Below are 115,343 nucleotides of genomic sequence, written 5' to 3'. Positions count from 1 at the left end.
CTCCTGTCTCGGTACGTGATCCCATTCCAGCGATACGCCAACCGCCATCACCAATTTTCATCAGTACGGTCTTGGCATCGGGGTCCAATGATTCACGGATCATGATCCCTGTTTTTTGCACGCCTCCAAAGCCCGCCACCCTTGCGGTTAGCGTTACGTCACCTGAAGCGATCCCGTAGGTGAATCCCAGGGCATCGGAAGTTCCGCCGATACTACCCGCTCCTTTGGTAATAAAGCTGTGTCCGGTATTGACCAATGCATAGCTTGCCTCCCCTGCAGTACTCACGTTGCCGATGTCTGTTCGGGTCCATCCTATTGGCAGCTCTTGTACTGCATCCATAGGCGTGGCTGAGATTTCAACTGACTCAGGGCCTTCTCCCGCTTCGTTCCTGGCAGAAACCACATAATAGTAGGTCGTGCCGTTTTCTACATCGGTATCAGTATATCGCGGGTTCGTTCTGCCTGTCCAGGAAGCAATGGTGGTGTATGGTCCGCCCGGACTTGTAGAACGCTTCACGGTAAACCCTTCTGCATCCATGGTTTCAACTGCATTCCAGATCAATTCTACCCTGCCGATGCCCTCCAGTACAGTAAGACCTTGCGGCTGACCGGGAGGTGCTGTTAAAGCCACTGGGGAAGCGGCCGCATCCAGTGTGAAAATGAGCGTACCATGTCCCAATTGATCATTGGTACTGCCCGCAAATCGCATGATTTGTGCCATGGCCTCCACGTGCGGTGCTTCCAGCCCTTGTTTTACCACATAATGGTTATAAACGATTTCCCAAACAGGCTGATCAAAATACCTTCCCAGTTGATTGCTGGCTACCCAGCGGTGCCCGCGGTTGGAGCAGGTGTTTAATTCTTCAAAAAACGGTGCTTCAAGCGAAAGAGCGCCGGTACGGGCTACATATTCCGCTCCTTTTAAGAAAAGGTTGTCGTCATAGCCATACAGATTCACTCCCTGATTCCAGGCCATTTGGCAGGAATTGGCCATCAACCCGATACCCAGCAAAGCATGTGACTGGTCCCTTCCGGATTCCTGCCATTGGCCAAAATCTCCCTGAACAAAAGGGATGGCATTATGAATATTACCACTACCAACTCCGCTTTTAAAATACTCCACTCCCTCGTTGAAAATATCCCGGTCATCCACAAGGATACCTATAGCTATTAGTGCGGAAATATTGTTCAGGTCCCAGTTTGCCCAATAATGTGTGGGGCAGGCACCGCGGTGGTTGGTCAGGAAGTCGTGGCTTACGGGATAGAAATACTCCTTCATCATGAACTTAAATTTCTCAAAGTCCTCCGGAGCCCAGCCCTCATAAAGCCTCATGATCTCCGCTCCCATGGCCATCGCTGTAAAACCTATACCGCCAAGCCCCAGTATATCCGTGTTTCCTCCTGAGGGTATTTGGTTTACGGTATTGGCATAGGCCTTGTATATGCTTATGGCCTTCTCTGCATGGGCCACATCCCCGGAGATGTACCAGCGGAGCGCGTTCAGGTAGGCCGCCTGTGCATCCCTGTTCATGTTTTGTCGCAGGTTCGCATTTTCCCTGACACCATCGGTCATACCGTAAGTAGCGCTCGATTTCCAGTCGGAAATCAGTGCGTTCCAGCCCTCGATCCAGGGACTCTCCCCGGCAGCTACTTTTTCTTTCATACGATTGAGGTCTTCCAGGGTGTGAAGGCCTCCAGGGTGGACAAATTCCTGTGACAGGGCTATTCCTGTGCAAGCGAATATTAGAAAAATTGCCAGTAATTGTTTTTTCATAGCTATTAAGGGTTTTGATAATTATCTTTTATTTAAAACCGCTAGAATATCTTGGGGAGTAGATGAATTAAAAGGGAGATAATGGGGCTCAAGTCTGAGTCTGCATTGGTCAGATTATTTCCACCAAATAATTCAAGCTACAGTCCAGTTCAAAGCAGTAAATTTTCCCCCGGGGCCAAAAAATTAACATTCGGCCCCTGGGTAAAATAAATTATTTAGAAGAAGAGTTGTTAATCACTTAATCATGGCGTGCCATACGATCTAATTCCTTAAAAAAGACCTCCTTAACTGGTTCTGAAAACTCAAAATAATGTATAACACCTCCTCCATCGGAACCACATCCAAAAAACGTACGGATTCCTTTTGGCGAGTGACCTGCTCCATCATAAAATTCTATGTTTGCATCCCAACGGATAAACAAAGGGCTACCTGCAGGGCTTTTGGCCAATAGTATTCCGTTTCCTGCAAGTGACGGATCATCTGGAAAAATATTATAATTACCATGCCACCAATCAATCGTTCCGGATAGATCACCAAAAACAGGGTCGTCAACTAGAATTTCAGCGCTTAAGGTAGCATCAACACCAGAGCTTATGGAAGTTGTATTCAGCCAATTTGCTCTATCAGGATAATTTCTTAAACCATACATGTTCATACTCAAAACAGGACGTTCAATATTATCCCATACTGCTCGGGTATCTCCCCCATAAGAATTACTTGGCACATTACGCCCCATGATCACCACATCAGCCTTGTTTAATTGACCTAAGTCAGATTCCTCGATAACAGATTTAGGCAATATGGTAACATTAAAGAAATTTCCATCTTTATAATCGTTAATAATTTCAGCCACAGCAATATCATGAGAGGTGAGGGATCTGGTAAGAAAAAGTACCTCTCGAATACGTGTTTCAACTGTTGGGGCAATAAAAGGTCCCTCTAGCGTGTAATCATCAAAACTTGCAACTACTCTACCTGTGGTATAGCCTTGAGGTGCAATTACTTCTATCGAGTTGCTCTCTAATGATGTAATTTCTGCTGGTTTTCCATTGAATTCTATAGTTACTCTCCCAGGATCTGTATAAAAGTTTTCACCTGTTATGAGCACAGTTTCACCGGGAGCGGCAACATCCTCGCCTTCCATGCCTTGAGAGACAATAGACGCGATTGTAGGTGTTGGTAAAACAGTAAATGTTTCAGTAGTGATATTTTGTGTCCAAATCTTTATTTCTATTGGACCTGTAACCGCCTCTTGGGGAATATTGACTACTATCTCGGTATCACTGTAACTCACGACATCTTCTTCATCTACCACCACTCCATTGAAGGAAATAGTAGCGGCTTCAACATGATCTCCAAAATTTGCTCCAGTAATAGTCAGTGGCTCTCCCAACAAACCTGCTTTGGGAGTAAAGTCAGTAATTGAAAACTCAGGATAGGTATATATCTCCGGTTCATACTCAGGCTGACATGAAGTTACCAATACAATGCCAAGCACTAAAGCCAATAAGCCTGTGAAATATTTTAGTTTATTCTTTTTCATAACAAAATATTTATTAAGGTTTTTCTTAAGGCAGGCCAATACTGACCCGCTTTTAAGCCTTTTTATTATCAAATTAATACCCCGGGTTCTGTAGGAGGTTTTTATTCAAATTGATTTCCTCTACTGGTATAGGTCTGAGATAGTTTGATCTTGTCCAGCTTTTGTTAGATTCAGGGATAAGAACAATCGCACGTCTAGGTCCCACACCGGTGAACTCTTTTACTGCCTCCCCAAACTGATAAGCATTCGGATCATACAGTTCCGGATTGTCCTCATAATCTGTACCTTCAATGATTGGCCCAAAAGTTGGTGCGTTAAGTGCTTCTTCAGCTATGCCCCATCGCCTCAAATCATTAAACCGGTTATTTTCCTGGAATAATTCCACTGCACGTTCCCTTCTGATCTCCTCTAAAATATTTAAATCGTAATCGGAAGCTAATTGGTTCGTTAACGGAGCCACACCTGATCGTCCCCTTACTTTATTCAAGGATTCATCAAGTTGGGCATCTGTGATAGCCCCATTTAGTTCATATAAGGCCTCGGCATAGATTAAATAAACTTCTGCAAGCCTGATAATTGGAAAATCAGAAGACTCTGTACCTGATTCTCTATAATTTGGAAAGTTATAGGACCTGAACTTACGGTTCCAATAGTTAACTCCACCTTCAAGATGCGTCGTTTGTGGATTTATTTTTATTTCATGTTCATTACCGCCTGTATATGCATATAACCTATAATCACGATCATACATCTGCTCATAGTTTGACTTGTACCCCTGGAATAAAGGAGATTTGTCGATAGGCAATCCATCTACCATTAGGAACATATCCTGAAACTTCTGGTTAATAGAAGAGTAATAAGAGGCATGGCTAATGTTAGTTCCGCCCTGACGCAGAACCTTATCATATTTGCTATACAAAATGAATTCCTTATTAGTAGATTTATCCAAACCGGCCGGGTTGGATCCGGCATCTTCCAGGTTAAAAAGGTAATACATGGTTAAGTTATTCAGTTCATTGTTGTAGTTCCACAACTCAAAACTGCCACTATCCATTACTTCTTTCGACAGGTCCGCAGCCTGTTGAAACATTTCATCCATTGAAGGGTACTCGTCAGGCTTTACCGACCCTGCGCCTTCGGAGGTTCCATCTCCGTCAGTAGTTGTCCCAACATATTTTTCCCAGGTGGCTTCAAATAAAAGCGCTTTGGCCAGCAATGATTGTGCTGCTTCCTTGCTTATATGGCCTTTATCGTCGGAAGAAATACTTCCTTCATTTGGCAATCCATCTATTGCATCCTCCAAGTCGTTTTTTACCTGAAACATCAACTCGTACCGAGAATTCCTTTTTCCCAAAAGTTCCGGAGAGTTAACATCAAGTACGGTGGTTATGATTGGTACGCCCCCGAACCTTTGAAGCATAAAGAAATAATGGTACGCCCTAAAAAATTTAGCTGCCGATACATACTCCTCAATTTCCTCAGGGTCTCCGGTATATTCATTGGCCTTTTCCAAAACTATATTGGATTCCCTTATGTATTTATAGGAAAGTGTCCACACATAATCTGTATTACTTGGAATGATATTTCCTACTCCATACCCTGTACCATATCCATTTAAGTCTGATCCTCTATCTAAAAGAAGTTGCTGGGCATTACCTCCATTCCATCTCCATCCCCAAAGACTGGTGTATAAACCATTGGCCGCAGCCCTGAAATGATCTGCTGTCTTAAAGTAAGATGATTCAGACAAGGCGTCCGGTCTTTCTAAATCCAGAAAATTATCTTCACAAGCCGTTGAAAACAAAATTCCAATCAGCATCAATATATAATTAAATTTTTTCATCGCTTTCAGTTTTTTAGAATGTCACATTTAAGCCAATAGAATAAGTCCTGTTAAAAGGATAGGAACTATTGCTACTTGAACCAAACTCAGGATCCCAACCATCTTTTACACTTGTGATTTCAAACAAATCATTCCCAGAAAAATACAGGCGTATCCTGTCCATGGTATAATTACCCATTTTCAGATCATTAAAAGTGTAGCCAAATACTAAGGTCTTCATCCTGAGATAGCGATTGTTCTGCAACATAAAGTCATTGTTTTTCCAGTTCCACCTGGCCCTGCTTGTATTAAAGGTCAATCTTGGATAGGATGTGTTTGGGTTTTCCTCCGTCCATGTTTTCCCCTGATAGGCTGTGGTCTGGTTATTGCCCACAGTGACAAATGGATAGGCCATACCATCAGTTCTTACGATGTTTTGATTAACCACACCCTGAAAGAAAGTACCAAAATCAAAGCCCTTGAATTGAAAACCTAGATTAATACCATAGGTGTAATGGGGGGCGGCATCTCCCATAAATTTAACATCGCCGTCTCCATCCACGGTAGTTCCGGAACCATTGATGATACCATCACCATCCAGATTAACTTTTTTTGTATCGCCAGGCCGTAACCGTATGGACTGGTTATCGGAATTGGGGACCTCTCCTCCATTATTAAGCTGTTCATAATAAGCTTCCACTTCAGCCTCATTAGCAAAAAAACCATCTGTTTGATAAAGGAAATAAGCGTCCAACGGATATCCTTGTATGGTTTTGTTCAAGCCTGCATGATAAATATTAACGCCATCCATACTGACCAATTCATTTCTTGTATCACTCATATTTAGGGATACATTATATTTGAAATCGCCAAGATTTGATTTCCAGGAAAGCATTGCTTCCCAACCTTTTACTTCCAGGACGCCACTATTTGTTTTCGGAGCTTCTCCACCTAGCAGGTCCGGATAGTTCACAGCGATTAACATGCCATCGTTCTTCTTGGTAAAATAGTCAAATGACCCTGTTAGCCTGTGATTCAAAAGCCTGAATTCTGCTCCGTAATTGGCCACACCTATCCTTTCCCAGGTTCTAGTAAGGCTGGTAAGCCCCTGAACGGCCGCGGTGGTCTGTAGGGAAGCACTTTTGCCAAAAATGGTTGAACCCAAGGTTACAGCAGACAAATAGTCATGGTTTCCGATTCCAACCTGTCCTCCCATTTCACCGTAACTGGCCTTGAACTTAAGAAAATCCAGTATGGTAACATCCTGCATAAATTGCTCTTCAGTCACTACCCAGCCGACAGACGCTCCCCCGAAATTTGACCAACGGTAATCAGGATGGAATTTTGAGGATCCATCTCTTCTGCCAGTCAGCTCCAGGAGGTATTTATCTTTATAGTTGTAATTGAATCGTCCTAAATACGAAAGGAATCCCCAGTTGGAAGCCAGCCCTTTATTGGTCACGTTATTTTCAGGGGACGCCACATTCAAATTATAAATGCCATTATCTTCAAAACCCTGCCTATACCCTTGCAATTCATCGGTTTTTCTCAATTCGGCGGTGGATCCCACCATCATCGCTAGGTGGTGATCCGATCCAAGAGACTTTTTATAATTTAAAAAGCCTCCATAGTTTCCGTAACTAATGTTCCGCTTTATTTTCTCGAATGAAGAATTAGGGTTGACAGACTCAGGAGCCTTTTCCCCGAACCAGGTGTACATGGGGATATTGATCTTATATTTTTCCCGGTCCCAGAACTCCTTATCCAAGCTGGCCGTTGTCCTGAAATTCAGGTCATCGGTAATATCAAAAGTAGCTGCTATGGATAATTTTAGTTGATCTGCGTAAGACTCCTCGCGACCACCTTCAATGACATTGGCAATAGAATGCCTGTTTCCTGCAACACCAAAATTTGCATACCACTGGCCATAGGGATTTTTGGCCGGGAACAATGGAGGGTCATAAGCTAATGAGGTAATTCCAAGGCCACCCGAAGGACCGGATACATGAGACCTAAAATAAGATAATCCTGTTTCGATATTTATTCTATCTGAAATTTGATAACTATGGTTTAGCCTTAGGTTATATTGTTCCTTTCCGTCATAAGCAGGTTTAAGATTACCTACATTTTCAGCAAAGCCGGCAGAAACCCGGTATTTGGACCTTTCGGAGCCTCCCGAAACACTCAAGTTAGTTTGATTTGAATAGGATGTACCGTACATATCATCAAAGCGATTACCTTCCCCTAAGAAAATATCTCCCCAGTATTGGGTAGTATATATCCCGGGCCCTTCATCCCGCATTCTGACAAGCGTTTCCCTGTCTACCCAGCCCCAATACCATGCGGTACCGGCATAGGCCAAATCCTCATCGGTAGCCTCTATATTCATTTCTGCATATTTTCTCAAACCTGAAACTGCAGGTCGTATACCTATGGCATTCACTCGAAAATTGCTAGTTAAATTTACTTTAATATCACCAACGGCACCCCGCTTAGTCGTAACCAATAACACCCCATTAGCAGCTCGAGATCCGTAAATAGAGGCAGCCCCATCTTTTAGTATACTTATTGATTCAATATCATCAGGGTTCATGTTGTAAAATGCATTATCATTCACTGCCGGGACCCCATCAATTACGATCAATGGTGAACCTCCGTTGACAGATGTAGCTCCCCTGATTTGCAATTTAAGACCCTCGTTGCCAGGCCTGGAAGAACCACGGGTCACTACCAATCCAGGAGTTTGTCCCTGAAGGGAAAGGGCGGGATTAGTAACTGCTCTATCCTCAAAAACTTTTGAGTCTACCTGTTCGACAGCTCCCGTAAGGGTTGCCTTGTTTTGTTCCCCATAACCGACGACTATCACCTCCTGCAGGCTTGATACATCAGGTTCTAGAAATATTTCAAATGAAGTACGGTCTCCCACAGGTAACTCCTTTGCAATGTACCCTAGGAATGAAATTACCAAAGTTGCATCCTCGGACACATTCAATGAAAATTTCCCATCTAAATCAGTAACTGTTCCATTCGAAGTACCTTTTTCCAATACAGTTGCTCCTATTAGAGGTCCACCATCAGAACCAGAAACCTTTCCAGTTACTTTGACAAGAATATTTTCCTCCCTTGCCGAAAGTTCGGAGGGATTCTTGCGGGTGATGTGGATCAAATTGTCCACTCTTACAAATTTTAAATTGGATTTTGAAGAAATCTCCTTAAGGACTTCTACTAGGGGGGAATCAACCTTGTTTAGGTCAAGTTTAATTGTACGAACATCAACCTTTCCTTGATTGAAACTAAACTTAAATTCACTCTGCTGGTGAAGTTGCCCGATGATTTCTTCGAGCCCACCGTTCTCTACTTGTACTGTCACCACAGTTTCGCTCAGGCTTTTTTGGGCATTTGTTGTGTTTGCCATCAATACAGCTGTAAAAAAAAGCTGAAAAATGAAAGCACCCACAAAATATTTAGAAAGCATAATAATTTGCCTTAGTATTCTATTTTCCATATTTTGTTAAAGATTTTAGGTGTGAAAACTTAAAATTAGCCTTTGACTGATTTGGCGATTGGGACAAAGGCTTCAAGGCAGAAAAGCTAGCTTTTCTGCCTTCCTTTTTAACTGGTGTTTTTGTAATTATTTTTCATCGGTTATCTTTTTTTCGGGTTAGAAATTGTTACTTTATTATTATCGATAGAATAAGAAAACTCAGAGGCGATGCTTATTCCATCCAAAACATATTCCAATGATTTGTCATGGTAAACCCCTGAATAAGACCAATTTTCCTCCAATTTTAGCTCAGAATGAACCTTGACTCCATACCATTTTTCCAACTTTTCCACTACTTCATCCAAAGTATTATTCTTAAAAATCAGGTACTGATCTTTCCAACCTGCAATTTCCAGGGGATCAAAACTAGTTTTGGAAATTGCTCCAGTTTTACTTTTAACCAACATTTCGCTGGGCAAAAGGGTAATTATTTCCCCTTTTTCATCTTCGACTGCTACTTTTCCACTGACAAGGGCAACTGATAAGTAGCCATCATTGACCAGGTTAAAAGAAGTACCCAGCACTTTTATCTGGTTTTCACCTGTTTCAATAATAAAAGGTTTTTCCTTATCCTCTTTCACTTCAAAATAGGCCTCCCCTTCCATTCTGACTCTTCTTTCCTGACCAACAAAATGCCGGGGAAACAATAACTTGCTATCAGCATTAAGATGAACTATGGTTCCGTCAGGTAATCTAAATTTAGATTTTTGACCTACAGGATTATATTTGCTCACCATTTCAACAGGTTTGACAAGGTTTTCTGGATTTTTAACTAAAAAATACTGTAAACAATAAACACTCGAAAAAACGAAAATCAGTATGGCAGCCACTTTATGCCAACCTCGCCAAAAGAATTTTCTCTCATGGGTGGCTATTTCAGGACTTTTTTCCAAAATATTCTCAAACAAATCCATATATGCCTTATCAGATAAAACATTTCTACTTTTGTAATCTACAATCATGATAACTTCACGTGCCTTCTGAATCACATTTCGCTTTTCCGGATTTTCATTCATCCACTTTAGCCAAAAATGATCCGTTTCATCCCCTGGGTGTTTGACCCATTGAATGAAGAACTCATCATTCAAAAAATCCTCTATGTCAAATTCTGTGTATTTCATTTTAGACTCCCGGTTCATTGGAACGATTTCAATTTTTCACTTCACCTCGAAAATTTCCTTTAAGTTGGTCATTGCCTTATAGATTAGGCTCCTTGCTGTCTTAACTTCCTTAAACTGCATGATTTCAGCGATTTCTTTGTAGGACAGCTCTTCTTGATATAGCAGGATTATGGCTTGTCTCTGTCTTAAAGTAAGTTGATTGAGGGCTTTTTCTAATTCTTTCTTTTTCTCTTCACTAAATTCTTCTGCAATAAGTTGAGTTTCATGAGAGGCTTCTATAAAAAAGTGGTTTTCACCATCCTCAATAGACAAAAAGGCACTTTCCGTTTTTCTCTTGCCCCTGATCAACTTAAAGAGTTCTCTATGAAAAACTGTAAATAAGTACCCTTTTATACTTTTGACATCCCCCAATCTAGATCCCCGGTTCCGAAGATCTATAAACATTTTTTGCAAACAATCCCTTACCAGTTCATCATCAGGAGTCACTTGCATTCCGTAATTGAATAGATCGCCTACATATTTCCTATAGATGTAATTGAATGCAGATTCGTCGCCATTTTTAAAGGAAGCCCAAACCTCCCTATCGGACTTTTCAGTATAAACTATCATCACCTGGCTGTGCTGCATGTACAACTGCGCCGAAGTTTTAGCATTTTCTTTGAGGTCTTTATTTTGGGTTTTTTTCATAGTCGAACTGTATGGTGCACTAGCTCTTCGTTTATAAAGAGGGGAAGTGCTATTAAAACAACCTCATGGTTTCATGTTTTTTCTTAAAATAAAATAAAAAGGTACAACGTTTTTACAGAATTAATTCAAACTGTACCTTAAAGAAAAAGAATTCTAATTCACAATCACGCAAATTATACAAATAACTGAAAACCACTTAATTACAAGGTGATATTTTTAAAAAAACAGAGGAAAACAATCGAATATCACCTGTTAACAGGTCACTTTTAAATTATATTTGGTTTATTTAACAAGCTTAAATGTTTAAAAAACCTTTTACATATTAAATATTTGGCAGGTTATCCCTAAAGGCAATTTTTTGATGATTTTTTCAAAAATAAATTGAAACCCTATTAAAAACCTGTGGAGATAAAGCATTCTTTTTCAAAAACCAAGTCCTAAGGCCGGCCAAAAAATTGATATAAAATATTGACTTCATCGGTCTTGAAAAAGGGAAAAACTAATAACCTCAGTTTGAGTTACAAAAACGTCAGGGGTATACGCAGGAGGCGGAGTGAGAATCCCTTAAAAATGAGATTGCCTGCCTTCCGGAATTCGGGCCACACACTTTTTCCCTCGCGACCTCCATTGCTAAAGGGCTACCATTGACGGGATTAGAGTTTGACAGGGTGTGCGCAGGAAGCATCTCTTTCAGTAACAAATAGAAAAAGGGATTTCTCTTTTCGTCGGAATGACAAAGCCCCGAAACCCAGTCATTCAACTCATATTATTTGAGATAGTTTAAACCTCTCGCAAAGACCTTAGCGATCTTATCACTCTACTTTTTAAATCGAATTCAGGTTATTAGAAACAGTAAATGGACGATGGTCCCTCGAACGTTGACTTCATAAACTTTTTCGACCACTTTGGGCAATCAAATCAAAAATTTTTGGTTAGTACCTGAATAATTTTCTATTGGTTATAAAAAATGGGTAGACCAAATTAGCCTACCCATTTTATAATATAATATGTTAACTGGATTACTTTTTTGCCTCCATTTGGACATCATCAAATGCAAACCAACCAGCACTGCTTGGTGCTGTAGCGGAAAACTCGATTCCCACCTTTGCTCCAACGGCTTCCGTAGTTGCCGTTGCGATAAATTCAATGTTTTGGGTTTCTCCAACGGCCATTTCAATGGCCTGTGTTCCCAACACATTCCTAACGCCGTCACCTGAGTCATAATAAATTGTAACAATAAAATCCTGGCCATTCCAAGTATTCCAAGCTGTCACATTCAATTTAAATTCTTCATCATCCATAGTAATTTCATGATCCAATAGATTGTAAACAGCAGGGTCGCTGGTTTTAATAAAACCATGATAATTTCCATCACCATCCGCTTCAACTCCTGAATCCGTAGCTTGGGTATCACTGTTCCAACCTGGAACATTACTCCAATTTCTATATTTATCGTCACCCGGAAGTGCAAAGTCTGCATTTTCAACCGTTACAGGTTCAAACACCCTTAATCTCGCAACATCCACAGTTTTAACCAATTCCACAGAGGTGGAACCTTCCTCACCAGTTACGGTTAAGGTTACAGTGTATTCTCCTTCAGCAGCATAAGTATGCTCAGGATTTTCTTCTGTAGAAGTATTTCCATCACCAAAATCCCAATGGTATTCCATTGCATTGGATGCCATTACTTTAAAATTCACCTTCAATTCATCGGCTTCATAGATAAAATCTGCAACCGGATCATTAATGATATTTACATTAACCGTTTCTACTACTTCTGCTGGTTTGGAACCATCTTCCCCGTATACCATTAATTTTACATTATACTCCCCTTCTTTCTCATAATTGTGCACTGGATCTTCTTCATTAGAGTTATATCCATCACCAAATTCCCAGAAGTAAGCACTTGCATTAGTTGCCTCCGCGTCAAATTTCACTTTAGGCCCATCACCAGGCTCAAATGTAAAACTTGCTACAGGATCATTGACATTTACATCATCTGTGTCTTCATTACATGAAGCCAAAAATCCTAGAAATAGCACTAAAGCTAATTGGGTAATTGAATTTTTCATAAGCCTTTAGTTTTAATATTTGGTTTATAGATTTATTGTTAACGTTTCAGTTTAGTTTTTTTTTTAGGTGACTTAATAGGTATGGAAAACGAGCCCAAACCAGCGGATAAATTTTTCTCATCCTAAAAATTGGGCTTTTATCTTTTTACTTTTTTATTATTTTTTCTTTGTAAAGATTTACTCCATCAAAAATATGAATCATATATACTCCACTTTTGAAGGATCTTAGGTCCAATTGGCCTTCATTGGATTTTATTTCCTTTTGAAGCATCACCTTTCCATTGACATCGATTACGATTAATTCGGCTCCTCCATTTCCAAAATAATTAACATTAAATTTCAGGATTCCATCTGTAGGGTTTGGATAGAATCCAAAGGCTTCCTCCCTAGGATTATTATCAATTGCGGTAGTCATTCCTATCCTAATTTCTCCTGTCGAGTTGAATTTGCTGGTATCCCACGCCAAGCCATCACCTGGGGTTTCCGGTGAGATACTATCAAATTCTCCCTCGATATTTGGAGAGGAAACAATTCGATAACTTCTCCCCAACTCAAATTCTGCTGATGAAGTATTCACAAGAACTAACTGGCCACTGGCAGTAAAGGAATCTGCTACAATGATCTTATCTGAAGTTGAACTTCCTCCTTTAACTTTAACATGGAATATACTTTCCTCTTCCATCATTACACTTTTTACTTCCAATGATGAACCAGTAGTATTTGGGTCCCCTGCGTATAAGGTTCCTCCACTCTTAACTTGGACCTCACCACCAATGGTACCATCTCCCCCCAGAAAAGCTCCACTTTCCACAGAAACGCTACCAGTTCCTGTCGCACTTCCCGATTGATTTTTTGCTAAAAAAGATCCATTAATTACGGAGGTAGTTCCTGTATAGGTATTAGTTCCCAACAAAGCCATTGCTCCGGTCCCTACTTTTTTAAGGCTTCCTGCTGTAAATACACCTTCAAATTCAAAATCCTCATTTCTAGCTCCTAATTCCCAGACTGCATTACCCAAGGTTCCAGTACCCGTTAAAACACCGAATTTAATCGTGCCTCCTGATAATGGCTCTACAAATATGTTCCCGTCAATATTTACAATTGCATTTGGGTAACCGTAATTATTGTTAATCCTAAATGGCACATCATCACCATTTTTGCTTTTAATATTTAGGGTTCCTGAAAATTCAGACCAGTTTCCATTAAAATCTGTTCGGACAAAAGGTATATAAGCATTAAGGATTCCAGCTCCAGTTAACGTCCCAGTATAAGCACATCGTCCGTCTAAATAGATATTACCTTCTTTACCCTCGGGAATTTGAAAATCAAAACTTGAAGTGCTGTAAGTGTAATTATTATCATAACTAAAAAAAGAACCATTTTCAATAGTTACCAACCCTCCAGGATTTGCTTCTTCATTCAACAGACGGACTTTTCCTCCTATAATTACCAATTCACTAATTGAATTAGCAGCCCCCATCACCAATTCTCCGGAACCAGATTTAGTGAGTTTTCCACCTGAAATTATTCCATTCCAATTCAATTTGTCATTGTGAATCAAGGTCCCACCGTTAGCTCCAATATTAACTGCTCTGTCCATTGTAGTTTCTGAAGTGACTGATAGCGTCCCCCCATTAATTTCAAAAAGGGAGGCATCATTAGACACCGGTCCAAGCGGACTTTTTTCGGAAAGTTTATTAGGTAAAGTTGAAACACTTAATGTTCCTTCGTTAAGGGTTAATTTACCTGAGAAAGTATTGTTATTAGATATTTTTAATTTTCCAGAGCCTGATTTAGTTAAACTAGCAGGGCCAACAATAGATCCTTCTCCTGAAAAAGTGAAATATTCCGAATTATTAACCTTAACAGAATTAGGCAAAACATCTTCTGAAATAACAATATTCTTTTCAATTGCATTATCATTGATTTCAACATCATCACCTGTAACAAATACATCTTCCACATCATTATTTAAAAAGTTTGCGGAAGTAGCTAAATCCCAAACGTTAGAATTTGATCCATTCCAAATCACTGACTTAGCATCTCGGATATCCTTTATCTCCAAAATAATGGTGCCGTCTTGAATTTTAAGGGAAGCAGGTGTACCCAAAATCCCTGTAATAGCAATATTTTCAAGATTTATTTTTATCTCCCCGGTTGCCTTTGCGATCACATAGGAACCTGGAGCTAATCGCTCTTCTTCACCCACCAAATGTGGTACCACTCGAACAGCAACGCCATCTTCAAGAATAATATCACCATCAACCTTTAATGTATCATTTTGAGATTCCGTCGAGGAATGTAAATCAAACACCAATTCCGATTTGTTTTCTACGTTTATGGAATCGGTTATATCCAGATTGCCAAACACCTGATCCCCCCCACAAAGAGACTTGAACCCTGACGCATATTAACACCTTTTCCCAATTGGCCTTTAGCCGCCAATTCAGCAAATAAATTAACTAAAACGGGACTGTTGGTAAGGTTTCCATCAAGGGCCAAGCGCCCATTCCATACCTTAGTTTCTCCACTAAAATCATGAGTGCCTTCCACCGAAAATGTTCCAGATCCTTGCTTAGTAAGGTGCATATTTCCGGAGAATTTGCCTGTGGAAGTATTTAAAGTATAATTACCTGATGAGTTAACGGTAAGATTTGATGGGGAAACCGTTTCACTTAAGTCCAAGGTTACATTTTCCCCATTTGACACATCAAATAGGACCTGGTCTCCATCTTCAAAGGTCGATACTTGTCCATCTCTTAACCAATTGGCAGATGTTTTATCCCATACACCGCCGCCATTATATACCAACCGGCCATTAGTTATCATTGGAGGAGGAGGTACCGTTATTCCTTCTCTTTCGCCCAGAAAGAAACTGGTATGGGGTGGTTGATTATATCCGCACATTTGCCAACATATTGCCTGACGATATTGATGGTCATGCATTAATGTATAAACCCTAAATGGAGTTGGATCAACTGTGGTATAAATCCTAATCTTTTTGTTATCTGTTGTTCTCCAAATAACCTCTTCTCTCCAATCCCCAAATAGATCAGCCTGGAGCGCTGGGGTACCTTTTGTCCAGTTATTCGAATTGGTTCCGGTTGCAGTAAAAATATTTCCATGCCCAGACTTTTGTATGACTCCTTCTCCGCCAGAGCCATTCCAATTATGGTCAAGCAATTCCTCTAACAAGTCCCCATCCCAGTATATTCTAAAGTTGACTGAATTGGTTTCTAAACTCACAGGAGCTTTAGTTGTTGCGGAAAATTTGGTTGTACTGCCCCAAAGTGTTGCCCCCATTACTTCATCCGAAATATTGGCAGCCATGGCCCGGCCACAGTCACGCCCCAAAACATCGTGAATTAATATTTCTCCGGTTGCACCATCATGATAAACAGTTCCATACATTGGAGAGTTTTCAAGACATCTCCAGACCTCAATTCCTTTTCGAAAGGGATCTAAATCCCCCACATGCATGGCATCGCCATGGCCCAATTCTGTGGAGTACAAACCCGAACCATCATCATCCACAGTCATTGATCCATAAACTATTTCATCTCTTCCATCTTCGTCCACATCAGCAATAGTCATATTATGGTTCCCCTGGCCACCATATCCAGGATTATCTTCTGAACTAAATTCCCATCGGAGAACCAATTCCTTATTGACCACATCATAGGTCCGCATTTCGGTTTTCGTATAAATTCCACGACCTATAAACAGACTGGGCTTTTTCCCATCCAAATAAGGCGCACCAAAAAAGAACTTATTAGCACGGTGTCCATAGCTGTCTCCCCAATCTGAAGATTTGCCTCTGGGAATAAAATCTACCCGGTCCAATTCTACTCCGGTTTCGCCATCCACCAGGGAAAGGAATTCAGGCCCTTCGTTCATATATTGCATATTGGGAGACTGGACCACTGAGTATCGGTAATTGGTCTTCCCATCGCCATCGGTATCCCCTATTTTTGTCCCGTCACCAAAAATTGTACCTTCTGATGTCCTTAAGAACACTTCAGCTTTTCCATCCTCATTAAAATCAAAAGCTGCAATATTGATCTCTACAGCTGAAGAAGACATGATATTTGGACCTACATTTATATCCCACATCAATGTCCCATCCATTTTATAAGCTTCGAAATAGGCAAATTGTGTGGCCTCCTCAGACCAATCATTAATGATACGTTTAAGGATTATCTCATACTCTCCATCTCCATCCAAATCTGCCGTTGTGGCATCATTAGGTTCATAACCATCTGGTCTTGATACCAATGGGATTTCCAGGTATTGTTCAGATAATGGCTGAACAGATTTTGATGGAGGTTCCTCTTCACCGTTTACGATGGCTTTTACGGAATAAGTGGAGGATAAGGATCCGGAATCGTCCAAATAATTGGATACCTCTAATGGCTCAGTATTTAATTTCTCCCCATTACGGTATAGATTATAGGTAACTCCGTACCACTCTTCACCCAAAATCCTCCAACTCACAAATATGCCTTCCGAAGATTGTACAGCCACCAAGCCCCTGTCCAGGGCTTCCATTTTTCTTTGTGCACTTAAAGCATTTGCCATTAATAGCAAACCAAAAAACAGTAGAATTTTTATCCTCATAGTATTTCTTTAATAATAAAATCTTCTGATTATGTGAATTTTTACTGGCAGATTGAACTAATTCCATTTCAAAGTATCAATGAAAACAGGACAACAGGTTAATTTATCCTTCTTACATCCCAAAAGGGCTCACCTGACACATCGGTACCTTAAAATGTCCAAAAACGATCATCCAACCCCTAAGCCATAGGTTTTGGCATTGGGTGATTTCAAAAATTAGTCATATCCGACCTAACTGAAATCGGTTGGAGAAACAAGCTATTATTATAGCATGTTGAATAAAAAATGCTTTGGATTAGGCAAAAGCCAAATTTTATAATAGAATTTACTGGAGTAAAACATCTTTTCATAATTGGGTTATTTTGAGGCATAATTAACCACAATCCTACCAACAAGGATAAATCGAACTAAAAAGAAGCAACAAGGTCAAAAAGAAATTAAAACAAGCTGCAACTTTTAATCCATTTGTCATCTGGCAACACCATGGATATCCAAATTTTTATCTATCAAAATCTAATGTACCCCAATAAAGCTGAAAAACTGTATGGTATTATACTGGTTATATTTACTCTTAATACCCCCTAATAATTATTCGGCAGAGGATAAAAATACCTTCCAGTTTTTGGAAACCTGGAAGGTATTATAATTAAAGAAAAATTTTGGCTTAGTTTTCCCTGGTAAAAGTATTCATGGAATTTCCTTTGACAGTCAATTCCAAAACTTTCCCTTCCACTTCTATGGTCATTTCTTTATCTTCTTGTTCGATATTGAAGACAAATAGTACCCTTTCTCCATCAGGATTGACAAAAGCCAAATGATCCTCTTCACCTGTAGGTTTCAAACGGTTGGCGCCTAGTAAATCATAATGGCTTAGATGATTCATCAGATAATACTCAGGATTATAAGTAATCTCCCCGGAAGCTTTGTCGATGGAAATCATCATATTTTGTGTCTAGACCCAGGTACTTCTTCCGGATTCATCCAGGATCATATTTCTCCAGTACATGGAACTGTTAGTCCCATTACTAAGGTATTTGTTGATAAGGGACCAGGTATATTCAGCCGACTCCCTATTATTTTTCCATTCCTCCATTCTGATGCTGTTTGCATAAATGGATATTCAGGGTATTTTTCATTTAATTTCTCAACAGCATATTTGGCTTCCCATTGGAAACCAACACCTTTGATATAAGTGGAAGCTTCTTGATTATCCAGGATAGTGCTGGCATAATTTGGGTCTCCGGAATTAACCGTATCCAGCCATATTCCTTAAGAGGGGTTGCCCAATAGTCTGCATTGGCTTTTACCTCCTCTTCGATCACCTAGGGTTCAAAACAATTTCAACTCTTCCAAGCCATGGGTGAGTCTTCAACCCAACTTTGAAATTTTAAGCATGAGAATTTTCGTCCAAAAATTAGTTGGGTTTCAATTCTACCAATAAATAGAATAAATCCAGGAATTACCCATTATCCTATGTTGGTTCCTTTTAGCATCACCTGTCCATGGCATTTTATTGGGGTAAAATAAAATGCCGGTAGGTAGAAACAAAAAAAGGCAGACAATTAACTGCCTACCCTTTTCAATTAAAACCCCAAACGTTAATTCATATAGAAATCGAATGCCCTAATGTTACAGAATTTACCAGGAGTTCCTCCTGCTTGCGAAGTAAGATATCCCAAACTTACTTGAGTTGGTTCTTCCAGGGTAAATTCAACTTTTAGTTGATCTACGGATTTTCCTCCATGTACCTGGGTATATCCTATAGCTGTATCAACCTGCTCTACATCAGGTAATTCCTCACCCGCAGCTACTACCAAATATGTTTGATCAGTATCTAAAAGATTGGTGCTTAACAAATCTGCAATTTTGAAAGTGTAGGTACCTGCTGGAAGTTCCATTACCTGATAAATTTTTCCATTGGTAATGGATGGCGCACCCCAGCCAGACTCTACATTGAATATATTTCCATTCCATTCATCCCAGCCACCATGGCCATTATGGATTTTGATGGCATCATTGGTAATCCAGTCAGCCAAAGTTCCCCATCTTCCGTCTCTAGCAGAGGCGATAAATGGGACCTGACGATTTTGTAACTGGGGCACCACAATGAATTCCTCTTGGGCATATGGTACTGCAAAAGTGTCGATGCTGGTTGGCTCCGGTTTGAAAATAGTTCTGTATTCAAATTCAGTAGATGTTGTCACCCCCTCCAGAACCGTTTGGTTTTCGGTTACAGGAGTGGTGATGGTTTTCATTTCTCCATTTACTGGTAATTTAACCTCCGTAAATTGGGCTCCCGTAGTAAGATCCATTAATGCCCAGTTAATGATCGTATTATCTGGATTAAAGGTAAAGGACTCAATCAAACGGTTATTTATTTTTCTGCGGTAGGTATCTCCGTAAGAAGTACCTACTGCATTGGATGGAACAGAAGCATTGCCCTCATCATCATAAGTGATGGCCACAAAGTTTTTCACTCCTTCATCCACTTCAAAAACCTGTTCAATGGGCAATACTCCTGAAACTTTATCAATACTATACTCAACGGAATCTGAATAGTCATTCCAGAAAATTTTGTATTTCACAATCTTTGGATCAGCATTCATTTCACCTTTGAACTTGACCCGTTCCTTTCCTGAAAATATTTTAATGGAATCAATCTTTCCAGAATATTGAATTTCACCGTCCTTGGTATATTTCTTAAACTCATCCCAGTCGGTACAGGAACCAAAGGTCCCAAGTGCCAATATGAAAAGTAGCTGGGCAATGATGCTATTTATATTTATTTTTTTCATAATTGAATATTTTTAGGATCGGCCAAAATTCAAAAAACCAAAATTTTGACCGGAAATTCCTTAACATGAATAATTACCTTGGATCTCCATAAATTTTCAGCTCATTGATACTTTGAGCGGTTCCCCCGCCCCAGTTTTCAAGACACCTGATCCTTAAATACCTCACTTTTGGAGCATCCAAATCAACTTCAAAATTAAATCCTTGTGAAGCTACCTGATCGTCTAGGGCATTATCTTCCCCATATGGACTATCAGAAGGTTTCTCCACTTCATAGGATCCTATCAAGGTCCAACTGTCATCCAGTTCCCCGCTCAGACTTGGATCAGTGGAACCATATACTTCAAACCGCTTCAATGTTGTCAAATAATACCATTGAGGTGAGGCAGTCCACCAAAATTCCGGATAAGCCCTTATCCAAATTCTGCTAAGCTTAGCTTCCTTTCCAGTATCGAAAGTGATAATATGGGGATCAGGTCCGCCAGCACTTTGATTGGTGAAACTGGTGTAGGGCCAAAGCATTCTTCCATCCCAGGCATATTCAAGTCTTGCCCCATTGGAAACTTGGGGGGCATCTCCAGGCAAAGGAAAAGCTTCAAAATTAGCAGGGTCCAATTCTGTTTCATAAATTGGTTTAACTATTTTGTTAAGGGTATCCGTAGCATTTCCCCATTTATCCATTACCAGCACCTTAAATTCATAATTCAGGGTATCCAAGCCTCTTATTTTGGATTCAACCTCATCTGCAGAAGTAAATACACTCTTTTGATTATCTACTTCAAATTCACCAAGAACATTTTCCTTTAATATCAAAATGGAGATATCTTCTTTAGTAGGATTTTCCGCAGTCAAATTATAGCCCCCAAAAGCATTGGCCATTTCCAAGCTTTCAAAAACACTCCAAATCGGTGCTTCCTGAGGTTTAATGGTTACTTTGACAGGTTCAGAAAGTAAATTATTTCTACTTACAGAATACAATTCTACCTCATGCTCCTCGGTATCGGCATACCCCTCTACAAGTAGGGAATTGTCATAAAAAGACGACTGCACCTCCATGGTTTCCCCTGAATTCAAGGTATAAACCGCTTTTACATAAAGTAAGCTTTTGTCGTTAGGAACATCATATGTCAATCTTGCCTTTCCAGGGAGATTTTCAACCTGGACATTGGATATTTGAGCAGGAATAGTGGTGTCACTTCCTGATGGTTCTTTAAAACCAAGTTCCTCTTCACAGGCAAAAACACCCATTAGGCCAAAAGCCAGCAATAAAATTTTATATATATTCAATTTTTTCATAGCATTTCGATTTAAAATTACCAACCTGGATTTTCTACCAAATTTGGATTCCTTCTGGTGTCATAGTTACCTATAGGCCAGAAGTAATCTCTTGGGGATATAAAACTCTGACTGAAAACCACCCTTTCATTGTTAAAGGATGAAGTCGTTTTACCTAGGATGTTAAAGCCGGTAATATCTTCATTGAGGTATTCAACTGCTTTTTTCCATCGCCTTAGGTCCCAGAATCTGTGCCCCTCAAAAGCCAATTCTATCAATCGTTCTCTATGAATAATTTCCCTCAAACCATCCTGAGTAGAAAATTTGTTGGGATTTTTAGAATAATTGCTCCAGGATTCCACCACTCCATTTAAACCAGCCCGTTCCCGAATTTTATCCAAATATTCGATAGCAGTGGTGGAGCCGGGATCTACCTCATTCAATGCCTCAGCATACATTAAATAAAGATCAGCCAATCGGATTTCTGGCCATGGGTAAACCACCCAACTAGGATTGGTGTTACCATTTGTTGTAGATTCCCAATGAACTAGTTTCTTAATATAGTATCCTGTTGAGTTCCAGTTGGTAAAATGGCCAAAACCAGCACCCTCAGAATTTTTTGCTTTCAAATAAAGGGTATTCTCATCTGCACCTGTATCATTGCCATCTTTCATATACCAAATCCCTCCATCAAATCCCAAGTCAGCATAAAATCTGGGTTCACGGTCAAAATTAAGTCTGGCAGTCTGGTAACCTGGCTCTATAAGGTACCTTTCATTTTCCTCAGCAGTCCTAATGGAAGTATAATCAGTAAAATTCAAAGTTTTATCTTCCTCAATAGGTACTCCATTTTCAGAATAAAACATTTTGGCCATTTTTATCGGTGCCGCCCATACTCCTTGTAAAATAAATCTATCTGATTGTGTTCCCCTTTCTAAAGGAGGCATACAAAGGTTTTGATTGATAAATTGGCTATTAGATAAGGCCCAAACATGTTCATCACTCCAGCGATTAGTTACCGCATTCCTGATGTTTAATTGGGTTTTCATTTCATCACTTAGGTCCAGCACATCATTTGTATATTCATACAATGCATGTCCGTTTGACTCTGCTATATCTATAGCTTCTTTGATTGCATCCCTGGCCCTTTCCCATTTGGTCGGGTCATAATCAGGGGTGAATAAAGCCATTCCGTCTTTATCCCTGAAATTGGCGTAATCACTGTTTCCATTAAACAAAGGACTAGCCGCATAAAGCAACAGTTTGGCTTTCACTGCCTTTGCTATAGACTTGGTAATCCTTCCCAACTCGGTATTTTCATCTGTAATTTTGCTTGGAAGATTGACCACTGATTGGTCCAAAAGATCTGCCATATAATTAACACAGGAATCTACTGGCATCCTTTTAAATTCGGGCTCTCCAATTGGAGCATTTTCTTTCATTAATGGAATGGGACCATACATTCTGAACAAGTAGAAATGGTAGAAGGCCTTCAAAAACTTCGCTTCTGAAATCCACCTTTTTCTTTCAAAAAGGGTCAGGTCTGGAATTTTGCTTTCATCCTGTACATTTTCCAGAAAGATGTTGCAATGACGGATTCCCCTCCAAATTTTAAGGTGTGACCAACCATTGCCGCCACCTTTTCTAAGTCCTGCCCATTCATCAAAAAGCGGGGCATCCTTGTTTTGTTGCCCTAAGGCAATTCTAAAGGCAGAATGCCAGTGGCTATCATTGGATTGGGGCAGCCAAATTTCATCTCCTGCCATCATACCTGCATTGTACCAGCCATCTCCATCTTTAGGTAAAAAGGAATAGCAAGTGAATAAATATTTTTCTGCCTCATTTCTTAGTTTGAAGGCATTATCCATGGTGGCAACATTGTCCGGAACGATATCCAGGTAATCGTTACAAGAGGCCAACCATGGCAACATCAACAAAACTGCTGATCGCAGCAGATAGTGCTTTTTTATCGTTTTGAATAGATTCGCTACTGGGAACCTTTGCTTCTTTTTATAATTGATTTGGAATTTGGTATCCATATTTGATTTTGATCTTTGGGTTTACAAATTGATTGAGAGGCCTAGGTTGTACACCGTCTGAATGGGGTAGTTAAGACCATTTCCACCCATTTCCACATCCCATAAATTGAATTTACTGATGGAGAAAAGGTTGATGCCTGACAAATAAATTCGGCCACTTTTTATTCCCAAACTTTCAATAGGTCCAAGATTGTAACCTATGGAGGCATTTTTAAGCCGTACAAAGCTCCCGTTTCTCATCCACCAAGTGGATCTTTGGTTATTAGGGCTTACCCTTGCGGTGCTTAATCGAGGCCAAAATGCATAAGGGTTAGGGTTCCCAGTGGACCAATAATCATCTGCTATGACCTGCAATAAGCCATTTTGATATCCTCCATTCTGGTAAAATGGCTGGATTGCCCATGGGTCAATAAAGAAAGATGAACGTGCTGAACCCTGGAAATAAAAATTAAAATCAAAATTCTTGTAATTGATGGAAGAACCGATTCCATAAATGATCTCAGGCTGAGTGGGGTAGCCAATAGGGACCACATCATCAGAATTTATCACCCCATCACCGGTAATATCCCGGTATTTGATATCACCAGCCATCAATTCCGTATTTCCAAATTGTACTGGAGAATTGGCTACCTCCTCTTCATCGATAAATAAACGTTCGGCGATATATCCCCACTGTTGGCTCAATGGATATCCTGTTCTGGTTAAGTGACCTAATCCTTCCTGATAGTTTAGCTCATCCACTTTTATTGCCTTACTAGTAGCATAGGTAAAGGTTCCTCGAACCTCTACATTTAAATCCTTGGAGACAGTTTTATTGTAATTCAAACTCAGATCCACCCCTTTGGATTCTGCTTTTCCATAATTGGACATGGGAGTAGCCATCAAACCTGAAGCATTATCTATATAGGTTAATGGCTGTAAAATTTGGGTTCTGGTTTGCTTAAAGGCATCAACAACCAATTGCATCGAATTATTCATCAAACCCAAATCCATACCTAAATTGATTTGCTCAGACTGTTCCCAGGTAATGTTTTCATTGGCATAACGGGAAATAGAAACCCCATTTCTGTAATATGGGGCGGCTCCATCATCTTTACCGAACACAGCTCCATAAGCACCATCATTAAGGTTAACATTGGAAAGGTAAAGGAATCTTTCATCCCTGTTACCAATCTGGTCATTACCAACAATACCATAGGTTGCCCTGAACTTCAGGTTAGAAATTGCTCCCCGCAATGGGGTGAAGAAATCTTCATTGGATATCACATATCCAAAGCCTGCTGAAGGGAAGAAACCAAAACGGTGGTCCTCAGAAAACCTTTCTGATCCATTATATCCAAAATTCAATTCCACTAAGTAACGATCATCATATCCATAGGTAAAACGACCGGAAACCCCCAAATTTCGGTTAGGTAAAGAACGAATCAAGCTTCCAGGATTACCCGCTTCATAATGCTGGATATAAGAAACCAACATCCCTCCTACTGAATGTTTTTGATCGAAAATCCTGTTGTAATCAATGACTCCCTGCAGCCAGAAAGTGGACTCCACTAATTTTTCGTCTTCTGTATAATTCAAATATTCTGTTCCAGGAGTACCAATGGAGTTTGTTCCTCCATCATTCAATACATTCAGGGAATAAGAACCATCTTGGGAATTAATAGACGCTTGATAGTAAAAAGGATTATAAAACCTGTTCAAACTGACTAAGGAATATCTTTTCAGATAAGTCATGGCCCTGACTTTTAATCCTTCGGTTATCATATCCAGATCTTGGTTTAATTCCAATTGTGGGTTGATATTAGAAGTTTTATAAGTCTGATAACCTTTCACCATTTCGGCATAAGGGTTAACATAAAGGGTCGATGTAGCCTGGGCATTACTATTTATAGTAGGAGCAGAACCAAATAAGGGGTGCTCTATAAATGGTAGTTTTTCCTGGGGATAAACAGCCGGGAACATTACCGGGTTGGCCCAAAGGGCGTTGTTAAAAGTGGCTGAACCTCCACCGATTGGACCATTATAATCATCAAATTGACCATAAACTCTTGCGGTTAGTTTTGTGGTCGGAGTAAGATTGAAGTCAACATTGGACCTGATTGAATAATTATTCAAGCGGATATTACTATTGAAATTATTGATCGGATCCACTTTGAGGTTTCCATTATCCCTATTATAAGTCGCCGCCAAATAATATCGTCCTTTTGGTCCTCCCCCACTCATATTGATATTATAGCCTTGATTAAAAGTATAATCCTTAATCAATTGATCGATCCAATCATTGTTGGGATACAAATAAGGATTTTCTCCTGCCCTGGTGGCATTGATTTTATTTTGGCTGTAGGTTGGGATGGCATTTGGTGACCTTGTAAGGGTAGCCTCATTGGCCATTTCCATATAGGTAATATTATCCGCCAAATTGATATTTCTGGTATTGGTGGACAGCCTGTTTTCAACCCTGAAACTCACCTTCAATGGGCCTGCTTTACCGGATTTGGTATTGATCAAAACTACCCCGTTGGCACCTCTTGCCCCATAAATGGAACTTGCCGCTGCATCCTTTAAAACAGAAAAGTCAGCAATATCATCAGGCTGAAGCCTTGCCATATCCACTGGAGTGGATTCAATCCCATCAATCATAATCAATGGATTTCTTTTTCCTGACCCAAAAGTGGACAAACCACGGATAAAGAAGTTTGAATTATCGGTCCCCAAGCCAGGTTCCCCACTGGTTTGAAATGAAATCACACCGGCAACTTTCCCTGCTAAGGCATTGGTAAGGTTGGAACTAGGAATTTTCAAATCCTCCACCTTAACGGTAGAAACGGAGCTGACCAAACTTCCCTTCCGCTGTTCACCAAAACCAACCACAACTACCTCATCCAATCCTTCCAAATTCTCATGAAGTGTAACGTTGAAAACGCTTTTGTTTTGCACTTTGATTTCCTGGGGTTTAAACCCTACAAAAGAAACCACAATGACCGTCTCCGGGTTTTCTGGTATATCAAGTGAAAACTCTCCATCTAAATTGGTAGCAGTACCAATTGTGGTGCCTTTTACCAACACCGTAGCACCAGGAATAGGGTTACCATCTTCAGCAGAAACTACCACACCTGAGATGGTCCTTTCAACTGCGGATTTTGGCTCGGTGTTTTTTTCCTGAGATTTTACATAAATGGTATTATTGACACTTTTAAACCTTAAATCAGTATTGAAGGAAATACCTTCCAATACTTTTAAAAGGCTTTCATTGTTGACCTGTATGGTTTGATGGCCAACCCCTATCATTTTTTCCTCATCATAGGCAAATCCGAAACCCGTTTTTGATTCTATTGCCTTAAATACTTTGATAATGCCCACCTTCTGCAGATCAAGAGAAAGGTAAACATTACTTAATTCTTTTTGTTGAAAATAGTTGCTATTGGAAGCTTTCGATTCCCTTGCCAAACTGCCATTGAAAAGCAATAGACAAAGTACCAATCTCAGGCATTTCCAATGCCAATTTTTAATGGGTATTTTTTTCTGCATAATAATTAGGGTTATTGTTGAATTGATTTTGGTTTATTTATCTTTTTTGTTTTACAAGCACCTTTTTCCCCTGTATATCAAATGAAAGATTGGATGAATAGCTCAAACCTATAAGGACATTTGACAAGCTCTGATTATTAAATTTTGCAGTATATTGCCCCCTAAGAGCTACCCCTTCATCCACCACAAAATCCACATCATACCATCTTGAAAGCTGTTTAAAAACTTCTGGGTATGTCAGGCGATTAAACTTCAGAATCTTTTCTTTCCAACCAATTAAGTCTTCATATTCATACTTGGCCTCAGTAAGGGATTTATCCTTCTTGTTATAAAAAGTGGCCTCTCCAGGGGTCATTTCATTAGTTATTCCCTCACTTGTCTGGACTTTTACTTTTCCGGTGACTACCGCCACATGGACTTTATCTTCATCCTTGTAGGATTTCACATCGAAGGAAGTACCTAATACCTGGGTCTTAAGGTATTTGCTATATATTTCAAAGGGATGTTCTGGGTCTTTAGTCACTTCAAAAAATGCCTGACCATATAGTCTTACAACCCTGTTTTCCTCAAAATCCTCCCGGTAACTCAACCAGGAACCAGAGTTCATTGTAACTTTAGTGCCATCAGGTAAAGTGTAAATTTTCTTAACTCCCCTAGGAACCCTCTTGCTAATCCATTCCACTTTTTTTTCTGGACAGGCTACTTGTTCAGACCTCCTGTTTGGACCGAAATACAAAAAGCCCAAAATCAAAATACTAGCTGCAATACCACTTGCCCACGCCAAAAGCAGTTTTGAATTACCATTATTCCCTTTGGTCTTAGAAACACTGTTGAATTTCTTGTTTTCTGCAAGCAATTTCTCCCTGATCATTTGATGATCCTCACTGCTCATTTCATTTTGCTCCTCCAGCTTCATTCCCTGAATGATTTCCTTGGCATGCCGGAGCAGGTGAACCTTTTTAGTGTTTCTGGTGCACCAATTATTCCAGTAGCGGTCCGATTTTGAAGTGGGCTGGTGTACCCATTTTACAAAATCAGGGTGTTTCAAAAAGTCTTCTATATTTTCAGGGTCAAACCTTTTCATTTTGGGCCATTTACTATAAGTGTCTCTTTCACATATATAGAGCCCTGAGATGTTAAAGTGACATCAAAAATTCTCTTTTTTTTTTAATAAATTTAAAACCGCCCTTTACAGGTTTTAAAGGCAGAAAAATTGTGTGAAAAAATTTCTTAAAAAAGTTATTATTGGAAGGAATTCCGAGGGGATTTTAGAAAATCAGAAAATGTTTTGAAGGGGCATTGTTTTTATTATCGGTTTTTGGGGTTTCCAAGTCCCTCCTAACCTGAGCTCGTTTTTAAAATTTGAGAAATAATATCGCTAACGACTTTGCCCCAATGGGATGCCTATGGAACGAGCATTTTTGCGATTTGATTAGAGTAAGATAAGTGCGAGGCAAACATCTTTGGTGGAGCCTCCCATGGGCTCCTTCCCTCAAATTCAACCCTAAGCCTGCGGAGAGAAGTATAATTAAATCGGCCTGAGGTATTTATTTTAGGTTAGGAATTGCAAATCCTGAACAGCTGGAAAAAATAAAAGGTCCGGAAGTTGAATCCGGACCAGCTAGGAAAAAGAAACTTTATATTTTTTTGAATTACTCCAACAATTAAAGACTACCTGAAAGCTTATTAAAAGGAATAAAACAATAAACCAATTAATACGAACAGGTCTCCATGGTACTTTTTAAGAATACTTGATAAACCATTTACGGCTTTATATAAGAGGTTCCTTGCAGATCGAACATGACCAAAACCCATCATGTCAGCAATCTCCTTATAGGAAAGCCCCTCAAAGTAATGCAGCATTATTATTTCCCTCTGTTTTGCCGGTAATTTTTGGAAGCCATTTCCAGCATTTTTTTGGTTTCAAGAGTAAATTGGGTATCAATGGATTTTATCCCTTCTTCTACAGTTATTTGGAAACCATCGCCCCTTTCGAAATCTTCAGAATAAGAAATCTTTTTATTTCTCTTCAATACTTTCATCAACCTCCTTCTGAAGCAAGCAAAAAGGTAAAATTTGATGGAGTCAGGTTGCTTTATTGATTTTTTGTTTTGAACCAGGTACAAAAACACATCCTGAACCACATCACGAATCAATTCTTTGTCATAGGTAATCTGGGTTCCATAATTAAATAATTTGTCTGAATACAAATTATATAACTCCATCAGAGCATCCTCGCTTCCGGATTTAAAATCACGCCATAAGTTTTTTTCAAAGGAATGATTGCCGTCTGATTTTTTTCCTTTTCCAAGTTCAGGATTTTGGACAAAAGTATCTGATTGAGAGAAATTTAATTTAGGCATTATAGGTTGGGGTTATTTGGGGTAATTAAGCTTCAAATCGGGTTTTTAACCTTTCATAAAAGGAGGTATATACCTTCCTTTTCACCAATGCACTTTTTGGATATTACAACCATAAACGTAAAGTGTTTTATTTACATTTAAAAAAAAATCCCAATTTATTTTTTATTAATACCCAAAAAACAACCCTCTACCAGCTGTTTTACAACACTTAAACCTATTTTTATTCTTCAAAAAAATATTATTACCCAATATAAAATTTCCAAACCAATAATTTTCACATGTAATTAAAACATTTATTATCGAAATAATACTAATAAAGATAATAAAGCAGTTGACCCAGTTTTTTTCAGCAAAAACCAAAATTTTAAATGATTAGAATTTCCCCTATGAAAAAATGGTATCATTACCAGCCCTTAATAACTCCCTTCATTTTCAAGGATATAATACCAATGGTTTTGGTCACCACGGTTTTAACCATTCCTAAGCTCTCTCTCATTTTTACTTTTCCTAGAGAGAATGGTATTTGATACTTTGGCAACGAAAGAGTGTTTATTTTTGAAAAACTCACCATTCTTTGCCAATTATTAAATTTTAGTGTAAAATAGACATTTATAATAAAGCTTTAATTTCGGATAGCATTGCCCTGAAAATTAAATTTCCGAAAGTCCACAGAAAATTTATTAAAAAAACCCTTTAATTAAACTCGAACTATCATGAAAAACTTTTTGAATTTCACCTTCCTATTAACCCTAATTTTAAGTTGTAGCCCAAAAACCAAGGGCAATGAGCAATCAGCTCAACAAAAAAGTGTGAGTGATCATTCTATGAGCGCCTATTTGATGGTTTATTTCAAGGATAATGATCATAGCCTGCACATGGCTTTAAGCGACGATGGATATAGCTTTACCGATATCAACCAAGGCAAAGCTGTGATTGCCGGGGATACCATTGCCGAACAAAAAGGCATCCGTGACCCCCACATTTACAGAGGCCCTGATGGCACTTTTTATTTGGCCATGACTGACCTTCATATTTTTGCCAAAAGAGAGGGAATCCGGGAAACAGAGTGGCAGCGACCTGGAGAGATTTATGGATGGGGAAATAATCGTGGTTTTGTATTAATGAAATCCAATGATCTGATCAACTGGTCAACAGCTCAAATAAGAATTGATAAGACTTTTGAGGGCTATGATGAAATTGGCTGTGCCTGGGCACCGGAAACCATCTATGATGAAGAGGAAGGTAAATTGATGCTTTATTATACCATGCGAAGAAAAAATGGCTTGAATAAAATGTATTATTCTTATGTGAATGATGAATTCAATAAACTTTTGACAGCACCCCAACTGATTTTCCAGTATCCCAAAGAGGTATCCTATATTGATGCGGACATTACCAAGGTTGGGGGTCAATACCATATGTTTTACACCCCGCATGATGGAATGCCGGGAATCAAACAAGCCGTTTCTGATCAGATAAACCAAAATTATAAATATGATTCCACTTGGTATGATTCTGAGCCTGAAGCAAGTGAGGCACCCAATGTATGGAAACGGATCGGTAAAGAAAAGTGGGTTTTGATGTATGATATTTATGGTATACAGCCACATAATTTTGGATTTAGGGAAACAACCGATTTCAAAAACTTTGACGACCTTGGCCACTTTAATGAAGGGGCAATGAAAGCCACCAACTTCTCCTCTCCTAAACATGGGACAGTAATCCACTTAACGGCCAATGAAGCTAACAAATTAGCTGAACACTGGGATTTGGATATGGAGTTTGAGTAACTAAAACATATATAGAGACACCTGATATTCGAACAGTTTTCGAAATCCCGGACTTTCCGTTTAAAAACAGTCCACAGACAAGCGTCAATGGCACCTGGCAGATTAGGGTATTAATAATGGTCCCTATTTCTTTCTCAACTCAAAACAAAATGAAAAGCTTATTAAACCCTATCCAAAACATTAATGAAAAAGAACTTAAATAGCCTAATTAACTTTATTGCATTGATTCTAATCACCTCCTGTGCATCATCAAAAAAAGATTTTAAAGGCTATCTCTTTGCCTATTTTGAAGGTACTGGCCCAGGGGAAAAACAAGAACAGTTGCGTTTTGCAGCAAGTGCTGATGCAAAAAACTGGAAGGCACTCAATGATAACGAGCCTATTATCCCTTCTTCTGAAATTTCCCAAACGGGAGGAATCAGGGATCCCCATATTTTACGTGGAAAGGATGGTGATTTTAATATAGTTGCTACAGATATGTATACCAGGAAAAATGGCTGGGAAACTAATCCAGGTATTGTGATGATGAAATCTCAAAATTTGATTGAATGGGAACATAACTGGATAGATTTTGCCCAAACCTATCCCGAACAGTTTGGCAATGTAAAATGGGTGTGGGCTCCTCAAACTTTATATGATGAAAAAGCAGGAAAATACCTGGTCTATTTTACTATTAGATTTCACCATAATCAAAAACTCGACCTATATGGTGCGTATGCCAATAGTGATTTTACAGGTTTTGAAAGCGAACCTTTCTTGATCTTCAGTGCAAAATACGGTTCTATTGATGGAGATATAATTTATAAGGATGGAGTATATCACCTATTCTATAAAGGAAATACCAAAGATAAAGATGGCCATGAATTTAAAAATGGCATTCAACAGGCAACAAGTAAATCACTAATGGGCCCTTGGAAGGAAGATTTTAAATATCTGGACACCTATGCCAACCAAAATACTGGTGTCGAGGGTTCTTCTGTATTTAAACTGAATAACAAGGATGAGTATATCTTAATGTATGACCTTTACTCCAGTCAGGGATATGAATTTCAGCGAAGTACTGACCTTTACAATTTCACCGATACAACCGAATCCTTTAACAAAAACTTTTATCCCCGGCACGGGAGTGTGATCGGCATCACCAAGGAAGAAGCTCAAAGACTCCAGGAAAAATGGGGAGGAGTACCAAAGGAGTTGTTGAAATAAATATTTAAAAATATCAACCTAAAAATAAAAATGATAAAAAATCCTATTCAATTATTACTATTGCTTTTGGGCTGTCTGGCCGCCAATGAACTGTTTGCCCAAAGCCCCAATGAAACCCTCCACCAGTTTACTTCCCATGGAAACCCTATTATTACCCACAAATATACCGCGGATCCAGCCCCAATGTAGAGGGAGATACCATGTGGCTCTATACTGGCCATGATTTTGAAGGAGGACAAAGGAGCTATAAGATGAAGGATTGGTTAGTTTTTTCAACCACTGATCTTAAAAACTGGACAGAACACCCGGTACCATTAAAAATAACAGATTTCTCCTGGGCCAAAAGTGGTGATGCTTTTGCGGGGCATGTGATTGAAAAAGATGGCAAATATTATTGGTATATCAGCACCAATTGGACGGGCATTGGAGTAGCTGTTGCTGATAACCCAGCAGGACCTTTTAAAGATGCCTTGGGAAAACCACTATTGACCAATGAGGATTGCTTTGCTTCAGATCATTCCTGGGCATGCATTGACCCTGCCATTTTCATTGATAACGATGGGCAGCCCTGGATATTCTGGGGAAATGGGGAATGTTATTACGCCAAATTGAAGGACAATATGATTGAAATTGATGGTGAGATCAAGCAGATAGATTTTGATGATTTTGTCTTTGAAGAAGCCCCATGGGTGCATAAAAAAAACGGAAAATATTACCTGACTTATGCTTCGGGATTTCCTGAAAAAATCGCCTATGCTACCGCAGACCACATTGAAGGCCCGTGGGAATACCAGGGAATATTGAATGAAATAGCAGGAAACAGCAATACCAATCACCAGGCAATAGTTGAGTTTAAGGGCAAGGATTATTTCGTCTATCACAACGGCAGCATCCAAAGGGATGGCAGCAGCTATAGCCGTTCGGTTTGCATTGACAAATTGGAATACAATTATGATGGCACCCTGAAAAAAGTATTGATGACTACTGAAGGGGTAGACCAGTTAAGGTAAAGGTTAAATCAGAAAAAGTCCATGCAAAACGTTTTGACAAGGACTTTTTCTGTTTCCATTTCCTGATGATTTTTCACCCCAATTTAAAATGGAGAAATAAGAATGAGTGATGGATAATTCGGAATGAATTTAGATAAAAATCAAACTTTTCAGCCTCTTTTTATCTTTTGGAGTGCCCCAAAGCTCCTCCAGTAATTAGGGTTAACTTCTTGTTTGAGTTTAATTAATTATTCATCATTGGATCCTTAAATTCCCGGCACAAATTGAGGATTATATTTTTTGTAATCCTCCAGAGTCTTTTTGGGATCGTCAACACCTTGCGGTAAAGGAGATTTTGAAAATTGTTGGAAATAAAGTAAACAAGCATTTTTCCACCATTTGGCTTCTTTTTCCTGAATTTTAAGAAAAGAAAGGATGTGTTTATATCGCTCATCATCTATTTTGCCTTCTAAAGTGCTCCATTGTTGTAATGCTTGAGTAGTTTGATCAACTCCTTTCTGGTAACGAAATGCCAATTCTTCCCAAAGTGTTTTTCCAGATTGCATTTGATAGGACCAGGGTAAGTGGTGGAACCAAAGCAGGTATTTTTCTGGACAGGTTTTAAGGTTGGTGAATTGGTTTTGGATGGTAGAGGAATATTGACTGAGGGCATTGCTTCCAGAGGATGTTCTATCAAACCCTATCCCGTCAGCCCCTGCTTGATGGTAATAGGTAGAAGTCCAGTCATCTCTGTGTTTGTCCGTAACCCAAGGGCCAGGGCCATAGTGGTGATTCCAGTCCATAATATGGTGAAGACCAAGTGGGGTCATATAGTTGACTACAGCCTCATGAGACTCCATCATAATGTCCAGGGAAGTGTTTATGAATTGGGGATCACTACTAAAAGTCATTTCAATCCAATCTTTCGCAATTTTTTCTGATTTTTCATATGGGTTCCAAGCCAGTTTTCCAAATGCATACCAATTGGCCTGGCCAAAATGATTGCCGGTCCAGTTTCTTGCAGTGCCGATATTGGAAACTCCTGCCATGCCGCTTAAAGGGTGGTTTTCTAAACTTCCATCTATGATTTTTGCAACAGTGGAGCCTGGACCTTTAGCATTAATATCTGTACTTAATATTTCTTCGTAAAGTTTGGACAAATAAACCAAATGAGTGCCTTGTCCAAGGTATTCCTGAGTGATCTGAAATTCCATCATTAGAGGTGTTTGAGGCATTGCTCCAAAAAGGGGATGGACAGGTTCCCGGGGTTGAAAGTCAATGGGGCCGTTTTTCACCTGAACCAATACGTTATTATCAAATTTTCCATCCAAAGGTTTAAATTCGTTATAAGCTTGTTTTGCCCGGTCATCAGGTGTGTCTTCACTGTAAACAAATGCTCTCCACATAACAATTCCTCCAAAGGGTTTTAAAGCTTGGGCCAATAAATTGGCTCCATCGGCTTGTGTCCGGCCATAGTTATGGGGACCGGGTTGCCCCTCTGAGTCTGCTTTAACCAAAAAACCCCCAAAATTTGGTATGTAGGAATAAATTTCTTCTGCTTTTTCCTTCCACCATTTTTGGACATTTTTGTCTAGAGGGTCAGCTGTTTTAAGATTGCCAATTTCTATTGGGGCACTGAATCTTGCGGTTAAGTAAACTTTGATGCCGTAGGGTCTGAATACTTCTGCTAATGCTGCTGCTTTTTTGAGATAAGAAGGAGTTAATACTAATGCGTTGGCGTTTACATTGGTCAAAACTGTGCCATTAATTCCGATAGAAGCATTAGCACGTGCATAATCTAAATATTGCTGATCAATGTGGTCAGGTAACAAATGCCAATTCCAGATAGAAGAGCCTGCATACCCTCTTTCGACCGATCGGTCCAAGTTGTCCCAGTGATTTAATACCCTTATTTTTGTTTTTGGAATAGAAGTGATGTTTAAGTCCGAGATACTCTTGTGAGTTTGAATTAATTTTAAGAACTCAAATGTTCCATAAAGCAAAGCTAGGTCTGAATTTCCTGTAATTACTGTAATGGGTTGATCTTTGAAAAAGGTGCTCTTTATGATAAATCCCTCTTGGCCAAGACTATCTAATTGTTTTTTATCAACTAATTCTATGAGCCAAGGGAAATTGTCTCGAGTACCAATAACGAGATTGTGATTTTCAATGTTCTTTTCAGAAAACTCTGGACTAGTGAGCAGCATTCCCTTAAATGCCTTGGTCAATTCATTTTTAATAATATTAGTGGTAGAGGAATTTTGCGGAAGTGTGATTTTGTGAGTGTTTTTTCGATAAGCATCGACCAATTCTGGACTCTCAATTTTTGCGTATTGCAACCAGAGATTGTATCCATCCTTGCCATAAAGCGTGTCGTATAAAAGGCAAAACGAAACAAGGACGAAAAGAAAGAATGAAGGTCTTTTCATAAAGTAGAAATTTTATTTTGGGTTAATAATTTTTTTTGTTGGTTTTATCTCTCAATGAAGAAGCTCTGAAGATCAATTCAGAGCTTAAAATGATAGTATTAGTATTGTTTAGAACACCCTTTGATTTACCTCCAAGGTGATTGATGAGATTTTTCATGGCCACTTCCCCCATTTCGTGTCCTGGGTAAAAGGTCGTAGTTAGGTTGGGCTCAATGAGTCTGGATATCCTGTCTTTGTTAAATCCGACGACTGAGATATCATCCGGAATCTTAATTCCTTCCTGTTTGAGCGTCTGGATGCAATTTGCCGCTCAAGCATCATATATAAAAAGGCCATCAGGAAGATTTTTCCTGCTCAATATTTTGTTAGCAATCTTTCCGCCAGCATCCTCATTAAGGTTAGAATGGATAATGTCTTTAGGATTAAAGGGAATGTCATGGTCTGTCAATACATATTTGAAACCTTTTAACCTTTCCGAATATACATTGACTTTGGTATCCCCCAAAACATGTACAATGTTTTTACAACCTTGTTCAATTAGGTGTTTTGTTGCATTTTAGGCCGCTTGATTATTGTCGATTATGAGTCATGTATATCCAGATCAATGCAAAGGTGAATGCAAAGGTTTTGTCTTTCAGCCAACAAAAACCTGCAGGAAGATGGAAAGGGGTTTCTCCTGTTTTGCCCCCCTTCCCAATTAATAAACCTGTTAATAAATTGATTTTATTTTCCCATAAGCGGTTGACACTAGTTACATATTTGTAGGTCAATTGGGTAAAAAATTCTATTGGGAAACTTTTATCTCAAAGGGTGATGCTGGCAAACCATTCTTCCCATATAAATTAGCCCAAACCGGATTATTAGCCCAGGCGTATCGAACAGTTGTTGGAGAAGTCACAGGAGACTCTAGTATCACCTTATTACCTTTGATTTTAGCCTTGGCCCTATGAAAATCACCCTCCTTGTCTGCCACAGCAAATCCTCCCAATTCCTCACCATCCTCTGCTTTCAATCCCTTACCGACCTGTTCGAAGGCCAGTTTAATTTTACTCTTATGGGTCACTGCCTTTTTTATCATGGGACTCGATAGATCACCTTTCTCCCCATAAGCAACTTTCATGGCTTCCATGGCTAATCTGATTCCCACAGTTTCTTTGTCTAGCGGGTGGATATCATTTGCTTCTCCCGCATCAATGGTCACTGCCATACCAGTATTGGGTACTTCCAATGCTTGACGTTGGGCTTCTCTCAAACCTGCCCAGCCTTCCTGGACGGGTTGATCTACAGGTTGCATAAAATTTGGGAGTTGAGCGAAAATAAAAGGCATATCAGGTTGTTCCCATGCGCTTCTCCATCCTTCAATTAAAGCTTTCATCTGATCGCAATAAATGCCAGGATTTCCTGCATTTGACTCCCCTTGATACCAAATTATCCCCTTTGCTGGAATACGCTGTAAAGGAGCTATCATCCCTTGGTACAAGCCTAGTGGCTTCCAACGGATAAAGGTCTGCCCTGGCATGGATGACATTTCTGCTGTCTGAATATACTTCCAGTCAGTACTTAAATTATATGTCTTGTCTCCTACCTTAATTTGATAAGGTTTATCAGTTACAAACCCTGGCCTTCCCCGTTCACTGACCAAACGGATTACGAGCGTATTTTTACCTTCTTTAATAAGTTCTTTTGGCACCTCATATCGCCTTGGAGGATATTGATAGGAGGTACTTCCTACCAACTCTCCATTAAAGTAAACCCGGTCGCTATCGATTAATCTTCCTAACAATAATTTGGAAGAATCCTCTGATTTTACAGATGAAATATCAATTTCTTTCCGGAGCCAATATACTCCATTGGGAAGTTTATCTTGGGAGCGTGGCAAAAGATCCACCTTATTCATTTTCTCCCATCCCTCAGTAGAAATGGAGGGATCAAAATAAGGTTTATTTGAGTTTGTGAGTCCCCTGTCTTTTTCCAATAGCTCCCTTTGCCAGGCATCCCTTTTTGCCCTATCATTTTCTTGAATTTCCTCAATCACATTAGGGTCACTAAACTTTTCAGCCTCTTGATAGTCTTCGGGAAAACTTTTAAGCTCTTGTTTTCTAATCCAGGATTGAATTGGAGACCCTCCCACACTTGAGTTGACCAGACCTATTGGTATTTTATATTTTTCATGGAGATGCTTTGCAAAAAAATAAGCGACAGCAGAAAACTCCTTAAGATGTTCCGGTCCCGCTTCTATCCAATTTCCCCCTTTAGTGTCCTTAGCTTCCTTTTGGAAATCATAATGATCCGGTACATCAAAATAGCGAATTTGAGGATTCGGAGAACGTTCAAATTCATCAGGAAACATAGGCGCAACCCGCTCCATGGTTAACTCCATATTGGATTGCCCCGAACAAATCCAAACATCCCCTATCCACAAATTATTAACGGTCAGGCTTTCTTTCTCTCCCTCTACCTCAAGAACATATGGACCTCCTGCTTTCATGGATGAAAATGTCACCACCCAATCTCCATTTGGTTTGGCATGGGTAACCTTAGTGACCCCTTCAAAATTCACCTCAATTTTTTCATTAGAATTAGCCCAACCCCAAATCACCATTGGTTTGTCCCGCTGCAAAACAGCCCCATCAGTCAATAGGTTGGGGAGCTTAACCTCCGCAAATGAAATTTGCGAAGCTGAAATAAAAAGAATTGCGGCCAATAAGAAATGCCATATTGAGCATTGCTTTTTCATTATTTTCATTTTAGAGATTTAACCTTAAAAGTACTTTCTGCTGGTCCTAGATAACTTTTTTCCAATCCTCCAGTATCCACCACCAATTTTTGAACCACCACACCTGAATCCACCAGCCAAAGTTTAATCTCGTGAGCACCCGGCTCATCAATTTTAATCTTGCAGGTGGTAATATTGACAGCATCTCCTACCCATTTATTCCATTCTCCTGAATGTCTTCCTTTGTGCATAGACAGAATTTCGGGCGCATGATCATCAACAGATATACCAAAACGCAATCCCTCCTCGCTGTTATGAAAATTTAATGTAGGGGCAAGGTTTATTTGTAGGGTATGTTCTCCAGGGGTGGTAAAATAAGTATTATAAGAAAGATAATTGGCAAGGTCTTTTGAGGCACCATCCGGAGACCTTACGGGGAAACCTGTTACAGAAGATCCTGTTTTTCCTAACCCAGGGATAACCTCCCATCTTACCGGAGCAACTGTTTGTTGACCAGTGAAATGATCTGCTTCTATGGAAACATAGCCTCCAGCTTCTACAAATCCTTCAAATTCATCTGGTACAGTGAACTTATTTACAGGAATTATGACTTCGGCTTTATCTTTGCCGGATTTAACTATAAGCCTACCTTCCTGATTCCCAATAGATACTTTGGACCAATCAATATCCATTCCCAATTTAACTTCCTTTTCAATCTGGCCAGAAGAAGCAGACAATTTCAGCCATTCAGGTTTTTTTGATATTTTGTAATCGATTGGCTTTTTACCTTGGTTATAAAGGGTTAATGATCCATTTTCCTTATCAAAAGGGGTAAACGTCCTTGTTTTAAGAGACTTATCATCCGGATAAAAAGCCCCGGATTCCAAGGCCACACCCATGGCCCCTTTTGTAGGTAGGTTAATTTCTTTTACTTCTGGCATAATATCCTTTGAAGGGTCATTCCACGAAGTATAGCCAATATGAACTTGATCCATCATATGATTCCATTTTCCATCTTCCAATTGGGTATTATAATAATGAGTCAGGCCAGCATCCTTTTCAAAATGAGTTTTTACATTTTGGGCTTCAGGATTTGTTGAAGCTCTTCCCTGAAAAGCAAAAAGCTTATTTTTTGCTGCCGCATAATACATCTCATAAAGATTTGAACTGGCCAGGATGGGGAACAGTACCAATTGATAGTAGGCAGATTTATACTTTGGATTGATTTTCTTATAAATTCCCTGAGCTTTTACGGCCAAATCCTTATATTCTTTTACAAGCCGGTCAAATTCATTGTAATGTGTAAGGCTAAAAGATTCCTCATCTACCAATTCAGGTTTCCTGCGGGCATTAAACTTGGTATAGCTATCCAATAATCCAGCAATTTCAACTTTAAAGGCCGAACCAAACTGTTGAGCTGCCCAATCAACCACATAATCATGAAGTCTTTCAGCAGGCCAATTGTCCGGATTCCAGGCAAAGTCCAGAAAGAATGAAATTGGTAATTCCATGGGTTTGATATCCCCCACATTCACTATCCAAATTTTATCTACTCCATGCCTATAGGTTAAATTCATTTGCTCCCAAATTCGGGGAATATGGTTGGTATTTATCCATTTATAATTTCTAGGGCCTCCCACATAGTCAAAGTGATAATACATTCCATAACCTCCGCTATGCTGTTTTTCGCCTAACTTGGGTAGTTTACGAACATTTCCCCAGTTATCATCACAAAGTAACAGGGTAACATCATCGGGAACCCGCATTCCCTTATCATAATATTCTTGAACTTCTTTGTACAGGGCCCAAACTTGAGGCGTTTTTTTAGTAGGTTTCCCTGTTACTTCCGCAATAATTTCCCTCTGATCATTTACAATTTGTTCCAACAATTCTATATTGCTTTCCTCACTCATGGGCTCATCTCCATCACCTCTCATACCAATGGTCACCAAACTTTCCTTGCTGCCCATTCTCTCAATTCCTTCTCTCCAAAATTGTTGAAGGTTTTCTTTATTTTTAGAATAATCCCATTCACCTTTACCATGTCTGCTCCAATCCGCATGTGCTCTCATCAATGGTTCATGATGGGAGGTTCCAATTACAACTCCATATTGGTCTGCCACAACAGGATTAAGGGGATCATCTTCATATAAAGAACGTCCCCACATGGCTGGCCATAAATAATTAGCTTTTAACCTTAGGATCAATTCATACACCTTTTCATAAAACTTATGGTTAAAACCTCCAAATTTCTCCTGCGCCCAACCACTAAGTGCAGGTGCCTCATCATTAATAAAAATCCCTCTATATTGAATGGCAGGGGTTCCGGAATGATACCTACCATTTTTAAAGTATAGTTCCCCTTTTTTCTCCACAGGGACATCCGCCCACCAATTCCAGGGACTCACCCCGATCTGTCGGGACATTTCGTAAATTCCAAAAATAGTACCCCGCTTATCACTTCCCACAATGACTAAAGCTTGTTCTACTCCTTCTATTGGATCGTCGATGGTTTCTATTAGGTAATTTTCCCATTTGCCTGCCATACCAGATACATTTAGCTTACCTTCCTCGATCAGTTGGTCAATAAGTTTGCTCTTACCTATGGTTCCTATAATTAAAAGCTGTTTGGATTGGGAGACTTCATTACTTTCAACTAGTTTGGGAGACTTGTCGGTAACCGATTTTATATCATCTAAAAAATTTTCGGCTGCAATTAACACTCCTTTCTCTTCTTCCTTTTCCACAAGAATAGGTGTTATTGCACTATGGGTGACAATTGGAAATCTATTCAATCCACTTTCTGAACTTACCATATCCCCTTCCTGGCCGGCGAAGGTGGAAGAGGTTAATAAGACCAAAATGAAAAGAGCAAAAAAGACGTTTTTGGTATTTTGGTAAATTGCTAATAACATAATATGGTTTATAATTAATTTTAATTATATAATTCATCAGCTGACTTATTAAGTCCAGCAATACAATTAAGACTTCTTCAAATTTTAAATGAATATTTAACCCTTCTCATTTTTAATATTGGAAAACTTTATCAAATCAGTTTATTTTTATTTCATTCAAAATGTTGCATAGTAGTTAGGAACAATAAAAACTCAATTTGATTAAATTATCCAGAAAAATTCAGGAGAGAGACTCCCCTGAATTTCTAATGCAAAACCCTAATACTAAAACTAACTATTCAATATCCCTTATATATAAAATGCTTAAATAAAGCCGCATTGGTAGATGGTTGCAGAGTTGATGTAGCATAAGGCCCTATTGTTACCCCTACAAAACCTCCCGCTACCCTTGAGCTCAGGAATTCTCCCTCCCTAAATGTCGCCAGAGTCCTCCAAGTATCTTTACCTTTCATTTTATAGAGGAATTCGTAAATTCCTTTGTTAAATTCAACCCTTAAATAAACCTTTTCGGAGCTGCCCACTGGGTGCTCTTCAATAGAATTCAAATTACCATAACTATCAGATTGGTAAAGGCCTATCACTTTATCCCCCTCTTCACTTATCGATTTTCCAAAAAAGAAGTGATGGGTCTCATTCTGGAAAAAAAGCAATCCTGCCTTTTCTCCGGTTTTTTTGGGAGTAAATTCCATTGCTGTTTCCACTTCCCCTCTAATATGTTGCTGCCTTCTACCTATATAAGAAGGTGTTGATGTCCCCCCTGCTGTTTCAGGCCTTAGATTTAGATGAAGCCCTTTGCCATCCAGCTTGTACCACTTTTCCTGGGGTACTCTGATAAAAACCCAATAAGGTTTTAATTCCTTACTATTAAATTTATCTGAAATGGTAAAGGATCCGGATTTTGGAAAATCCTTTACCTCACCTTTTGGAAGATCTGGGACTGGATAATTGTACTGAACCGCTTCATGGTCTGGGTTTATCACTGGCCAATGGTCCTCATTCCACTCCACTGGTGCCAGAAAAGTTTCCCTTCCAATATTATAACTATCTTTATTATCGTAAGGACGGGTTCCCAGAAATACCGCCCACCAATCGCCATTTTGTGTTTGAACCAAATCTGCGTGTCCGGTTGCGGAAACAGGATTTTCGCGATTTGGATCTAAATGACGTTGAGTTAAAATGGGATTGTTTTCCCAGGGCACAAATGGTTCATCGAGTTGCTTGGTCCTGAAGATCACCTGTGAATGGTTTACACTGGTTCCTCCTTCTGCCGCACAGAGGTAATAATAGTCTCCATTTTTAAATAGGTGCGGTCCCTCAATCCATACTGGCTTTTTGGAAAGATCCACCCCCCCATTGACAATAACACGAGCTTCACCTTTAGTCTGAAGGCTTTCTTTATCAAACCTGATTAGCTTTATGGATCTATGGCCATTGTAAAGCGGTTCATTATTTGGTGGGTCGCTGTTATACACGATGTAGGAATGTCCATTTTCATCAAAAAAAAGAGATGGGTCTATTCCATTCACCTGAGGTAGCCATATGGGATTGCTCCATGGGCCTGCAGGGTCTTCAGCGGTAACCAAAAAGTTTCCTCTTTTTCCTACCAAAGTAGTAATCATGTAAAATCTACCCTCATGGTATTGAATTGTGGGAGCAAAAATTCCACGAGAGATACCTAATCCCTCCAGGTCAATCTGCTCGGGGCGGTTCAAAACGTGTCCAATTTGATTCCAGTTCACCAAATCGGTACTATGAAAAATAGGCACTCCTGGGAAATAAGCAAAAGTAGAATTCACCAAATAATAATCCTCTCCAACCCTACAAATACTTGGGTCAGGATAGTAACCCGGCAAAATGGGGTTTTCAAATGTATTATTACTTTCACCACTTGTATCTGCGAGACTTAAGTTTCCAACCCCGTTCGATTTGCAGGAGACCAACCCCATTAATAAAAGCCCCCCACAAATCAAAACGAGTATTGAAGTTGTTTTGGATTTTATAGTTTCCAACAACAGGTTTATTCCTTTACAAAACATTGAATATTATTTGTTACGATAATTTTTATCATAACTAAGAGGGTAAATAGGAGCAATACTTCCATCTTCACGATGTTCCAGCTTATGCATTTTTATATTTCTTAAATAATTCTTTCCCGAAAGCTGAGTATCATGATAAAAAATATACCATTGTCCCCTAAATTCCACTATGGAATGGTGGTTGGTCCAGCCTTGTACTGGATGTAAAATCACTCCTTGGTAGGTAAATGGACCATAAGGATTGTCCCCGGTAGCATAAACAATATTATGGGTATCCCCGGTCGAATAAGAGAAATAATAAATACCATTATGCTTATGAAGCCAGGAAGCCTCAAAAAACCTTTTTTCATGATCACCCGCTTTAATAGGCTCACCATTTTTGTCCAGGATTAGAACATCCTTTGGGTTTTCAGCAAACTCCAGCATATCCTCTGTCAGCTTGGCCACCTTTGGAGCAATAGCAGGTTCATGGTCCGCGGGTTCATCCGAAAAGGGATCATCCCCAGTAGAAAGGTATTTTCCTGTTCTCCACTTTTGAAGCTGGCCGCCCCAAATTCCTCCCCAATAAATATAATATGTTCCGTCATCATCCTGATACACTGCTGGATCCATACTAAAACTTCCCTTAATAGGTTCGGGTTGTGGTTCAAACGGACCTGCCGGGTTATCAGAAACAGCTACGCCCAACCTGAAAATCTCTTCCTTATCTTTGGCCGGGAAATAGAGGTAATATTTTCCATCTTTTTCTGCTGCATCAGGGGCCCACATTTGCTTCTTTGCCCATTTCACATCATCCAAATCCAATACTTTTCCATGATTTACCACTTCATTTTCAATTCCGTCCAAAGAAAAAACATGGTAATCTTTCATATCATATTGGTCGCCAGAATCGTCATTTTTTGCAGAAGATTCTATATCATGGGAAGGGTAGATAAAAATTTTGCCATCAAACACATGAGCAGAAGGGTCAGCTGTATACAAATCTGTCAGGAGTGGTTGATCCAAAAACTCAACAGTTTCCTCTGATGTCATTGTTTCATCATTTGAATTTTGGTCACCTTGAGAGGGATTACAACTATATAGGCCTAAAGTACATATAGTGAAAAGGCTAATGAGAGAATTCAATTTCATTTTACAGGTGGTTAAGTTTTTATTTTAAATCAGTTATAGAATCTTTTAAGGATTGTGTAATTATTTAACATCAATTTCCATTAACATTTTTTCAATCTCCTCTTTAAGGGAAAAATCATTTTCAAAAAATAGAGGATATGCAGTCCTGCCCTGAATTGGCCAGTTATTCAGCCAACTGTCACTGTCCTTTATGCCCCAAAAGGTAACCCGGCTGATTGACTCCCGGTGTTTTCGAAACAGTCTGAAGAGCTCCTTATATCTTTGAGCTAATTTCTGACGAGCCTCCTCTGGTATTTTCTCCCGGTAGGGGTCATATTTAGGTTCGTACTCAAAGTTATCATCAATATCAGCTCCCTGACGGTTAGTAGGATTGGGCAATACATCGATATCCAGTTCCGTTATCATTACCTTCAGACCCAGATCAGAAATTTTTTTGATCGATGTTTCAATCTGTGAAATTGTGGGATATTCCAGGCCAAAATGACCCTGCATTCCAACCCCGTCAACTCTTATGCCTTCTTCCTTTAATTCCATAACCATTTCAAGGGCAGCATCAATTTTTGCAGGCTTCCACATATTATAGTCATTATAATATAGCTCGGCACTTGGATCTACTTTCGCTGCTTTGATAAAAGCTCTTTTAATAAAATCCTTTCCTGCTATTTGGAACCACTTGGACTTTCGGTAGGCTCCATCATCGGTAATAGCTTCATTGACTACATCCCAACCATGAATCTTTCCTTTGTATCTTCCCACTACAACTCCAATATGGGACTCCATTTCTTTGATCAATTCTTCTTTCCCTTTAGCTCCTCCATCGGCATTCTCAAAAACCCAATCCGGAGTTTGTTTATGCCAAACCAATGTGTGTCCCACCACAAATGAATTGATCTCATTTCCCGATTGGACATAGTTGTCAGCTTGACTAAAGAAGTATTGATTAGGTTCAGGGTGCACTAATTGCCACTTCAGGAGGTTTTCAGGACTGATACTGTTAAAGTGCTCAGATAGAGTTTTTCTGGCATCACTATTTTCAAGATTTCGGGTATTAATTGCTGCCCCCACTAAAAAGTCTTCCTTGAAAACTTCCTTTATACCTATTTTATTCTCCAGAAGGGTAAATGAAACCAAAACCATTCCGGACAGAACAATAAAAAAACTAACTAATCTACTCTTGGACATAAGATCTATACATTTGGTTATGTTTGGGAAATCTGCTAAGCCAACAAAAACCGAATTGTTCGTTCCTTTGGATTAGCATTAAGACAAATGTAGATGACCATTTTGAAATAATAAAGTAGACACAAATTTACTAACAATCTGATTATCAATATTTTAAAAAATTCAATACGCTTAAATAACAATGATTTAAAGAAGAATTTTCCCTAAGAAAAAAGGTATAGAAAAGGATAAACGGGTTCATTTTTGATCATTACAGCCTTTTATAAACTAAAAAACATAATTGGTATTAACCTTTTCAAATAAAACTTCGTTGCACTTAATTCAAAGTACTGGCTATCAGTATTTTAACAAATTTTTTAGTGTTAAAAACATCATAACAGTACTTATCAATAAAAAAATTTTCCTTCTGTTTTATCTAATAGAACGGAATTTAATCCAAATGATAATCCTAAAATGGCTGATCTTATTATTATTTGTATATTCATTAATGAAATAAATTAACCCAAATTCAATACTTCCCCCAGTGAGAAAAAATTATTTCCTTCTGTTACTTTGCTGTATTTATTTTAACATAGCAGTTTTCGGAAACTCCACTAATCAGGAAAATCATATAATTATCCAAGACAGCCAGGACTATTCTGAAATAATTAAGTACATGGAATACTATGTGGACCCGACCAGTGAATTGTCAATAGAAGACATCTCAGATAGTACCTTTCAGCAAAATTTCCTTCAGGTCACCGATAACCATGTTGTTTATGGGGCATTAAATGAAAATCTATGGCTCAAAATGATAGTAGAAAACCAACAGGATGTATATGACCATTCATGGTATTTTGAGTCCTGGGGTTTTGACTTGGATGAAATTACATTTTATTTTCCTAATCCAGAGGGAAATTTCATCAGCAACACCGCTGGTTATGACTTTCCTTTTTCCAAAAGAAATATTCATCATAAAAATTTCAATTATTTCCTTGATTTAAGGCCAGGCGAAAAGAAAACCTATTATTTTAAAATCAATCGTAGTTATCCGCTGGCTTTTAATTTTCATTTACGGTCCAACGAAAGGTTTATTTCACATTCCCTAAATGAATATCTTTTATTGGGAATATACTATGGGGTTTTATTTATCATTTTCATATTTAATGTTTACCTGACCTTCAAATTAAAGGACTCCTTGTACCTGTATTTTTCAGGTTTTATTTTTGCCTGTATCTGGTTTTCTTTTGGACGGGATGGTCTGGGATTCCAGTTTCTTTGGCCGAATCTGCCAAGTTTGAATAAAATAACCGATGAATCCATTACCCAATTGTTGGTCATTCTCGCCACCCTGCTATTTTCTAACAAGTTTGTCCAAAAATACAATTCAAGCCCTAGGCTATTTAAGCTAACTTTATTAGCCATTGCCATGAAACTGGTAGTTTTTGCAAACCAGGAATTAGGATATACCTTAAACGCTATTCCCTATATTACCGTTACTTTAATTATCCTATTAATTCCATTTTTAGTAGGGCTTTATAAATTGATAAAAACCAAGATTTATTCCTGGTCTTATATCTTGGCCTATACATGTTTATTCTTAGTAATAATTCATTCTTATACCAAAACCATCACCTTATTCAATGACCCAATCATTAATTGGTATATTGTGCACCCTGTAATTTTTATTCAGGTCGTATTATTTTCTTTATCCATTTTTAATCAGATTAAATTTCTTCAGGACCAATTCCAAAAAGTAAGTCAGGAAAGGACGGAGGCCTTAAAAGAAAAAAACAAGCTCACCGATGAAATGAATAACCAGCTGCAAATCAAAGTCAAAGAGCGAACTGAACAGATAGAAAAGATGGCTACTGACCTGGCAAGCAAAAACGTAGAGCTCCAAACCACCAATATTAAATTAAGGGAACTTAATTCGCAGGTTGAGCAAATAAACGAGTTTCTAAGGGAAAACAATAAGGAACTAAAAATGAGTGTGGATGAAACCACAAAAAACCTCGCTTTGATGAAGGGACTGGATTTTGAAGATTTTAAAAAAGTTTTTCCGGATAAGGACAGTTGTCTAAAATTTTTAGCTGAATTAAAATGGAAAAATAAATACACATGTAAAAAGTGTGGCTACAACAAATTTGCAGAGGGAGCCAATCATGGCAGAAGGTGTAAAAACTGTAATTATTACGAATCTCCCACTGTGGATACCTTGTTCCATAAACTTAAATTCCCGATAGAAAAGGCATTTTACATCCTTTACCTATCCAACCGAAAGGATGTAGATCTTACTTTAAATGAATTATCCGAAATTCTGGACCTCAGAAGGGAAACCTGCTGGGCCTTTAAAAACAAGATCAATCAAGCAATGGAAAAAACTGACCATAATAAGGAACTCAGTGGATGGGAAAATTTGGCTTTGGTTCATCCGGAGTAAATCGATATTCGATAAATCCGTCAACTTTATATTCCAAGTTGAAGTTACCGATTTAACAAAAAAAAACGCTCCAAAGGATGATACGCTTTGGAGCATTTTTTCGGAAAACAAGTCACCAAATTCCAATTTCACCCCCAATTTGTAGGATTGATTTCTTAGCACTCAAGGTTGTAAAATGGTAAAACGCAATTTACACTTGCAAAACATTAAAGATCACGAAACTGCTTAACACCCTTTACCTGAAATTCTCCTTCAATCACCATTGTAGTTTCCGCATCCAAATTACCCTCAAATCCGGGCTGTTTTCCACCAACATACACCGTGAAATCACCTTCTTCAATTACTCTTTTGGATTGAGCATTGATCATAGAAAGTTGTCTGGGAGCTATGATAAAATTCACCTCCTTACTTTCTCCTGGTTTCAAATGTATACGTTCAAAAGCTTCCAGTTGCCTGATCGGTCTCACCGTAGAAGCATCTAGATCTGTCAGGTACAATTGAACTACCTCATCACCTGCCAGATCCCCAACATTGGCGACTTTCACGCTTACGGATATGCTTTCTCCGGCTTTTACCTGAGCTGGAACTTTCAGATCTGTATATTCAAAACGTGTATAACTCAGCCCATAGCCAAATGGATAAAGTGGGGTACCTTCGAAATACCGGTAGGTTCTCCCCATCATATCATAATCTTCAAACGGTGGTAAATCCTCCAGGGATTGGTAGTAGGTGACCGGTAACCTGCCCGCGGGATTATAGTCTCCAAAGACCACGTCAGCTAAGGCGTTGCCTCCTTCTTCTCCAGGATATCCCGCACTTATAATGGCATCCACATTTTCCTTCGCCCAGTTGATGGCCATGGCACTGCCAGCATTTAATACTAAAATCACGGGTTTACCGGTTGCTTTCACCGCCTTAAGTAAAGCTTCCTGTTGGGCCGGCAAAGTGATGGCTGTACGGTCTCCTCCATCAAATCCTGGCGTGATTACATCCATGCTTTCCCCTTCCAGCCTTTGGGACAATCCCAGCACCACCACGGCCAAATCCGCACTTTGGGCCAAGCTGACCGCTTCATCTATCTTGCTGACATCCGGCCTGGCCCATAGCATTTGGGCGATGGCATTGGTCTCATCACTAAAGAAAGTCACTTCAACTTCATACCTTTTTCCCTCTTCTAGGGAAAGAATATCGGTAGCATACCTTCCCCGGTGGATGGTCCCCGACCCATTGGATATTTCTTTCCCGTCTATACGTATATTCATGCCCCTTTTTGAAAACACACCAAATTCATATTGTCCACTTGCCGGAGGGACTAAGTATCCTTTCCATTTTACGGAAAAGTTGTCAATCAGCTCTTTGGAAATAGGCTGATGCTCCCAGGAAAAGTCAATTTGGTCATCTATCCGCTCCAAAACCGGTTCCCCCTCCCAGTTTAGGTTATTATAATAGGAAGCTTTAAGTCCCTGACGTCCTTCTTCGGTTTCAAAATAGGCAGAAGGAATAGGCTTCAAATTATAAAAACCCTCTGCGGGATGGACTCCTTCTGAGTACAACACCTCTGCTTTGGGACCTACTTTACGTTTTATTCCTTCCAAAAAAGTAACCGGTTTTTTGGGTATGCCATGATAATTTCCCAGAAGCGATTCCACATTATCCGCATTGGGACCTATTACCGCTATCTTTTTGACTTGATCCACTGATAGGGGCAGCAAATTCTCTTTGTTTTTGAGCAGCACCATGCTTTTTTGGGCCGCCTTTCTAGCTAAGGTATTGTGTGCTTCAGAGCAAACTATCCCAAAAGGAATCTGCGCAAAGGAAACTTCCTCCTCCGGATCAAACATCCCCAACTTGAACCTGGCCAAAAATAACCGTTTCACTGCGGTATCAATTTCTTCTTCTCTTACAAGACCATGCTCTACAGCATCAGTCAGGTGAGTATAATAATTGCCGCAATTCAGGTCACATCCTCCAGAAACACCGATAGCAGCAGCTTCCGCTTCCGAAGAGGCAATATTATGGCCGGTATGAATATCCTGAATAGCCCCGCAGTCCGACACCACATAGCCTTCAAATCCCCATTGCTCCCTCAAAACCTTATTCAATAAAAAGTCATGGCCACTGCAGGACTCCCCCCTAAACCGATTATAGGCCCCCATGATGGAATATACCTTGGCTTCTTTGACCGTTTTTCGGAATGCAGGGAAATAGGTTTCATACAAGTCCCGGTCACTCACATCCACATCAAAAGAATGACGAAGGGGCTCTGGACCAGAATGAACAGCAAAATGCTTGGAAGTAGCAATGGTCTTCAGATATTTTCCATCATACTCTTGCAAGCCCTCTATAAATTGGGAAGCCAACTCTCCGGTGAGATAAGGGTCCTCTCCATAGGTTTCATGTCCCCTTCCCCACCTCGGGTCTCGGAAGATATTGATATTCGGGGACCAAAAATCCAGTCCGGTATAAATTCCTCTTTTGCCGTTCCGGATAAATTCATGGTGCTTGGCCCTGGCCTCATCGGAAATTACCGATCCTATTTCTCTCATAAGATTTTTATCAAAAGAGGCCGCTACAGAAATGGACTGCGGAAAAACTGTGGCATAGCCTGCCCTAGCTACGCCATGCAAGCATTCGTTCCACCAATTGTATTCTGGAACTTTCAGGCGTGGAATGGCCGGCGAGGCATTCATCATCTGGCTTACCTTCTCCTCAAGGGTCATCTGGTCTACCAGAATATCCACCCGCTCCTCAAAGTTTTTATCCGTGTCCAAAAAAGAAAAATCAGGCCCGCTTTCCTGGGCTTGGATACCCATATTTCCGGCCATTATATAAATCAGGAAGCCGAGTCCCAAGAACCTTAATCCAATGGTACTAAAACAAAATCCTAATTTGGGTATTAGTGGTTTTTCTAAAGTTTTCACTTTCATTTTAAAGTTATTTTTGTGATATCAATTATCTGTTTTTTTCATCTAGTGTAATGTTAAAGCTGAATTGACAATTTGCCTTCCGACGCAGCGGACAAAGGTCTCAAAGTGACTCATAACTAACTTCCTTTGCGTCCTTGCGCCTTTGCGAGAACTTTAAAACATCATCTCATTGACAATGGTGCAAATGGCTATTATCAGTGGTTTTGCACCAACTCCTGCACTTCAAAATACACCGGTTTGGGCTGTAAGTTTTCGTCCAGCAAAAACGGAAAAGCCTTACGCCCCGGTTTGTCCAGCCAGGTTCCATCATCTCCAATGCCCCAAAACGTCACCCCTGTAATGATATCGCTGTAATCCAGCAAGACCTGGAAAATCATTCGGTACGCTTGCTTTTGTCTAATGGAAAATGCTTCCGTGTACGTCTCTGAGCCTGTCTCGTCTCCTGACAAATATACCGATACGTCCAATTCCGTAATCTGAATTTCAACCCCCAACTGTCTGTACAAATCCAATGTGGTACGGATGTCTTCCTCAGAAGTTCCTACAAACCAGTGCCCCTGCATCCCGATGCCATCGATAGGGATATTATTCTCTTTTAGCCTTTTGACCAATTCAAATATCTTGTCCCTTTTCCAGCCAAAAATAGAATTGTAATCGTTGTAAAATAGTTTGGCATCTGGATCGGCTCTGTGGGCATATACAAAAGCCGAATCAATATACGACTCTCCTATCATTTGATACCAGGGAGAATCTTCCCGATAAAAAATCACCCCATCAGGATCCCAATCGTAAAGGGCTTCATTCACCACATCCCAGGCATATACATCTCCCTTGTACCTGGACACAACGGTAGTGATATGTTCTTCCAGTTGATCCAAGGCTATTTCCTTTGATAAAAGCGCTCCATCTTCATCATAAAACATCCAGTCCGAAGTCTGGGCGTGCCAGGTCAGGCAGTGTCCCCTGACCTTGATATTGTGCTTCCTGGCAAATTGCACTATCTTATCGGCATTGTCCCAGGTAAACGTTCCTTTATTGCCTTGCAAATGATCCGGCTTCATGACGTTCTCCGCTGTCACACTGGAAAAGTGTTCCAGTAGTGCTTCCCCATGCGCCGTATTGGGATCCGCATGCTGAGGGGTGATCGCTGCTCCAATAGGGAAATAATCTTTGAACAGTTCTTTTAGCGGAACAGCCACCACTTCTTCTTCATTTGGAGGCTGATGGTCATCATTGGGATCCGGCTGACCATCCAAGTCCGGTTGCATCTCCTCAGAAGGGTTACAACTGAATATAAATAGACTTAAAGCAATAAAAGTCCAAAAATTAAGTCCAAGTTTTTTCATAGAATAGGTTTGTTTTGAGTTTAGGTTAATAAATTGACGTTAGAATGGACTGGGGAAATATTCTGCCCGTATTCGTTTTAATTTCTAACACAAATTCGGCCCATAAGACTTATAGCGGACGTTAAATTTGTTTCTGTTAGCAAAATCCCACCATTGTAATCAATCCATACTTCGTCACTTTTTTGCTGCAGGTCAAAAAGTGACCAAAAAATCCTGCCGTGGTGTATCTATCGGGCTAAAATTAAAGCCCTCGCTCATGCAGACAAACTCCTCCTGTTTAGCTGCCAATCACCTTTTCGGCAGCAATTCGTCAAACAAGCCTGCCTTTTTGCTTACCCGCTTCTTTAATTTCTTAACGCCCAATACCTGCAAGGCTGATCCACTTAAACATCATCTCAGGGAAAGGGGTATTATTTTCTTTTTGTCTTTTGACCAAATCAAAGATCTTGTTCCTTTTCCAGCCAAAAATAGAATTGTAATCATTGTAAAACAGTTTGGCATCTGGATCGGCTCTGTGGGCATATACAAAAGCCGAATCAATATACGCTTCTCCTATCATTTGGTACCTGGGAGAATCTTCCCGGTAAAAGATCACCCCGTCAGGACCCAATCGTAAAGGGCGTTCGGTATATGTTTTTCCGTCTCCGCTTTTCAGTTTTCACCTGTCATCTCCCTTCAGAAAGCCGTTCACATCCAACCAGTGCATAAAAGCCTCAAACCAACGATTGCTGGTACGATCGGGGTTTCCCAGGCCGAAACCATGACCTCCATTTTGGTAAAGGTGAAACTCTACTGGTATACCAGCTTCATACCAGGAGCGGACCACACCAAATTGCCCGTTGAACAGAAAATCATCGCTGGCAATTACATTGAACATAGGAGGCGCATCCTCTGGAACATCTACTTCTCCCATCCCCCCATAGACCGGACCGATAAAGGCCAAATCCATGGTCTCTGAGTTGAGTGTGCAGTGCATGGTAAGTCCGGCACCTGCCGAAAAGCCAATCATGCCTATCCTGTCTATATCTACTCCCCACTCTTCTGCGCGCTCAACAATCATGGCATAGGCGGCTTCTGCATCTTCGAGTTGATCGGACAGGTTCCTGCGAGGTCGCGGAGGGGTTTCTCCGTCTTGTGTCGCTTTGGATGCTTCGCCAAAGGCTCTATTCATGGAATTACTGAAGTCTTCCAAGGATTCGGGGGTCGGATGCAGCCTGTATTTGAGAACAAATGCCGTGATCCCCTGCTCAGCTAGAGCTTCTGCCACTTCCCAGCCTTCGTTATCCATTGAAAGCCATCTAAACCCTCCCCCGGGCGCTACGATCACTGTAGCACCGTTACCCTTGCCAGGTTCAGGAAAGAAAGGGGTTAGGGTGGCGTTACTGATATTTCTGGCCATCGGGTCGCCCCATTGACGAAACCAGGTCTCTTGAGAAGGTTGGTCTTCTACACCACCTGTACCCAATGGGATAGCATTGGGTTCCTCCGGGTTATCAAGTGGATAAATGATCCCCTCCTGCGCCATTGTAGCTTTGGCACAAAAAAGTAATACACCTGCAACGACAGTTTTAGCAAAGGTTTTCATTATATACAACATTATCAAGTTATTTAAATAGGTTAAAATTAATCGATTGTATCATTGGACGTGAACTCATACAAGTCTGGATTATCAAAGTCCCTTCCATTAAGCCGATAGGCAAATTCATAATCCACCCTGGTCTTCACCTGCCCTTGGGCTGTCCTCCACATTACTTTTCCATTACCACCGTAGTAATGCTCTTGGCTGGAAGTGCCACTATTACGGTCTCCTCTCCCAATGTCAACTCGGCCTTTTCCTGCTCCTTGAATACGGATGTGGTATAGGAAACTGCTTGGGTAATCCCTTCCGGCAAATCCAACAGGACTTCAGGAATGGCATTTTCTTCCCAGTTAATCATTACCACCACAACTTTTCCTTCTCCATCATATGCGGTGATTCCCAGATCTGCATCGGTTCCACTAACAGTCGCACTGATTCTTTCGTATCCTGGCCGCACATATTTGGCAAACTGCGCCATTGCATGGCCTCTGCGTAAGGTTTCTTCCCTTGTGGTACCTTGCTCACCATCACCCAAAAAGGAATAAAACCTCCTGATATACCACCAGATATAGGCATTCCAATTGGAGGTCATGGCACCATGAATGGTTTCCAGCATCCCCATGGATTCTTCCCAAATGGCCACTTCCTCGGTATTCCAGTTATCGATGTCCACTCCACTGTTTTGGTTCATCAGGTATTCCGTCATCCATACTTCTATGCCTTTTTCCTCCGCCAGAGGATAAGGAGCTAAACCGGACCCGTAAATATGCCCTGATACAATGTCCAGGTTTTCCAAAGCTTCCGGATCATTGAGTATCTGGTCGGTATAGGATTGTTTGAAGTTAAATGATTCGGCAGCAGTCAATTAGGCTCCTTGGATAGCGTCTCCGTGGTTTTTGATGAAATCATACACCTGATCAGCCGTCCAGTCACAGGATTCGTAGCTTACCTGAATATCCGGTTCATTCTGAATGGAAACCACATCCACCGGAGCTCCTTCACCGGCCATAAACTGGACAAAATCATTAAGGTATTCAGCATAATCGGCATAATGTGCTTCCAAAAGGTGGCCTCCAATAAGTTCATTATTATTTTTAAATGCCGCAGGTGGAGACCATGGGGAAGCGATGATTTTCGCACCATATTTCCGGGCTTCTTTTACCGTTTCTACCAAGGCAGACCAGTCTTCTCTAACTGGGGAAAGCCTTACCCGGTAAATGGAAAGCCCCAATTCTCCCGGCCCTGTACCAAAGGCCAGCCTGATCTCTTCGGCATTCAAATAATCAAAACCCCACATCATATTGCCGCCGCCAAAACCGGATATGGTCTGAAAACGGGTATTGGGATCGAGCTGAACCATCACCGGATCAATTTCTTTAGCGGCCTGTGTCAGTACAACAGAATGCCTAATATCCTCATCCAAAGACCGCAGTTCTAATCGCACTACATTTTGGATTGGCTGGGGATTATCTTTGAAACGGATATTTACCGCAGTACTGGTAGCCCCAATGGAAGAATTGCCGGCAGTTCTTGGCGTGATCTGATCGATAAAATCCTCACCTTCCAGCACTTCCTCCACCCGGATATTCCATTGGGTATAAGCCCAATCCACATTCAACGTAACACTGCCCCCATTTGCTGGCAACTCTTCTTCGGATAAAGTCACCACGTCCCATGCAAGTAGGCCTACTTTATCCACTTTGTCAGTATCCTCCACACAGGACAACATCATAAAGAAAGTGAGGACGTAAGGTCCCCACCTTCTAAGGTTGGTCGGTTTAAATAGGTATTTCATGGCTTAGGGTTAATTGGTTTTTAAGTTTTAAATTGGTAGGTAAACCTTCCAGGTTTAGAATTACAGACTCCTTGAAATTAGATCTTTGAACGCATAAAACCTGGAAGGTTTTTAGAAATTTCTATTCTAAAACAGGTAATGCATCATTGGCTTTGGTGGCATAAAGGCCGATTAAGTTACCCGTAAATCCACCTGCCACATTGGTGGAAAGGATATCCCCGGACACCATTCCACCCAGATTTTGAAAATCCGTTCCATTGGTGGAATAGCTGAATTCGAAATCATCTCCTTTAGCACTTACTCTCAGTGACACCGGATTTTTGAGGTCAATCTCCGTACTTGCCAAAATTTCAGACTTTACCTCCCGGTTTCTTCCTCTGCCCTCTGCTTCAGTCCGCTCCAGTAGCAGTATATTTTTCTTTCCTACTTTGGTTATTCCAAACACATAATTGAAGGCCTCACTCTGCACACAGGTCAAACCTGCCAAGTCTTTTTCCGATTGGGGCTGGTATTCCAAGGTAGTAGTAAAAGAAAAATTCTTGTGCTGCTGTCTGTGAAATAACGTGGAAGTGGGCTTCACCTCTTTGATATTGCTGTCAAAAGGTTTGATCTGCAGGCCACCTTTGGTTTTGGCAATAAAGGCTTCCCTTGGTCCCCTCAGACCGATCCAACGGTAATCCAGTTTTTCGGAAGTAAAATCTTCCACGAAGGTGAAATTACCATTGGGAAAGTATCCATCTTGTCCGGTTTTGTTTTCCACACCTTCCGGCATTTTCAGTTTGGGCTCCATAGGCACCAATCCATTTTCAAAAACAGGAAACTCGCCGGACCAATCCACAGGTAGGATAAAGGTTTCACGACCTGTATTTACCCTATTTTTATCATTAGGACGAATGCCCAAGAAAACGCCATAGTATTTACCATCAGGTCCTAAGGTCAAATCCGCATGCCCCGCCCAATCCACTTTGTTTTGTCGGTTCTGTGATAAATGCCTTTGGCTAAGAATCGGGTTGTTTGGAGCAGGCCTATAGGGACCTTTTGGATCATCACTGACAAAGATCACTTCACTGTGCCAGCCTCCGGTACCACCTTCCGCACACATCAAATAGTATTTATTATTCTTCTTGTAGATATGTGGCGCTTCGATCCAAATAGGTTTTTTAGCCAAGTTCACACCTCCATTGACAATCACTTTGTCCGTTCCGGCAATGACCTGATCCCTTTCCAAGTCATACTCCCAAATTTTGATTACTCGGTGACCGTTATACAATTCCTCTCCCTGTGCTGGCGCATCATTGTGTACAACATAGGCTTTTCCATCCTCATCAAAGAATATGGCAGGGTCAATACCCTGAAAGTTCAATTTATACGGCTCACTCCAGCCTTTCATGGGGTCTTTGGTTTTGACCACGAAATTTCCCAGACTTCCTGCAAATGCGGTAGTGATCATATAGAAAGTGTCATTATTTGGATTATATCGAATATCTGGGGCATAAACACCAGCACTAATCCCTGTATCATGCACATCCAACTGAGAGGTCCTGTCCAGCACATGACCGATCTGGGTCCAGTTCACCAAATCATTGGAATGAAAAATCGGCACCCCTGGGAACATAGCAAAAGAGGAAACCACCAGGTAATAATCATCTCCCTTTCGGGCTATGGCCGGATCAGGATAACATCCTTGAAGAATCGGGTTATAAAATTCATCCTCTGCTAAAGGATTGTTTTCATAGACCTCGTCATTTCCTTCATAAACTGCCTTCGAAAATACGGGGACGTTGTTTGGTTTCTTTTGGCTATAAGCTCCGGTCAAGGAGAAAACAGTCATCAAAACTGCTAAAATAATTGTTAATTGCTTTTTCATTACTCTTTTATAAATTGTTTGCGTTGCTTTTATATTCATTTTAATAGAGCTCCGGTCGAATGCTAAGTTGTCCGCTCGTTTAGGCTCTCGTTGCAGACCTGCCAGGTTTGTTTAATGGGTATATACAAACCTGGAAGGCCTAAGTCCTTGCTTCGGTCTTCCGCCTTCGGTCCCATTACACCTGTCATCCGGCAATGCCTCAATCCGAAAACCTCCAATAGTCGAAATACAGGATATTATTGGGTGCTTTTCCTTTGAAAACAAAATACAGGTCATGGACACCTTCCACCTGATTTACTTCGGTGGACACCAAAGACCACCTGTCATCTCCGCCCGTTAAAGGAATATTCACCGTACCCAATAGCTCCCCGTCCAAACTGTCAAGTCTGATCTCCATGCTTACATTGCCATTGTGGACAGTCCCTACCCTTGCCGTAAATTCAGCAGGACCGTTATCACGAAAATCTACCTCCTTTACTTGGGTATAGGCCTCGTTTTTGGTGGCAATAATAAAATTCCCAACTACCTCATTCTTATTGGCTTTTACCCCTTCCGACCAAGCAATGGTCTCCGCTTCATTTTTGATATAAGGATTGATTGTTCCCAAACTCTTGCTGATGCCTGCTGTCATTTTCATGGGAACAATGGTGCCGTCCTCATTGAACTTCACCTCATCAACACAGACAGACCGCGTAAAGCCGCTTCCTCCAGGCAAAGCACCATTATGGTAGAACAAATAGGTTTTCCCCTTGAAATCTACTATGCCAGGATGGTTGGTAAAGCTCCTTCCTTCTGTAGGCATCAAAACACCTTGGTATTTCCAAGGACCTGTCGGACTGGGGCTGGTCGAATATCCTATATGTTCGGGTAATGGACCTGCCGCGAAAAGCAAATAGTAGAGGTCATTTCTTTTATACAACCAGGGCCCCTCCTCATAGGTCGTGGGGCGGCGTGGATCCTCTTTGCCTTCCCGTTTGCCAAAAGCTGCTATCGTATTGGGAAACTGTCCAATCTCCCCTTCAAGAGAAATCATATCCTCATTCAGTTTCACATAATAACATACCGGGTTTCCCCACATCAGGTAAGCCTGACCATCATCATCCACAAAAACAGTCGGGTCTATATCAGCCATACTATTGCTGATCAAAGGTTTGCCCAAAGGATCAATAAAAGGGCCATAAGGGCTGTCCGCTAATGCCACCCCAATGCCGTTTTTATTGTTTCTATCGGTAATCGGAACATACATGTAGAATTTCCCGCCCCGTTCTATACACTGAGGTGCCCAGGCATTCATCTTGCCCCAACTAAAATCCTTATAGGACAACACTGCCCCATGATCTGTCCAGTTGACCATATCTTCAGTTGTGTACAGTCTCCAGTCATTCATGGTAAACCAGGTTGAATTATCCTCATCATGGGAAGTGTATAAATAGACTTTATCATTGTACACCATAGGCGCGGGATCCGCGGTATATGAGGTCTGAATGATAGGGTTTTGTGCTTTTGTTTGTAGAATACCCGTACCTGTAATAAGCACGGATATTGTGAGTATTCTGAAAAGAAATTTCATCATTAATCAGGATCTTTTATTTAGTAAATTTCCACCAGTCCAAATTGAACAAGTCCTTTTCTCCTCTAAAAACAAAGAACAGGTCATGGACATCCTTAATATCACTTACCGGTGAGGTCATGGTCTTCCATATATCACCCTGACCTTTAACATCTATGTTAACTATTCCTATTAAGGGCCCATCAATATTATCGACACGAAGTTCAATTTTCCCTCCATACAATGAAGCAACACTTACCTCAATCGCCTTTGGGCCATCGGAAAAATCCACACCTTGCACTTTGATATAATCTCCATTATGAATTGAAGTCGCAAACAACCTTTCCGCTACCTTTTTTCCTTTGTCCCAGGAAATGTTTCGTTCCCATTCCGTGGCAAATTCGGTTTTTACTCCTTCACTCCAGGCCATGGTTTCGGCTTCAACACGGTTGTATGGGTTTAAAGTACTGACTTGTTCCACATTTCTGGACCAGAAAGGGTGCTTCTGAATGGTCCCATCAGCATTGTAGCTCAATTCTTCAACACAAATAGACCGCCTTTCATAATGCTTTGACATGGTTTGTTTCAAAATGTTATAATTGAACCCAAACACATAGGACTTACCTTTGTAGTCAATAATTCCTGGATGGTTTCCGTTTGAACGTTTGTCCCCGTCCATGATCATACCCTTGTACTCCCACGGCCCAGTGGGAGAATTACTCATGGCATAACCGATGCCCTCAGGACAACAGGTTGAGGCATAAGACAGATAATAATGTCCGTTTCTTTTCCAAACCCAAGGACCTTCCTGGTAATTATCCGGAGTTGAAGGATCTTGAATAATCTCTTCCGAGTAAGAAATCATATCCTCGTTCAATTTCACATAGTAAACCTCAGGATTTCCCCAATAAAGGTAAGCCTGTCCATCATCGTCAATAAACACCGCTGGATCAATATCATGTTCACTTTTTTTAATTAAAGGTTTTCCAATGGGGTCTTTGAACGGCCCATAAGGACTGTCAGAAACTAAAACACCTATACCTACTCCACCAGGTACAGGACAGTAGAGATAGAATTTCCCATTACGCTCTATACTGTGGGCTGCCCAAGCTCCATTTTCATGCGGAACCCATTCAAAATCTTTTAGCGATGCCACCGCTCCATGCTCGGTCCAATTGACCATATCGGTCGATGTGTAGAGCAACCAGGTATGCATTTTAAAGCCAAATGCATCATCCTCGTCATGACCGGTATATAGAAAAACGGTATCATTATGGACCATCGGAGCGGGATCAGCGGTGAATTTTGTTTGGATTACCGGATTTTGGGCCTTGGCTGTCAGAAAAACTGCTCCTATCATTAATACTGATAATGTCAATTTCTTGCAGATTCTTTTCATTTCATAGATCAATTAGTGAGTTAACACAAAGCCTCCCCTTGGCTGGACCGTAACAGTCAATTCCCCATTTTTCCCAACTTTCACAGTTTGGAGTGTGGGCTGTATTTCTTTATCGTCATTGTACAAGGAGACCTCCTGCCCTTTGAGCATTGGAAGATCGATTTTCAAAGTCTTGGCAGTATTTTCTGCATTGACTCCTGCGATATACCAATGCTTGCCACTTCTTCGCGCCAGGACGCTGTATTTGCCCGGATATCCATCAATAAAGACCGTTTCATCCCAGGTAGTGGGCAGTTTTCTTAAAAGGTCCAGTTCAAATACTGGCACATCCGATAGGTTGTTTGGCGTTAATCCAAACATCTGAACAGGATTTTGAAATAGTACCCCGGTGGCCAATTGAAAGCTATCCGTGGTCAAGCGCTCTTGGCCTTGTTTATTTCCCCTGTTAAGAAATTTATTGAGCAAAATCCCTCCAAACTCCATGCTGCACACTGCATTTCTTATAAAGGGATGCAATGAGGCATAAAATGCTTCTTTCTCTCGGACACCTTGGGAAAATATGAGCATTTCCGAAGCCAGGACAGCTTCACTTCCTACAAAATTGGGATACATTCTCTCCCAGCCTCTCGGAAGTGTGGTCCCATGGAAAATCACCATTAAGCCATGGTCATTGGCATCCACCAAGATGTCTTCATATAGCCGCATGGTTTCCTGCTTATCCCCACCGAAGAAGTCCACTTTCAATCCTTTCACCCCTGCTTCCTTCAGCCATTTCATTTCCTTTTTCCTGGCGAAGGAGGTGTTCATTTTGTTCAAGGGTGTCTGAAAAGCATCATTGGCCGTACCGTTGGAATTGTACCAAAGGAATACATCCACATCTTTTGAATTGGCGTAGTTGATCAGTTTTTCCATCTTTTCATAGCCAATTCTTTCATCCCACCAGGCATCGATCAGGATATATTCAAAATCCATGGCCGCGGCCAAATCGATGTACTTCACCTGATCTTCATAATTCATACTGTTGTCCTGCCATACGATCCAGCTCCAACTGCCTTTCCCATATTGATAAGCTTGAGAGGCCTCATACAGCGGCTCCACCACATCAAAAGGAATGGTGGTTTCCACAATCGGCTTGAGCGTTTTCCCAACTGTAATGGTGCGCCATGGAGTAAAGCCCGGAAGACCTATTTGTGCCCCCGTGCTGCCAAAGCCATTATTTTGCTCCATTTGGGGATATTCAATGGTGTAAAGCCCATCCTTAAAACTGCTGAGGTGGGATCCATTGTAATTACTTCCAACCCCCGTTTCGGACAGCAGTACCCATCCATTTTCCCCGATTTTAAAAAGGCCAGGAAAAACATAGCCATATTCCGCTGTGGTGCTTTCCAAAGCCACATCCGTCACATAGCCACTTTCATAGCTGGGCGCCGTACGGGCAAAACCCGTCATCGGCTTCATCATGGAAGAGAGAAAGGCGGTAGTAGCTGAAGGAAACCTAAACCCGGTCACTTCCCGCTCCACTACCGTTGCCCTGGTATCTCCCCATTTGGGCAGTTCATACCGAAATGCGATATCATGATCACTTACCTGAAAGTGAAAAGCAATTTGCTTTCCTTCCTCATTCTTGACCGTATAAGTCAAGGTGTTGGCCTGGTACTTTACAAAGGAAGTCTTGATCTTATCTTGGGTATAATGGTTGTTGATCTCATCTGTAGAAGCATCGACAAAGCTCAAATTGGAAGTGAAATCCCCTTCATTGGTCAAAAGCCCCAAAGGAGAGTTTTCCAACATAACTATTCCCTTATAATTCACTGAATACATTGAAATTCCATCATCCATTGACACTTTCACCTCAAGTAGTCCATTGGGACTGGAGACAGTTATTTTATTTTGTGAATAGAGTGCAGTGTTTATCAACATGCAACAAACAACAAAAATTATTCTCATATTATTAGGATTATTTTTTAAATTAATGTTATTATTCCTGTAGGAAAGATCATTATTATTTAGTTCTATCAGGAACTTTTCATTATTTTCAACTATTTGGTTCCCAACAATTAAATCTCAAGTTTTCATTGAATCAATACCTATTGACCTTGCCCTCAACAGGTTCGGTATAAGCCTTTCTCATTTCACCTAACTTAGCAGAAAGAAGGTAGCCACTAAACCCAAAAATTTACAATGTATATAAATCCTCACTTGATGAACCTCCATGAATCGAACTTGAATAGTTCCCCTTCTCTTCCACGAAACACGAAAAATAAGTCATGCACACCGGTTATCTTTTCCACTTTTGTTTCAAAAGTATTCCACACATTCTCCCCCCCAGTATTTTCGATTTCGCAGACACCAATAAGGGTTCCATCCTTATCATCCAACCGGATATCTACCTGCCCCCCCAGAAGAGGAGCCACATTTGCTTCAAACTTCATCGCTCCCTCAGCAAAATCAACCCCACTTACTTGTATGAAATCCCCATTATGGATCTGGCTCACAAAAACACCTGTTAAGGTATCTTTTTTCGATTTCACTCCTTTGCTCCAGGCCATAGTCTCCGCTTCTACCCAATGAAAAGGATTAAAAGAAACGACCTGATCAGGCCCCTCTATTGACCAATAATGGCGGTTCCTTATAGTTCCGTCCGCATTGTATTGCATCTCATCCAAATCCACTGACCTCCTCTCATAGAATGTCGAAGTTTCATGCTTGAGCAGGTCATAACTATGTCCGAAAACATAGGATTCACCCTTATAATCAATGATCCCTGGATGGTTACCTCTTGTTTTTTCAGAAGCATCCATAATCATACCCTTATATTCCCAAGGGCCTGAAGGTGAATCGCTCATTGCATAACCTATGCCCTCTGGGCAACAAGTAGAGGCATAAGCCATATAATAATGGCCGTTACGTTTCCATACCCAAGGGCCTTCTTGATAATTATCAGGCTTGGAAGGTTCCTTAATGACCCCACCCGAATAGGAAATCATATCCTCATTAAGTTTTACATAATATATATCGGGATTACCCCAGTAGAGGTATGCTTGTCCATCATCATCGATAAATGGAGAAGGGTCGATATCATTCCAGATATGGTCAGTTTCAATCAATCTTTTCCCAAGTGGATCTTTAAATGGACCATAGGGATTATCCGACACCAACACCCCTATTCCTCCCCCATGCATCGGGCAATAAAGATAAAATTTCCCATTCCTCTCAATACATTGGACCGCCCACGCTCCATTATCCTGTCTTGCCCAAGAGAAATCCTTCAGTGAAGCCACAGCTCCATGTTCGGTCCAATTGACCATGTCTGTAGTGGTGTAAAGCAACCAATCAAGCATTTTGAAACCTTCAGCATCATCTTCGTCATGGGAGGTGTATAAAAATACCGTATCATTATAAACCATAGGTGCTGGATCAGCTGTAAATTTGCTTTGAATAATTGGCTTTTGTTTAATCGACTCCTGAGCCAAGCCTGTAAATGCCAATACATTCCAAATAAAAATTGTAGCGAAAATTTTAAATCTAATCATCATTAATTTATTTAGCTATTATTGTCTAAGCTCCCTTATAAGTCAGTAAGCTCGTTTCTGTATCAGTGCCTTGCTGATCCACCCAAGTGATTCTGAAAGTTTGCTCGGTCAAAAAGCAGGGTTCCCCCATTACCGAGTCAGCAACCATTTTTCTGCTGCCTGGCTTTTCTCTTAAACCTTCATCCAACTCAATGGTTAGGCGTTCATCAAATAATTGATATTTGCCAGGCTTTTGCCCACATGAAGCAATTAGTGTTATTAAGGTTAAAAAGAAAGGTATACTTCTCATGGTCTTTATTATGGTTTCAAATTGTTAATTCAACGGTTTCAGCAAGGCCGTAAAACCACCTCTTGGGAGCATCTTAACCTGGATTTTATCAGCATGCTCCACAACCATATATTGTGTAGACAATGCCTTGTCATGATCACCATCAGCAATTAGCGTCAGCTTATAGGATATCCCATTGGGTAAAAAATCAAGGTCAATGTTCTTTCGTTTTTCTCTATTCTCGGCATTGATTCCCCCAATGTACCAGACCCCTCCTCTTTCTCTGGCCATAATGACATCTCGTCCAGGATACCCATCAAGTAATTTAGTTTCATCCCAAACCACAGGTAAATCCATAAGTAAGGTTTTGGCAGCGTCAGGCAGTTCATCGTATCCATCAGGTCGATCTGCCATATGCTGCAATGCTGACTCAAACAATACTCCCAGTGCCAGTTCATGGCCATATGAGGTAATGTGGGGATGTTGGGAATTGGTAAAAGTAATCGGTGTATAGTCCATCGAGCCTACTACATTTCTAGTAAATGGAAGGATGGTATTATGTTCTGGCGCCTCATAGGTGAAATCTGGCACATTATTGTACCATTCAGCACCTCTGACCCCTTCGTAAGTCATCAGGTGGGGATAAGTTCTACCCCAGCCCCTCGGCACGAGACATCCATGAAAATATACCATGATCTCATGTTCAGCAGCATCTTCAATAATGTCCAGATAATAGTTGATCATGTCCTGCTTTTCACTTTCGAAGAAATCCACCTTCACCCCCACTATTCCCATTTCCTTGAGCTTAGAAAATTCTTTTGCCCGGTTTTCATGGGTAAGCATTCGGTCTTTGGGGGTAGCTTCAACCCAAGTGTGGTCACCTCCTGAATTGTACCAAATCAGTGGCTTTACTCCCAAAGAATGAATATAATTCAAGGCATCTTCAAGCTTGCCTCCATTACCCATGGCGTCCCATTCCCAATCCAATAGTGTATAAGGCCATTCCATTCTGGCGGCCAAATCAGCAAAATCACAAACCACCTTATAATCTTTTGTGCCGTGGTTATGCGACCAATAATTCCAAGAAACTTTTCCAGGCTGAATCCAATCGGTTTTTTGCACTACCGAAGGTGGTGAAACATCATCCACTAATGTGGACTCTACAATATCAGCAAGACTACCAATCACAATCACTCTCCACGGGGATTTCCACGGAAGTGTAACCGTGGGCTCCCGGTCTCCCTGTCCTCTTCCATTCCATTCATCTGGAAATGTCAGTTTATATTGATTACCTCTTGCTTGATTACTAAGTTTGGTACCACAATAACTCCTTCCAAGTCCCGCCTCATGGATCAAATAGTAAGCGGTACTATCAGTTGTCTGAAAAAGGGCCGGATATGCCCAATCTTGCTGTAGCTGTCCATCCTTCATCTTGCGATAGTAACCTTCATTCGCAGGATTAAACTTCTCCAGCCAGCGGGTTGTACTATCCGGAATAGTATATGAAGTAAGCTCCTCCATTACCACGAAAGTGCCTTCCTTATCTGGAAAGTCATATTGAAATGCCACTCCATCATCATATGCCCTAATGACCACATTCATTTTGGCCCCTTCAGCATTTTCAAAAAAAACTATCCCCTCATTAGCCGAGTTAGTTCGGTGTAGACGTTTACCATGAATGGCATTGTAATCCTCCTTTATGGTGTGAATGGCACTTTTCTTAATCAACTTTAGATCTTTTGAAAAATCCTGATCACTCCTTTTCAGTCCAAGGTCAATCTGGGGAATAATTTCTATGAACTGATCATTAACTTGATAGTTGACCTTTAAGTACCAGCTACCCTCTCCTCCATTCAGGTGTTGAAATATTCTTACTTTAATTTTCTGGTTTGGAGAGGTTATGGAAAACTTTTGTGCAGTTGCGAAAAAAGACACAAGAGCAAACAGGATAACCATACCCGTCCTTACCATTTTATAAGTTTTTAAGTAATTACTTAACATTTGTCTTTATTATCCATTTTAATATTCACTCTTGAGGAATTCAGCTTTTGTATTGAGGGAAATTCAGATAAGACAATTGAAACCAAAGGGCCAATATTAAAAGCTTATTATTCAATTTTTCGTGATTCATGTATTTCAAACCAGGTTCTTGATCAGCCTTTCATACTCCTTATTGAAATAGCAATGGGGCAATACTGTATAGATTATTTCTCCAGACAGGCCAAGTATGTCCGCCTGGATATTCACTGTAGGTGAAATCAATGTCCATTTCATCGAATTTGGTAAGCATAGTTTGGCAATTCCGGTAAGCGATATCCTCTTTACCTCCCATAGCAATCCAAAAAAGCTTCAGGTCTTGATTAATTTGATTCGCATTTTGACGCATAAAATTGTATTGCCCTTCTGCGATATCCTTCTGCCGCTGGGTAATCCACCCTGAACTGAACACCCCCAGATAGGCGAATAGATCGGTATTATTGATCCCTGCATAGAGTGTCTGTATCCCGCCCATGGACAGACCCGCTAAAGCTCGGCTTTCAGCATTCGCTTTAACCTTGTACTTATTTTCCACAAATGGGATAATGGCTTCCTTGAGCTCACTTTCAAACATTTGGAGGCCCCGCTCTTCAAACGCCGGAACCGGCATATTCCCGTCGGGCATAACCACTAGCATGGGTTTTGCTTTTCCTTCGGCAATAAGGTTGTCCAAAATCAAATCGGTCTTTCCCTGTTGTGCCCATCCTCTTTCATCTTCTCCACCACCATGCAGGATATAGAGCACAGGAAAATCCTCTTTTGGATTGTCATTATATCCAGGAGGGGTATAAAGAAAAAATCTTCTCCATGATCTTAAGACGGTGGAATAATACCGGACTTGTCTAATTTCCCCGTGGGGTACATCTTTTACTGCATAATAATCGTCTCCTTCAAATGGCACTTCAATCCCACTAGCCATTCTACCCATCCCATAAAATGCCTCACTTGCCGGGTCAGCCAAGGCCACACCATCTATCACAAGGGAATAATAATGGAACCCTTCACCAAGCGGATCAGTGGTCACCTCCCAAATGCCTTCGCTGTTTTTGCTCATATCATATTTTCTTCCAAGGTCAAGCTGCACTTTATGGGCTTCCGGAGCTCTTACTTTAAAAATGGCACTGTTATCCGGCAAAAGCTGTGGGTATTTCGCTCCTCTTATATTGGTCGCCGCAGGGGTGCCCAAAGGACTGTATTGATTAAATTTTGCCTGGTCCACCGGCTTGAACAATAGCCTGGAAAACATATAAAGTCCATTTTTCCATACTTTGAAATCATGCCCTCCCGGTTCTATATAATAGATATGGGGGACATCATGCTCGATCAGATACTCATGTGTTCGCTCACTGAAACGAAGAAGCCCATCCTCATCCCCACAGGAAATCCAAAGGAGATGGAGCATTTCTTTTGTTTTGGTTGGGTCAGGCACCAAATCTTCCGGACTTTTGGTATTAGGAGCGGCCGAAAAACTGCCTACCCAGGCAAACTGATCTAAATTTCCCAAGCCGAAATTCAGGGTTTGCCCACCTCCCATAGAAAGTCCTGCAATGGCACGGTGCTCCCGGTTTTTCTTGACCGGATATTCCTTTTCAATAAATGGAATCAGGTCTTTTAACAAATCATCTTCAAAGGTGGCAAAAGCCTCCACTTTGTCTTTGGCCATAATATTGCCTGTGGCCCGGTCGTCTTTCATTGCTCGGCCATTGGGCATGACCACGATCATTGGTTCCAATTCGCCCTTAGCATTAAGATTGTCCAAGATCACCTGTGGTTTCCCTCCCCGCAGCCATTCGGTTTCATCCCCTCCTATGCCGTGCAAAAGATACAAGACAGGGTATCTTTCTTTTTTCGAAAAATTGGGCGGTGTATAAACCACTGCATTCCGGACTGTACCTACAGTTTTGGAGGCATATTGGATGGTATCCAGTTTTCCTTTTGGAATCCCTCTTTGCTCCCTGTCAAATCCTTCAGGCGCTTCTTTTGTGATGTTTTGCGCCATACATGCAATCATTCCGCAAAACATCAAGACCAAAAATAAATTTATCTTTTTTATCTTTTTCATCCTTTTATCTATTAAAAGATTGGTTTTCTAAAATCGAAAGCATTTGCGCTCCATATCGTCTACCAAGTTTCCTGTATCCTGCTGCTGAAAAATGTAGTCCATCGGAAACTGCCTCACAATCTTTAGATGAAATCACTTTTGCATTGGGGATCACTTCAGGTAAGGTAGCAATGATGGAATTCATACTGGCGCATTTTCCCCCTTGCGCTGCACTGACCATTTCACCAGCCAATAAAGGAACTTCTTCTGAAGCCAAGCCCAAGTCAGCCAGTAGATTTTGATATACTCCTTTTACTTTTTGTGGCCAGTCTTTATCCCCTGTATTGGACTCCCCTTGATGAAGTAGAATTCCTCTGATGACCCCATCATTTTGTGCCGTTTTTGCCAGTTCTACCAAATGATGGTAAGGGTTTCCGTCATATTCTTTGACCATGTTTTTAAGCCAGTCAGGGGCTGTTTCCACGTAGGCTTTATACTTGTCTTTTTCAAAAAGCTCAATTCTACATCCTCCCACAGACACATTGATCACCCCTACCCGTATGCTGTCAGGGAGATTCTCCACCAAAGTCCTTCCAAAATAATCCACAGGGGTAAGCCCTGTATGGCATCTGGTCAAAGGGGGAATTGCAGGATACCAATTTCCCTTTTCTCTATTCAGGTCAGGACAATCGATAGACTGCAGCACCTGAAATCTCGGGTCCACGTCCATATCCTGTTCCTCAAACTTTGCAGCTCCTTCCATATTGGACTGGCCAAAAGCCAGAAATATGTAAAAATTCTTGTCTTGTGCTTGGCTTGAAAACCCTATGACCATAAGGACCAAGGTCAAAGGAATCCATCTCAATTTCGTGTTCATTGGTTTGATCGTTTGCTTCAATGATTAATTTGCCGACATTACCCCTTGTTGAGTTTGCTTCACTTTTTGAATGGTGCCATCTGGGTTGTAGTGCATATAGTCTACACAGATCGAACGTCGATAACTTCCTCCTGTAGGCAACACCCCATTATGGTAAAAGAAATAATCCTTCCCCTTATAACTCACAATCCCAGGATGAACCGTAAAACTATTGGGGACATTGTCCATAATTATCCCTTGATAGGTCCAAGGCCCTTCAGGATTTGAAGCGGTACAGTATTCTATCATTTCAGGTTGGGTACCGGCACTTGCATATACTAAGTAATACAGGTCTTTCCTTTTGTATACCCAAGGGCCTTCTATAAAATGCTTTGGTTTAAAGTGGTGAATAGGACCGTCCAATTCGACCATATTGTCTTTGAGCTTGGCCCATTTACAGCTTCCGTTGCCCCAATAGAGATAAGCCTGACCATCATCATCAATAAAAACTGCCGGGTCAATATCATCCCAACCATGTTCGTTATCAGTAGTCATTTCATTAACAATCAAAGCCTTTCCTAAAGCATCCTTAAAAGGGCCTGTAGGACTGTCAGCAACTGCCACTCCTATGGCCGCACCGCCGCCACTATTTTCATCCTTTTTATGAAAAGTGGATACATACCAGTAAAACTTACCATCTCTTTCAATACAATGGGCCGCATATGCATCACCCGTGGCCCATGAGAAAGACTTTGGAGAAAGTGGAGCCCCATGATTGGTCCAGTTAACCATATCAGTGGAAGAAAAAACCAACCAATCTTTCATTTGGTAATTGGTAGCATCTACACTTGCTGTATCATGGCTGGTATATAAAAAGACCGTATCATTATAGACAATCGGTGCCGGGTCTGCCGTAAAAACCTCACGGATGATAGGGTTCTGGCCATAAGATTTCCCCAACACTACAACACAAAAAAGAAAGGTTAAGCGGAATATCTGTTTCATTTTTTATTTGCTTAAAATATTATTTCTTTATTTAAATTGATTCCAATAACGGGAGGCCCAAGCGATCCAAGTGCTCCAGTTGGGGCCAGTGGAATGGCCTCCTGCGTGTTGCCTGAATGCAATCTCCCCTTCAGTCATTGAAGTGCCCATTTCCGGAAAATCCGAAGAGGTAAATCCTTTCTTCCCCAAAAGCTCATAAACAGGACTTGCATGGACTCCGCTCAAAAACATTCCTTTGGCATCCACCCACTGTCCTTCTATAAAAGGCGAACCTGCACTTATAAACACAGGCCTTGGTGCACAAAGCGCCACTAAGGAATGGGCATCTATTGGAAGATCGTCCACGGTAAGGTCACTGGCATATTTCAGGAAATTCCCACAAAACCAATGGTATTCAGCCGATGAGGCCAAGTTTTCTACCTGCTCACCAAAGTTCCTTCTCAGGATTGATGCACCACCTGCTCCGGAAGAGCCTATAAACCCAAGCGCAAACCGGTCGTCAAATGCCATGGTAACCAATGCTGCTTTCCCATATCGTGAAGTTCCTTCAATACCGATTCTGGAAGCATCTACAACAGGATCTGACTCGAAATAATCCATGGCCCTGCTGGCTCCCCATGCCCAAGCCCTTAAGGCTCCCCATTGTTTTGGGTTCCGGAATTTGCCCTTGTTGGCCAATCCTATGATACCTGACCTTAACCCTGCTCCGTGGTCAGCCTGAATGCTGGAAGGAACCAGAATAGCGTATCCCCATCCTTTGGTAAGTAGTTGCTGTTTCCAGCGAGGTTCATAAGGAGAAATAAAATAACTATTAGGCTCCGCAGGAGGACTGCCAAATGGCCAGCGGATAAACCCAAACTCCATTACAACCGGTACTGCTTTGGCAGCTGCTGTAGGTATTCCCACCAGAAGTTCAATCTCCACATCTATTTCGGGAAAGGAAGCATTGTCCACTTTACCGATAAGCAACTTCTCGGTTACCGGATAGTTTGCAATTACTGTATCATTCTCAGCAACCACCTGCCAGGTCACAGAAGGCAAGATATCTGGAAGAGCTCCATACATTTCCGTTTTCAAATACTTGAGGATTTGGGGTCTTCTTATCTTCCACCAAGCATCATCTGATGTAATCAGGTCCCCCTCATTTGACACCAAAGGATCTGGCAAAGTATATTTCCTCACTTTAGATTCATCAGTATTTGCTGCATTAGGTGCACTGAGATCTCCGGAAGGGCCTGGACGCATTTCAGCTTTAAGTCCCAGCTTTTGTTTCATCTCTTCGTAGTCCAGCTGGGTCTGCCTATTAAGGCTATCGCGGTCCAAACCTTGGGCCTGAAGTCCATTGTCCATCAGTGACAAGACATTCAAAACCAGGATTGATGCCATTAGCAAAAGCTCCTTCCTATTCGGCCTATTTTTATTATATCGCATGATCAGTATTAGCATGTTACTATCTGATGAGGATCATTTAGCTTGAAGTTCATATTCCTTGCCTGCTTTGGTGGACAAATCGTATTCATATATTTCATCCAAAACGGGTGGCACTAACGTAGATTCAGAAGCAACCAAAGCCGGTTTTACTTCGGGAGTCTGAAAAAACGGATTGCTGTTTTTTCCAGTGGCTGGTTTAAGTCCCTTTCCAATCAGAGGAAAATAAGACCGGATCCTGCACAATCCTCCCAGCGCAGACTTGATGACTACTTGCTGAGGTTTTTTCTCCTTCCATTCCATCGCTACTTCAAATCCACCTCTGGCACGTAAACCACTCACTTTACCATCTTCCCAAGCATCGGGCAAAGCAGGCAAAAGATGAATAGCACCATCATGGCTTTGTAATAACATTTCAGCAATTCCCGCTGCACAGCCAAAATTCCCATCGATCTGAAAAGGTGGATGGGCATCAAATAAATTGGGATAGGTTCCTCCTTTCTCCCTTCCATCCGCTTGGATTGAAGGGGACAATTGGTCTTGGATCAGCTTTAAGGCATGGTTGCCATCCAGTAAACGGGCCCATAAATTCACTTTCCAGCCCATGGACCAACCTGTTGATTCATCACCCCTTGCTTCCAAAGATGTTCTTGCAGCACTGAACAGTTCTGGGCTACGATAGGGAGAAATCTGATTGGAAGGGTATAATCCGTATAGGTGTGAAACGTGTCGGTGATGATCTTCTGGATTGTCCCAATCGTACATCCATTCCTGCAGCTGACCCCAGCTTCCTATTTGCATCGGAGGCAACTTCCCTAGCTTTTCGTCAATTTTTTGTCTTAGCTCTGTGTCAACTCCCAAAATTTCGGCAGCACGTGCAGTTTTGGTGAAAATGTCAAAAACCAGTTGGTTGTCCATAGTGGTTCCTGCGGAAACCGATGCGCCATGATCGGAAGAAGGTGCATTTTCAGGTGATACAGAAGGCACCACTACTAACCAGCCCTTTTCCGGCTCTTCAACCAAAAAGTCCAAATAAAATTCAGCCGATCCCTTGAGAATGGGGTAAACGGATTCCAAGTATCCTTTGTCACCGGCAAATTCATATTTTTCAAACAAATGTTGGGAAAGCCAGGCACCGCCCATAGGCCACTGTCCCCAAAAAGCCCCATCAACTGGTCCAGTAATCCGCCAAATATCAGTATTATGATGCATCACCCAACCTGAAGCTCCGTACATATCTCTAGCCGTTTTCTTCCCTGTTTGGGATAGTTCTCTGACCATTTGAACCAAGGGTTCATTCATCTCAGTTAGGTTGGTGATCTCCGAAGGCCAATAGTTCATTTCTGTGTTGATATTGACCGTGTACTTGCTATCCCAAGCAGGCTTGAGTTGATCTGCCCATATCCCCTGTAAATTGGCCGGTTGACCTCCTGGACGGGAGGAAGAAATCAACAAGTAACGGCCAAACTGAAAGTAAAGGGCCACTAGCTGCGGATCAATTCCCTGTGAAAATTCAGCAATTCTATCATCTGTGGGCTTATTTACGGACTCAGTTTCCCCTAGATCAAGGCTCACCCGCTTAAAGTATTGTTGGTAATCGGCCACATGATCATTTAAAATATCCTCAAAACCTTTGTTAATAGCCTTTTCCAGAAAGGCATTGGCTTTTGCAGTCGCATCCCCGGAAATATCCCGGTAGTTTTCAAAGTTGGTAGCCATGGAAATGTACAAGGTGGCCATATCCGCACCGCTTACTTCTAAAGTTTTGTCATTAGCAGTTATTTCACCACCTTCAGTGACAATTTTCACCCGGGCTTCAAATTCCACACCTCCTTTGATGCCTTCATGATCACTGGAAATTCCTGTCAGGATCAATTCATCCTTGCCATTGGTGTGCAGATCAATTTGCTCCGGGCGGTTCATGGTGGCTGAAAATTGGATGGCACCCGCCTTATCCGCCCTTATTTGGGCCACAATCACCTGATCTGGAAAGGAAGACAACACTTTGGTTTCATAGTTTGTATCCCCCTTTTTATACTGGGTGGTTGCTATGGCTGTTTCCAGGTTAAGCTCTCTGGAATAATCGGAAACAGCTTCCTCCTTTGGAAAATCCAACCTTAAGTTTCCCAATGTTTGATAAGGCATTCCATTTACACCACTAAAAAACTTCTGATCGATAAGTCCCTGGGCTTCATCATACTTCCCTTCAAAAATCAGCTTTCTGGCTTTTGCTAAAGCTTCTTTGGCCTCGGGCTTGTCATTTCTATAAGGTTGTCCGGCATATAAGGTATTCTCATTGAGTTGGATGGTTTCCTTGTCGGGGTCGCCAAATACCATCGCCCCTAATCGGCCATTTCCGACCGGTAAGGCTTCCACCCATTGTTCTGCAGGCTCATCATACCAAAGCCGCAAATGGGCATCCGAAACCTCGATGCTTTGGTCCACCTTTCCGGAAGGCCCACAGGACAGGCAAAGCAATATAAAAATTGATAAAAGGGTTATTTGTTTATCCATGGTTATATGGCTCAATATTGATTCCAGTAGGCCAATGCCCGAGTCGGTGTTAAGCGGTTAACGGTTCCACCTGTTTGTTCTTTTCCAAAGGCTGAAGACCAAATTCTCAAAGCTCAAACATTAATATCAGGTCATAAATAACGATTATCGAATCCCTAATCTCGAATCAAAAGGTTACTCAATTGCAAATCATTTGGAACCCATTATATCATCTTCACTCCAATAATTCCCCCTGTTTTTCTTTGGTCTTTTCCCACCTTACCCAATCTACTTCTATAATACCTGGGCTATTTCCTTTCAAGACCAAATCCTTGATCCCTGAAGGACTATGGGCCAAGGGAACTGTGATGGATTGCCATTCAGCGTTCCGCTTCATCTCCACCTTACTGATCAACTTCCCCTCCTTGCTCCCTTGACGGATTTGAACATTTCCGCCCCGGGGAGCCCTGACCCTCCAGGTCATACTTTGGGTATTTTCCTTTCCAAAATCCACCGCATCATATTTGATCCAACCTTCCTCATTTTCCAAGACCGTTTTCCAGCCTAGAAATGGATTTGACTCATCCAAGAAGGTAATAACAGCTCCCCTTTCACTGAGCCGACTGTATCGATCCAGATGGACTTTCTCAAAAGCACTGCTCAATCCTATACCCCGATACGTAGGGGTAACTTTTTTAATTTTTCCCTGAGTATCAAAAAACAAGCTGTCTGCCCGAATGGAGCGGTTTTTATCAAAGTCTGGAGAAAGGTCATTATGGTGGTAAAACAAATACCACTGATCCCGGAATATCACCAAGGAATGGTGGTTGGTCCAGCATCCGGTTGGGGATTCATCCATGATCACTCCTTGAAACTCGAATGGCCCCAAAGGATTATTGCCAATAGCATACTCAAGCCTTTCGGTTTTGTTTTCCACATGGGGATAGGTCATATAGTAAATTCCCTCCCGTTCAAAAACAAAGGGACCTTCTTTAAGTCCTTTGCTCGGCAAATCTTTTAAAATCTTTGGTGGAGAGGCCAGTTCCAACATATTGTCTTTCAGCTTGGCCCCATAAATATGTCCTTCTGACCAATATAAATAGGCCTGCCCATCATTGTCTATCAAGACATTTGGGTCAATCCCCCTTACCCCTTTGATCGGTTGGTCTTGCGGCACAAATGGACCTTCAGGATGGTCTGCCACTGCTACGCCTATCGAGAACCCTTTTTCATTGGCATCAGCTTCTTTCTTCCTAGTGGGAAAGTAGAAGTAATATTTGCCGTCTTTTTCGATACAATCCGGGGCCCACATGCTGTAAGCTTCCTCATCGGCCCAAGGGACATTTTCCTGACTGACAATCATCCCGTGATCTTCCCATTCCGTCAAATTGGAGGAAGAAAACACATGATAATCTTCCATGCAGAACCAATCGGGCCTTCCTTGTCTCTCATCACAACGGATATCATGAGAAGGATATACATAAATGCGGTCACCAAAAACTCGGGCCGTGGGATCTGCTGTAAACTGGTCCATCACCAATGGGTTTTGTGCCATTGCAGCCGTCCCCAAACAGACCGCTACGCAGACCATCCATGTACTTTTTTTGATTATATTCTTTATGTTCATAGGCTCTTTCTCTTATTCCCCGATTTCATCTTTGACGTGGAAATAATCGAAGTCCACATGTCCGCCAGGATTTTTGGTCGCATAGTTAAAAAGGGCAAAACGGTAACCCATAAAGTGCGGAAGGGTATATTTCATGTTCAGGACATTCCCTATATCCTTCCATTCTTTTCCATCCAGGCTATAGAAAAACCTGGCCTGATCTTTTCTTGCTGTAAAATCACACTCTGCTTTGAAATAGACAGTTTCCTGATGCAAAGGGACTTCCTGTATATTTTTGGCTTCACCCGAATTGGTGTTGATCATGGTGATGGTTTTTTGACCGTTTTGGAACTTGACCCCAACCAGGCCATATTCCTTTTGCAAAAGACCCAGGCCGGCAACATCACCTTCCTTCATTCCAGACACGTCCATTTTTGTAATTCCTGTGGATTCCGGCCCAATAGTCCGCTGGGTAAGGGTGTTTTTTGCCGTTAAAAAATTCTTATCCTGCCGACCTGTGGAAATTCGGAGCCAACCATCTCGGGCTTTGAGTGACCAATTGGCTGGATCTGGATTGTGGTTCCACTGCCATACCAAAGGAAGGCTTTCATCTCCTGCTTTCCTTTCAAAATCATCTGAAGCGACAATCCCCGGAATGAGACCCTTACTGGCTGGAAGTCCATCCAAAGTTTCCGGCACTTTACCTTTAATACCCAATACCGGCCAGCCATCTTTCCATTCCACTGGCACCAGATAAGGTATCCTTCCAACCGCTCCATTGTCCCTGAACAGATAAGCATACCATTCCCCCTCCGGCGTGTCGATCAAACCACCTTGGGCCACACCTTTGTCCTGGAGCACTACCTTGCCTTCATAAGGCCCTGTGATTTTATCTGCACGATGAACAATAACGGTCCGCATCCCACCTCGGGGCCAGGAAATATTAAAGAGGTAATATTTGCCATTAACTTTAAACAGCTGGGAACCTTCTGCAGGTAACATGACATTTGGGCCTGAAGGAGCGGTAGCATTTTCGATCAAAACACGTTCAGTTCCCTCCTTTATTCCGGACAAATCCTCTTCCAATTCTATCATGTTCAGTTTCCCCCCGCCCCAGATCATGTAGATTTTGCCATCCTCATCAAAAAACAAGGTATGATCATGATAGGAAGGAGAAAATGAATGCGATTTCCAAGTGCCTTGTTCTAAATCCCTGGTGGTGAAGATGTAGGTTTTTCCCGTGGTGGAAGAGAATGTACTTAGATAATAAGTACCTTCATGAAACCTCAGGCAGCTTGCCCAAGAACCTGCCCCGTATGCATTTTTTCCATCTTCCAAATTGATCGCTTCCACTTCCCCCAAGCGGTCATAGGCATAGTTAATTAGTTCCCAATTAGACAAATCATTTGACTTCATGACCGGAACACCTGGGCTCATGTGCATGGTAGTGCTGCTCATATAATAAGTATCCCCTACCCGGATCATAGACATGTCCGGGACATCCGCATGGATAATTGGATTTTTTCCTGACTTACCCTGAGCCAGCACGGCCTGGCCCCACATAACGGTCATCAAAAAAGCTAATATCGCTAGTAAATCCCCCCTTTTTTTATTTTGATACTTTACCATGATTTTTTCAATTATGGTTTATTGGTTAGCCACCCTAATCAATTTTTCAACAACAGGCTTTGCTTTATTTTCGCGGTCAAAAAGTAAAGGATAATCTGTTCTTCCTCTTATAGGCCATCCGTTTTTCCATGAATTGGAATCATTTACCCCCCAAAGGGTTACTCTTGAAATCTCGTCTTCATATTTTATAAACAAATTAAAAAACTCCAGATAGCGATCGTCAAACGCTTGCTCAACGCTATCAGGCAATCCATCAGGATAGGGATTCATCTTATCCTCATAATCCACATTATCCGAGATATTAGCCCCTGCATCTCTATTCCATGGAGAAGGTAGTACAGAAAGATCCAGTTCGGTAACCATTACGTGGACCCCTAAATCGGAAAATGCCTGAATACTCTTTTCGAACTCTTCTAATTCGGGGTGCTCCAAACCAATATGTCCCTGCATACCGATTCCATCTATCCGGATTCCTTGTTCCTGTAGTTCCTGAACCATCTTGACAACCCCTACTCGTTTTCCAGGTTTTGACATACTAAAATCATTATAGTACAGTTCCGCCTCAGGGTCTGCTTCATGGGCAAACTGAAAAGCGAGTTTGATAAAGTCTTTGCCGAGGATATGATAAAATTTACTATTCCTGTAAGTTCCATCATCCAGTATAGCTTCATTGACCACATCCCAGGAATGGACTCTCCCCTTATAACGCCCAACCACAGTATGAATATGCTTTCGCATCCGTTCAGTCAACACTTCAGGAGATACCTCATTTCCATCCTTATCCATAAAGAACCACCTGGGGGCCTGGGAATGCCAAATAAGCGTATGGCCATGGATTTGCAGGTTGTTTTCCTCACCGAATTTTACAAACTGATCGGCCAGATCAAACCGAAAGGCCCCTTCTCTGGGCTGAAGCATTCCGCTTTTCATAATGTTTTCAGCAACAATACTATTGAAGTGTGTTTTCACTACCTTCATGGTTGCAGTATCCCTTCCCATTATTTGTGGGGCATTGAGGGCTGTACCCATCAGGAATTTTTTCTGAAAAGCATCCTTTAAGGTAGGTGCTGATTTTTCCACAGATTCTCCTGAGGTACTACAGGCAACAAAAGCCAATACCAATCCCCAAATGAGAAGAAAGCAGATTTGTTTTTGGATATATTGATTCATCTTTTACTTGCTTATCTATTTTGCCCTTATTCACTTTCACATAATTCCAATTCCTCCGCATATTCCCGAAACCAATCATGAACAGGCTTAGCACAGGCATCTGGATCAGCTCCAAAAGCAATTCCTCCATCTGGATCTCCCCGGTCGATCAGATTTTCAGGTGATAGCAGGTTCCAGCTAACATTACCTGTTTCATCAGCTAGCAACTTGAAATTGGCACCAAATCCCCAACCATTGGCCATGCCGGTGATACCACCTTTTCCCCATACACCATATTGCTCCGGTGCCCAATCAATTTCCGTCACTGCCATGGGTGCAAAATCGGCTACAGGTTTGAAATTCCTTTCCCATTGTTGTCGCAAGGTATTGGGGTCATTAAGATCCTGACCCCAATAGCCGGGATACAGATGGACGGCATAGCCGATATTTTCTCCCTCAATGGGATAGTCGGCAAATCCACGATAATGGGACTGGTATCCCGAACCTGGTATCCATAGGATGTTTTCCGCCCCATTTTCCCTGATCCTATTTACAATCGGCTGGAAGAACTGTTGTAAAGCCTCATAATGGGCCGGAGTATCGCTGCCATATTCACCATTGCTGCCTAGAATCTGTACCGGCTCATTGGCCAGTTCAAACATGACATGATCTGTATTTTTAAGGTCCGGATGTTGGGAAACATGGTTCCAAATGGTCATCAAGTAATCATAATACTCATCCCCTAAGGCTATGTGGTGTGGACAGACTCCGGGAGGACGTAAAATAATATACATTCCCCTGGACCTGGCATGGTCAATCAAGGGTACAATCACCTCATCCACTGCCGTGACAAAACGGTCAAAATCAAAGCGGGAAATGTCATTTTCCGGGATAGGTTCTCCAGGTGTATTGGACCAATATGGGTCAATATGCAAGCGGACATAATTCAGGTACCAGCCCTCTTCATCACCTGCGGAAAGTTTATCCATGACAGACTTATTATAGTTCAGGCACCCTTCCACATCATAATTATTCCAACGCCATTCTCCCACATGCCCTCCATTGAACCAAGGACTGGGTGTCATGGCCACTCCATGAAGGTTTACGGAATTGCCGCAGGGATCCATTAGAAACCTGCCTTCTACATGCAATTGAGGGGTGGGGTTGGGCCAGGAAATGGTCTGGATTTCTTTCGCTTCTTCCTTCTGGCCCTCTGGTACAGGCTCCTCCGTGGTGCTACACCCCATAAAAAGACATAGCAATATCAGGATGCCCATATAAGAGGCATTTTTCATATCCATTGAAATTAAAATGAAAGTTTTTTCAAACGACAAAAAAAGCCAGTGATAGCACAATGGCATATCACCGGCTTACCCCCTAATTATAATCCTTGAAGGCCTTCTAAGAAACCAACATAGGCTGGTTTTCTATCAAAGTTAACATTCCAAAGCCCTTGATGCTCTCCAGGAAGCCAGGAGGCATTGTCAGGACTGTCAGTAATGCCCCACACCGTAATGCCATATTGCTGTGCTTTTGGAACATATTCATTATAGGTATCCACTACATATTTATACATTTCAGCTTGCTGTTGAAGCATTTCAGGTGTAGGGTTACCTGAATTTATCCTCACATCCAGTTCTGAAACTTTAATCAGCTTTCCAGTTGCAGCCAACATTTCAAACATCTTGGCGATATTTTGCTTGTTGGAATCAATGCCAATATGCATTTGTGTACCTATTCCATCTACCTGTGCATCTTTGCTTTCCAGATAGGCGACATAGTCGATAATCCCTTGGCATTTATCAAGATTATACTCAAGATTATAGTCGTTGATAAAGTGAAGGTCGTCAGGATTACCATATTCCCTGGCCCATTGAAAAGCCTTGACCGCATAATCCTTGCCCAGATAGTCCTGCCAGTAAAATTCATCTGCAGCTTTATTGGCTTTACTAACTCCAGTTTTCAATTCATATGGATTGCCGTCATCCATAGGCTCATTGACCACATCCCAGGCTTTGACATGGTCAGCGCTATTGGATACCATACCGGAAATCCACCTTTCCAATTCTGAAGAAATAATAGCTTCTTTTTCTTCAGGTGTTTTTTGAACTAAAGTGGTGCTTCCTCCCGAAAGAGAGGCACTACTTAACACCACATTATCGATATAAACAGTACCTGCATATTCACCATAACTAATGATAAATCTTATCCTATCATCGGCCGTAGCGGTAGTCGTCAGCTCAACCTTGGTCCATTCCCTGGTAACCAATACTTGACCAAATCCATTGGAAGAATAGTTAGGGCTTTGTAATTCCGGCCGAATAATACCTTCCGAATCACCTTTTACCCAAAAACTCAGTTTATAGGTTTCTCCATTTTCCAATGGCTCGGCAAACCCATAGGAGGTTTGTACTTGCCAGAAACCTCCTGTAAGGGAAGGGTTGGTTACATAAAAAGCTTTGCCTTCTCCGCCAAATCCCATTCCGTCCTCAGTAATACCACGTGTGGAGTTGTTTCCCCAGCCTCCCCAGCCAGTACCGGATTCAAAGTCCCCATTAGAAATTAAATTATTGATGATTGGCTCTCCATTGGGGTCAAAAACGTACAGGTTATTGATATCCAAATAATAGGTTGTATTCGGAGAATAGCCCATATCAAATTTCAGCTTAAAGGAATCACCCTGAAAATCACTTACCCTAAATCGGATTTCTTGCCATGAAATAGAGGTTTGGAAGGTAGCTGATGGCTCTCCTGTTTCCATCCAGTCTATTTCAGGTTCGTTATTTTCCAATCCCTCAAAACTGATTCTCCCCTCACCCGGCATATCAGATTTGATATAAGCTACAATCTCATATTCCTTTCCTTCTTCAGTAGGAATATCAGGAATAGTGAATTGAAGGTCTTCCGGTGAAGACGCATTACCACCTGTGGACAGCTTTATGGCCGAAGTACCCTCGCCCATTCCTTTATTTTCCGCTATGGACACATCACCATTGGTACTATATCCGGAAAGTTCCCCTTCCTTAAGCCCCCCCAGCTCCAGTTCATTGGCAAAGGCAGGTGAATTTACGACCAAAGGCTCTAATAAACCATTCAAATAAGTGGCATTTTGGTTGGCATGCCAGCAAAGGGTATGTCCATAAACCGATATACCGGCAGATGAAGCCGCATTTAACATCGCATTTACCCCATCCAAAAGCAAACTTCCATTCGATTGTACCACTGCTCCATGCTTCATTCCATATCCTGCAGTAACTTCATGAAAATTACTGTTGATAAGTCGGTACATTACACCCTTATTGGCATATTCGGATTGTCCTACTGCACCACCAAGGATGAAATTGGGATTAGCGGTACTATCCAAGTAACTTTTTAAGGTATTATATGAATTCAATTCTTCCTGAATAGCAATACTTTCTGGCTTTTCGACCTTATATTCATCAAGAGGAACATAATCCACACAGGAAGCCATTAATGACAATGCTGCTCCCCCCAGAAAATTGATATATCTTTTTTTCATGTTAATTCGGGTTAAAATTATCTATAGGTTATTTCAGCACTGGGCTAAATGTTTCCATTCCAACTCCCCTGTCCCTAATCACCAATGTATCCACAGTTGCTACATGCATTTGGGGCAGATCAATCTCATATTCCAGGTAAACAGCATCCCGGTCCTGATTTCCCCAACTGGACTTTTCTCCATCCTTTACAAATTTTCCGTTACCACTTGCTGTGTAACCCTCATGTGCTGCAGAAACAGTACAGTTTCCTTCATCATCAAAGGATAGCAGGAGGTCGGCAGTAATATTTTCACCCCCCTCACCAGGAAATGATAGAGGGAATAGCACTTCCGAAAGAGATTGGGTTAATAATTCATTGATTTCATCATCCACCACGTTCTCTTCATGCCTAACAACCGTATCGTCTATAATATCAGGGTTCTTTCCTGAAATAATATCCCTGCCTCTTCTGAGGTAATTGCCATGCCATTCGTTAACATATTTTACAGCATACAAGGTGAAATCTTTTGGAGTTGGAAACCAGTCTTCAGCAATTGCTCTCCTTGGATTATCAACCACCGGAATACCGGAAAGCACCGAATCCGCATTCATAACCTCAGTGATTTTCACTGGTAGGACAAAAGTTTTCTTGATCGCACGTGGGTCATTGAAAAATGCGCCTGTGAGTTGTACCTCCACTCCTCCAGCAATTTCTCCCCTGGGAATGGTAACTGTCTCAGAACTTAATTGATAATATTCTGAGGAAAGGACTTCAACCTCGTCCCCTCCCTCTTCAAATAACAACCCTTCGGCCAGGGATTCGTCCACCTCAATCTGTACCGACACATCATTTGGAGAACTGTACACCCCTCCAGTGGTTACCATCAATTTAAACTTCCCTTCATTGTCCAGTGATGTATCAAAAATATCTTCTCCCATTGTAAGGGTTCTCACAGGAAACTGGTAAGCGAAATAGACCGTTTGGTAATCGAAATTGGGAAACTCCCAATCCTGGTTTTCGCATGAGGAGAACACCAAGACTAAGGCTATAATTATATATGGTATCTTTTTCATTGTATCTAAGTTTAAAGTAACTTTTATTCAAGGCTTATTTTCAGCTTTGGATTATTTACCATCCCCTATTTTGTTGGAGAGCACTGAATTTCAACCTTTCACTATATGGCACTGGCCCATAAATCATATAATCCTGATAAACACGATTTTCTACATCAATAATGGAGAAATCATCCCCATTTTCTATACGAATCCCCTGAGCGGTTTCAGTCAAATCCAAACCCCATCTTCTCAAATCCCAAAACCTGAATCCCTCAAAGCTCAGTTCCAATCTTCTTTCATTCCTGATCAATTCTCGCATGGCTTCCTGATCGCTTTTTATGGATTCCAAATAGGTGTCTCCATTGTCCGTACCAATTCCGGCTCGTTCCCGGATGGCTTTGATCACATCATAAGCAGAAAACCCAAAGGAACCACTGGCCATTGGCCCCCAAGCTTCATTGGCTGCCTCCGCATAAATCAAGAAAATTTCCGTGTACCGTATTCGAGGTTGAATGTGACGTTGTCCCGTATTGGCAACAGGGTCAAGGTTGACATCCTGGCGCAATAATTTGCGCATATAATAACCTGTCCGGGTAGAAGTTTCCACTTTGTTCAAGCCATCATTTGTATCAGAATCCAGGGCGGTATTAATAGTAGTCCCAGTCGGTCCCGCTGTACTTCCATTTAGTATAATAAATTGTGCAAGTCGACGGTCCCTATTGGCATAAGGTGCATCATCCGAATACCCGGAGGCAGGATCTGAAATTGGATAGCCATTGGCCATTGGAAAGGCATCTACCAAATTCTGGGTAGGGTTTACTAACCCGTCCCCATACAGGGTAGGTGGAAAATTTCGCGATTCCAGATTGTTGGAAGGTCCACCGATGGAGCCTCTCCAAAGTATCTCAGGTGGGTTGTTTCCTGCTCCCAAACCATCAATAACCGAAGTGTTATTGTACCAGGTGACACCATTTGGATCCAAGCCACTTACACCTCCAATGGTATTCAATAAATTTCCGGCATAGGTAGCAGCATCTGTCCATTTCGACTGATCCCCATCCAAATTGAACGAAGGACTAGCTGCCAAAAGTGCTACCTGGGCCCGGATTGCCCGCACAATTCTGCCTGAAACCAGTTGTTTTGCATCATCCCCAAACACCCGGTTATATTCACTCAACTGAGTGCCCGCTTCCCGGTACCTTGATGGCATCAACGAAGCATCGCTGATATTATAATAATCCATGGGCAGTAGATCCATTGCTTTTTCTATATCAGAATATATCTGAGCCATACATTCAGCAAATGTTGCTCTGGGAATATTGAAATCCGAATCCACGGTTTGGGGTTCAAGGAAGATAGGAACACCCAAAAGTTCTCCTTCTGAAATTCCCCCATGGGCTTGAAGCAAATAGTACATAAATAATGCTCTAAGACCATAGGTTTCACCTGTTAAACGGTCCATAAACATCTGGTTGACACGGGGGTTGGAAGCATATTCGGTATTTCCCACCTCCACCAGCATCTCGTTTAGGTATTGGATGGCCGAATTTGCACTTGACCACCTGTCCAATGGATTGTTATTGGATGCCCATTGCCCAGTAGCAATATTTAGGAATCCATTATCCAGATCATTACTCACGGCATCATCTGTAGCCATTTCACTAAATGAATATCCATTGGTAGGAATTCTTAGATAGGCATTTAACAACAGCCCCTGTATCATTCCAGGTCTTTCCCGGATGTTATCCTTGCTTTGGATATTTTCTACGGCAGGGTCAATTAGGTCGCTACAACCAGCAACTACCACCAAAGCAGTTATAATAAGTCCTATTTTTAAATTTATCTTCATTGTTCTTTTGGGTCTAGTTAAAACTTCGCTTTGATTCCAACATTATAAAACCTGGTCTGAGGAGCACTTCCAATATTCATTTCCAAAATATCCCTATTGGGAGCAATGGTTAACAGGTTGGCTCCATTGGCGTATAAATCCAATCCCTTCAAAAACCTTTCACCGAACATGCTGCCTGGAAAACTATAAGAAACCTGTACCCGGGTTAAATCAAACCTATTGGTGCTATACAACCAGAAATCAGACCCTCTGAAATTATTGGCACCATTTAAAGTCGTGAGACGTGGAAATGTGGCAGTTTCCTTAGTTCCTTCCGTCCAACGTCCCCTTACCACTTCAGAATATTTATCCTCACCATTTACCCAGAAGTAGTTATTGTTTTTCATGGCATTGGCTCCAGTACGTGCAGTTCCCAGGGCAAAAAAAGTAAAGTTCTTAAATTTGGCAGAAAGGTGTACCCCCATTGTCAAGGGAGCTCCGGACCAGCCACCTCTTCCGAGATAAACCTCATCCTGGGCATTTATTATTCCATCTCCATTTTGGTCTTTGTACTTGATGTCACCAGGTTTCACCTCTCCAAACGCTTGTTGGGGTGAGTTTTCAATATCATCTAACCCAGAGAAAAAGCCCAAACTTTCCAATCCCCATAATCCGTCCAATGGTTTCCCTATTCTACTTTGGTAATCATATTCAAAATTCTCTGATCTTTGAGTTGCCTTAGTATTATAGTAAATACCAGAAAACCCAAGGTTCCAATCCACTTGACCTATTTGTTTATTGAGGTTCAACTCAAAGTCAAAACCTGTCCTTTGGTCATTGTTATAGTTCACATAAGGGATCCAGGAAGATATGGGCCACCCTGTTACAAAATAGTTTGGGTAATTATTCCTATCCTGAAGGAAGAGCCCAGTCATTTTACTGACAAAGAATGAACCATTGAAAGTCACCAACTTATTAAACATGGAAGCATCCAGTCTTACACTGATCTCTTCCCTTTTGGGAAAATCCAGGTCGTAATTTTGCCCTCTCCTTACATCAGTAGCTGTATTATTCAGGCCATCTTTCCATTCATACCAAGATCCTTCATCGGTGTATATGCCTTCATATAGGTAATAATCTGTTATGTCCAGATCAGTATGAAGAATTCCCCCAGATACGGATAATTTCAGATTATCCACCACCGAAGAAGAAGCCATAAAATCTTCTTCACTAAGTCTCCAGCCCAATGATAAAGTAGGGGAAAAAGCATTTCGGTTACCAGGAGCCAATTTGGCACTATGGACCATTGCACCACTAAAGTCAATGTAATACTTTGATTTGTAGTTATAACTTCCATGCAAGCCGATATTGGCATTGCTCACCTTATGGTATATTCCGGATTCACCTGTTTGGAAACCATTGGCAATCAACATCGCTGAGATATGGTGCTTGTTGTCAATATGTCTCTGATAATCCAGTTTTCCGGAAAATGACAAGGTTTGCCTGAACCAGTTATTGCTGATATTTTGGGTTTTTGAACTGGCATCTTGTCCAAATTTGGTCAAGCTTGCTATTTCGTCCACCCCATTATAATTGGTCCAACTTGGCTGGTAAACAGCGTAATCATTATTGAATGAAAGGTTATAAGAAGTGGCATAATCTAGGCCAAAAAGAGAACTAAAGGAAAGTCCCTCCAGCACATTCCGCAAATCGGCATTCACCCCTGCATTAAACTGAAACTGCCTGTTGGTGTATTTAGAGGACCCACCTGCGTAACTTCCTGCAATGGGGTTGGTCTGATCCAACTGCGTCCCTCCAAGCAAATATTTCCCCTCAATCAGGTGCTGACTGTTTTGAACATAATTCCAGGCTTCTTCATCCTCTGGTGAAAGCATATCGATTGGAACCAGTGGAGTAAAACGATACGGCCTAAGGGTGGTGGATCCCCCCCAGTAATTCGCATTTATTCCCTTTCCATTATAAAATATAGCAGCCGCATCTACTTTAGCGGAAATAAAATCATTAAGGTTAAGGTCAACATTTCCTCGTATATTAAACCTTTCATTTCCATTGTTAGCAGCCTGACCAAAATTCAATACAGATCCTTCAGACCAAAATCCAATATTGGTATAATACCTTGCACTTTCATTACCCCCTGAAATTTCCATAGTGGCATCGTACCTGGTGTAGGCTTTTTGCAAATAGTCTTCTGAAAAATAATCTACATTAGGGTAGCGATAAGGATTATTTCCGGAAGCGTAATTGTAGATATCTTCTTCACTATACAAAGGACTTAGGCCATCATTTGTCCTGGCTTCATTATATAAGGCCATGTACTCACCTGATCCTAGATATTTCGGGTAACTTTTTGGTACATTTACCCCCACATTGGTTCTGACATCTATTGTTTGGGCATTGGCCACTCCTCTTTTGGTAGTGATCAACAATACACCTTTAGCACCGCGGCTTCCATAGAGAGCCACTGCGTTTACCCCTTTAAGGAAGGTGATCTGGGCTATTTCTGTGGGCATTACACTACCGATATCACGGGGAACTCCGTCTACCAAAGTTAAATAACTGCTATTACCCCATAGGTTACCATTGAATCCACCTACATATGCTTCCATGCCGTTCAAAGGGTAGGTTATGTAGTTTTCATTGATTATTTCAGGCATATTAACAGCCGATACACCCCCCATGATATCATTCTTTTCCTTAGTCTGGAAGGCAACCAGGACTTTTTCTCCTTCTAAATAAGGAAAGAGTACTATTTCTTCCAATCCAGCATTTGCTGGGATAATTTTGGTTTCATACCCTGGAGCTTCAGCCGCTAAGTAAGCATTTGAAGTCACCTCCAAATGCACCACTCCCAAGCTATCAGACACTGCGGAATATTCATCCCGATCGCTTGTGACAATTGCCCCTCCGATAGGATTTCCTGAACTTGCCCTAATTACTGGGTCAATCGTTATTTTCTTCGCATCCTGTGCCAGAAGGTGCAGGGGGAGAAGCACCATGCAAACACAGCATACCAAAACTGTTTTTATATTATTCATCATGTTTGTTCATTTAATTTTACAAGACAAAAAATTGATTCCATTACCACCCAGGATTCTGGTGAAATTCCGGATAAAGGCTCACATCAGCTAATTTTAGCGGTAACCAATAATGTTTGGAAGTAAAATTTCGTTCAATGATTACCTCTTCCCTCATGTTCACAATACGGTTTTCGGTTGGGTCCTCCGTATTGAACTCTCCGGATCGGTCAAACTCAAAAGAAGTCTTGATGGTATAAGGCTCTTCAATAAACAGCATCCATCTTCGCAGGTCATTGAACCTGTGCCTTTCGAAGGCCAGCTCCACAGCCCTTTCACGCCTTAATTCTGGCAGAAAATCCTCCACTGATCCTAAAAAATTCTCATGTACACCGACCATTCCCGCACGTTCACGGATCACGTTCACTGCTTCTACTGGAGTTTTACCAAAAGTAGAAGAAGTGGCACCAATACTGTTATATCCCATCAGGGTGGCCTCGGAATACATTAGATAAATATCTGCCAAGCGCATATAGGGAACATTGATATGTAAGGAAGATCCCCAATCATATGACCTGTCAAATCTATTGGCTGTCAACGGGGAGAATTTTCGGTTGACGTATCCTGATAGGCTTCCTGTTACAACATCCCTATAGCTGCCTCCTGAATAAAGGTTAGCATAACGATGGACTTCTTCATTAGGATCAGGAATAGCTCCTTGCACCACCTTGACACCATCATAAGCAATCCCTGCATAAAACCTAGGGTCACGCCCTTTCCAAGGATAGTTAGGGTCATACCCTGATTCAGGATCAGCTTGGGTGACATCGTCAGGTAATGGCAGGCCATTGGCCATCCCAAAATTATCGTGGACATAATTGGCTGTAGGGGAGAAGTTGGTTTGATCACCTTCACTAAGAAATAGAGGTAGATATTGTTTTGATATTCTCCAGTTTGATGAATTAGCAGAATAATAAGGAGCTCTAAATATGGCCTCTGTCCCACCAGGCAAAGCCCAATTTTGTCCAGTGGTATAGAAGTTATCATGATATTTATCAAATGGCATCAAGGCATATTGAGTCTCTCCACCCTCCACTAATTGCAATAATTCACCAAAAGTATCCGCGGCCTTCTTACAATATTCCATATTATAACTTTGGCTTCCTGTGGATACTGAGTTCATCAGGGGGCTTCCTGCCCAAAGGTAGTTTTTGCCCAGATAGCCCAATGCCATGATCTTGTTGATCCGAAGCTGGTTCTTGCCCAAGGTTCTTCTTCCCGCAGCAGTATCGTCCCAGTCAATAGGCAATAATTCCGCTGCTCTTTCCAAATCCTGCGCCACTTTATCGGCACTCTCATGATAACTCAAGCGCGGCAAAGTCAACTGCTCGTCACTTGGTAAAACATGATCCACATATGGCAATCCTCCAAAATACTGGATCAATGAGAAATGGAACCAAGCCCTGAAAAACAGCAACTGTCCTTCTATCAACCGTTTCTCTTCCTCTGTAGCATCTGTCATCAGGGAGAGATTTTCCAACCCCATATTGGCTTTTCGAATTCCATACCAGGCCAAGGGCCATAAACCTTGGTTATGATGATTACGGCCGGTATTAACTCCATTATCATCCAGCCAACCTTCACCTCCGCCATTTTCTATTTGCCATCCCCAGAAATTACCCCGATCCACATCGTAAGCAAAAGTGAATGTACCAGCAGTAGATTCTATTTCATCTTCTCCCCAATTCCAAGAACTTACCCAATTGGACAAAGTGAAATTGGGTACACAATGATAAAGCTCCTCCACATAGCCCTGGAAATTGGTGAAATTTTGGAAGGCCTGTTCTTCGGAAATGATAGATTCCGGTGTTTTTTCCAGATAGTCTTCGCAAGAGGAAACGATTAAAAACATCGCTATCCAAATGGATCCCCTTAATAGTGATTTAATATTGTTATTCATTGGATTGGCTCGTTTAGAATGTAACATTTAGACCCAGATTGACCCTTCTTACTGTAGGATAGGCTCCTTGGTAGGATGGTCCTCCAAAATTGGACTCCCTGTCATCCGGCATGTCAGTCCATAGCAGCAGGTTATTGCCATTTACGTATAAGCGCATATTGCTCATGCCCATTTTTCTGACCCAGTCCGACTGGAAATTATAAGCGATTTCCGCATTCTTTAGTCTTAGGTAGGATCCATCATAGAGGTACCTGGGACCGTAATTGTAGCTGGAAGGCTGAGATCGCCATCTCGGTAAGGGAGAATCAGCATTGGCATTTTCTTTGGACCAATAAGTACCTTCATCATATACTATGTTCAGCCCACCTGCCAAACTGGTCAGATAGACATCTCTGGTCACATTGTTAACTCCATAAAACTGAAGGAATAAGCTCAGCCCTTTATATTCTACACCTACATTGGTACTGTAGGTATTCTGAGGGACCCCTGAATACCCATAAGGAGCTGAATCGAAGCTATCAATTACACCATCACCATTAAAATCAACGATGTTGTAATTTCCGGGAAGTTTGGACATATCATTGGTATTATGCTGGGGACTTCCATATAGTTCATCCCAGGTATTATAATATCCCGCACTGATATGACTTCGGTATTGTCCCAGCTGATAGCCCGCATTCTTTTGGTAGTCAGGTCGCAATTCGGGATCATCTCTATTAATTACCTGATCTATGGCATGGGTCATGGCAAAATCACCCCAAAGCCTAATCCCGCTGTCAAAAGTGTGGTTGAGGCCTAAAGTAAGTTCGTAACCCTCAGTTTCTACCTTTCCCAGGTTGGCAGCAGGAGCGTTGGCTCCATAATAACTGGGTACAGAACGGCCGCTGGCCATTAGGATATCGATCCTGTTGTCTCTGAACCAATCCACACTACCATTGATTAGGCCTTGAAAAAGTCCGAATTCAAGCCCTAAGTTGTACTTATAAACTGTTTCCCATTTGACATTCGGATTACCAACCGAATTTTGCTGGAACCAGGTATAAGGGCTGTTTTCTCCACCTTGACCAATCACACCCATTTGGGAATTACCACCATAAGACCATTGGTCCATAAACAGGAATCTTCCCCCAATATTATCATCCCCCACTTCTCCATAAGAAGCCCTAAGCTTTAGCCGGTCCACAAAAGTGAGGTCTTTTATAAAACCCTCTTCGGAAATATTCCAGCCTAAGCCTCCTGACGAGAAAAATGCAAAACGATTTTCCGGAGAGAATTTTTCAGAGCCATTATAGGCACCGTTGTATTCGATCATGTACTTATTTTTATAATCATAAGTAGTCCTGAACACCCAATCCTCCCGGTAACTTGGTATTACACTACCAATGGCATCTTGCTGTCTGTTCATCAATCCCATCACAGAGTAATTATGCTTATCATCAATATTTCCAGCATAATTCAACTGCAACTGGTAAAAAACCCGTCTCTGTGCTCCTTGAACCGTTCCTCCTACATTGTCCCAAGTAATGGCCTCAACAAAGTCAAAACGTGTATTGCCATCCAAAAGATTAGTATAAACGGGGTTTCCGGTAACGGGATCAATCCATTTGGTAAAGGGACTATTATAAAGGTCATTTATTCCCCGATCATTTTCCCGAAAGGAATTATCCACCGCAAGGGTCCCTCTAAAATTCAGTCCTTTTATGACCATATCCAGGTCTTGCTCCAAAACAAAGTTGGTGGACAGACGGGTAGTAGTGATGTATTCAGCCCCACTGGCTGCCAAATTCAACAAGGAATTTTGAACTGCGTAATCTGAAGGTGCATATCGCCCATAAGCTCCATCAGAATATCGTGGCATAAAAGCATCCGGTGGGCTTTTATAGGCAGAATTCCAGTATCCCTCAGGAAAATCATAGGCCCAGGGAGCTTGTCGAACACCGTAAGTACCACCAAGGTTCACTCCCAATTTGGTAGAAGGTGTCAGCTTAAAATCGAGGTTACTTCTAAAATTAATCCTATTATAGTTAAAACCTGCTTGGTAGCCTCTTCCCGTATCAAATTTGCGGAACAAATCGCCTTCATACTGATAATCAATACTTGCAAAATACTTGGTAAATTCAGTACCACCGCGAATCCCTACATTGGCATTATAAGCCATAGCCTGATCTTTGAATACCACATCCTGCCAGTTTACATTTGGATACCTTTCCATTTCTTCCAGATTGGCTGGAAATCGGTACTTTAATCTCATGTCTTGGGGAATCATTTCATCCCAACTGTCGGGGCTCAATGACAATTCACGTTCAATAGCTCGGTTTCTTACCCCAATGGCATCATAGGAATCCAGTTTACCAGGCAACTTGGAAACCGATTTCATGGTAGAACTGAAATTGGCTGTAATTTCAGCTTTTCCTTCACGTCCCCTCTTTGTGGTCACTATGATAACACCATTAGCTCCCCTGGATCCAAATACGGCAGTTGCTGAAGCATCCTTTAATACAGAAATCGATTCCACTGAATTGATATCCATGGTGCTAAAAAATTCTGGCCGTTCTACCCCATCCACCAGGATCAATGGGGAGTTTCCATTCCAACTGTTCTGTCCACGGATAACAATTTGTGGCATTTCCTCACCGGGGAGACCTGTACTTGCGGTTGTTATTACTCCTGGAAGATTACCAGTCAACGCTTGACCTACATTTGAAACTCCACCAGTTCTTTTCAAAACCTCACCATCAGTTTGGGTAATAGCCCCAACAATAGTTTCTTTTTTCTGCTCTGCATAACCAACTACAACAACTTCATCCAAAGACTGCATGTCTTCCTTTAAATAAATATCGATTGTACTCTGGGTCCCAACGGTAACTTTTTGCTTTATAAAGCCCACAAAGCTAAATACGAGGACATCTCCTTCGTTTACATCGATGCTATATTCTCCATCCACATTGGTTACCGTTCCCTTGGTTGTGCCTTCTACTCGAACCGTCACACCAGGAATTGGCATTCCATCTGATTCGGATATTACTTTTCCTGTTATATTAACTAATACCATCAATGACTCACCAAAAGGGTCTGGGTTATTGGAGCTATTTTTTGTATTGGACCCTTTTGCAGGAACTTCAAGGTAATTGTCGGTTCCAGCCTTTAATCCAGTCGTCAGAAACAACTGAAAGACAAAGACTCCCAACAAAAATTTGGAAAGCAAATGAATTTGCCTTGGTATTGATCTTTCCATACTTTATTTATTATTTTAAGTAGATAAAACTTGAGATTCAGCCTATTAAATCGAACATTATTTATAGGCTTTTAGGCAGAAAAGGAATCCTTTCTGCCATCTTTCAACTACTGTTTTGGATTTTTTCATAGTTTATTGATTTTTTGGGTTATTATTTTTCACATTCCATTCTTCATCAATTAATTCCTTACCAATTTCCATCTAACCCTCCTTGCAATCGTTTTATTTTTTTTATTTAATTCCTATTTCCGGAGTGTAAATTCTGATAAAACCTTGGCCCTTTGGATAGTTATTATATTGGAACTAATAATGATGAGAATCTACCTTTCAGTGTAAATCAATCTCAATAATTATAAGGAGATTGGTGGGTGAACTTTTACCCTGGGATAATATACATCAGGACAAAAATCATATAGATGGGTAAAAAATTGAATCCACCTTTTTAAACTAGAAAAATGGATTTCATTAGAATTGTCTTTATCTGTTTTGACTTTAGAGTAGTGTTTTTTCATATTAAATTGGGTTTTTGTTTTTTGAATAATCCAAATGTATCAAGAACTTAAGTAAAAACCACTATCAGCATATTGAGTCAAAACACTGATTACCAGCACTTTAACTACATTGTTGCGTTTATTAAAAGTGTTAATTACAAAGGCAAAAGTTACTTTAAAGTGTCTGTAAAATAATATTAATACATTTATTAAAAATCTTTGTTTCACTTAAGTCAAAGCACTGTATATCAACAACTTACCGCTATAAAAAACAGATTTTATTATGAGTTTTTATAAAAATTGCGTTTAGGTTTTGGTTTAATCGGGAATGTTTTTTTAAGATCAATAAAGTCTAAACCAAAAGTGGAGAGGTAGGCACGTAAATATTAAATTTCAAGTTGGAAGATAAGATTTGGCTTGGTTTTACTGGTTCCCTACCATTTGTTATAGTTCTAAAACCACCTACTTTGTGAGCCAATTTCTTAGAGGCAGATCAATTACAACTTAAGTTAGGGATACTCTCACCTGGTAGGGAAAAAGAAAAATTTTAATTGCATTAAAAATAAGTTTATTGGCCTTCACCATTGCTTGCTGTGAAAACAATCTGGAGCTGGATATTTACAATTGGCCATAGAGTTTAAGTACATTTAAATCCAAAAACTATTAGCCTGAAACAGCACCAAAACCCACCACCTTTTGGCAGGATTTCAACTCAAACAGATTTTTTTTCTCAAAGCTTGAGAATTTCACCAATGCCCTTTAACTAAGAAAAATATCCCCGGGTGATTGCTTTTGTAAGCCGGTACCCGGGGAATATATATTGGACCTTTTCTGTATCCCTTGGTTTTTCTTAATAATTACAATTTTTCCCAATAAATGTTTTTGAGGATTTTTCGACTTAAATAAATTAAGGAACTGAGGCCCCTTCCTATTTTAATAGCGTTGGCCTCAGGCAAATGGGAATGCCTTTTATTTCGAACTGAATTATACACAAAATATCCACATACCATAAATACCCACTAATACGTTCCCCAAATTCCTCCCAAATACCTAATAACCTACCTCATCAATCCCATTTCCAAGCCTCTCAGCTCTGCCAGTCCTTTTAACCTACCGATGGCAGAATATCCCGGATTGGTGACTTTTTGGAGATCATCCAGCATTTGATGCCCATGGTCCGGGCGGAAAGGAATTGGCTTCTCCCTGTTGGCATTGAGTTTTACCAGTTGCCGCATGATTGCCACCATATCCACATCCCCATCCAAATGGTCTGATTCATGGAAATTCCCTAATTCATCTTTTTTCACATTCCTTAGGTGGGCAAAATAAACCCGCTGCCCTACTGCCTCCAAAATGCCTGGCAAATCATTATGGGCACCTGCACCCAAGGAACCGGTGCAAAAGCAAATCCCATTAAAAGGCTGGTCCACCGCTTTGATAATAAATTCTAAATCCTCCTTACTGGAAGCTATCCTTGGCAAGCCCAAAATAGGAAATGGGGGATCATCCGGGTGAATGGTCATCTGTATGCCTTCCTCCTCACATACATCTGCAATGCTGGAGAGAAAATAAGCCAGGTTTTCCTGTAGGCCTTGCTTGCCTATCTTTTCATAAATTCCAATGCTTTCCTGTAATGCTTCCAATGTCACCCCTCCTTCGGTAGGCACACCCATCAAAATGACTTCCACCAGTTCATCCAACTGCTTTTTGGACATGGATTGGTATCGATCTTCTACTTTGTCTAAAATGGCTTTTTTGTAAAAATCCTCTGCATCTTTCCTTTTTAGAATCTTTAGATCAAATACCGCCAAATCGGTCCAATCCAGATAAAGGGCTTTGGCTCCATTGTCCAGTGGCCAGGCCAAATCGGTCCTTGTCCAATCCAAAACCGGCATAAAATTATAGCAAACAGTTTTGATCCCACAGGAAGCCAAATTCTTTAGGGTCTGCCGGTAATTTTTAAGATAAAATTCACAATCCTTATTGCGGGTTTTGATGGCTTCATGTACTGGTACACTCTCCACCAATGCCCATTCCAGTCCAGCAGCCTCAATCAATTCCTTCCTTTCCCGGATCATCTCCACCGGCCAAACTTCCCCATGAGGAATTTGATGCAGGGCAGAAACTACTCCTTTTGCCCCTGCCTGACGAATGTCCTGCAAACTTACCGGATCATTTGGCCCGTACCATCTCCATGTTTGGTATAATTTCATTTTATTATATCTCTATTATTGATTATTAAATTGAGTCGAAGGCAACTTTCCATAAGGGAAATCTATTCCAGCCAGGTCGATGTACACATAATCCAACAACACCCCTGGGTCAACCCAATAAACTTTTACACTGTGTTTTCCTTTCTCTAAAGGTCCTACCTTAATTCCCTTTGTGGTTTTATTCGACAATACGTTTTCCTTCCATTCTTCACTCCTGCCATGGGTTTCAAAATCCACCACTTTAACCGGACCTTTATCTACCGAATATGCAATCCGCAATTCATTTTGATCCGTCAGTGGATGTGTAGGAATAGCTGTAAATAATATTTCAGCATCCTCTGAATTATGATGCAGGAAGAAATCATAGCTCAAATGAGAAGAATTTTCAGAAATATTATCCTCTGAAATACTTGGAGCCTTTAATGGCAAGGACTGCATGACAGCCCCACTATGTCCCAAGCCAACAACCTTTTCCCATTTTTGTCCATTTGAAGCTTGGGATTGTGAATAATCCTCCGCATTGATCACTACAAAGTGATTGCCCTCAAGGTGTTTTATTTCCTCTGGGGGCAATGGTCTTTTTTCTCCCTTGACCGCAAAAGTGAAATCCTGATTTCCGGCCTGGATCACAATTTCTTCTTCAAAATTTTCCTTCTCCACCTTCGACCAATCGATATTTACCCAAATTCTTTCCTCCAAGGGGCCTATTTGGGAAGAAATTTTTCCTTCCTGCTTGCTCACCTCAATCCATTCCTGAGATGCTTTTACCCTCCAATTAGCTTCCCCTTTTTGCTTTAAATAGACATCTAAAAAATGCTTTTGGTCTGTCCAGGAATTAAATTCCGGAAAGTCTTCATTTCCCTTGGCAAAAGCAGATTTCTCAGGGCTTATTCCTACCAAATTTTGAGCGGAATTCCCATTAGGCAATTCAATTTTCGGCTTTTGGTACACTGGAAGGTTCCTGGGGGCCATATCCATCATATGATTCCATTTTCCTCCAATCAATTCCTGATTGTAAAATTCAGTTTCATTAACAATTTTATCATAAGCTTCTTCACTCCTTGCTTTATAATTTAGAGCAGAAAGCCGATCTTCTTCTGCATAGTGCATCGCCTTGTCCTTGTAGAGGAATTTCTGATTCATCAATGAGGCTGATATTACAGGATAATAGCCTAACTGATAAAAAGCTGGAAATTCTTTTTCAGGCATTGAAGCTTTAATATCCTCAATGCGTGATTCCAGATTTTTATAGGCATCCAAACGTTTTTGGGCTTCATCACCCCAGCTTTTATGGGCATAGGCTGAAGAATATACCGGGGTGGTAGGTTCGGTCTGGCTCCAACCCATAAATTCGGGTCTCCTCTCAAAAGCCAGGTCATAATAAGTCCATATGATTTCACCCAATTCCTTTCCTTGTTTTCCAAAAATAGATTGGTACCAATCATTAAGATGTTTTTTGGAATAGCTTGGATCCTTAAAAGGGTCAGCCTGATAAGCCATATCCATAAAAAGTTCAATATTGTACTCCAATGGCTTGATATCTCCCACATTCAACACCCAAATTTCCCTGCAATCCATTTCATAGGCTTTCATCATTTCCTCTCGAATCAAGGCAGGATGGGTTGTGCTCAACCAAAGGTAATCATGGGGCCTTCCCCAGTAAGAAGCGTGATAATAAACCCCTGTCCCACCTTCTCTATTTCTTTCTTCCGCATTGCTCAATCTTCTGATATACCCATAGTTGTCATCCGGCCAAATCATGGTGATATCTTCTGGCAAATCCAATCCGGCATCATAAATATCCAATACTTCTTTGTAGGCTGTAAATGCCTGGGGAATTTCCTCAACATCCTTCGAAATATATTCTGAAATCAGGCCTCTTTGGTCTGCAATCACATTTTCCAAAATACCAGCTGCCTGATCATAACTATCCACTCCTTCCATTCCGCTGTCATGGATTCCCCTCATACCAACGGTATAAATTGCATTAAGCCCCTGGCTTTCTTTCACCCTTTTTTCCCAATAAGAATAAACTTGTTCCTTGTTGGTCTGGTAATTAAAATCTCCCATTTCATGGTGATCCCATTCATCTACATTATTTCTTAGCATGGGTTCTGCATGGGACGTTCCCACCACAATTTGATAAACCATGGCCATTTCCGGATTGCCGGGATAATGAAAGAAGGCCTTGGTGCTTGGGTGCATGGCCGGCCAGATATAATTCGCCTTCAAGCGCAACAATAATTCAAAAATCTTAGCATAGGTCTTGGGCCCAATATCTCCTGTGGATGATTCAAAGGTCTTTTCAGCCCAAGGCTGTAATCCCCAATCCTCATCATTGAGAAAAATCCCGCGATATTTAACAGAAGGAGTATTGGACACATAAGGCAAGTCTGCTAAAGTTACCCGCTCCTGTTTCTCCACCGGAACATCTGCCCACCAATACCAAGGGGAAACGCCAATTCTTTCAGAGATTTCAAAAGCCCCAAAAGCAGTTCCCCTATCATCTGAACCAGCTATCACCAAGCATTTTCCAGGATTTTCCTGACCCTTTATTGGATGGACTTTCAGGGAAAATCTTTCCCATCCCCCTTTTAGATGCTCCAATTCTTGCACTTCCTTCCCCAAAAAATTTCTGATAATTTCACTTTCAATTTTCCCGATTAAAATCACACTTTGGCCATTGGAAGGAAAAGAAGTGGCTACTATCGGCCGCTTTCCAATCACCCTTTCAATATCTTCAGATAATAAATGAGCGGAAATGGAATCAAGATCACTACCATTTTTATCATAAACAATGGTTGAGTTTTCGTTGATCTCAAAATTGACACCTTCTGTCCGTGAAATAACAGGGTTATTCCCTGCACATCCCCACAAAACCAATAAAAAAACAGGAAAAATTGTGACTTTTCGGGCTTTCAATATTTTATCCTTAAACACTTTTACAATTGGGTCGTTCATAACAGTTAGTTTTGTAAACTTTTTGCGGGCCAAATAGATGTATTTCCTTTTCTTTTAAATAAGGAACCACCGATTTGATCAAGGTTCCCTTTTTAATCCCCTAAAGCTCAATATTATTACTAATTATTGCAACCGATTTCATGTTTTTTTATGGGTTAAAAAAGCTAAATTTTGATAAAAAAATGGTTATACCAAATATAAAACGATATTGCACAATCTTTTTAAGTGAAAATATTATTTATTTAATGAAACCGATTTCATACCTTTAATATTGACAAAAATTAGTGGAATCAATATGGCTAAATAATTCAACTATTCTCCTTTAGAAAAAGATGGAATATAAAGAAATCACTATATACGATATTGCCAATAAAATCGGAGTTTCTCCAACCACGGTAAGCCGGGCTCTAAATAATCACCCTGCAGTAAATGAAAAGACAAAATCCAAGATTTTACAAGTGGCTGAAAAATTAGGATACCGGTCCAATTTTTTCGCATCCAATTTGCGAAGCAAAAAAACCCAAAACGTTGGTGTCATTGTACCCAGGCTTAACAGCTCTTTCCAATCCTCAGTAATTGCAGGCATGGAAAAAATAGCCAATGAGACAGGTTACAACTTGATTATCAGCCAGTCTCTAGAATCTATCGAAAAAGAAAAGACCAATGCAAGAACCATGTTTAATAGTCGGGTGGACGGCCTTTTGGTTTCCTTGTCCAACGATACAGCCAATATCCATCATTTTTTGCCTTTTAAAGAAAAGGGAATCCCTGTAATTTTTTATGACCGGACTCCTGAAGAAGGTCCCTTTTCCAGTGTTGTTATCGACAACACCCAGGCCACCTACAATTCCACGAAACACCTCATCCAGCAAGGTTGTCAGCAAATCATTCATGTATTGGGTAAACTTGACATAAACATATATGCCAACCGACTAAAAGGTTATAAATATGCGTTGATGGACCATGACATCCCTTTTTCCCTTGACAAGGTCCTTCAATCAGATTTAAATGAGAATTCTGGAGAAGAATTAGCTCAAAAAATCCTTCAAATGAAACCTTTTCCCGATGGCATATTGGTTTCCAATGACATATGCGCGGCCAGTTGTCTTCAAACTTTAAAAAGCCAAGGAATCAAAATCCCTGAAGACATTGCAATTGTTGGTTTTAACAACGACATGGTATCCCGCATGGTGGAGCCAAAGCTTAGCACCACCCATTATCCGGGGTATGAAATGGGGGAAGTGGCCATGAAAAATTTGATCAGCCAACTTGAAGCCCCTTCAAAAACCATCCAGAAAACCCAACAGACGGTTACCTTGCGTTCCCATTTGATTATCAGAGCTTCTTCATTGAGAAAAGGAAAATAGGCCGGAGAGTATTTGGTATATGGGGTATATGGTATTTAAGTAATCCACCATTCAAAAGTTTCCAATTAGTTGTTGGGACCCGGATCTAGAACCTATCCGAATACCTAGACCAAACCAGTTACAATAAATAATCATGGGAAACACCAGCCGCGGGACTGGGATGCAGTATTTTAGTATATTGTATTCGTATAATTTCGTCATCAATTCCATGTCCAATATCTAAAATCAATTTTCTTTTATTTCGCAATGGAAAAAATAAAATTACTTTCAATTCAAGACTATTCATCCGGCTCTATAACCCCTAACCCCATTTCACCTTGATTTATAAATTTGATCGCAGTTTAATTGTGTGCAAATTTCAATTTAATAACTGGTAATTTTTGAGTTGATTTTCAATTTACCCGAAAAATGAATATGATAAAATATAGACTGGTATTCGCTCTTTTTTTATTTGCTGTTGTATTTTCTGCTCACGCTCAGCAGGAAATCCATGTTAGCCCAAGTGGAAAAGACAAAGCCAAAGGAACCCTTAATAACCCCACTTCTATTCATCAAGCCCTTAATATCATTGCCCAAAAAAGCAAATCCATGCAATCAGATATCCATGTATATCTGCATGAAGGGCGATATCCATTGGGCTCCCCAATCATTCTTAATCAAAGCCATTCCGGAAAAAATGGTCATGATGTGGTTTTCAAAGCCTATGAAAACGATCAACCAGTAATCAGCGGAGGACTTCAGGTTACAGGTTGGGAAAAGGTTAGCGGAAATATCTACAAAGCACAGCTGGACCGGGATTCCAAACTCCGTTCCCTTTTTGTCAATGGAAAAAGAATGAGAATGGCAAGTACAGAAACCCCTGTTCCTGGATTGGGAAATTGGGGAAAATTTAACATTTCTGGTGAGGAAGATTGGGCATTTGGTGAAGGCTCAGGAATTGATGGAATAAAATTCTCCTCTTCTGACATTGGCTTATACCATAATCCAGAAGATATTGAACTGGTTCAATTTAACATCTGGACCGAAAAAATTCTTTGTGCCAGGGAATTTGAACACCTTGGCGATACTACTGTTGTAAAACTCCAACAGCCTTATGGGGCCATTGCCACTACTATGGCTTGGGCAGGAAAAATCAATTACAATAAAAACTTTGTGATCCGAAATGCCATGGAGTTATTGGATACCCCTGGGGAGTTTTACTTTAACAGAAAAACAAAAACGCTCTACTATTATAGTTTGGGCGAAGATATGTCCAAAGCAGAGGTCATTGCCCCTACTTCTGAAGGCTTGATAAAAATCCAGGGAAGCTCAACAAGTGCTAAAGCTAGACATATAGGGTTTGAAGGAATCACCTTTTCCCATGATGATTGGCAATTGATGGAAGTAGCGGGTTCACATGGATTTGCAGGGATCCAAAGCTTGGCCCTAGCGGTAAAATATATTCCAGGTGGCAATTGGCATCCTACCCAATACAATAGTACTGACGTTCCAAGAGGAGCTATTGAAATCAAAAATGCATCGGATATCTCTTTTGTGAGAAACAGGTTTGAAAAAATAAATGCTGCAATTGCCATCAATATGGTCAATGATGTCAAAAACGCTGAAGTTATTGGCAATGTCTTCCATAACAACCTGGGAAATGCAGTAAACATTGGCCATCCCCAACATTATAAGATTGGTGATGGTGACTTATTTGGGCCTGAGAAGGAAGGGCTCTGTGAAAACATCTTGGTTTCCAATAATTACCTTAGGAATATTTGTCTTGATTTTAGACAGGTGGAAGGAATCACCTCATTTTTTGTGGCCAATACCAGGTTTGAGCATAACGACATTGAATGGACTCCCTATGGAGCCATTACCTGTGGTTGGTGGTGGGGCAATTCCGATATCCCAGCCTCCACAGTAGCCAAAAACAACCATATCAGGTATAATAAGGCAGGAAACACCCATCAGGTTTTGGATGATGGAGGTATCATTTATGTGCTTGGTGAGCAACCCAACTCCACCATTGAAGGCAATTATGTATTTAATGGGCCCAGGTGTATCTATCCTGATGACGGATCTGCCTATTGGACCATTACCCGCAATGTTGTTGGAAACCCAAGTTATAAATGGATGTGGCTGCACCTTTGGACCAAAAGATGCCATGACATTGTAGCCCGGGAAAATTATGTCAAAAACAACCTCCTGATGGATAATGGGACCAATGACATCATTGAGGAAACCTATTCCTTTAGGGAAGATGAATTCTCCGGAAAAGCCCAGGAAATCATTGAACATGCTGGTATAGAAAGGGAATACCAGGATATCATTCCTGAAAAAGAGCCTGAAAGAATCAATATTTTTCCTAAAGAATTCAAGGAAAGGGACGTGTTCCACTAATTAGAAAAATAAACCGTGAAAACCACAAATAACAATAACATCAGGCCAGCCATTTTGCTGGCCTTTGTCCTTGCCCTTTTTTCTTGTTCCCCCTCCAATAGGCAAAAGGAAAACAAAGAAATTACTGAAAAAGAAGTTTTTAGGCTAGGTTATGAATTGATCCTGGAAAATGAAAAGGACAAAGAAACCTTAATGACATTTTTGGAGCAGGGAACTTCTTTGGATATATATCAATGGAAAAACCATGTTTTGTTGTGGGGATGGCCCAAAGATACTACTGGAACTGCAAAGTTGATCCATAATGCACCGGTAGAGGTCAAAACCAAATTTTACCAAGACCCTTTTTACGCTTTCAACAGGGAGGAACGCTGCAAAAATAGAACAAAGGCAGATCAATGGAAAGACTACCTACTTACTGCCAACCTGGTAGAAGACCAGGCAAAGCAGCGGGAATACCTGGATTATCACAAAACACAATTTGAAGAATGGCCTGAAATAGCAGAAGGGTTCTGCAATGCTGAATTTCAGCAATTATTGGTTTTCAGAAATGGCCGCCAGCTTTTGCTTGTAATTTCCATCCCCTCCGGAAAAACCCTGGATGAACTCAATCCCAAAACTACCGAAAACAATCCAAGGGTGGACGAATGGAATGCCATCATGTCCCAATATCAAGAGGGAATTCCAGGTACAGAAGAAGATGAAATTTGGGTGTTTTTGGAGAAAAATTGAGACCTTACTAGGCATCAAATAAACCAAGAGTGAATGGTTATGTTAGAAAAGTCAAAAGGATTATTTCACCTTTTGACTTCCTTTGATTTTCTTAGAGGGTCCTATCATTTTTCAACCAGGAACTGAACTGCTGTTTCATCAATATGGTAAGGGTGATTTTGCAATAATTTAATCACTTCGGCTCCTGCCAACAATACCGGACCATATCCATGGGCAGCATATACACTTACCGGCCGGTGATAGTAAAAAGCGGGATCGAACCCCATTCCAGTTCCCACACATGTTCCTTTCACCTGTCCCGCATCATTAACCTGTTCTGCTACACCAGACCAAGCCAATAAAGTCAAGGGACCAAACACCCGGTAATCCAACCAACCCTTGTTAATCGCTTTGGCAAAGGCATAAGTGTAAATGGCAGAGGCGGAAGTTTCCAGATAGGAATCATTCCGGTCCAGAAGTTGATGCCATAATCCGGTGTTGGATTGATAACTTACCAAACCTTTTGCATGGCCAGTAAAATAGGCCATCACTTGCTCCCTGCCGGGATGGTTTTCAGGAAGGACATCTAATAATTCCACCAAAGTCATAAAAGCCCAACCATTGGCTCTTCCCCAATGAAACTGGGGAAAATGTTCCACTCCTTCTACCCAGCCATGCATGTAAATTCCTTTTTCCTCATTAAACATCCGGTCAGAAAAGGCTAAAACCTGCTTTACCGCCTCATCAAAGTATTTGGAATCACCTGTCTTGGAACCCATTTGAGCCAAGGCTGGAACACTCATAAAAAGATCATCCAACCAAAGGGTATGTGTCAAAGGACGGTTCCTGGCCAAAGTCCCATCTTCCAGTCTGAATTGTTTGTTTATAATGAAATCAATAAAATCATCAATTATAGGGTTGAAATCAGCCTCTACCCCAGCCTTTTGGGCTTTGATTAAAGCGGCACATAAGGCACCTGCATCATCCAGGGCATGGGGGTGCATTACTTTTGGAATAGGAGATTGATAAGATGAGTTATCCTTCACTTTTTGTATTTGATGGGAATAAAGATTTGATAAAAAAGTCAACCTTTTATCTGTGTAATCCTTATATTTTTCATCTCCAGTGGCCTCAAATGCTGCCAGCATCCCTGCATAGGTAACTCCCCATTCGTAGCTAAAAAGCCGGAAATCCCCATCCACCAACTCAACTTCCGAAGCAAAATGAGACAAATCTGAAATTGTTTCACCTGAAGATTTATCTTTTAATGTAACTGGAGTTTTGTCCTCCAAATAGGAATTGATTTTACCCAAGACACTTTCAACACTTTTTGGACTTACCTTTCCATAGGGAACGGCGTAATCAGGTTGAATCAAGTGTAATGGTGTATTGCTATCTGTTTGCTTTTCTTGGGCGAAAAGGGAAAAACTAAAAAGAAAACAAATAAAGGCTAAAATGGAAATAGTTCTCCCCTTCCGAGAAGTACGTGGGAATTTATATATAGAATTCATGAATGATTTTTTTTTGTAGGTATTAATATTTTGAGGTTACAATGAAATCGGTGGGTATGGCCAGATATCAGGATATCTAAAATCTATGGAACTGATTTATAAGGGTTTCAAACAGGTCCTCCTATTAAGTCCTAATCCCTATATCGCTATTATTGAATGAATTAATGTTTTGATGATCGAATTTCAAATCACAATTAATTAATTCTCGCACCAATCGATAACCAACTTCAAATTACATAGGGCTAATCTCAATAATAGGTTTTACTTCTAATTGAGCTGCCAAATCTTCAAGGTATGTTTTAAAATAATTTTCCCTGGCAAAGCGGGGGTCTGATAGTTCCCAGGCCGCTATGGCATAATAATCCAAGGGCCTACCCTCATGTATTTGAACCTTGGCAAGGAAACTATCCATTATCTGTCCTTCTTCAGGAGCTTCAATCCAACCTTGGTAAACTTCCTTGGGAATAATCAGGGCAAGCCCCAGGTACCATTCTTTTTCATAGGTTTGTTTATCATGGGTATAGAGGATTTGAAAACCCCCTACTTCCATTCCGCGGACTTGCTTATCCGTATTAATATTGACCAAGCCAATCAGCCCTGTTTCATCTCCTTTTAGTTGATGAAAAGTAACCGAGTTTTTATAACCATAAAAACCTGGCCATATTTGGGTCTCTTCATTTACTTGATAGGTCCTTCCGGTATTTTCCGGTTTCCAGTTTTGGTAATTAAATTGCATCAGTGAGCGGATAGGACCATTGGCCAGGATTTCAAAAGTAGTTGCAACTACATTATTCAGGCTGTCCTTCTGAGTAACCCCTAACCTGGCCAATTTATCCTTAATCATTAGCGCGTATCCTCCAATGCCAACGGAGGTCCCTACCGACAAAATATCCCTGCCCCAAGCCTCCATCACATGGTAATTATCTTCGGTAACCCCATTTTCACTAATGCCCACATTTCTGGGGGACATACCACTTATTTTCTTCCCAAATACATCTTTTGAATTCCTACCATCCAGATAGTGCCTAAAGCCCACCTTGTCATTTTCCCAAGAGGGCCCATCAGTCTGATAAGGTTGATATCCCATTACCCCTGGAAGTTCATCGGGATAAAATGTGTCTTTTTTAGCTGGGCTAACTGTATCAGCCTCGGAAGGCCTAACCCCAAATCGCACATAGGTCCTTTCCTCCCATTGGGGAGCCTCATCAACCCATTTCAAAAAGATTGTTTCGGCGGAATTCCCTGGCAAATCCAATAAAAAGAACAATTCATCCCAACTCCCATCTCCATCCCTATCAGTCCTTTGGGAAGGCAATGTATCCTGGCCATTTCTAATCAATAAAACCTCCAAATTGCCTTCCTTAATTTCACCCAATTGTTCCCTGGGAATAATAACCGGTTTTTCATTCAGGTTGACAGATGAAGGGTTGGAAATGGTCAGTTCAAGATCATACTTTTCAGAGTGACTTTGACAGGAAGCCAAGCCAATGAGTAGACTAAGGCAAAATGCAATAGCCATTAGTTTATTTTTCTTCCCCATTATTCAAAAGTGATTTGATGCGTAAATGGAGTTATTCCGGTAATGTAAACATGATTTCCTTCAGTCCTAAGGCTACCAAAATGAACGGAATATTTTTCACCGTCAAGGCGGTGGATTTTCTCATGGGATTTGACGCCAGGGCCAAAAGTGATTTTGTCTCCATCCCTTTCGAAAGCTCCCTTTCCTTGAGTCAGATAATAGTTGTCCTCACCTTTCTTAGCCTCTTCAACGCCTTTCAGTTGGCCTTCCTTATCAAAACACATTTCAATGGTTACCTCCACTCCTTCCAATCCGGAAACGTCAAATAATAAATCCACTTTCCCCTTATTTTCGGTTAAAGTCACCTTGCTTTCTAGCGTTTTAACATTGCTGACTGGTCGCTTGTCAAAAGCCATTTTACTCCAAAACCTTCCATCCACGCTTGGGGTGAGTTCGTAATCACCCTCTTCATTTTGAAGATGCTTAGGGAGTGGTTGGTAATAGGGAGCTTCCAATTTTTGATAAAGCACATACTTTTCTCCATCCTTTTGAAGTCCTTCACTTCTGAAATGTCCCATATTGAAGAAATTGGATGACATGCGCATATACCAAAGAATGGCACTTCCATTTCTATAGCTAAAAAAGTTGGGGCTTACTGACCTTCCTGAAGCAATAATCAGGGGCCAATCAACTCCTCCAAAGATCGTAGCGGTAGTATCTCCGCGCCTTATCCTGGCCAAACCAGAGGTTTCAAAAACCTTTTCAAAATTGGTAGGCACTTTTTCGATTGCAGGAAGGTCTTTTTGCAGGGTTTCATTTTCCATAAAATGGAAAAGGGCTTCCTCGACTACTATTTTGTCAAAACCTGGGAACCCTTCAATCTGCTTAACAATATTGGCAAACTCCCCATTTTCATCATGGATGGCCAAAAATCTATAGTGAAGATATTGCACCACGATACTTCTATGGGAATACTGATCCTGTCTCCTTGAATCAGTGGTTACCAAATCCCCATTGGGTTCCATATAATAATAGGTCATTTCCAGACTTTTCCGGGGAGCTTCAAAAAGTTTTGGCCGGTCCAGTAACCGTCCCATAGCAATAAAAGCATTGTTTTCCACATCGGAATAATTCATACTCCTCTCTGGATAATGGCCATCCTTATCCATATAAATCCCCTCACTCAGCCACTCATCAATACGGTTGACATATTTTTTATCCGGGTAAAGCTGATTGATCCTGGCAAGGGCATGGCAGACCACCCAACGGTGATTGGGGGTGTGAACTCCTCCCACAACCAGAGCCTCCCCTGTTTTCAGGACAAACTTTTTGATTTTTGATTTTACCGGGGAAAGCTCATTATTTTTATTTTGACTAAGGATATAAACCCCAGCACATAAAGGTTCCATGATAAAAGCCGTATCCGGCGGGGATTCTAAATTTCCCGCATTGATAGTTCCATCAGGCCTTTGATTTTCTATAAGTTTATCCGTGGTATAATCCAATAAATCTACCACTTTAGTACTTTCATAAAATTGTGAATCTGGACAACAATAGGCAGATGCCAACATGGCAAAATTATAACCAAAGCTTCTTCCCCGGTGCTTGTTTGCTGCATCACCATGATCCATTAAGGCTTGAACATGTTCATCATTGGCCTTAACCATGCGATTCCATAATTCAGATTTTTCCATTCCAACAGGCCTGCTAAACCCTGGAAAAGATAAAGTTGGCATTAAAAACAAAGAAGCACCAATGCCCATGGATTGTTTCAAAAAGGTATTCCTGCTAATATTTTTCATTATTTGGTTATTTCAGTTTTATAAAGAACCTGACCATTTTCATCGAGAACATGAACCAGTATTTTTTCCTGATTGACAGAAAGGAGCATAAAACCATATGCGGATGCTGAAAATTCAGAAATAGGAACCATCCCTGCCTGCGTTTTTTCTGAAGCTGACCCAGAAATAAAATGGTGGACCCCCTGATGAGGAATCAAATGTTGCAGGCTATGATCATGGCCTGCCAAATATACATCCACCTCATTTTCAACCAACATTTCATCTAAGCATCTACGAATTCTACGGGTATCGTAGCCTTCCTGACGTTTATCGCTGCCTGTATACATAGGATGATGGCCAACAACTATTTTCCATTCCACTTTTTCCTGATCTTCAGCAAGTTCTTTTGCCAACCAGGCTTTTTGGGCAGTGGTATCTTGCCCCCTAACATTAGGGCCATATTCCAAATTGGAATAAAATTCAGGAATTAAAGGATTGGTGTCAATCATCGCAAATTTGATGGATTTTCCACTTCCATCGCTAAGATTAAATTCTTTGGAATAATATCTGGAAGGCATCACCCAACGTCTACTAATATCCGAATAAGCTATCTGTGCATCGGGATCCCCCATATAATCATGGTTACCCAGTACTACAAACCATTCTCTTTGGAGTGCAAAGTCGGTATATATGTCCTCCAATGAATATTTCCAATGGGGATCATGGATACTGGCAACACCTTTGGGGTAAAAATTATCACCTGTTACAATGAAAAATCTAACATCATTGGCCTTGGCTGTTTTGGCCATTTGGTTGCTTACCTCTTTTTGATGGTCATCCCCAAATCTTCCCCAGTCTCCAAATACAATAAAGTTGAGCGCATCCTCCGGAATTTCCAATTTTCCTTCATTATTTAATCCTTCCTGAGCAATACAGTAGTCCAAAGGGCTTGAAAAAGCCAAGAAAACCAATAATAGAAAAGCCAAGAGGTTAGGATTGTTTTTCATTGTAGGGAGTTATTAGGTTTATGTCAATATACAATTCAGTGGGTATAAGATTAAAATATACCAGTATCCGGAATCTTTTTCAATACGTATTTTTTTAGTCCCTCATAAATTATAAGGTTTCCAAATAATTCTCCCTTTAGAAATATTCGGCCCTTAAACCGGATTAAATTAATAGGGAAATTTTCCCAAAAGGAAAATCTCCCCAACAATCAAACCCATAATTAATTATATCCTTCATTTTGGCCAATGGAACCACCACTTACATCATACTCACTTTGAGGAATTGGCCTTAATAAATGATGCTGTTTAATGGCATTATTCAGGGCAGCATGTGGATTATGCTCCAATACCCTCTCAATTAATTTTCCAGTTCTTTTTAGGTCCATCCATCTGCTGATTTCACCGGCCATTTCAATGGCACTTTCATCCAGAATTAAATCAATATCCACATCTTCAGGAGCAACCATGGTTTCCAAATCCGCCCTTAACCTTAAAGCATTTAGATGTTCAGCTGCTTTGCCTGGATCTCCAGCTTGCAAATAAGCCTCTGCGGCAATAAGTCTAGTCTCACCTGAACGGATCAATATCGCATCACGCTCTCCATCCGGGTTAATTCCTGGGTTGGTATAAGGAACACCTGGGTCATCAAACTTTTTAAACATAGGAAAATGGACTTGGGTCAAACCATCAGGAGAAAAATATTCCCCCGGGTTGATAACTGCATATGGTTTACTGTCAATTACAGCTTGTGACCAAGGTGTTTTCGGAAAATAAATACTTGTATCCCCTTCTGAAATCATTCCATCATTGCTGTCCACTTCTGCAATCATCAAACGGCGGATGGTGGCTGCTTCTCTTTCATCTCCTTCTTCAAACAATTCAAAGAAATAAGGTGTTGGAGCCCTTCCCAATCCACGGTGGTATTGGGTACTTCTGGTTTGCCCGGGATAAACATCATAGACAAACTTAAACAGCAGGTGCCTATTATTACCCAATCCCCTGGATACAGGGTTGGAACCATAGAGCATGGAAAATATCACTTCAGAATTTCTTTGATTTTCCCTGGATACCAAGGAAGCAAAATCATCAACCAGCGGATGCTTGTCAATCACCGTTTCAGCCAGTGCAGCCGCATCGGCAAAATCCTGGGCAGATCCAAAGTCCTTATATCCTTGGGTCAACAAAACTTTGGCTTTTAGATGTCGCACTGCATCTTTTGAAACCCTTCCATAAAGGGATGGGTTTTCATCTACTCCACTTAAAGCATCATCCAAGTCGGAAATGATTTGCTGGTAAACTTCCTGTTCACTGGCCCGGCTAAATTCGGACTGTGAGGACCGGATTTCTTCCAGCACCAAAGGAACACCTCCATAATTTTCAACCAAATGGAAATAAGCAAAGGCTCTCAAAAATTTGGCTTCTCCTAGTCCCCTGCTTTTGTCCGCATCACTGATACCTTGGACTTGATCTGCCCTGCTAATGGCTGTATTGGCAGCAGCAACCACATTGTAATAATTGGTCCAGTAAATACCTATGGACCCATTGGTAGGCCTTAGGTTTACATAATCATTCAGGTCACTGATTCCAGCTACTATATTCATCCTGGTAAAAACATCCGTCCCTTGGTGATCCAGGTCATAGAAGGTTGTTGCCAACCTCAATTTATCATAGGCATTGGCCACCAGTTGATCCAAAGCCTTAGGGTCGCTCAGCAATATTTCATCGGAAAGATAATTTCTATTTTCTTCTTCTAGAAAATCTTCGCAGGAGGATAACCCCATTAATCCGATCACCCACACATATAATATGATATATTTTTTCATGATACTTTCTGATTAAAATTTAACATTGATCCCACCCATTAATATTCTGGACATGTAAGCTGATCCCCAGCTGTTTCTTGCAGCATTTTCAGGATCCCAACCTTCGTAATCGGTAAAAGTGAATGGGTTTTGTGCTGTGAAATACACTCGGAGTTTGTTGATCTTAAGGGCATCCAAAACACTTTGATCAAAATTGTAACCCAGGGTGATATATCCTACTTTGACAAAGGACACGTCTCGATATACAAGTGGCTCTGCAAATGGCCCATCATTACTTGGCTGACTCCAATCATTTGATGGATTTTTCGGAGTCCAATAGTTTGTCTGCATACTATTGAACCTTGCTTCAATATTATACCACCCTGCATGGGAAATATGGAAGTAACTTGCTGAAGTAGCTCCCTGGCTGGTTCTGACAAAGAAGGTGAAATCCCAGTTTTTATAGTTGAAAGTATTGGCAATACCACCTGTCCAATCAGGCATATTGGAACCGATCACTGTTCTGTCATCGGCATCAATTACCCCATCATCATTCAGGTCTTTTACTTTCACCTGTCCAGGTTGTTGACCATAGCTTTGGGCAATGTCAACCTCATCCATTTGCCAAATACCGTCAAATTCATAGGTATAAATAGATCCTACAGGCTGACCTATCTTATGTACATAGGAACCTGCCTGTACACCAAATAAAATCTGGTCCAAATCACCATATAACTTTGTGATCTTATTTTTATTTCTGGCAAAGTTGACGGAGGTAGTCCATTTAAAATCACCATTATCAATATTGACCGAGTTCAGCCCAAGTTCTACCCCTTTATTGGTTGCTTCTCCCACATTTTCAAATACACCGGAGAAACCTGTAACCGTTGGAGTTGGCCGGAAGAAGATGATTCCTGTATTCTTTCTGTTATAAATATCCAAGGATCCATAAAGCCGGTTATTGAAGAAACCAAAGTCCAAACCAAAGTTAAATTCCTTCGTTTTTTCCCAGGTCAAATCCTGGTTGGCCAGATTGGTCACATAGGCTGTCTGAACTACCTGGTCTCCCAAATTGGTAAAGTTGCTTCCTATCAAGGACAGAGACCCCAAGGGGGCAAGACCACCACCGGCACCATTGTTTCCTGTTTCACCATAACTCAATCGAAGTTTCAAATCAGCAACCAGGTTCTGGCCTTTCATGAAACCTTCATCAATAATTCTCCAGGCAAAAGCTGCTGAAGGGAAGAAAGCCCATTTGTTTGCATCTGCCAGAATGGATGACCCATCATAACGGCCGGTAAGGGTAAAGAGGTATTTATCCTTGAAGGTATAATTGATTCTTCCCGTGTAGGACTGTAGCGTTTGCTTGGAAAATCCACCTTCTGCATTTCTTAAATCTGAACCCGCGTCAATATTATAGAATAAGAATTCATCTGTAGGGAAGTTTCTTCGCTGGATCCTATAATTCTCATACCGGTCCATAAACATGGAATAAACTAGTGTGGTATTCAAGATATGATCCTCTCCAAGTTGCTTGTTATAATTCAAGATATTATCCCAGGTGTAAGAAATCCTGTTGGCATTGGTAACATCAGCTCTCCTGTTCTGTACACTTCCACTTGTGGATTTGGCAAACTGCCCTCTGTATTCACCATATCTACTGAATTCAATATTGGGTGAAAAATTTGAAGTAAGTTTCAAGCCATCAGTTGGAGTAAAAGACAGGGATAGATTACTCAGGTAATTTAAAGTTCTGGTTTCCCTAGTGATGTTATCCGCTTCAAACAAGGGGTTAGTAATAAATGTTTCCCCTTCCAATGGGAAGAATAATGGATCGCCATTTTCATCAAATGGTGTTGCTGTTGGGCGTAAACGGTAGGCACTTCTCAAACCTTCACGGCTTCCTTCATTTCTTATGGCAAATGATGCATAATTGCTGAATGCCATTGAAAACTTTTCGGATAGCTTACTGCTCATATTACCCCTTATGGTATAACGCTCATAATCTTCCCCTTCAAAAGTTCCTTCATCCTGGGTATAGGCCACCCCGATTCCATATACCGTTTTATCATTACCACCATTTAAACTAAGGGAATGGTTTTGTTGCATTCCATTATGTTGGATCAAATCTATCCAGTTGACATAATCATTATTGGCCACATTTTCCAGTTCATTAGGCCTCATATAGTCACTTAAGTTGACATCATCCTCAGTGACACTGAAGTCCCCGGAAGAATAAAAATTCCCTACAACCGCATCTCTAAAGTATTGGACAAATTCTTCCCCTTGAAGCATATCGGGAAGGTTATAAGCTTCTTTTACGCCAATGTAGTTGTCATACTGCACGGTTAGTTTTCCTTCACTTCCTTTTTTGGTTTCAATGATCACTACCCCATTACTTCCTCTGGAACCATAGATGGCTGTGGCTGAAGCATCTTTCAGGACATCCATCCTGGCAATATCTGCGGGGTTCAAAAAGGAAATGTCATTCACGAAAATACCATCAACAACAAAAAGTGGATTCTGCCCAGGATTAAAGCCACCCTGTTCTACTGTTTCATTGGCATTGATGGTATTGGATCCTCTGATTCGGACATTAAAGCCTCCCCCAGGTTTATTGTCGGCAGATTGGATATTGACCCCGGCCACCTGACCTTGCAAAGACTGGAAAGCATTTACTTTATTGGCTTCCTGAATATTTTCCGCATCCATGGAGACCACAGCCCCAGTAAGATCCCTTCTTTTGGTTTCACCGTATCCCACCACCACAACTTCATCCAGTTGGGCAACATCTGGTTCCAAGGTGATATTTATTTGTGACTGATTGTTTACAGGAACTTCCTGAGTAATATAGCCCACAAAGGAAAAAGACAAAATTGCTTCTGCTGGATTGGAAACATTCAGGGAATAATTTCCTTCAAAATCTGTAACTGTTCCATTACTGGATCCTTTTACAAGGACGGTTGCCCCTGGAATAGGCAATTGGTCCTCTCCTGAGATTACCTTTCCGGTAATTTCCTGGGATTGTGCCAAACCTAGTTTTGTAAAGGTCATCAAAATGATAACCACAAGCATTTTGGCCATTGTTATAGGGTCAATTATCCTGCTATAACAGGAGTTAAACCCTTTTAACCATTTTTGTGAAAACTGTTTCATAAGGATGTTATTTTGGATATTAATTAGGTTTTCTTTAGGTAATCAAAACGCGCTATTAATATAGCGTCACCACATTTTATTTCAACAAACTTATTGTTTGCAATTATTTATTGCTCCAAAGTAAGAGTATTCCCAATTCAGTTGCAAAATTGATTATGCAAACCTTTGCATATTGGTTTTATGGACTTGTACGCTCCCATTTATTTAATATTCATTAAAAAAATGGGGCTTCAACAGTGATTAAATCAATTTACTTCTCAATCGATCTATTCACCATTTCTTCTTGCTTCACCCTGTTCATTTTCATGATTTCACTCAACATTACAGGCCTCCCTTCTGCTACAGAGAGGTTGGCTGCCAATGCAATCATCATGGCTTCCAAACCATCCTGACCATTGACCGGGACAGGTTCATCCTTGCATAAAGCTTCAACAAATCTCTCCATCTCATTTTTATAGGAATCCACATACCTGTCCATGAAAAAGTCAAGTGGCAGGGCCCCATGGCTCCCGGATTGGTCAAAAAACAAATGGGTATCATGTTTATTATTATCAATTTGTGCCATCCCCTTGTTGCCAAACACCTCCAAGCGCTGATCATACCCATAAACGGCCTTCCGGCAATTATCAATGACAGCCATGCTTCCATCTATAAAAGTCAGGGTAATGATGGCCGTATCAATATCCCCGGCTTCTTTTACATCATTGCTGGAAAACACCCCAGCGGAAGCATATACCTTTTCAACCTCCTTTCCCATAATAAAACGGGCCATATCGAAATCATGGATGCTCATATCCATAAACATTCCTCCTGAGCTCTTCAGGTATTCCAAAGGAGGTGGCCCCGGGTCCCGGCTGGTGATCTTTAAAATAGTAGGATCCCCAATTTTATTTTGGGCTACCAATTGCTGGATCTTTTTGAAATTCCCATCAAATCTGCGGTTAAAACCCAGCATCAATTTTACTTCCGCTTTTTTTACTGATTCCAAGGTACAAACCACCCTTTCAAGGGAAAGATCATGGGGTTTTTCACAAAAGATATCCTTTCCTGCCAAAGCACACTTTTCGATATACACAGAATGGGTATCGGTAGGAGAACAAATCACAACAGCTTCAATTTTCTCGTGGTTAATCACCTCTTCAGCAGTTCCAATTGGCACCCCATTAAACTCCCCTGCTTTTTGTGGATCAGCTACCATGACCAGATTTGCGTTAGGGATACAATATTTCAGATTGCTAAAATGGATTTGCCCAATCCGGCCTAATCCAATTATTCCAATATTTATTTTCTTCATGGCTTCACTTCATTTTTGATCATATTCTTTTGGATA

The 115,343-nt window shown here is 41.0% G+C and carries 72 protein-coding genes (2 of these 72 cut by a window edge); 8 read left to right on the top strand and 64 right to left on the bottom strand.

The annotated features are described in order from the left end of the window. From QWY93_RS14060 to QWY93_RS13975, 18 genes are all read right to left on the bottom strand, one after another. Window positions 1-1,774: the 5' end (the start) of a cellulose binding domain-containing protein gene (locus tag QWY93_RS14060; RefSeq protein WP_290248994.1), read on the bottom strand. The gene continues 4,670 nt to the left of window position 1, outside the view; only the first 1,774 of its 6,444 coding nucleotides appear in the window; its start codon is at window positions 1,772-1,774; the stop codon falls past the left edge of the window. 238 nt (window positions 1,775-2,012) lie between these two features. Next, a complete protein-coding gene (locus QWY93_RS14055) occupies window positions 2,013-3,317 on the bottom strand; it encodes an IPT/TIG domain-containing protein (protein WP_290248992.1) in 1,305 nt (434 codons plus the stop codon). A gap of 73 nt (window positions 3,318-3,390) precedes the next feature. After that, window positions 3,391-5,160 carry a RagB/SusD family nutrient uptake outer membrane protein gene (locus QWY93_RS14050; protein WP_290248990.1) on the bottom strand — a complete coding sequence of 590 codons (1,770 nt, stop codon included), beginning with the start codon at window positions 5,158-5,160 and terminating at the stop codon, window positions 3,391-3,393. A gap of 13 nt (window positions 5,161-5,173) precedes the next feature. Then, window positions 5,174-8,644, bottom strand: coding sequence for a SusC/RagA family TonB-linked outer membrane protein (locus tag QWY93_RS14045; protein WP_290248989.1), 3,471 nt, complete (start codon window positions 8,642-8,644; stop codon window positions 5,174-5,176). A 140-nt stretch (window positions 8,645-8,784) separates the two neighbouring features. Continuing rightward, window positions 8,785-9,804 carry a FecR family protein gene (locus QWY93_RS14040; protein ID WP_290248987.1) on the bottom strand — a complete coding sequence of 340 codons (1,020 nt, stop codon included), beginning with the start codon at window positions 9,802-9,804 and terminating at the stop codon, window positions 8,785-8,787. A 36-nt stretch (window positions 9,805-9,840) separates the two neighbouring features. Continuing rightward, window positions 9,841-10,491 (bottom strand): RNA polymerase sigma factor, encoded by a 651-nt coding sequence (locus QWY93_RS14035; RefSeq protein WP_290248986.1) that lies wholly within the window; start codon window positions 10,489-10,491, stop codon window positions 9,841-9,843. 1,019 nt (window positions 10,492-11,510) lie between these two features. After that, on the bottom strand, window positions 11,511-12,563 hold the full coding sequence (locus QWY93_RS14030) for a PKD domain-containing protein (protein ID WP_290248985.1): 1,053 nt from the start codon (window positions 12,561-12,563) through the stop codon (window positions 11,511-11,513). Window positions 12,564-12,708: 145 nt separating this feature from the next. Next, entirely contained in the window at window positions 12,709-14,877 is a 2,169-nt protein-coding gene (locus QWY93_RS14025; protein WP_290248984.1) for a T9SS type A sorting domain-containing protein, read from the bottom strand. Window positions 14,878-14,912: 35 nt separating this feature from the next. Further along, entirely contained in the window at window positions 14,913-17,180 is a 2,268-nt protein-coding gene (locus QWY93_RS14020; protein ID WP_290248983.1) for a rhamnogalacturonan lyase, read from the bottom strand. A gap of 664 nt (window positions 17,181-17,844) precedes the next feature. Further along, a complete protein-coding gene (locus QWY93_RS14015; protein ID WP_290248982.1) occupies window positions 17,845-18,123 on the bottom strand; it encodes a glycoside hydrolase family 30 beta sandwich domain-containing protein in 279 nt (92 codons plus the stop codon). A 9-nt stretch (window positions 18,124-18,132) separates the two neighbouring features. Continuing rightward, window positions 18,133-18,273, bottom strand: coding sequence for a hypothetical protein (locus QWY93_RS14010; RefSeq protein ID WP_290248981.1), 141 nt, complete (start codon window positions 18,271-18,273; stop codon window positions 18,133-18,135). Window positions 18,274-18,778: 505 nt separating this feature from the next. Further along, window positions 18,779-19,975 (bottom strand): DUF4998 domain-containing protein, encoded by a 1,197-nt coding sequence (locus QWY93_RS14005; RefSeq protein ID WP_290248979.1) that lies wholly within the window; start codon window positions 19,973-19,975, stop codon window positions 18,779-18,781. A gap of 73 nt (window positions 19,976-20,048) precedes the next feature. Then, window positions 20,049-21,269: a DUF4959 domain-containing protein gene (locus tag QWY93_RS14000; protein ID WP_290248978.1), complete on the bottom strand. Its 1,221-nt coding sequence runs from the start codon at window positions 21,267-21,269 to the stop codon at window positions 20,049-20,051. 17 nt (window positions 21,270-21,286) lie between these two features. Then, a complete protein-coding gene (locus tag QWY93_RS13995) occupies window positions 21,287-23,287 on the bottom strand; it encodes a RagB/SusD family nutrient uptake outer membrane protein (protein ID WP_290248977.1) in 2,001 nt (666 codons plus the stop codon). A gap of 21 nt (window positions 23,288-23,308) precedes the next feature. Then, window positions 23,309-26,815 carry a SusC/RagA family TonB-linked outer membrane protein gene (locus QWY93_RS13990; RefSeq protein WP_290248976.1) on the bottom strand — a complete coding sequence of 1,169 codons (3,507 nt, stop codon included), beginning with the start codon at window positions 26,813-26,815 and terminating at the stop codon, window positions 23,309-23,311. A gap of 37 nt (window positions 26,816-26,852) precedes the next feature. Then, the gene (locus QWY93_RS13985) at window positions 26,853-27,899 is read right to left on the bottom strand and encodes a FecR family protein (protein WP_290248975.1); all 1,047 of its coding nucleotides are present in this window, start codon (window positions 27,897-27,899) and stop codon (window positions 26,853-26,855) included. 602 nt (window positions 27,900-28,501) lie between these two features. After that, on the bottom strand, window positions 28,502-28,678 hold the full coding sequence (locus tag QWY93_RS13980) for an RNA polymerase sigma factor (RefSeq protein ID WP_290248974.1): 177 nt from the start codon (window positions 28,676-28,678) through the stop codon (window positions 28,502-28,504). Between the two features lie 2 nt (window positions 28,679-28,680). Further along, on the bottom strand, window positions 28,681-29,178 hold the full coding sequence (locus tag QWY93_RS13975; RefSeq protein WP_290248973.1) for an RNA polymerase sigma factor: 498 nt from the start codon (window positions 29,176-29,178) through the stop codon (window positions 28,681-28,683). A gap of 713 nt (window positions 29,179-29,891) precedes the next feature. On the opposite strand from QWY93_RS13975, the gene QWY93_RS13970 reads away from it, so the two are divergent. The 4 genes from QWY93_RS13970 to QWY93_RS13955 all read left to right on the top strand — a co-directional run bounded on the left by QWY93_RS13970 (window position 29,892) and on the right by QWY93_RS13955 (window position 33,184). After that, window positions 29,892-30,968 carry a glycoside hydrolase family 43 protein gene (locus tag QWY93_RS13970; protein WP_290248972.1) on the top strand — a complete coding sequence of 359 codons (1,077 nt, stop codon included), beginning with the start codon at window positions 29,892-29,894 and terminating at the stop codon, window positions 30,966-30,968. Window positions 30,969-31,151: 183 nt separating this feature from the next. After that, entirely contained in the window at window positions 31,152-32,174 is a 1,023-nt protein-coding gene (locus QWY93_RS13965) for a glycoside hydrolase family 43 protein (RefSeq protein WP_290248971.1), read from the top strand. A gap of 30 nt (window positions 32,175-32,204) precedes the next feature. Further along, the gene (locus QWY93_RS13960) at window positions 32,205-32,363 is read left to right on the top strand and encodes a hypothetical protein (protein WP_290248970.1); all 159 of its coding nucleotides are present in this window, start codon (window positions 32,205-32,207) and stop codon (window positions 32,361-32,363) included. Window positions 32,364-32,374: 11 nt separating this feature from the next. Beyond that, on the top strand, window positions 32,375-33,184 hold the full coding sequence (locus QWY93_RS13955; RefSeq protein ID WP_290248968.1) for a glycoside hydrolase family 43 protein: 810 nt from the start codon (window positions 32,375-32,377) through the stop codon (window positions 33,182-33,184). A 245-nt stretch (window positions 33,185-33,429) separates the two neighbouring features. Here the strand turns inward: QWY93_RS13955 and QWY93_RS13950 are convergent, their stop codons facing one another. From QWY93_RS13950 to QWY93_RS13915, 8 genes are all read right to left on the bottom strand, one after another. Beyond that, window positions 33,430-35,592: an alpha-glucuronidase family glycosyl hydrolase gene (locus QWY93_RS13950; RefSeq protein ID WP_290248967.1), complete on the bottom strand. Its 2,163-nt coding sequence runs from the start codon at window positions 35,590-35,592 to the stop codon at window positions 33,430-33,432. A gap of 22 nt (window positions 35,593-35,614) precedes the next feature. Beyond that, a complete protein-coding gene (locus tag QWY93_RS20035; protein WP_290249791.1) occupies window positions 35,615-35,890 on the bottom strand; it encodes a substrate-binding domain-containing protein in 276 nt (91 codons plus the stop codon). Window positions 35,891-35,902: 12 nt separating this feature from the next. Beyond that, window positions 35,903-36,097: a hypothetical protein gene (locus tag QWY93_RS20030; RefSeq protein ID WP_290248966.1), complete on the bottom strand. Its 195-nt coding sequence runs from the start codon at window positions 36,095-36,097 to the stop codon at window positions 35,903-35,905. A 279-nt stretch (window positions 36,098-36,376) separates the two neighbouring features. Continuing rightward, on the bottom strand, window positions 36,377-38,329 hold the full coding sequence (locus tag QWY93_RS13935; protein WP_290248965.1) for a sialate O-acetylesterase: 1,953 nt from the start codon (window positions 38,327-38,329) through the stop codon (window positions 36,377-36,379). A 5-nt stretch (window positions 38,330-38,334) separates the two neighbouring features. Further along, on the bottom strand, window positions 38,335-41,223 hold the full coding sequence (locus tag QWY93_RS13930) for a glycosyl hydrolase 115 family protein (protein ID WP_290248963.1): 2,889 nt from the start codon (window positions 41,221-41,223) through the stop codon (window positions 38,335-38,337). 278 nt (window positions 41,224-41,501) lie between these two features. Further along, complete coding sequence (locus tag QWY93_RS13925; RefSeq protein WP_290248962.1) at window positions 41,502-43,232, bottom strand: glycoside hydrolase family 43 protein; 1,731 nt, start codon at window positions 43,230-43,232, stop codon at window positions 41,502-41,504. A 33-nt stretch (window positions 43,233-43,265) separates the two neighbouring features. After that, window positions 43,266-44,291, bottom strand: a complete 1,026-nt coding sequence (locus QWY93_RS13920; RefSeq protein ID WP_290248960.1) for a glycoside hydrolase family 43 protein — start codon at window positions 44,289-44,291, stop codon at window positions 43,266-43,268. Window positions 44,292-44,450: 159 nt separating this feature from the next. Continuing rightward, window positions 44,451-45,572 carry an endo-1,4-beta-xylanase gene (locus QWY93_RS13915; protein ID WP_290248959.1) on the bottom strand — a complete coding sequence of 374 codons (1,122 nt, stop codon included), beginning with the start codon at window positions 45,570-45,572 and terminating at the stop codon, window positions 44,451-44,453. 655 nt (window positions 45,573-46,227) lie between these two features. On the opposite strand from QWY93_RS13915, the gene QWY93_RS13910 reads away from it, so the two are divergent. Beyond that, window positions 46,228-47,994, top strand: coding sequence for a 7TM-DISM domain-containing protein (locus QWY93_RS13910; protein WP_290248958.1), 1,767 nt, complete (start codon window positions 46,228-46,230; stop codon window positions 47,992-47,994). A gap of 206 nt (window positions 47,995-48,200) precedes the next feature. On the opposite strand, the gene QWY93_RS13905 is transcribed toward QWY93_RS13910, so the two are convergent. The 30 genes from QWY93_RS13905 to QWY93_RS13760 form a co-directional block, all read right to left on the bottom strand. Then, complete coding sequence (locus QWY93_RS13905; protein ID WP_290248957.1) at window positions 48,201-50,921, bottom strand: glycoside hydrolase family 3 C-terminal domain-containing protein; 2,721 nt, start codon at window positions 50,919-50,921, stop codon at window positions 48,201-48,203. A 194-nt stretch (window positions 50,922-51,115) separates the two neighbouring features. Continuing rightward, complete coding sequence (locus QWY93_RS13900; RefSeq protein ID WP_290248956.1) at window positions 51,116-52,267, bottom strand: endo-1,4-beta-xylanase; 1,152 nt, start codon at window positions 52,265-52,267, stop codon at window positions 51,116-51,118. Window positions 52,268-52,619: 352 nt separating this feature from the next. Continuing rightward, window positions 52,620-52,877 (bottom strand): endo-1,4-beta-xylanase, encoded by a 258-nt coding sequence (locus QWY93_RS13895; protein WP_290248955.1) that lies wholly within the window; start codon window positions 52,875-52,877, stop codon window positions 52,620-52,622. A 48-nt stretch (window positions 52,878-52,925) separates the two neighbouring features. Continuing rightward, on the bottom strand, window positions 52,926-53,864 hold the full coding sequence (locus QWY93_RS13890) for an alpha/beta hydrolase (RefSeq protein ID WP_290248954.1): 939 nt from the start codon (window positions 53,862-53,864) through the stop codon (window positions 52,926-52,928). Between the two features lie 151 nt (window positions 53,865-54,015). Continuing rightward, the gene (locus QWY93_RS13885) at window positions 54,016-54,711 is read right to left on the bottom strand and encodes a glycoside hydrolase (RefSeq protein WP_290248953.1); all 696 of its coding nucleotides are present in this window, start codon (window positions 54,709-54,711) and stop codon (window positions 54,016-54,018) included. Next, the gene (locus QWY93_RS13880) at window positions 54,712-55,641 is read right to left on the bottom strand and encodes a glycoside hydrolase (RefSeq protein ID WP_290248951.1); all 930 of its coding nucleotides are present in this window, start codon (window positions 55,639-55,641) and stop codon (window positions 54,712-54,714) included. It lies immediately after the preceding gene. A 121-nt stretch (window positions 55,642-55,762) separates the two neighbouring features. Continuing rightward, window positions 55,763-57,508: a glycoside hydrolase family 43 protein gene (locus QWY93_RS13875; RefSeq protein ID WP_290248950.1), complete on the bottom strand. Its 1,746-nt coding sequence runs from the start codon at window positions 57,506-57,508 to the stop codon at window positions 55,763-55,765. Between the two features lie 199 nt (window positions 57,509-57,707). Next, window positions 57,708-59,081: a glycoside hydrolase family 43 protein gene (locus QWY93_RS13870; protein ID WP_290248949.1), complete on the bottom strand. Its 1,374-nt coding sequence runs from the start codon at window positions 59,079-59,081 to the stop codon at window positions 57,708-57,710. A 13-nt stretch (window positions 59,082-59,094) separates the two neighbouring features. Then, the gene (locus tag QWY93_RS13865) at window positions 59,095-60,456 is read right to left on the bottom strand and encodes a glycoside hydrolase family 43 protein (protein WP_290248948.1); all 1,362 of its coding nucleotides are present in this window, start codon (window positions 60,454-60,456) and stop codon (window positions 59,095-59,097) included. A 12-nt stretch (window positions 60,457-60,468) separates the two neighbouring features. After that, window positions 60,469-62,403, bottom strand: coding sequence for a glycoside hydrolase family 97 protein (locus QWY93_RS13860; protein ID WP_290248946.1), 1,935 nt, complete (start codon window positions 62,401-62,403; stop codon window positions 60,469-60,471). Window positions 62,404-62,651: 248 nt separating this feature from the next. After that, window positions 62,652-63,992, bottom strand: a complete 1,341-nt coding sequence (locus QWY93_RS13855; protein ID WP_290248945.1) for a glycoside hydrolase family 43 protein — start codon at window positions 63,990-63,992, stop codon at window positions 62,652-62,654. A gap of 22 nt (window positions 63,993-64,014) precedes the next feature. Then, window positions 64,015-64,278, bottom strand: a complete 264-nt coding sequence (locus QWY93_RS13850; RefSeq protein WP_290248944.1) for a hypothetical protein — start codon at window positions 64,276-64,278, stop codon at window positions 64,015-64,017. Window positions 64,279-64,302: 24 nt separating this feature from the next. Further along, entirely contained in the window at window positions 64,303-66,258 is a 1,956-nt protein-coding gene (locus QWY93_RS13845) for a glycoside hydrolase family 97 protein (protein ID WP_290248943.1), read from the bottom strand. A 169-nt stretch (window positions 66,259-66,427) separates the two neighbouring features. Further along, on the bottom strand, window positions 66,428-68,356 hold the full coding sequence (locus QWY93_RS13840; protein WP_290248942.1) for an alpha/beta hydrolase-fold protein: 1,929 nt from the start codon (window positions 68,354-68,356) through the stop codon (window positions 66,428-66,430). Window positions 68,357-68,360: 4 nt separating this feature from the next. After that, the gene (locus QWY93_RS13835; RefSeq protein ID WP_290248941.1) at window positions 68,361-69,212 is read right to left on the bottom strand and encodes a sialate O-acetylesterase; all 852 of its coding nucleotides are present in this window, start codon (window positions 69,210-69,212) and stop codon (window positions 68,361-68,363) included. Between the two features lie 24 nt (window positions 69,213-69,236). Next, a complete protein-coding gene (locus QWY93_RS13830; RefSeq protein WP_290248939.1) occupies window positions 69,237-70,196 on the bottom strand; it encodes a glycoside hydrolase family 43 protein in 960 nt (319 codons plus the stop codon). A 27-nt stretch (window positions 70,197-70,223) separates the two neighbouring features. Next, window positions 70,224-71,582 (bottom strand): glucuronyl esterase domain-containing protein, encoded by a 1,359-nt coding sequence (locus tag QWY93_RS13825; protein WP_290248938.1) that lies wholly within the window; start codon window positions 71,580-71,582, stop codon window positions 70,224-70,226. Window positions 71,583-71,660: 78 nt separating this feature from the next. Continuing rightward, a complete protein-coding gene (locus QWY93_RS13820; RefSeq protein ID WP_290248937.1) occupies window positions 71,661-74,138 on the bottom strand; it encodes a glycoside hydrolase family 95 protein in 2,478 nt (825 codons plus the stop codon). A gap of 214 nt (window positions 74,139-74,352) precedes the next feature. Next, window positions 74,353-75,708: a family 43 glycosylhydrolase gene (locus tag QWY93_RS13815; RefSeq protein WP_290248936.1), complete on the bottom strand. Its 1,356-nt coding sequence runs from the start codon at window positions 75,706-75,708 to the stop codon at window positions 74,353-74,355. A gap of 48 nt (window positions 75,709-75,756) precedes the next feature. Continuing rightward, complete coding sequence (locus QWY93_RS13810; protein ID WP_379945476.1) at window positions 75,757-77,352, bottom strand: glycoside hydrolase family 43 protein; 1,596 nt, start codon at window positions 77,350-77,352, stop codon at window positions 75,757-75,759. 18 nt (window positions 77,353-77,370) lie between these two features. Beyond that, a complete protein-coding gene (locus QWY93_RS13805) occupies window positions 77,371-78,522 on the bottom strand; it encodes an endo-1,4-beta-xylanase (protein ID WP_290248935.1) in 1,152 nt (383 codons plus the stop codon). Window positions 78,523-78,548: 26 nt separating this feature from the next. Next, on the bottom strand, window positions 78,549-79,796 hold the full coding sequence (locus tag QWY93_RS13800) for a glycoside hydrolase family 5 protein (protein WP_290248934.1): 1,248 nt from the start codon (window positions 79,794-79,796) through the stop codon (window positions 78,549-78,551). An 86-nt stretch (window positions 79,797-79,882) separates the two neighbouring features. Next, a complete protein-coding gene (locus QWY93_RS13795; protein WP_290248933.1) occupies window positions 79,883-82,021 on the bottom strand; it encodes an endo-1,4-beta-xylanase in 2,139 nt (712 codons plus the stop codon). 28 nt (window positions 82,022-82,049) lie between these two features. Next, entirely contained in the window at window positions 82,050-83,075 is a 1,026-nt protein-coding gene (locus QWY93_RS13790) for a DUF5627 domain-containing protein (protein ID WP_290248932.1), read from the bottom strand. 55 nt (window positions 83,076-83,130) lie between these two features. Next, window positions 83,131-84,906 (bottom strand): RagB/SusD family nutrient uptake outer membrane protein, encoded by a 1,776-nt coding sequence (locus QWY93_RS13785; RefSeq protein WP_290248931.1) that lies wholly within the window; start codon window positions 84,904-84,906, stop codon window positions 83,131-83,133. Between the two features lie 17 nt (window positions 84,907-84,923). After that, window positions 84,924-87,944 (bottom strand): SusC/RagA family TonB-linked outer membrane protein, encoded by a 3,021-nt coding sequence (locus QWY93_RS13780; RefSeq protein WP_290248930.1) that lies wholly within the window; start codon window positions 87,942-87,944, stop codon window positions 84,924-84,926. 40 nt (window positions 87,945-87,984) lie between these two features. Further along, window positions 87,985-89,880, bottom strand: coding sequence for a RagB/SusD family nutrient uptake outer membrane protein (locus QWY93_RS13775; RefSeq protein ID WP_290248929.1), 1,896 nt, complete (start codon window positions 89,878-89,880; stop codon window positions 87,985-87,987). A gap of 13 nt (window positions 89,881-89,893) precedes the next feature. Next, window positions 89,894-93,115, bottom strand: coding sequence for a SusC/RagA family TonB-linked outer membrane protein (locus QWY93_RS13770; protein ID WP_290248928.1), 3,222 nt, complete (start codon window positions 93,113-93,115; stop codon window positions 89,894-89,896). Window positions 93,116-94,664: 1,549 nt separating this feature from the next. Continuing rightward, window positions 94,665-95,819 (bottom strand): mannonate dehydratase, encoded by a 1,155-nt coding sequence (gene uxuA / locus QWY93_RS13765; RefSeq protein ID WP_290248927.1) that lies wholly within the window; start codon window positions 95,817-95,819, stop codon window positions 94,665-94,667. A gap of 15 nt (window positions 95,820-95,834) precedes the next feature. Then, window positions 95,835-98,780, bottom strand: a complete 2,946-nt coding sequence (locus QWY93_RS13760; protein WP_290248926.1) for a glycosyl hydrolase 115 family protein — start codon at window positions 98,778-98,780, stop codon at window positions 95,835-95,837. A 332-nt stretch (window positions 98,781-99,112) separates the two neighbouring features. On the opposite strand from QWY93_RS13760, the gene QWY93_RS13755 reads away from it, so the two are divergent. The 3 genes from QWY93_RS13755 to QWY93_RS13745 all read left to right on the top strand — a co-directional run bounded on the left by QWY93_RS13755 (window position 99,113) and on the right by QWY93_RS13745 (window position 103,258). After that, window positions 99,113-100,147 (top strand): LacI family DNA-binding transcriptional regulator, encoded by a 1,035-nt coding sequence (locus tag QWY93_RS13755; RefSeq protein ID WP_290248925.1) that lies wholly within the window; start codon window positions 99,113-99,115, stop codon window positions 100,145-100,147. Window positions 100,148-100,561: 414 nt separating this feature from the next. Continuing rightward, window positions 100,562-102,529 carry a right-handed parallel beta-helix repeat-containing protein gene (locus QWY93_RS13750; protein WP_290248924.1) on the top strand — a complete coding sequence of 656 codons (1,968 nt, stop codon included), beginning with the start codon at window positions 100,562-100,564 and terminating at the stop codon, window positions 102,527-102,529. Between the two features lie 15 nt (window positions 102,530-102,544). Continuing rightward, window positions 102,545-103,258 (top strand): L-rhamnose mutarotase, encoded by a 714-nt coding sequence (locus QWY93_RS13745; protein WP_290248923.1) that lies wholly within the window; start codon window positions 102,545-102,547, stop codon window positions 103,256-103,258. Window positions 103,259-103,362: 104 nt separating this feature from the next. Here QWY93_RS13745 and QWY93_RS13740 read toward each other — a convergent pair whose 3' ends face one another. The 8 genes from QWY93_RS13740 to QWY93_RS13705 form a co-directional block, all read right to left on the bottom strand. Next, window positions 103,363-104,748 carry a glycoside hydrolase family 88/105 protein gene (locus QWY93_RS13740; protein WP_290248922.1) on the bottom strand — a complete coding sequence of 462 codons (1,386 nt, stop codon included), beginning with the start codon at window positions 104,746-104,748 and terminating at the stop codon, window positions 103,363-103,365. Between the two features lie 232 nt (window positions 104,749-104,980). Further along, the gene (locus QWY93_RS13735; protein ID WP_290248921.1) at window positions 104,981-106,288 is read right to left on the bottom strand and encodes a DUF4861 domain-containing protein; all 1,308 of its coding nucleotides are present in this window, start codon (window positions 106,286-106,288) and stop codon (window positions 104,981-104,983) included. Next, a complete protein-coding gene (locus QWY93_RS13730; RefSeq protein ID WP_290248920.1) occupies window positions 106,288-108,069 on the bottom strand; it encodes a hypothetical protein in 1,782 nt (593 codons plus the stop codon). Before QWY93_RS13730 ends, QWY93_RS13735 begins: the two co-directional genes overlap by 1 nt. Further along, the gene (locus QWY93_RS13725) at window positions 108,069-109,055 is read right to left on the bottom strand and encodes a metallophosphoesterase (RefSeq protein ID WP_290248918.1); all 987 of its coding nucleotides are present in this window, start codon (window positions 109,053-109,055) and stop codon (window positions 108,069-108,071) included. Before QWY93_RS13725 ends, QWY93_RS13730 begins: the two co-directional genes overlap by 1 nt. 221 nt (window positions 109,056-109,276) lie before the next feature. Beyond that, a complete protein-coding gene (locus QWY93_RS13720; protein ID WP_290248917.1) occupies window positions 109,277-110,878 on the bottom strand; it encodes a RagB/SusD family nutrient uptake outer membrane protein in 1,602 nt (533 codons plus the stop codon). 12 nt (window positions 110,879-110,890) lie between these two features. Beyond that, window positions 110,891-114,013: a SusC/RagA family TonB-linked outer membrane protein gene (locus tag QWY93_RS13715; protein ID WP_290248916.1), complete on the bottom strand. Its 3,123-nt coding sequence runs from the start codon at window positions 114,011-114,013 to the stop codon at window positions 110,891-110,893. Window positions 114,014-114,263: 250 nt separating this feature from the next. Further along, entirely contained in the window at window positions 114,264-115,307 is a 1,044-nt protein-coding gene (iolG, locus tag QWY93_RS13710; protein WP_290248915.1) for an inositol 2-dehydrogenase, read from the bottom strand. After that, window positions 115,304-115,343: the final stretch of a sugar phosphate isomerase/epimerase family protein gene (locus tag QWY93_RS13705; protein ID WP_290248914.1), read on the bottom strand. The gene runs 884 nt beyond the window's last position; the window shows 40 of its 924 coding nt (coding positions 885-924); its start codon lies off the right edge, out of view; the stop codon is at window positions 115,304-115,306. Before QWY93_RS13705 ends, iolG begins: the two co-directional genes overlap by 4 nt.

The sequence above is a fragment of the Echinicola jeungdonensis genome, assembly GCF_030409905.1.
In the GTDB taxonomy this organism is placed as follows: Bacteria; Bacteroidota; Bacteroidia; order Cytophagales; family Cyclobacteriaceae; genus Echinicola; species Echinicola jeungdonensis.
The sequence above is the reverse complement of the archived record's forward strand: the minus strand, read 5'-3'. Positions and strand labels throughout refer to the sequence as shown.

Bases quoted from the DNA above. Each gene is read 5' to 3' on its own strand.
- QWY93_RS13725 (WP_290248918.1), bottom strand. From the start codon at position 109,055: ATGAAAAACAATCCTAACCTCTTGGCTTTTCTATTATTGGTTTTCTTG.
- QWY93_RS14040 (WP_290248987.1), bottom strand. From the start codon at position 9,804: ATGAAATACACAGAATTTGACATAGAGGATTTTTTGAATGATGAGTTC.
- QWY93_RS13990 (WP_290248976.1), bottom strand. From the start codon at position 26,815: ATGCAGAAAAAAATACCCATTAAAAATTGGCATTGGAAATGCCTGAGA.
- QWY93_RS13910 (WP_290248958.1), top strand. From the start codon at position 46,228: ATGGAATACTATGTGGACCCGACCAGTGAATTGTCAATAGAAGACATC.
- QWY93_RS13785 (WP_290248931.1), bottom strand. From the start codon at position 84,906: ATGAAGATAAATTTAAAAATAGGACTTATTATAACTGCTTTGGTGGTA.
- QWY93_RS13770 (WP_290248928.1), bottom strand. From the start codon at position 93,115: ATGGAAAGATCAATACCAAGGCAAATTCATTTGCTTTCCAAATTTTTG.
- QWY93_RS13760 (WP_290248926.1), bottom strand. From the start codon at position 98,780: ATGAACGACCCAATTGTAAAAGTGTTTAAGGATAAAATATTGAAAGCC.
- QWY93_RS13795 (WP_290248933.1), bottom strand. From the start codon at position 82,021: ATGAAAAAAAGATATATCAATTTTCTGGGGGGAGCAGCATTGTCATTA.
- QWY93_RS13835 (WP_290248941.1), bottom strand. From the start codon at position 69,212: ATGAACACGAAATTGAGATGGATTCCTTTGACCTTGGTCCTTATGGTC.
- QWY93_RS13870 (WP_290248949.1), bottom strand. From the start codon at position 59,081: ATGATGAAATTTCTTTTCAGAATACTCACAATATCCGTGCTTATTACA.
- QWY93_RS14050 (WP_290248990.1), bottom strand. From the start codon at position 5,160: ATGAAAAAATTTAATTATATATTGATGCTGATTGGAATTTTGTTTTCA.
- QWY93_RS14030 (WP_290248985.1), bottom strand. From the start codon at position 12,563: ATGAAAAATTCAATTACCCAATTAGCTTTAGTGCTATTTCTAGGATTT.
- QWY93_RS14015 (WP_290248982.1), bottom strand. From the start codon at position 18,123: ATGATGATTTCCATCGACAAAGCTTCCGGGGAGATTACTTATAATCCT.
- QWY93_RS13815 (WP_290248936.1), bottom strand. From the start codon at position 75,708: ATGGTCTGCGTAGCGGTCTGTTTGGGGACGGCTGCAATGGCACAAAAC.
- QWY93_RS13755 (WP_290248925.1), top strand. From the start codon at position 99,113: ATGGAATATAAAGAAATCACTATATACGATATTGCCAATAAAATCGGA.
- QWY93_RS14000 (WP_290248978.1), bottom strand. From the start codon at position 21,269: ATGAAAAAATTGAATATATATAAAATTTTATTGCTGGCTTTTGGCCTA.
- QWY93_RS13740 (WP_290248922.1), bottom strand. From the start codon at position 104,748: ATGAATTCTATATATAAATTCCCACGTACTTCTCGGAAGGGGAGAACT.
- QWY93_RS13845 (WP_290248943.1), bottom strand. From the start codon at position 66,258: ATGTTAAGTAATTACTTAAAAACTTATAAAATGGTAAGGACGGGTATG.
- QWY93_RS13955 (WP_290248968.1), top strand. From the start codon at position 32,375: ATGTGGCTCTATACTGGCCATGATTTTGAAGGAGGACAAAGGAGCTAT.
- QWY93_RS13995 (WP_290248977.1), bottom strand. From the start codon at position 23,287: ATGGATACCAAATTCCAAATCAATTATAAAAAGAAGCAAAGGTTCCCA.
- QWY93_RS13800 (WP_290248934.1), bottom strand. From the start codon at position 79,796: ATGAAAAATGCCTCTTATATGGGCATCCTGATATTGCTATGTCTTTTT.
- QWY93_RS14045 (WP_290248989.1), bottom strand. From the start codon at position 8,644: ATGGAAAATAGAATACTAAGGCAAATTATTATGCTTTCTAAATATTTT.
- QWY93_RS13965 (WP_290248971.1), top strand. From the start codon at position 31,152: ATGAAAAAGAACTTAAATAGCCTAATTAACTTTATTGCATTGATTCTA.
- QWY93_RS13960 (WP_290248970.1), top strand. From the start codon at position 32,205: ATGATAAAAAATCCTATTCAATTATTACTATTGCTTTTGGGCTGTCTG.
- QWY93_RS13855 (WP_290248945.1), bottom strand. From the start codon at position 63,992: ATGATGATTAGATTTAAAATTTTCGCTACAATTTTTATTTGGAATGTA.
- QWY93_RS13880 (WP_290248951.1), bottom strand. From the start codon at position 55,641: ATGAAATACCTATTTAAACCGACCAACCTTAGAAGGTGGGGACCTTAC.
- QWY93_RS13805 (WP_290248935.1), bottom strand. From the start codon at position 78,522: ATGAATCAATATATCCAAAAACAAATCTGCTTTCTTCTCATTTGGGGA.
- QWY93_RS13935 (WP_290248965.1), bottom strand. From the start codon at position 38,329: ATGAAAAAGCAATGCTCAATATGGCATTTCTTATTGGCCGCAATTCTT.
- QWY93_RS13865 (WP_290248948.1), bottom strand. From the start codon at position 60,456: ATGAAAAGAATCTGCAAGAAATTGACATTATCAGTATTAATGATAGGA.
- QWY93_RS14010 (WP_290248981.1), bottom strand. From the start codon at position 18,273: ATGGAGGAATGGAAAAATAATAGGGAGTCGGCTGAATATACCTGGTCC.
- QWY93_RS13840 (WP_290248942.1), bottom strand. From the start codon at position 68,356: ATGAAAAAGATAAAAAAGATAAATTTATTTTTGGTCTTGATGTTTTGC.
- QWY93_RS13780 (WP_290248930.1), bottom strand. From the start codon at position 87,944: ATGATGAATAATATAAAAACAGTTTTGGTATGCTGTGTTTGCATGGTG.
- QWY93_RS13915 (WP_290248959.1), bottom strand. From the start codon at position 45,572: ATGTCCAAGAGTAGATTAGTTAGTTTTTTTATTGTTCTGTCCGGAATG.
- QWY93_RS13900 (WP_290248956.1), bottom strand. From the start codon at position 52,267: ATGAAAAAACTTGGACTTAATTTTTGGACTTTTATTGCTTTAAGTCTA.
- QWY93_RS13970 (WP_290248972.1), top strand. From the start codon at position 29,892: ATGAAAAACTTTTTGAATTTCACCTTCCTATTAACCCTAATTTTAAGT.
- QWY93_RS13860 (WP_290248946.1), bottom strand. From the start codon at position 62,403: ATGAGAATAATTTTTGTTGTTTGTTGCATGTTGATAAACACTGCACTC.
- QWY93_RS13820 (WP_290248937.1), bottom strand. From the start codon at position 74,138: ATGGATAAACAAATAACCCTTTTATCAATTTTTATATTGCTTTGCCTG.
- uxuA (WP_290248927.1), bottom strand. From the start codon at position 95,819: ATGAAATTATACCAAACATGGAGATGGTACGGGCCAAATGATCCGGTA.
- QWY93_RS13810 (WP_379945476.1), bottom strand. From the start codon at position 77,352: ATGGTAAAGTATCAAAATAAAAAAAGGGGGGATTTACTAGCGATATTA.
- QWY93_RS13715 (WP_290248916.1), bottom strand. From the start codon at position 114,013: ATGAAACAGTTTTCACAAAAATGGTTAAAAGGGTTTAACTCCTGTTAT.
- QWY93_RS14005 (WP_290248979.1), bottom strand. From the start codon at position 19,975: ATGAAAAAAATAAATATAAATAGCATCATTGCCCAGCTACTTTTCATA.
- QWY93_RS13730 (WP_290248920.1), bottom strand. From the start codon at position 108,069: ATGAAAAATATTAGCAGGAATACCTTTTTGAAACAATCCATGGGCATT.
- QWY93_RS13890 (WP_290248954.1), bottom strand. From the start codon at position 53,864: ATGTTGTATATAATGAAAACCTTTGCTAAAACTGTCGTTGCAGGTGTA.
- QWY93_RS13985 (WP_290248975.1), bottom strand. From the start codon at position 27,899: ATGAAAAGGTTTGACCCTGAAAATATAGAAGACTTTTTGAAACACCCT.
- QWY93_RS13850 (WP_290248944.1), bottom strand. From the start codon at position 64,278: ATGAGAAGTATACCTTTCTTTTTAACCTTAATAACACTAATTGCTTCA.
- QWY93_RS13875 (WP_290248950.1), bottom strand. From the start codon at position 57,508: ATGAAAAAGCAATTAACAATTATTTTAGCAGTTTTGATGACTGTTTTC.
- QWY93_RS13825 (WP_290248938.1), bottom strand. From the start codon at position 71,582: ATGGCATCAATCCTGGTTTTGAATGTCTTGTCACTGATGGACAATGGA.
- QWY93_RS13950 (WP_290248967.1), bottom strand. From the start codon at position 35,592: ATGAAAAGACCTTCATTCTTTCTTTTCGTCCTTGTTTCGTTTTGCCTT.
- QWY93_RS13790 (WP_290248932.1), bottom strand. From the start codon at position 83,075: ATGAAAAAGATACCATATATAATTATAGCCTTAGTCTTGGTGTTCTCC.
- QWY93_RS13920 (WP_290248960.1), bottom strand. From the start codon at position 44,291: ATGACATCAGAGGAAACTGTTGAGTTTTTGGATCAACCACTCCTGACA.
- iolG (WP_290248915.1), bottom strand. From the start codon at position 115,307: ATGAAGAAAATAAATATTGGAATAATTGGATTAGGCCGGATTGGGCAA.
- QWY93_RS13905 (WP_290248957.1), bottom strand. From the start codon at position 50,921: ATGAAAGTGAAAACTTTAGAAAAACCACTAATACCCAAATTAGGATTT.
- QWY93_RS13975 (WP_290248973.1), bottom strand. From the start codon at position 29,178: ATGCCTAAATTAAATTTCTCTCAATCAGATACTTTTGTCCAAAATCCT.
- QWY93_RS13930 (WP_290248963.1), bottom strand. From the start codon at position 41,223: ATGTTATTAGCAATTTACCAAAATACCAAAAACGTCTTTTTTGCTCTT.
- QWY93_RS14055 (WP_290248992.1), bottom strand. From the start codon at position 3,317: ATGAAAAAGAATAAACTAAAATATTTCACAGGCTTATTGGCTTTAGTG.
- QWY93_RS13775 (WP_290248929.1), bottom strand. From the start codon at position 89,880: ATGAATAACAATATTAAATCACTATTAAGGGGATCCATTTGGATAGCG.
- QWY93_RS13830 (WP_290248939.1), bottom strand. From the start codon at position 70,196: ATGAAACAGATATTCCGCTTAACCTTTCTTTTTTGTGTTGTAGTGTTG.
- QWY93_RS14020 (WP_290248983.1), bottom strand. From the start codon at position 17,180: ATGAGGATAAAAATTCTACTGTTTTTTGGTTTGCTATTAATGGCAAAT.
- QWY93_RS13980 (WP_290248974.1), bottom strand. From the start codon at position 28,678: ATGCTGCATTACTTTGAGGGGCTTTCCTATAAGGAGATTGCTGACATG.
- QWY93_RS13750 (WP_290248924.1), top strand. From the start codon at position 100,562: ATGATAAAATATAGACTGGTATTCGCTCTTTTTTTATTTGCTGTTGTA.
- QWY93_RS14035 (WP_290248986.1), bottom strand. From the start codon at position 10,491: ATGAAAAAAACCCAAAATAAAGACCTCAAAGAAAATGCTAAAACTTCG.
- QWY93_RS13735 (WP_290248921.1), bottom strand. From the start codon at position 106,288: ATGGGGAAGAAAAATAAACTAATGGCTATTGCATTTTGCCTTAGTCTA.
- QWY93_RS13720 (WP_290248917.1), bottom strand. From the start codon at position 110,878: ATGAAAAAATATATCATATTATATGTGTGGGTGATCGGATTAATGGGG.